This is a genomic window from Anaerotignum faecicola (assembly GCF_003865035.1).
Taxonomy (GTDB): domain Bacteria; phylum Bacillota; class Clostridia; order Lachnospirales; family Anaerotignaceae; genus Anaerotignum_A; species Anaerotignum_A faecicola.
The window spans coordinates 1-115,343 of record NZ_BHVZ01000001.1; the positions used below are offsets into that span (position 1 = coordinate 1).

The 115,343-nt window shown below is 48.6% G+C and carries 100 protein-coding genes, 2 rRNA genes, 1 pseudogene and 1 riboswitch (1 of these 104 running past the window's edge); of the genes and pseudogenes, 18 read left to right on the forward strand and 85 right to left on the reverse strand.

Features of this window, described 5'->3' with window-relative positions; all coding sequences use genetic code 11:
• From EJE48_RS00005 to EJE48_RS00030, 6 genes are all read right to left on the reverse strand, one after another.
• Positions 1 to 1,687 (reverse strand): 23S ribosomal RNA (locus EJE48_RS00005); the annotation flags it as partial.
• A gap of 344 nt (positions 1,688 to 2,031) precedes the next feature.
• Positions 2,032 to 3,566: ribosomal RNA gene (locus tag EJE48_RS00010) — 16S ribosomal RNA — on the reverse strand.
• A gap of 683 nt (positions 3,567 to 4,249) precedes the next feature.
• Positions 4,250 to 6,007 carry a 1-deoxy-D-xylulose-5-phosphate synthase gene (locus EJE48_RS00015; RefSeq protein WP_118581786.1) on the reverse strand — a complete coding sequence of 586 codons (1,758 nt, stop codon included), beginning with the start codon at positions 6,005 to 6,007 and terminating at the stop codon, positions 4,250 to 4,252.
• Between the two features lie 206 nt (positions 6,008 to 6,213).
• Positions 6,214 to 7,332, reverse strand: coding sequence for a 5-methyltetrahydropteroyltriglutamate--homocysteine S-methyltransferase (locus EJE48_RS00020; RefSeq protein ID WP_016406787.1), 1,119 nt, complete (start codon positions 7,330 to 7,332; stop codon positions 6,214 to 6,216).
• A 126-nt stretch (positions 7,333 to 7,458) separates the two neighbouring features.
• Positions 7,459 to 8,820: a PFL family protein gene (locus EJE48_RS00025; RefSeq protein WP_118581789.1), complete on the reverse strand. Its 1,362-nt coding sequence runs from the start codon at positions 8,818 to 8,820 to the stop codon at positions 7,459 to 7,461.
• Between the two features lie 14 nt (positions 8,821 to 8,834).
• Entirely contained in the window at positions 8,835 to 9,107 is a 273-nt protein-coding gene (locus EJE48_RS00030; protein ID WP_016406789.1) for an ACT domain-containing protein, read from the reverse strand.
• A gap of 421 nt (positions 9,108 to 9,528) precedes the next feature.
• On the opposite strand from EJE48_RS00030, the gene carB reads away from it, so the two are divergent.
• On the forward strand, positions 9,529 to 12,756 hold the full coding sequence (carB, locus tag EJE48_RS00035) for a carbamoyl-phosphate synthase large subunit (protein WP_118581792.1): 3,228 nt from the start codon (positions 9,529 to 9,531) through the stop codon (positions 12,754 to 12,756).
• Positions 12,757 to 12,801: 45 nt separating this feature from the next.
• Here the strand turns inward: carB and EJE48_RS00040 are convergent, their stop codons facing one another.
• Together EJE48_RS00040 and EJE48_RS00045 are read right to left on the reverse strand one after the other, a co-directional pair.
• Positions 12,802 to 13,854: an NAD(P)H-dependent flavin oxidoreductase gene (locus EJE48_RS00040; protein WP_016406791.1), complete on the reverse strand. Its 1,053-nt coding sequence runs from the start codon at positions 13,852 to 13,854 to the stop codon at positions 12,802 to 12,804.
• Positions 13,855 to 14,056: 202 nt separating this feature from the next.
• Positions 14,057 to 15,736 carry a glutamine--tRNA ligase/YqeY domain fusion protein gene (locus EJE48_RS00045; RefSeq protein WP_118581795.1) on the reverse strand — a complete coding sequence of 560 codons (1,680 nt, stop codon included), beginning with the start codon at positions 15,734 to 15,736 and terminating at the stop codon, positions 14,057 to 14,059.
• 229 nt (positions 15,737 to 15,965) lie between these two features.
• Here EJE48_RS00045 and EJE48_RS00050 point away from each other — a divergent pair, with 229 nt between their 5' ends.
• The 4 genes from EJE48_RS00050 (at position 15,966) to htpG (ending at position 20,435) form a co-directional block, all read left to right on the forward strand.
• A complete protein-coding gene (locus EJE48_RS00050; RefSeq protein ID WP_118581798.1) occupies positions 15,966 to 16,313 on the forward strand; it encodes a PadR family transcriptional regulator in 348 nt (115 codons plus the stop codon).
• On the forward strand, positions 16,300 to 17,718 hold the full coding sequence (locus tag EJE48_RS00055) for an FtsW/RodA/SpoVE family cell cycle protein (RefSeq protein WP_016406794.1): 1,419 nt from the start codon (positions 16,300 to 16,302) through the stop codon (positions 17,716 to 17,718). The genes EJE48_RS00050 and EJE48_RS00055 overlap by 14 nt, the downstream gene beginning before the upstream one ends.
• Positions 17,719 to 17,787: 69 nt before the next feature.
• Entirely contained in the window at positions 17,788 to 18,258 is a 471-nt protein-coding gene (locus tag EJE48_RS00060; protein ID WP_118581801.1) for a DUF5721 family protein, read from the forward strand.
• Between the two features lie 146 nt (positions 18,259 to 18,404).
• Complete coding sequence (gene htpG, locus EJE48_RS00065; protein WP_118581804.1) at positions 18,405 to 20,435, forward strand: molecular chaperone HtpG; 2,031 nt, start codon at positions 18,405 to 18,407, stop codon at positions 20,433 to 20,435.
• Positions 20,436 to 20,536: 101 nt separating this feature from the next.
• Here the strand turns inward: htpG and EJE48_RS00070 are convergent, their stop codons facing one another.
• On the reverse strand, positions 20,537 to 21,556 hold the full coding sequence (locus tag EJE48_RS00070; RefSeq protein ID WP_118581807.1) for a transglutaminase domain-containing protein: 1,020 nt from the start codon (positions 21,554 to 21,556) through the stop codon (positions 20,537 to 20,539).
• A gap of 12 nt (positions 21,557 to 21,568) precedes the next feature.
• The gene (locus EJE48_RS00075; RefSeq protein WP_118581810.1) at positions 21,569 to 22,324 is read right to left on the reverse strand and encodes an exodeoxyribonuclease III; all 756 of its coding nucleotides are present in this window, start codon (positions 22,322 to 22,324) and stop codon (positions 21,569 to 21,571) included.
• A gap of 115 nt (positions 22,325 to 22,439) precedes the next feature.
• On the opposite strand from EJE48_RS00075, the gene EJE48_RS00080 reads away from it, so the two are divergent.
• From EJE48_RS00080 to EJE48_RS00090, 3 genes are read left to right on the forward strand one after another with little or no spacing between them, the layout of a single operon-like run.
• A complete protein-coding gene (locus EJE48_RS00080) occupies positions 22,440 to 22,775 on the forward strand; it encodes an arsenate reductase family protein (RefSeq protein WP_016407739.1) in 336 nt (111 codons plus the stop codon).
• Between the two features lie 54 nt (positions 22,776 to 22,829).
• A complete protein-coding gene (locus EJE48_RS00085) occupies positions 22,830 to 23,633 on the forward strand; it encodes a nitrilase-related carbon-nitrogen hydrolase (RefSeq protein WP_016407738.1) in 804 nt (267 codons plus the stop codon).
• 17 nt (positions 23,634 to 23,650) lie between these two features.
• Positions 23,651 to 24,811 carry an acyltransferase family protein gene (locus tag EJE48_RS00090; protein ID WP_160117279.1) on the forward strand — a complete coding sequence of 387 codons (1,161 nt, stop codon included), beginning with the start codon at positions 23,651 to 23,653 and terminating at the stop codon, positions 24,809 to 24,811.
• 105 nt (positions 24,812 to 24,916) lie between these two features.
• Here the strand turns inward: EJE48_RS00090 and EJE48_RS00095 are convergent, their stop codons facing one another.
• The 8 genes from EJE48_RS00095 to EJE48_RS00130 form a co-directional block, all read right to left on the reverse strand.
• Entirely contained in the window at positions 24,917 to 26,659 is a 1,743-nt protein-coding gene (locus EJE48_RS00095; RefSeq protein ID WP_118581816.1) for a [FeFe] hydrogenase, group A, read from the reverse strand.
• Complete coding sequence (locus tag EJE48_RS00100) at positions 26,653 to 28,488, reverse strand: NAD(P)-binding protein (protein ID WP_118581819.1); 1,836 nt, start codon at positions 28,486 to 28,488, stop codon at positions 26,653 to 26,655. The genes EJE48_RS00095 and EJE48_RS00100 overlap by 7 nt, the downstream gene beginning before the upstream one ends.
• Positions 28,489 to 28,592: 104 nt before the next feature.
• Complete coding sequence (locus EJE48_RS00105) at positions 28,593 to 29,924, reverse strand: uracil-xanthine permease family protein (RefSeq protein ID WP_118581822.1); 1,332 nt, start codon at positions 29,922 to 29,924, stop codon at positions 28,593 to 28,595.
• Positions 29,925 to 30,114: 190 nt separating this feature from the next.
• Complete coding sequence (gene fliB, locus EJE48_RS00110; RefSeq protein WP_118581825.1) at positions 30,115 to 31,068, reverse strand: flagellin lysine-N-methylase; 954 nt, start codon at positions 31,066 to 31,068, stop codon at positions 30,115 to 30,117.
• Positions 31,069 to 31,233: 165 nt separating this feature from the next.
• Positions 31,234 to 31,593 carry a C-GCAxxG-C-C family (seleno)protein gene (locus EJE48_RS00115; RefSeq protein WP_160117280.1) on the reverse strand — a complete coding sequence of 120 codons (360 nt, stop codon included), beginning with the start codon at positions 31,591 to 31,593 and terminating at the stop codon, positions 31,234 to 31,236.
• A gap of 111 nt (positions 31,594 to 31,704) precedes the next feature.
• Positions 31,705 to 32,148: a SoxR reducing system RseC family protein gene (locus EJE48_RS00120; RefSeq protein WP_016407731.1), complete on the reverse strand. Its 444-nt coding sequence runs from the start codon at positions 32,146 to 32,148 to the stop codon at positions 31,705 to 31,707.
• Between the two features lie 149 nt (positions 32,149 to 32,297).
• Positions 32,298 to 33,452 carry an AI-2E family transporter gene (locus tag EJE48_RS00125; RefSeq protein ID WP_118581830.1) on the reverse strand — a complete coding sequence of 385 codons (1,155 nt, stop codon included), beginning with the start codon at positions 33,450 to 33,452 and terminating at the stop codon, positions 32,298 to 32,300.
• A 36-nt stretch (positions 33,453 to 33,488) separates the two neighbouring features.
• Complete coding sequence (locus EJE48_RS00130) at positions 33,489 to 34,937, reverse strand: aminoacyl-histidine dipeptidase (protein ID WP_118581833.1); 1,449 nt, start codon at positions 34,935 to 34,937, stop codon at positions 33,489 to 33,491.
• 248 nt (positions 34,938 to 35,185) lie between these two features.
• On the opposite strand from EJE48_RS00130, the gene EJE48_RS00135 reads away from it, so the two are divergent.
• On the forward strand, positions 35,186 to 35,407 hold the full coding sequence (locus tag EJE48_RS00135) for an alpha/beta-type small acid-soluble spore protein (RefSeq protein ID WP_016407728.1): 222 nt from the start codon (positions 35,186 to 35,188) through the stop codon (positions 35,405 to 35,407).
• A gap of 125 nt (positions 35,408 to 35,532) precedes the next feature.
• Here the strand turns inward: EJE48_RS00135 and EJE48_RS00140 are convergent.
• Positions 35,533 to 36,258, reverse strand: a pseudogene (locus EJE48_RS00140) (aspartate kinase); the annotation flags it as partial.
• Positions 36,259 to 36,379: 121 nt separating this feature from the next.
• On the opposite strand from EJE48_RS00140, the gene EJE48_RS00145 reads away from it, so the two are divergent.
• Positions 36,380 to 37,231 carry an AraC family transcriptional regulator gene (locus tag EJE48_RS00145; RefSeq protein ID WP_118581839.1) on the forward strand — a complete coding sequence of 284 codons (852 nt, stop codon included), beginning with the start codon at positions 36,380 to 36,382 and terminating at the stop codon, positions 37,229 to 37,231.
• Positions 37,232 to 37,296: 65 nt separating this feature from the next.
• Here EJE48_RS00145 and eno read toward each other — a convergent pair whose 3' ends face one another.
• From eno to EJE48_RS00290, 29 genes are all read right to left on the reverse strand, one after another.
• Positions 37,297 to 38,610, reverse strand: coding sequence for a phosphopyruvate hydratase (gene eno, locus EJE48_RS00150; RefSeq protein ID WP_118581842.1), 1,314 nt, complete (start codon positions 38,608 to 38,610; stop codon positions 37,297 to 37,299).
• Positions 38,611 to 38,655: 45 nt separating this feature from the next.
• Positions 38,656 to 40,203: a 2,3-bisphosphoglycerate-independent phosphoglycerate mutase gene (gene gpmI, locus EJE48_RS00155; RefSeq protein ID WP_118582053.1), complete on the reverse strand. Its 1,548-nt coding sequence runs from the start codon at positions 40,201 to 40,203 to the stop codon at positions 38,656 to 38,658.
• Positions 40,204 to 40,282: 79 nt separating this feature from the next.
• The gene (tpiA, locus tag EJE48_RS00160; protein WP_118581845.1) at positions 40,283 to 41,026 is read right to left on the reverse strand and encodes a triose-phosphate isomerase; all 744 of its coding nucleotides are present in this window, start codon (positions 41,024 to 41,026) and stop codon (positions 40,283 to 40,285) included.
• A complete protein-coding gene (locus EJE48_RS00165; RefSeq protein ID WP_118581848.1) occupies positions 41,023 to 42,015 on the reverse strand; it encodes a polysaccharide deacetylase family protein in 993 nt (330 codons plus the stop codon). The genes tpiA and EJE48_RS00165 overlap by 4 nt, the downstream gene beginning before the upstream one ends.
• A gap of 44 nt (positions 42,016 to 42,059) precedes the next feature.
• Positions 42,060 to 43,253: a phosphoglycerate kinase gene (locus EJE48_RS00170; protein WP_118581851.1), complete on the reverse strand. Its 1,194-nt coding sequence runs from the start codon at positions 43,251 to 43,253 to the stop codon at positions 42,060 to 42,062.
• 153 nt (positions 43,254 to 43,406) lie between these two features.
• Positions 43,407 to 44,435, reverse strand: coding sequence for a sugar-binding transcriptional regulator (locus EJE48_RS00175; RefSeq protein WP_016407720.1), 1,029 nt, complete (start codon positions 44,433 to 44,435; stop codon positions 43,407 to 43,409).
• A gap of 113 nt (positions 44,436 to 44,548) precedes the next feature.
• Complete coding sequence (locus tag EJE48_RS00180; protein ID WP_016407719.1) at positions 44,549 to 44,842, reverse strand: hypothetical protein; 294 nt, start codon at positions 44,840 to 44,842, stop codon at positions 44,549 to 44,551.
• 23 nt (positions 44,843 to 44,865) lie between these two features.
• Positions 44,866 to 45,330 (reverse strand): NUDIX hydrolase, encoded by a 465-nt coding sequence (locus EJE48_RS00185; RefSeq protein WP_016407718.1) that lies wholly within the window; start codon positions 45,328 to 45,330, stop codon positions 44,866 to 44,868.
• A 96-nt stretch (positions 45,331 to 45,426) separates the two neighbouring features.
• Positions 45,427 to 46,101: a PrsW family intramembrane metalloprotease gene (locus EJE48_RS00190; protein ID WP_118581854.1), complete on the reverse strand. Its 675-nt coding sequence runs from the start codon at positions 46,099 to 46,101 to the stop codon at positions 45,427 to 45,429.
• 124 nt (positions 46,102 to 46,225) lie between these two features.
• Positions 46,226 to 47,539, reverse strand: coding sequence for an ABC transporter permease (locus tag EJE48_RS00195; RefSeq protein ID WP_016407716.1), 1,314 nt, complete (start codon positions 47,537 to 47,539; stop codon positions 46,226 to 46,228).
• Positions 47,536 to 49,671, reverse strand: a complete 2,136-nt coding sequence (locus EJE48_RS00200) for a COG1361 S-layer family protein (protein WP_016407715.1) — start codon at positions 49,669 to 49,671, stop codon at positions 47,536 to 47,538. Before EJE48_RS00200 ends, EJE48_RS00195 begins: the two co-directional genes overlap by 4 nt.
• Positions 49,664 to 50,389 carry an ABC transporter ATP-binding protein gene (locus tag EJE48_RS00205; RefSeq protein WP_016407714.1) on the reverse strand — a complete coding sequence of 242 codons (726 nt, stop codon included), beginning with the start codon at positions 50,387 to 50,389 and terminating at the stop codon, positions 49,664 to 49,666. Before EJE48_RS00205 ends, EJE48_RS00200 begins: the two co-directional genes overlap by 8 nt.
• A gap of 162 nt (positions 50,390 to 50,551) precedes the next feature.
• The gene (gene hflX, locus EJE48_RS00210; RefSeq protein ID WP_118581857.1) at positions 50,552 to 51,835 is read right to left on the reverse strand and encodes a GTPase HflX; all 1,284 of its coding nucleotides are present in this window, start codon (positions 51,833 to 51,835) and stop codon (positions 50,552 to 50,554) included.
• A 1-nt stretch (position 51,836) separates the two neighbouring features.
• On the reverse strand, positions 51,837 to 52,676 hold the full coding sequence (dapF, locus tag EJE48_RS00215) for a diaminopimelate epimerase (RefSeq protein WP_118581860.1): 840 nt from the start codon (positions 52,674 to 52,676) through the stop codon (positions 51,837 to 51,839).
• Between the two features lie 75 nt (positions 52,677 to 52,751).
• On the reverse strand, positions 52,752 to 52,976 hold the full coding sequence (locus tag EJE48_RS00220) for a DUF378 domain-containing protein (RefSeq protein WP_118581863.1): 225 nt from the start codon (positions 52,974 to 52,976) through the stop codon (positions 52,752 to 52,754).
• Between the two features lie 70 nt (positions 52,977 to 53,046).
• Entirely contained in the window at positions 53,047 to 54,312 is a 1,266-nt protein-coding gene (locus EJE48_RS00225) for a M16 family metallopeptidase (protein WP_118581866.1), read from the reverse strand.
• Between the two features lie 182 nt (positions 54,313 to 54,494).
• Positions 54,495 to 56,621, reverse strand: a complete 2,127-nt coding sequence (locus EJE48_RS00230) for a polyribonucleotide nucleotidyltransferase (protein ID WP_118581869.1) — start codon at positions 56,619 to 56,621, stop codon at positions 54,495 to 54,497.
• Between the two features lie 173 nt (positions 56,622 to 56,794).
• Positions 56,795 to 57,061, reverse strand: a complete 267-nt coding sequence (rpsO, locus tag EJE48_RS00235; protein WP_016407708.1) for a 30S ribosomal protein S15 — start codon at positions 57,059 to 57,061, stop codon at positions 56,795 to 56,797.
• Positions 57,062 to 57,262: 201 nt separating this feature from the next.
• Complete coding sequence (locus EJE48_RS00240) at positions 57,263 to 58,219, reverse strand: bifunctional riboflavin kinase/FAD synthetase (protein ID WP_118581872.1); 957 nt, start codon at positions 58,217 to 58,219, stop codon at positions 57,263 to 57,265.
• Between the two features lie 36 nt (positions 58,220 to 58,255).
• Entirely contained in the window at positions 58,256 to 59,161 is a 906-nt protein-coding gene (gene truB, locus EJE48_RS00245) for a tRNA pseudouridine(55) synthase TruB (RefSeq protein WP_118581875.1), read from the reverse strand.
• A gap of 26 nt (positions 59,162 to 59,187) precedes the next feature.
• On the reverse strand, positions 59,188 to 60,150 hold the full coding sequence (locus EJE48_RS00250) for a DHH family phosphoesterase (RefSeq protein WP_118581878.1): 963 nt from the start codon (positions 60,148 to 60,150) through the stop codon (positions 59,188 to 59,190).
• A complete protein-coding gene (rbfA, locus tag EJE48_RS00255) occupies positions 60,147 to 60,518 on the reverse strand; it encodes a 30S ribosome-binding factor RbfA (RefSeq protein ID WP_016407704.1) in 372 nt (123 codons plus the stop codon). Before rbfA ends, EJE48_RS00250 begins: the two co-directional genes overlap by 4 nt.
• Positions 60,519 to 60,542: 24 nt before the next feature.
• On the reverse strand, positions 60,543 to 62,888 hold the full coding sequence (gene infB / locus EJE48_RS00260; RefSeq protein ID WP_118581895.1) for a translation initiation factor IF-2: 2,346 nt from the start codon (positions 62,886 to 62,888) through the stop codon (positions 60,543 to 60,545).
• Positions 62,889 to 62,915: 27 nt separating this feature from the next.
• Entirely contained in the window at positions 62,916 to 63,248 is a 333-nt protein-coding gene (locus EJE48_RS00265; RefSeq protein ID WP_016407702.1) for a L7Ae/L30e/S12e/Gadd45 family ribosomal protein, read from the reverse strand.
• A complete protein-coding gene (gene rnpM, locus EJE48_RS00270) occupies positions 63,241 to 63,516 on the reverse strand; it encodes an RNase P modulator RnpM (RefSeq protein ID WP_016407701.1) in 276 nt (91 codons plus the stop codon). Before rnpM ends, EJE48_RS00265 begins: the two co-directional genes overlap by 8 nt.
• 15 nt (positions 63,517 to 63,531) lie before the next feature.
• Positions 63,532 to 64,716: a transcription termination factor NusA gene (gene nusA, locus EJE48_RS00275; RefSeq protein WP_016407700.1), complete on the reverse strand. Its 1,185-nt coding sequence runs from the start codon at positions 64,714 to 64,716 to the stop codon at positions 63,532 to 63,534.
• A 21-nt stretch (positions 64,717 to 64,737) separates the two neighbouring features.
• Positions 64,738 to 65,205, reverse strand: a complete 468-nt coding sequence (locus EJE48_RS00280) for a ribosome maturation factor RimP (protein ID WP_118581898.1) — start codon at positions 65,203 to 65,205, stop codon at positions 64,738 to 64,740.
• A 213-nt stretch (positions 65,206 to 65,418) separates the two neighbouring features.
• Positions 65,419 to 65,658 (reverse strand): hypothetical protein, encoded by a 240-nt coding sequence (locus tag EJE48_RS00285; protein WP_118581901.1) that lies wholly within the window; start codon positions 65,656 to 65,658, stop codon positions 65,419 to 65,421.
• Between the two features lie 28 nt (positions 65,659 to 65,686).
• Positions 65,687 to 67,342, reverse strand: coding sequence for a family 10 glycosylhydrolase (locus EJE48_RS00290; RefSeq protein WP_118581904.1), 1,656 nt, complete (start codon positions 67,340 to 67,342; stop codon positions 65,687 to 65,689).
• Positions 67,343 to 67,534: 192 nt separating this feature from the next.
• On the opposite strand from EJE48_RS00290, the gene EJE48_RS00295 reads away from it, so the two are divergent.
• On the forward strand, positions 67,535 to 68,782 hold the full coding sequence (locus EJE48_RS00295; RefSeq protein WP_118581907.1) for a shikimate kinase: 1,248 nt from the start codon (positions 67,535 to 67,537) through the stop codon (positions 68,780 to 68,782).
• Between the two features lie 168 nt (positions 68,783 to 68,950).
• Here the strand turns inward: EJE48_RS00295 and nifU are convergent, their stop codons facing one another.
• Together nifU and nifS are read right to left on the reverse strand one after the other, a co-directional pair.
• Positions 68,951 to 69,385, reverse strand: coding sequence for a Fe-S cluster assembly scaffold protein NifU (gene nifU / locus EJE48_RS00300; RefSeq protein ID WP_118581910.1), 435 nt, complete (start codon positions 69,383 to 69,385; stop codon positions 68,951 to 68,953).
• Positions 69,386 to 69,451: 66 nt separating this feature from the next.
• Positions 69,452 to 70,624 carry a cysteine desulfurase NifS gene (gene nifS / locus EJE48_RS00305; RefSeq protein ID WP_124984191.1) on the reverse strand — a complete coding sequence of 391 codons (1,173 nt, stop codon included), beginning with the start codon at positions 70,622 to 70,624 and terminating at the stop codon, positions 69,452 to 69,454.
• A gap of 341 nt (positions 70,625 to 70,965) precedes the next feature.
• Here nifS and EJE48_RS00310 point away from each other — a divergent pair, with 341 nt between their 5' ends.
• Positions 70,966 to 71,394 (forward strand): helix-turn-helix domain-containing protein, encoded by a 429-nt coding sequence (locus EJE48_RS00310; RefSeq protein WP_118581916.1) that lies wholly within the window; start codon positions 70,966 to 70,968, stop codon positions 71,392 to 71,394.
• A 126-nt stretch (positions 71,395 to 71,520) separates the two neighbouring features.
• Here the strand turns inward: EJE48_RS00310 and EJE48_RS00315 are convergent, their stop codons facing one another.
• The 13 genes from EJE48_RS00315 to EJE48_RS00375 form a co-directional block, all read right to left on the reverse strand.
• Complete coding sequence (locus tag EJE48_RS00315; RefSeq protein ID WP_118581919.1) at positions 71,521 to 72,255, reverse strand: suppressor of fused domain protein; 735 nt, start codon at positions 72,253 to 72,255, stop codon at positions 71,521 to 71,523.
• Between the two features lie 3 nt (positions 72,256 to 72,258).
• Positions 72,259 to 73,176 (reverse strand): signal recognition particle-docking protein FtsY, encoded by a 918-nt coding sequence (gene ftsY / locus EJE48_RS12835; protein WP_207667368.1) that lies wholly within the window; start codon positions 73,174 to 73,176, stop codon positions 72,259 to 72,261.
• A 599-nt stretch (positions 73,177 to 73,775) separates the two neighbouring features.
• A complete protein-coding gene (gene smc, locus EJE48_RS00325; RefSeq protein ID WP_118581925.1) occupies positions 73,776 to 77,342 on the reverse strand; it encodes a chromosome segregation protein SMC in 3,567 nt (1,188 codons plus the stop codon).
• A gap of 23 nt (positions 77,343 to 77,365) precedes the next feature.
• Entirely contained in the window at positions 77,366 to 78,637 is a 1,272-nt protein-coding gene (locus tag EJE48_RS00330; protein WP_118581928.1) for a dihydroorotase, read from the reverse strand.
• Positions 78,634 to 79,563, reverse strand: a complete 930-nt coding sequence (locus EJE48_RS00335) for an aspartate carbamoyltransferase catalytic subunit (protein WP_016407688.1) — start codon at positions 79,561 to 79,563, stop codon at positions 78,634 to 78,636. Before EJE48_RS00335 ends, EJE48_RS00330 begins: the two co-directional genes overlap by 4 nt.
• 15 nt (positions 79,564 to 79,578) lie before the next feature.
• Positions 79,579 to 80,493 carry an RluA family pseudouridine synthase gene (locus EJE48_RS00340; RefSeq protein WP_118582056.1) on the reverse strand — a complete coding sequence of 305 codons (915 nt, stop codon included), beginning with the start codon at positions 80,491 to 80,493 and terminating at the stop codon, positions 79,579 to 79,581.
• A gap of 1 nt (position 80,494) precedes the next feature.
• Positions 80,495 to 80,977, reverse strand: coding sequence for a signal peptidase II (gene lspA / locus EJE48_RS00345; protein WP_016407686.1), 483 nt, complete (start codon positions 80,975 to 80,977; stop codon positions 80,495 to 80,497).
• A gap of 81 nt (positions 80,978 to 81,058) precedes the next feature.
• The gene (locus tag EJE48_RS00350; RefSeq protein WP_016407685.1) at positions 81,059 to 81,538 is read right to left on the reverse strand and encodes a DivIVA domain-containing protein; all 480 of its coding nucleotides are present in this window, start codon (positions 81,536 to 81,538) and stop codon (positions 81,059 to 81,061) included.
• Positions 81,539 to 81,550: 12 nt separating this feature from the next.
• Positions 81,551 to 82,336: a YlmH family RNA-binding protein gene (locus tag EJE48_RS00355; RefSeq protein WP_118581931.1), complete on the reverse strand. Its 786-nt coding sequence runs from the start codon at positions 82,334 to 82,336 to the stop codon at positions 81,551 to 81,553.
• Between the two features lie 4 nt (positions 82,337 to 82,340).
• On the reverse strand, positions 82,341 to 82,634 hold the full coding sequence (locus EJE48_RS00360) for a YggT family protein (protein WP_016407683.1): 294 nt from the start codon (positions 82,632 to 82,634) through the stop codon (positions 82,341 to 82,343).
• A 15-nt stretch (positions 82,635 to 82,649) separates the two neighbouring features.
• Positions 82,650 to 83,177 carry a cell division protein SepF gene (locus EJE48_RS00365; protein ID WP_016407682.1) on the reverse strand — a complete coding sequence of 176 codons (528 nt, stop codon included), beginning with the start codon at positions 83,175 to 83,177 and terminating at the stop codon, positions 82,650 to 82,652.
• Between the two features lie 30 nt (positions 83,178 to 83,207).
• Entirely contained in the window at positions 83,208 to 83,927 is a 720-nt protein-coding gene (locus EJE48_RS00370; RefSeq protein WP_016407681.1) for a YggS family pyridoxal phosphate-dependent enzyme, read from the reverse strand.
• A gap of 39 nt (positions 83,928 to 83,966) precedes the next feature.
• Entirely contained in the window at positions 83,967 to 85,568 is a 1,602-nt protein-coding gene (locus tag EJE48_RS00375) for an HlyD family efflux transporter periplasmic adaptor subunit (protein WP_124984192.1), read from the reverse strand.
• Between the two features lie 260 nt (positions 85,569 to 85,828).
• Between EJE48_RS00375 and EJE48_RS00380 the strand changes: the two genes are divergently transcribed.
• Positions 85,829 to 86,188 (forward strand): acylphosphatase, encoded by a 360-nt coding sequence (locus tag EJE48_RS00380; RefSeq protein WP_118581934.1) that lies wholly within the window; start codon positions 85,829 to 85,831, stop codon positions 86,186 to 86,188.
• 283 nt (positions 86,189 to 86,471) lie between these two features.
• Here the strand turns inward: EJE48_RS00380 and spoIVA are convergent, their stop codons facing one another.
• The 3 genes from spoIVA to EJE48_RS00395 form a co-directional block, all read right to left on the reverse strand.
• A complete protein-coding gene (spoIVA, locus tag EJE48_RS00385; RefSeq protein WP_016407678.1) occupies positions 86,472 to 87,950 on the reverse strand; it encodes a stage IV sporulation protein A in 1,479 nt (492 codons plus the stop codon).
• Between the two features lie 420 nt (positions 87,951 to 88,370).
• Entirely contained in the window at positions 88,371 to 90,977 is a 2,607-nt protein-coding gene (locus EJE48_RS00390) for a M56 family metallopeptidase (RefSeq protein WP_118581937.1), read from the reverse strand.
• Between the two features lie 2 nt (positions 90,978 to 90,979).
• Positions 90,980 to 91,363, reverse strand: coding sequence for a BlaI/MecI/CopY family transcriptional regulator (locus tag EJE48_RS00395; RefSeq protein ID WP_118581940.1), 384 nt, complete (start codon positions 91,361 to 91,363; stop codon positions 90,980 to 90,982).
• A 224-nt stretch (positions 91,364 to 91,587) separates the two neighbouring features.
• Between EJE48_RS00395 and asnA the strand changes: the two genes are divergently transcribed.
• Positions 91,588 to 92,595 carry an aspartate--ammonia ligase gene (gene asnA / locus EJE48_RS00400; RefSeq protein WP_118581943.1) on the forward strand — a complete coding sequence of 336 codons (1,008 nt, stop codon included), beginning with the start codon at positions 91,588 to 91,590 and terminating at the stop codon, positions 92,593 to 92,595.
• A 161-nt stretch (positions 92,596 to 92,756) separates the two neighbouring features.
• Positions 92,757 to 93,650, forward strand: a complete 894-nt coding sequence (locus EJE48_RS00405) for a LysR family transcriptional regulator (RefSeq protein ID WP_016407673.1) — start codon at positions 92,757 to 92,759, stop codon at positions 93,648 to 93,650.
• A gap of 229 nt (positions 93,651 to 93,879) precedes the next feature.
• Here the strand turns inward: EJE48_RS00405 and EJE48_RS00410 are convergent, their stop codons facing one another.
• From EJE48_RS00410 to EJE48_RS00475, 14 genes are all read right to left on the reverse strand, one after another.
• Positions 93,880 to 94,950: a glycosyltransferase gene (locus tag EJE48_RS00410; protein ID WP_118581946.1), complete on the reverse strand. Its 1,071-nt coding sequence runs from the start codon at positions 94,948 to 94,950 to the stop codon at positions 93,880 to 93,882.
• Between the two features lie 102 nt (positions 94,951 to 95,052).
• Positions 95,053 to 95,733, reverse strand: a complete 681-nt coding sequence (locus EJE48_RS00415; RefSeq protein WP_016407671.1) for a V-type ATP synthase subunit D — start codon at positions 95,731 to 95,733, stop codon at positions 95,053 to 95,055.
• Between the two features lie 6 nt (positions 95,734 to 95,739).
• Positions 95,740 to 97,116, reverse strand: a complete 1,377-nt coding sequence (locus EJE48_RS00420) for a V-type ATP synthase subunit B (protein ID WP_016407670.1) — start codon at positions 97,114 to 97,116, stop codon at positions 95,740 to 95,742.
• Complete coding sequence (locus EJE48_RS00425) at positions 97,113 to 98,888, reverse strand: V-type ATP synthase subunit A (RefSeq protein ID WP_016407669.1); 1,776 nt, start codon at positions 98,886 to 98,888, stop codon at positions 97,113 to 97,115. The genes EJE48_RS00420 and EJE48_RS00425 overlap by 4 nt, the downstream gene beginning before the upstream one ends.
• Positions 98,889 to 98,913: 25 nt before the next feature.
• Positions 98,914 to 99,231 carry a V-type ATP synthase subunit F gene (locus tag EJE48_RS00430; protein ID WP_124984193.1) on the reverse strand — a complete coding sequence of 106 codons (318 nt, stop codon included), beginning with the start codon at positions 99,229 to 99,231 and terminating at the stop codon, positions 98,914 to 98,916.
• Positions 99,224 to 100,198: a V-type ATP synthase subunit C gene (locus EJE48_RS00435; protein WP_124984194.1), complete on the reverse strand. Its 975-nt coding sequence runs from the start codon at positions 100,196 to 100,198 to the stop codon at positions 99,224 to 99,226. Before EJE48_RS00435 ends, EJE48_RS00430 begins: the two co-directional genes overlap by 8 nt.
• A gap of 13 nt (positions 100,199 to 100,211) precedes the next feature.
• A complete protein-coding gene (locus EJE48_RS00440; RefSeq protein ID WP_124984195.1) occupies positions 100,212 to 100,772 on the reverse strand; it encodes a V-type ATP synthase subunit E in 561 nt (186 codons plus the stop codon).
• A gap of 31 nt (positions 100,773 to 100,803) precedes the next feature.
• Positions 100,804 to 101,298 carry a V-type ATP synthase subunit K gene (locus EJE48_RS00445; RefSeq protein WP_118581951.1) on the reverse strand — a complete coding sequence of 165 codons (495 nt, stop codon included), beginning with the start codon at positions 101,296 to 101,298 and terminating at the stop codon, positions 100,804 to 100,806.
• Positions 101,282 to 103,282: a V-type ATP synthase subunit I gene (locus tag EJE48_RS00450; protein ID WP_124984196.1), complete on the reverse strand. Its 2,001-nt coding sequence runs from the start codon at positions 103,280 to 103,282 to the stop codon at positions 101,282 to 101,284. Before EJE48_RS00450 ends, EJE48_RS00445 begins: the two co-directional genes overlap by 17 nt.
• Positions 103,269 to 103,595 carry a hypothetical protein gene (locus EJE48_RS00455; protein ID WP_016407663.1) on the reverse strand — a complete coding sequence of 109 codons (327 nt, stop codon included), beginning with the start codon at positions 103,593 to 103,595 and terminating at the stop codon, positions 103,269 to 103,271. The genes EJE48_RS00450 and EJE48_RS00455 overlap by 14 nt, the downstream gene beginning before the upstream one ends.
• 690 nt (positions 103,596 to 104,285) lie before the next feature.
• Entirely contained in the window at positions 104,286 to 104,720 is a 435-nt protein-coding gene (locus tag EJE48_RS00460; protein ID WP_118581956.1) for an NUDIX domain-containing protein, read from the reverse strand.
• 41 nt (positions 104,721 to 104,761) lie between these two features.
• Positions 104,762 to 105,640 (reverse strand): Hsp33 family molecular chaperone HslO, encoded by an 879-nt coding sequence (hslO, locus tag EJE48_RS00465; protein WP_016407661.1) that lies wholly within the window; start codon positions 105,638 to 105,640, stop codon positions 104,762 to 104,764.
• 21 nt (positions 105,641 to 105,661) lie between these two features.
• On the reverse strand, positions 105,662 to 106,408 hold the full coding sequence (locus EJE48_RS00470) for a class I SAM-dependent DNA methyltransferase (RefSeq protein ID WP_118581959.1): 747 nt from the start codon (positions 106,406 to 106,408) through the stop codon (positions 105,662 to 105,664).
• 145 nt (positions 106,409 to 106,553) lie between these two features.
• A complete protein-coding gene (locus EJE48_RS00475) occupies positions 106,554 to 106,772 on the reverse strand; it encodes a small, acid-soluble spore protein, alpha/beta type (RefSeq protein ID WP_118581962.1) in 219 nt (72 codons plus the stop codon).
• 167 nt (positions 106,773 to 106,939) lie between these two features.
• A riboswitch (Lysine riboswitch) is annotated at positions 106,940 to 107,117 on the forward strand.
• A 155-nt stretch (positions 107,118 to 107,272) separates the two neighbouring features.
• On the opposite strand from EJE48_RS00475, the gene EJE48_RS00480 reads away from it, so the two are divergent.
• From EJE48_RS00480 to dapB, 3 genes are all read left to right on the forward strand, one after another.
• On the forward strand, positions 107,273 to 108,271 hold the full coding sequence (locus EJE48_RS00480) for an aspartate-semialdehyde dehydrogenase (RefSeq protein WP_118581965.1): 999 nt from the start codon (positions 107,273 to 107,275) through the stop codon (positions 108,269 to 108,271).
• Positions 108,272 to 108,320: 49 nt separating this feature from the next.
• Positions 108,321 to 109,202 (forward strand): 4-hydroxy-tetrahydrodipicolinate synthase, encoded by an 882-nt coding sequence (gene dapA / locus EJE48_RS00485; protein ID WP_118581968.1) that lies wholly within the window; start codon positions 108,321 to 108,323, stop codon positions 109,200 to 109,202.
• Between the two features lie 244 nt (positions 109,203 to 109,446).
• Positions 109,447 to 110,199, forward strand: a complete 753-nt coding sequence (gene dapB / locus EJE48_RS00490; protein WP_118581971.1) for a 4-hydroxy-tetrahydrodipicolinate reductase — start codon at positions 109,447 to 109,449, stop codon at positions 110,197 to 110,199.
• A 44-nt stretch (positions 110,200 to 110,243) separates the two neighbouring features.
• Here the strand turns inward: dapB and EJE48_RS00495 are convergent, their stop codons facing one another.
• The 5 genes from EJE48_RS00495 to uvrB form a co-directional block, all read right to left on the reverse strand.
• Complete coding sequence (locus EJE48_RS00495; RefSeq protein WP_118581974.1) at positions 110,244 to 110,750, reverse strand: cob(I)yrinic acid a,c-diamide adenosyltransferase; 507 nt, start codon at positions 110,748 to 110,750, stop codon at positions 110,244 to 110,246.
• Between the two features lie 27 nt (positions 110,751 to 110,777).
• Entirely contained in the window at positions 110,778 to 111,446 is a 669-nt protein-coding gene (locus EJE48_RS00500) for a single-stranded DNA-binding protein (protein WP_118581977.1), read from the reverse strand.
• Positions 111,447 to 111,560: 114 nt separating this feature from the next.
• Positions 111,561 to 111,869 carry a hypothetical protein gene (locus tag EJE48_RS00505; RefSeq protein WP_118581980.1) on the reverse strand — a complete coding sequence of 103 codons (309 nt, stop codon included), beginning with the start codon at positions 111,867 to 111,869 and terminating at the stop codon, positions 111,561 to 111,563.
• 95 nt (positions 111,870 to 111,964) lie between these two features.
• Positions 111,965 to 114,826: an excinuclease ABC subunit UvrA gene (gene uvrA, locus EJE48_RS00510; RefSeq protein WP_124984197.1), complete on the reverse strand. Its 2,862-nt coding sequence runs from the start codon at positions 114,824 to 114,826 to the stop codon at positions 111,965 to 111,967.
• A gap of 49 nt (positions 114,827 to 114,875) precedes the next feature.
• Positions 114,876 to 115,343, reverse strand: the end of a protein-coding gene (gene uvrB / locus EJE48_RS00515; RefSeq protein WP_124984198.1) for an excinuclease ABC subunit UvrB. The gene runs 1,512 nt beyond the window's last position; only the last 468 of its 1,980 coding nucleotides appear in the window; its start codon lies beyond the right edge, outside the window — the gene reads right to left on this strand; its stop codon occupies positions 114,876 to 114,878.

Sequence of the window (115,343 nt, forward strand, 5' to 3'; positions counted from 1 at the left end):
CTTCTCCCGTCGGCCTGTGGATTTTCTCCTCATCTACCTGTGTCGGTTTACGGTACGGGTACACATAACGCAATAGCGGCTTTTCTCGGCAGTGTGGATTCGGAAACTTCCTTACTTTTTTTCAGTCCTCATCACGTTTCACTTACAGGAGACGGATTTGCCTATCTCCCACAGCTTTACGCTTGACCGGGTCTTTCCATTCCCCGGTTTCCCTATCCTCCTGCGTCCCCACAGTTCTGATTATGTGTAGTACAGGAATATCAACCTGTTATCCATCGACTACGACTTTCGTCCTCGCCTTAGGCCCCGACTAACCCTGGGAAGATTAGCTTTACCCAGGAATCCTTAGATATTCGGCCTACATGTTTCTCACATGTATCTCGCTACTCATTCCGGCATTCTCTCTCCTGTTTCGTCCACCATCGCTCTCACTTTGGCTTCGTCCTTGCAGGATGCTCCTCTACCACTCCTTACTTTGTAAGGAATCCGTAGCTTCGGTGTCGTGTTTTAGCCCCGTTACATTTTCGGCGCAGGTTTTCTCGACTAGTGAGCTATTACGCACTCTTTAAATGTATGGCTGCTTCTAAGCCAACATCCTAGTTGTCTATGAAATCCCACATCCTTTTCCACTTAACACGTACTTTGGGACCTTAGCTGTCGGTCTGGGCTCTTTCCCTTTTGTCCACGCGACTTATCTCACGCAGACTGACTCCCGAGGGTATCTTGACGGCATTCTTAGTTTGATATGAGTTGGTAACCTTTTTGGGCCCCGCGTCAGTTCAGTGCTTTACCTCCGTTAGACTCCAGCTCGAGGCTAGCCCTAAAGCTATTTCGAGGAGAACCAGCTATCTCCGAGTTCGATTGGAATTTCTCCGCTATCCACACCTCATCACCACGTTTTTCAACACATGTGTGTTCGGTCCTCCAAAACCTTTTACGGTTCCTTCAACCTGGACATGGATAGGTCACCCGGTTTCGGGTCTACTAATACCAACTCTACGCCCTATTCAGACTTGGTTTCCCTTCGGCTCCGATGCTTCTGACATCTTAACCTCGCTGGCATTAGTAACTCGCCGGACCGTTCTACAAAAAGTACGCCATCAGCCCGTAGGCCTTTGACTGTTTGTAAGCACAAGGTTTCAGGTTCTCTTTCACTCCCCTCCCGGGGTCCTTTTCACCTTTCCTTCACAGTACTGCTTCACTATCGGTCACTAGGGAGTATTTAGGCTTGGGGGGTGGTCCCCCCGGCTTCCCACAAGGTTTCTCGTGTCTCGTGGTACTCTGGATCCTGCTCGCTGCTTCAAGATTTCGTCTACCGGGCTTTCACCGTCTACGGCTGGCTTTCCCAAAACCATTCGTCTATCTCTCAGCAATGCTAATTGCAGTCCGCAACCCCGAAGAACCAGGTCCTTCGGTTTGGCCTCTTTCCCGTTCGCTCGCCGCTACTTAGGAAATCGAGTTTTCTTTCTCCTCCTACTGCTACTTAGATGTTTCAGTTCACAGCGTTCCCTTCCATACGCTATGGATTCACATATGGATACTTGAGGTTTGCTCAAGTAGGTTTCCCCATTCAGATATCTCCGGATCGATGGCTGTTTGCGCCTCCCCGAAGCTTTTCGCAGCTTACCACGTCTTTCATCGGCTCCTAGTGCCAAGGCATTCTCCTTGTGCTCTTTCTTGCTTGACCAGTTTAATATAGCTATTTCTCTGGAATGTTTCGTTGTAGCGATACAACTTTTGTTACATTTGAAAATAGAAAATTTTGTTTTCTCGATTGACTCTATTTTTGCTTTACTTGTATTCAGTTTTCAAGGTGCAAGTTGTTTTGAAGGTTTGATCCTTCAAAACCGAACAATGAATATCTTTCACAACCTTGCGTTGAAAAATGTTTACGAAAAACCATTCGTAATGCTTCGCATTACTCATGTATTTGCTCCGCAAACCTACCTAAAACCTCTTTGTCAGCCTGTCTTGCAAGCAATCCATTCTGACAAAAGCTTTTATGCAGCTTTTCTCCGCTTTTCTCCATAGAAAGGAGGTGATCCAGCCGCACCTTCCGATACGGCTACCTTGTTACGACTTCACCCCAGTCACTGGCTTCACCTTCGGCGGCTCCTTCCTTACGGTTAGGTCACCGACTTCGGGTGCTTCCAACTCCCATGGTGTGACGGGCGGTGTGTACAAGGCCCGGGAACGTATTCACCGCGACATTCTGATTCGCGATTACTAGCGATTCCAGCTTCATGTAGTCGAGTTGCAGACTACAATCCGAACTGGGACTGGGTTTTTGTGATTTGCTTAACGTCGCCGTCTCGCTTCACTCTGTTACCAGCCATTGTAGCACGTGTGTAGCCCAAGACATAAGGGGCATGATGATTTGACGTCATCCCCACCTTCCTCCGTGTTATCCACGGCAGTCTCCCTAGAGTGCCCAACTCAATGATGGCTACTAAGGATAAGGGTTGCGCTCGTTGCGGGACTTAACCCAACATCTCACGACACGAGCTGACGACAACCATGCACCACCTGTCACCGATGCTCCGAAGAGAAGCTCTATCTCTAGAGCGGTCATCGGGATGTCAAGCCTTGGTAAGGTTCTTCGCGTTGCTTCGAATTAAACCACATGCTCCACCGCTTGTGCGGGCCCCCGTCAATTCCTTTGAGTTTCAACCTTGCGGTCGTACTCCCCAGGTGGAGTGCTTATTGCGTTAGCTGCGGCACCGAGGATTCCTCCCCGACACCTAGCACTCATCGTTTACGGCGTGGACTACCAGGGTATCTAATCCTGTTTGCTCCCCACGCTTTCGAGCCTCAGCGTCAGTTTCAGTCCAGAAAGCCGCCTTCGCCACTGGTGTTCTTCCTAATATCTACGCATTTCACCGCTACACTAGGAATTCCGCTTTCCTCTCCTGTACTCTAGCTCGCCAGTTCCAAATGCAATCCGCGAGGTTAAGCCTCGGGCTTTCACATCTGGCTTGGCGTGCCGCCTACGCTCCCTTTACACCCAGTAATTCCGGATAACGCTTGCCCCCTACGTATTACCGCGGCTGCTGGCACGTAGTTAGCCGGGGCTTCTTATTCAGGTACCGTCACTTTCTTCGTCCCTGTTGATAGAAGTTTACGATCCGAAAACCTTCTTCCTTCACGCGGCGTTGCTGCATCAGGGTTTCCCCCATTGTGCAATATTCCCCACTGCTGCCTCCCGTAGGAGTTTGGGCCGTGTCTCAGTCCCAATGTGGCCGATCACCCTCTCAGGTCGGCTACTGATCGTCGCCTTGGTGGGCTGTTATCTCACCAACTAGCTAATCAGATGCGGGCCCATCCTATACCGAATTACTCCTTTTCTTACAGAAGGATGCCCTTCCGTGATGACATGCGGTATTAGTCACCGTTTCCAGCGATTATTCCCCAGTATAGGGCAGGTTGCCCACACGTTACTCACCCGTCCGCCACTAAGATAAATAAAAATCCTGCCGAAGCTCTCATTTTAAGTATCTTCGTTCGACTTGCATGTGTTAAGCACGCCGCCAGCGTTCATCCTGAGCCAGGATCAAACTCTTATGTTAAAGTTTTGTTCCTAGCCAGTTCTTCTGGCTAACTCCGGTTTTTCTAAACCGGCAAAATCAAGTTCATTATCTCGTCAGTTCGCGTTGTCTTTTCGCTTCGCGAAAACCGCTCCATTCTTCGCTATTCAGCGCCTCCCGCAACCTTTGGTCACATGGTCGCGCTTCATAATCAGCTCAGAACTACTCTGACAGAATTGACTATGGGTTGTGTTTATTCATATCCATTGTTCAGTTTTCAAGGATCAATCTGCTTTTCAGCAGCGAAGATTATTTTATCAAATCTTCATTTTCTTGTCAAGTATTATTTTCCATACCTGATTCGATTTTGTTTGCTGTTTTTTTCGACAGCGAATGATATTTTATCAAGTATCATTCAGTTTGTCAAGCACTTTTTTATTTATTTTTCTGTGCTTGTTTTCGCTGTTTATGTCAGCGGATATCAGTATATCATCCGTAGTCCCGCTTGTCAATGTTTTTCTTTTCAAACATTCGCTGTTGACCAATGCCTATACTCTTTTTCCGACTGCTCTCGTGCAGCGACATTTATTTATTATACACGCTTAACAGAAAATGTCAACACTTTTTTCACCTTTTTTCGATATTTTTTCCTTTCCCTCAAAATAAGGAAAAGGCAGCCCTTTTCCCCTTGGAATCAAAGCTGCCTTTTTATACCTTCTTCTATGTTATTTCAGCACCGCCAGTATATCCTCCGCAATCTGCTCTGCAGTCAGATGGTTTTCCTTCATAACGTCTTCGGGATTGTATCTGTCAAGAAATTCCTTCCTCAAGCCGAAATTCAGCACTTTTACATCAGATTCTCCATAGAATCTTGCGATTTTTTCACCGAAACCGCCGTCCAGAATTCCATCCTCCAGTGTGACCACAACAGAATGATGCTTTTTCAGTCCTTCCAGCAGCCCTGTATCTACCCCTGTAATATAATAAGGATTGATCACCGTTGCCTGTGTGCCCGTTTTTTCCTGCAACAAATCCGCCGCAGCCTGTCCCAGTCCATAAAACGCACCCAGACCAATCACAGCCACCTTGCTGCCTTCCTGTGTTACTTCATATTTGTTCAGCTTACCAAAGTCCTTTGTCACAGTCTTGCCATCAGAAATCAGCTTGCCGCCCGGCAGCTTGATTGCAACAGGATGCTCTCTCTGCTCCATGCTCCAATCCAGCATAGCCAGATAATCCTCCTTTGTTACAGGCGCAAGGTAAACCAGATTCGGGATGTTCCCCAGCATGGGAATATCCTGCAACCCCAGATGTGTCACGTCATTCATGCCATAAACAGAACCCAAGAAGGTAACAATCGTCGCGGGATTATTGTTGATGCACAGATCCTGCGAAATCTGGTCAAAGGCTCTCTGCACAAATGTGCTGTACACCCCATAAAAAGGCTTGCCGCCGTTTGCCGCAATGCCGGATGCCAATGCAACCGCCGTTTCCTCCGCAATCCCAACATCCACAAACTGCTTCCCTGCTTCTTCGCGTTTGCTCTTGGTAAAGCCCATAACCCCAGGTGTACCGGAGGTAATCGCAACCACGGAAGGGTCTTTTTTCATCTTATCCAGCAAATACTTGCAAGTAATTTCTTCATAACCTTCCTCGCCGCCGGCATATAAGGGCTTCCCTGTTTCAATGTCAAAGGGGCCGCTGAAATGCCAACGCTCCTTGTTTTGCTCCGCAGGCGCGTAGCCCTTCCCTTTCAGTGTATTGATATGCACCACAACAGGCTTTTTGCTGTCCTTCACCTGCTTGAACGCATCAATCAGCGCCGCTGTGTCATTTCCCTTATCTACATAAATATAATCCAGACCAAATGCCTTGAACAAATTGCACTCTGCCTGTCCGCTTGTTTCTCGCAGCAGTTTTAGATTCTGATACAGACCACCATGATTTTCCGCGATGGACATATCATTATCATTTACCACAATAATAAAATTGCTGTCCAGCTCTGCCGCATAATCCAGACCCTCCAGTGCTTCGCCGCCGCTCAGAGAGCCGTCACCGATCACTGCGATTACATTGCCGTCCTCGCCCTTCAGGTCTCTTGCCTTTGCAAGCCCTGCCGCCAGACTAACAGATGTGGACGTATGCCCTACCGTAAAGAAATCATGCTCGCTTTCGTGCGGATTGCTGTAGCCGGATACGTCATCATATTTTTCTTCATACAGATACGCATCCTTTCTGCCTGTCAGCATCTTGTGCGGATAGCTCTGATGAGATACGTCATAAACAATTTTATCCTTCGGGGAATCAAATACATAATGCAGTGCAATCGTTGCCTCTACCATACCAAAGTTAGGGCCAAAATGACCACCATGCTTGCTTGCTCGAATCAAAAGTGCATGGCGCATTTCTTCCGCCAATACAGGTAATTGCTCCAAAGTCAGTTTTTTCACATCCTCCGGTCCTTGCATATTTTCAATATACATCGTTCCTTACACTCCCTTTCTCGTTCTTCCTTTTTACATTTCCTATCATACTCCCTAAAGCTAACTTTAGGTCAATAGGGGAATTCAAATTTTTTTAAAAAATTTTCTATATAAAAAATCAGCCGAAACCTCGTCCCGACTGATTTTATTTTTACCATATTTTATTTTCAAAAACCCGTTTTCGACTTAGGGATGGGCAACCACCCTTATTTCCCCCAAACCTCTTCGGCAATTTCCTTTACCAGCTTCAGCTTTGCCCACTGTTCTTCTTCTGTCAGCTTATTGCCGATTTCGCAGGATGCAAAACCACACTGGGGGCTCAGACACAATCTGTCAAGCGGAATGTATTTCGCCGCTTCATGGATTCTTGCAATAATTCTTTCCTTTTCCTCCAGTTCAGGGGTTTTGGTTGTAATCAGACCAAGCACAACCTTCTTGTCTGCGGAAACCTTTGCAAGCGGTGCAAAACCGCCGGATCTCTCATCATCATATTCCAGAAAAAGCGCATTTACGTTTTCCTTTGCGAATACATAATCTGCCACGGAATCATACGGGCCGCTTGTAAAATATGTAGAATGATAATTCCCTCTGCAGATGTGGGAGTTGATTATCATATCTGCAGGCTTTCCTTCCAGTGCAAGGTTATTCACTGCAAGCAGCTGCGCCTTCACATCATTCAAATCAATGCCAAGCGCCTGATACCTCTGTTCTGCCGCGTCCCCTACGATAGCACCCCATGTGCAGTCATCAAACTGCAGATTGCGGCAGCCTGCATCGTAGAACTGCTGAATCACATCCTGATATGCCTTGCCAATATCCTGAATCAGCTCCTCGTTTGTTGCATAAATCTTTCTTGTTCTTTCGTAGTTTGCAGGCACAATCATCTGTTGGAAGGTCTGCGCAGGTGCGGGAATGGTATATTTGGCAACTGTGTTTTCATCCTCAAACTGTTTCAAAAATTTGAAATATTCCACAAAAGGATGTGCCTTCGCCTTAATCTTTCCTACCAGATAGGTGTCCTCCAGCAATGCCAGCTCAGCGTCAAACTGCACGCCGTTGCCTGTGTCCTCATGTGCAACGCCTTCAAAGCCCCACATGAAATCCAGATGCCAGAAAGCTCTTCTGAACTCCCCGTCTGTAATCACATGGTAGCCCAGCTCCTTCTGCTTTGCCACAACCTTTGCAACCTCTTCCTCCGCAACCCGATCAAATGCCTCCTTGCTGATTTCTCCTGCCTGATATGCCGCCTTTGCGTCCTTCAACGCCTGCGGTCTTAAAAAGCTGCCTACAAAATCATATCTGAAGGGTGTCTGTAAATTGCTCATTCTTCTTCACTCCGTTTCTTTGTCTTTTGTAAGTGTTAAAAAAATTTTTAATGCATTTTTTTGAATACTATAGCAAGCATTGTCCGGTAAGTCAACCCTAATTTTATCTGTTTTCTACTTTATTTTTTAGTTCTTAAAGCTGTGGATGGGTGCAGGGATTCTGCCGCCTCTTGCCACAAATTTTTCACAGCTGAAACGATTTACAGGAATGATAGGTGCATAGCCCAGCAAACCGCCGAATTCCACGCTTTCGCCTTCCTTTCTGCCGATCACGGGAATCAGACGCACCGCCGTTGTCTTGTTGTTCACCATACCAATCGCTGCTTCATCCGCAATAATACCGGAAAGTGTTGCCGCAGAGGTATCTCCGGGCAGAGCAATCATATCCAGACCAACGGAACATACGCAGGTCATCGCTTCGAGCTTTTCCAATGTCAATGCACCCTTTTCGCAGGCATCAATCATCCCATGATCCTCGCTGACGGGAATAAATGCACCGCTCAGACCGCCAACATAAGAGGATGCCATGACGCCGCCCTTTTTCACGTTGTCATTCAGAAGTGCCAGTGCTGCCGTTGTGCCGGGTGCGCCTGCTTCCTCCAGACCCATTTCCTGGAAGATTTCCGCAATGCTGTCCCCAACCGCAGGGGTCGGTGCCAGAGAAAGGTCAATGATACCAAAGGGTGTATCCAATCTCTTTGCCGCTTCCTTCGCAATCAGCTGACCCACACGGGTAATCTTGAAGGCTGTCCGCTTTACGGTTTCGCATACGGTTTCAAAGTCAGCCCCTCTGACCTCCTCCAGCGCACGTTTTACCACGCCGGGGCCGCTGACACCGACATTGATACAGCGGTCTGCCTCCCCAACGCCATGGAATGCGCCTGCCATAAAGGGGTTGTCCTCTACTGCATTGCAAAATACAACTAGCTTCGCACAGCCGATACATTCGTTGTCCTTCGTGCGTTCCGCTGTTTCCACAATAATCTCGCCCATCTTCTTCACTGCGTCCATGTTCAGCCCATTTCTGGAAGTCCCGATGTTCACAGAAGCACAGACTCTTTCTGTCACTGCCAGTGCCTCCGGAATGGAATCAATCAAGATTTTATCACTTTCGGTATAGCCCTTCTGCACCAGCGCGGAAAAACCGCCGATGAAGTTTACGCCAACCTCCTGTGCAGCCTTGTCCAGTGTCTGAGCAATGCTCACATAGGAATCCGCATTTTTGCAGCCTGCCGCCGCAATCGCGATGGGTGTTACGGAAATTCTCTTGTTCACCACGGGCACACCGTATTCCTTCGCCAGCTCATCCCCAACCTTCACCAGATCCTTTGCGTAGGTTGTGATTTTTTTGTATACCTTTTCATTAAATTTATTGATATCTGCATCTGCGCAATCCAACAGACTAATGCCCATCGTAATGGTTCTGACATCCAGATTCATGTCAGAAATCATGCTGTTGGTCTCCAGAATTTCATTCCTTGTAATCATTCTCGCAGCCTCCCTTAAATGCGGTGCATCGCATCAAAAATCTCTGTATGCTGAATTTTGATTTTCATCCCAAGCTCTTCCCCGACTGCATACAGCTTTTCGGCTGTTTCATCAAATGTATCCTTCGCCTCGGTGATATCAACCACCATCACCATATTAAAATACCCCCCAACAATGGTCTGGGAAATATCAAGGATATTGATATTTGTTTCTGCCAGAACACCACAAATCTTTGCTGTAATGCCCACCTTATCCTGACCAAGTACCGTTACCACTGCTTTTTTCATTCTGATTGTCCTCCTTTTTTCTGAGAATGGTTCTTCCATCTTACTGAGAACTCCCCCGAAATTCAATAGACAAATGTCCCTATAAAAGGGACGCATTTCCATTATATTCTTACAATTTGTATGCAAAATTTTCGTATGCTGACCTTTTCTCCAAAGCTTCCCTAAAAAACAAGTTGTTTTTGCAGATTTTGCACAAACCAAACTGTAATTTTTTGCAGAAAACACACTTTTTTTCATGCGTTTTCAACAGTTTTCATTGAAAAAAATACAATTTTCCATTCTATAAGAAAGCTGATTGCCCCCATAAGCAGAAAAAAACACTCATTATGCAAAATCGTGCTATAATAGAAGCGTATGAAACAATAAAGAAGAAGCAAAAGCAACAACACCTTGTTTATTATCCACAAAAGGAGGAGTTCCTGTGAAACAAAAGAAGGATATCAAGAAAGTTCTGATTATCGGCTCCGGCCCCATCATCATCGGGCAGGCGTGTGAATTCGACTACTCCGGCACACAGGCGTGTAAGGCGCTGCGTAAGCTGGGCTACGAAATCGTTCTGGTCAATTCCAACCCCGCAACCATCATGACAGACCCCGAAATCGCCGATGCAACCTATATCGAACCCTTGAATATCAACCGTCTGGAACAGATTATTGCAAAAGAACGTCCCGATGCTCTGCTGCCCAATCTCGGCGGTCAGTCCGGTCTGAATCTTTGCTCTGAGCTTTCCAAGGCCGGTATTTTAGACAAATATAATGTAGAAGTCATCGGTGTACAGGTTGATGCCATCGAGCGTGGCGAAGACCGTATCGAATTCAAAAAAACCATGGACAGCCTTGGCATTGAGATGGCAAGAAGTGAGGTTGCCTATTCCGTAGACGAAGCCCTTGCCATTGCCGATAAGCTGGGCTATCCCGTTGTTCTGCGTCCCGCTTATACCATGGGCGGCACAGGCGGCGGTCTGGTTTATAACGTAGATGAACTGAAAACCGTATGCACACGCGGTCTGCAGGCTTCCCTCGTTGGTCAGGTTCTGGTAGAGGAATCTATTCTCGGCTGGGAAGAGCTGGAATTGGAGGTTGTGCGTGATGCCAAAGGCAATATGATTACCGTATGCTTTATTGAAAATATCGATCCCCTTGGTGTGCATACCGGTGATTCCTTCTGCTCCGCTCCCATGCTGACTATTTCCGAGGAGGTACAGAAGCGTTTGCAGGAAAAATCCTATAAGATTGTCGATTCCGTACAGGTAATCGGCGGCACAAACGTACAGTGGGCGCATGACCCCGAAACAGACAGAGATATCATCATCGAAATCAACCCCAGAACCTCCCGTTCCTCCGCACTGGCTTCCAAGGCAACCGGCTTCCCCATTGCTCTGGTTTCCGCCATGCTTGCAACAGGGCTGACTCTGAAGGATATCCCCTGCGGTAAATACGGCACACTGGATAAATATGTTCCCGATGGCGATTATGTTGTTATCAAATTCGCACGCTGGGCATTTGAAAAATTCAAAGGCGTAGAGGATAAGCTGGGTACCCAGATGCGCGCAGTCGGCGAGGTTATGAGTATCGGTAAGAATTATAAAGAAGCCTTCCAGAAAGCCATCCGTTCTCTGGAAACAGGTCGCTATGGTCTGGGGCATGCAAAGGATTTTGATAAAAAATCCAAGGAAGAACTTTTGAAAATGCTGGTTCCTCCCTCCAGTGAACGCCATTTCATCATGTATGAAGCACTGCGAAAGGGCGCAACCGTAGAAGAAATCCATGAGCTGACAAAGGTAAAGGCATGGTTCATCAATCAGATGAAGGAGCTGGTTGAGGAGGAGGAAGTCCTTCTGGCAAACAAAGGAAAGCTGCCTGCGGATGATGTACTGATTGCCGCAAAGAAGGATGGCTTCTCCGATAAATATCTGAGCCAACTTCTGGAAATCGATGAAGCAGAAATCAGAAACAAGCGCATCGCGTTGGGTCTGGAGGAGGCTTGGGAGCCCGTTCATGTCAGCGGCACACAGGATAAGGCGTATTACTACTCCACCTATAATGCAGAAGACAAAAACCCCGTCAGCACAGAAAAACCCAAGGTTATGATTCTGGGCGGCGGCCCCAACAGAATCGGGCAGGGTATTGAATTTGACTACTGCTGCGTACATGCTTCTCTGGCGTTGAAGCAGCTTGGTTTTGAAACAATTATCGTAAACTGCAACCCCGAAACCGTTTCCACAGACTATGACACCTCCGATAAGCTTTACTTTGAACCTCTGACACTGGAAGATGTGCTGAGCATTTATAAAAAAGAAAAGCCCGTTGGCGTTATCGCGCAGTTCGGCGGTCAGACTCCTCTGAATCTGGCGGCTGATTTGGAAAAGAACGGCGTAAAAATTCTGGGGACTCCTCCTGCTGTGATCGACCTGGCAGAAGACAGAGACCACTTCCGCGCAATGATGGATAAGCTGGGTATTCCCATGCCTGAATCCGGCATGGCAGTTACGGTTGCGGATGCCCTTCATATCGCAGAAAAAATCGGCTATCCCGTTATGGTTCGCCCCTCCTATGTTCTGGGCGGCCGCGGTATGGAAGTCGTGTATGACCCCGAAAATCTGACTAAATACATGGATGCCGCTGTTGGCGTAACCCCCGACAGACCCATTCTGATTGACCGTTTCCTGAATCACGCAATGGAATGTGAAGCAGATGCTATCAGTGACGGCACACATGCCTTCGTTCCTGCCGTTATGGAGCATATCGAGCTTGCAGGCGTACACTCCGGTGACTCCGCATGTATCATTCCTTCCAGACATATTTCTGAAAAGAATGTCAAAACCATCAAGGAATACACCCGAAAAATCGCAGAGGAAATGGGCGTTAAGGGTCTGATGAATATGCAGTATGCCATCGAAAACGATAAGGTATATGTGCTGGAGGCGAACCCCAGAGCATCCCGTACCGTTCCTCTGGTTTCCAAGGTCTGCAACATCCGCATGGTTCCTCTGGCAATCGATATCGTCACAAGCGAGCTGACAGGCAGACCCTCTCCCGTACCCGGTCTGAAGGAAAAGAATATTCCTTACTACGGCGTGAAGGAATCCGTATTCCCCTTCAATATGTTCCAGGAGGTTGACCCTGTTCTGGGACCCGAAATGCGCTCCACAGGCGAGGTGCTTGGGCTTTCCGAATTCTACGGCGAAGCCTTCTTCAAGGCACAGGAGGCAACACAGACAAAGCTGCCCATGAGCGGCACCGTGCTGATTTCCGTCTGCGATAAGGATAAGGCAGAGCTGCCGGAGGTGGCAAAGGGCTTTGCAGATGCAGGCTTCCATATCCTCGCAACAAAAGGCACCCAGAAGGTTCTGGCAGATGCAGGCATTGTTTCCGAGTTCGTCTATAAGCTGAGCGAAGGCAGACCCAACATCTCCGACCTGATTACAAACGGCAAAATCGACCTGATTATCAATACCCCCAGAGGTGCAGACGGCACACTGGATGACAGCTACCTGCGTAAAGCAGCCATCCGTAAGAAAATCCCTTACATCACAACCATGGCTGCCGCAAAGGCAACTGCCTCCGGTATCGAATCCATGAATAAGCCCGGCTGCGGCGTTGTCAGATCCCTGCAGGAGCTGCACAGCACCATCACCGATAAAGAATAAGATTAACCTAAAAAGAACCATATTCTCACGAATATGGTTCTTTTTTTATTCTCCGCAGAGCTCCTGCATCACTTTTTCCACTGTTGAAAGTTTCTCGATTTCATAAGCATTTGCGCCGCAGAAAACAAGTCCCTCTCTCCCCTGCACCGCATCAATCAATGCCTGCGAGATGCAGTATTTCGTTTCCGCCTGCTTGCAGTGGTTCATGCACTGATAGCATCTCTGCACAGGAATCCGCCCCTGCTTCTCTACCTTCTCCAAAAAGGAATTCCGAATGGCGCGCGCTGCCAAGCCGACAGGGCTTTCAATCAGCTGCACATCCTCCTTTCGGCTCCGCAAATACGCCTGCTTAAATGCCGGAGCGGCATCACATTCCTCTGTCGCAACGAATTTAGTGCCGACCTGCACACCGCTCGCGCCAAGTGCCATCAGCCGTTCCACGTCCGCATGGCTGCGCACACCGCCGCCGGCAATCACAGGGATTTTCACGTCGTTTTTCTCCTCCAATTCCCGCACATAATCCACTACGTCCACAAGACTGTCCTCTAAGGTGTCAAAAGTGCCGTCCACAAGGTGTCCATAGGGGTATCCAAGGTGTCCACCTGCAAGCGGTCCCTCCACCACCACTGCATCAGGCAGTCTGTCTGCTCTCTGCCACTGCTTTACAATCAGCTTCAGGGCTCTCGCAGAGGAAACAATCGGCAGGATTGCTGCCCTTGTGCCTGCTGCATATTTCGCCAGATTCACAGGCAGACCTGCCCCCGAAACGATAAAATCCGCCCCTGCGCCAATCGCTTCCTTCACATATTCCTCATAATGATTCATCACTGTCATGAAATTAAAACCAATGATACCGCCATTGGCAATCTCCTTGGCTTTTTCCAGTTCGTTCCCGATGGCTCTCAGATTAGCGCGAAAGGGATTTTCCTTGAAATCCGCCTCTTTGTAGCCGGGATGCACGCCGGAAATCGTGCCGATACCGCCGCATTTCGCCACATTTCCCGCCAGAGAGGAAAGGGATACCCCCACCCCCATTCCGCCCTGCACAATCGGACGTTTTGCGGTTAATCCGCCAAATTTCAATGCTTTTACTTCCATCACAGCTCCTCCTCATTTTTCTCTTGCATTTGAACCGTATCTCTCACTATTTTATGTGGTATTAAAAACCATCTTTACGAGTATAGCAAAAAAGATAGTCTCTGTCAATCGAGGGCAAAGGATTTTGTTTTTTTAACAAAACCTACAAACAAAAAAAGAAGGCAAATCCAAAGACTTACCTTCTTCCTTCCTAATTTGTTCTTTATTTCAGCTTAAAGGAGCTTTTCAGCGGAACAATGCGGTTAAATACCAGATGTTCGTCTGTTGTATCCTTTGTATCCACAATATAATAGCCGTTTCTCATAAACTGGAATCTATCGCCCTTCTTTGCATCCTTAACGGAAGGCTCGATGAAGCATTCCTTTACCTCCAGAGAATTGGGGTTCATAATCATTTCGCCGTTAGGGTCTTCGGGGTTATCCAGCATCATATAGTCATACAGTCTTGCCGTTGCCTGTACGTTATCCTTTGCGCTTACCCAATGCAGGGTGCCCTTTACCTTTCTGCCCTCAAAGCCGCTGCCGCTTCTGGTTTCGGGGTCGTATGTGCAGTGAACCTCTGTGACAACGCCATTTTCATCCTTCACAAAATCTGTGCAGGTCACAAAATATGCACCCTTCAGGCGAACCTCCTTGCCGGGAGCCAAGCGGAAAAATTTCTTCACAGGTTCCTCCATGAAGTCCTCTCTTTCGATATAAAGCTCTCTGGTGAAGGGTGCCAGACGTTTGCCCAATTCCGGTGTTTCGGGGTTATTTTCCAGCTCCATCATTTCCACCTGATCCTCAGGATAATTGGTGATAACCAGCTTCAGGGGATCAAGCACAGCCATAACCACCTTCGCCTTTGCCTTCAAATCATCACGAATACAGTAATCCAGCAAGCCGCTGTCTACCATGCTGTTTGCCTTAGAAACACCAATGCGTTCACAGAAATCACGAATGGATGCAGGGGTATAGCCACGGCGGCGCAGACCGCTGATGGTCGGCATACGGGGGTCATCCCAGCCGTCAACCAGACCGTTTTCTACCAAAGCACGCAGCTTTCTTTTGCTCATCACAGTATTTGTCATCCCCAGACGGGCAAATTCAATCTGTCTGGGCGGATTTTCGGTATAGCCTGCCTCTCTGACTACCCAATCATACAGAGGTCTGTGGTCCTCAAATTCCATCGTACAGATAGAATGGGTGATGCCCTCAATCGCATCCTCCAGGGGATGTGCAAAGTCATACATCGGGTAGATGCACCATTTATCTCCTGTGGTATGGTGGGTAGAATGGGAGATACGGTAAAGCACAGGGTCTCTCATGTTGATATTGGGAGAAGCCATATCAATCTTCGCACGCAGTGTTTTAGAGCCGTCGGGGAATTCGCCTGCCTTCATTCTTTCAAACAAATCCAGATTTTCCTCCACGCTTCTGTTGCGATAAGGGCTTTCCTTCCCGGGTGTGGAAAGGGTGCCGCGGTATTCTCTCATTTCCTCTGCGCTAAGCTCATCCACGAAAGCCTTGCCTTCCTTAATCAGCTTCAGCGCAACCTCATAATATTTATCAAAATAGCTGGACGCATAAAAAAGTCTGTCCTCCCAATCGAAGCCAAGCCATTTTACGTCCTCCTGAATGGATTCTACATACTCCACATCCTCTTTTGTGGGGTTGGTATCATCAAAACGCAGGTTGCATTTGCCGCCGTACAGATTTGCCAAGCCAAAGTTCAGGCAGATGGATTTTGCATGACCGATATGCAGGTAGCCATTTGGTTCGGGCGGAAATCTGGTGTGGATTTTATTCAGTTCTCCCTTTAAGTCCTCCTGGATATAACTGTGGATAAAATTGCCCGTTGCACCCAGACCGCTGTTGTTTTCTGTGTTTTTTTCTTCAGCCATTGGTCGCCCTCCTGTATTTTCATTCTTTTCAGATTTTTTCATAAATGCAGTATGATATTTTATTATAATACATTGAGACTTTGATGGCAAGAAATGCGTAAACTTTTTTTGCGTATATATATAGATTATCTATATATAAAATGCCATTCGTTTTTCTGATTGGACATAGATAGACCATCGATATATAATGCAGATATATAGATACTCGATATATAAGGAGGTGCATCGCATGGCACTGGATAAAACCCTGCTGGCAGGCAGCTCTGCCACTCTTGTGCTTAAGCTTCTGGACGGACGTGATATGTACGGCTATCAGATTATTGAGGAGCTGGCATGCCGTTCCAACAACGTCTTTCAGATGAAGGCAGGCACGCTTTATCCCCTTTTGCACGGCTTGGAAAAGAAGGGACTTCTGGAATCCTATGAGGAACACGCGGATTCCGCACGCGTTCGCAAATATTACCGTCTGACACAAAAGGGAAAAAAATTTTTACAGGAAAAAACAGACGAATGGAAGGAATATTCCTCCGCCGTCAGCAAAATTCTGGAAGGAGGTCTTTACTGTGAATGTTTCTGATGCGTTTCATCGTTATGCCGAAAAGGTCTGTGAGCAGATTCGCTGGAAAAAGGCGCATCCTGCCGTTGCACAGGAAATTGAGGATCATCTGACAGACCAGAAAAACGCCTACCTTGCCGCAGGAGATTCCGAAAGCATTGCCGAAGAAAAGGCACTGCTGCAGATGGGTGACCCTGTATCCGTCGGTGCGGCGTTAGACCAGACACATAAGCCTGCGCCCCAATGGGGGATAATCGGGCTGGTACTGCTGCTGTTTGTGCTGGGAGGCATCATTCAGGTGCTGCTGCTGAAAACGATACCCGTAGGAAATGATGCGTTAGCGACGCGCTCCGCACAGGTGCTTTTCGTCTTTCTGCCACTTAGCTTAGCGACGTTTGTCGGGATGTATTTTCTGGATTTTTCCTTTTTCGGAAAGCATCCCTATGTACTGCCGCTCGGCTTATTGATGGTTGACCTTGCGGCACAGCTGTTCGGGGAATTCTATGGTGGAAAAAGATGGTTCACTCTCGGCTCCTTTGCCCTCAGTCCGCTTGCACTCTCTCTGCTGTTTCCCCTTGCCTTCTGCGGTCTGTTTTATCGGCTCAGAAGTCAGGGCAGAAGGGGCTATCTTATCAGCGGCGTTCTGGCGGTGGTTTTCTGCCTGTTTCTGTCATACTGTCACACCTTCAGCGGCGTTCTGACATTTGTGTTCTCCGCAGGGATTCTCATGCTCATTGCCGCAAAAAAGGAATGGTTCGGCAAGAAAAATCAGACAATTCTGCTGTTGCTTTTTCTGTTAGCGGTGGTCTGCCTGATTGTCCTGCTGATGTTTTATGCACCGTTTCGGTATCGGTATGGCTGGGAACGCCTGTATACGATTTTCGTCCCTTCCGGTGACCCTATGGGCAGCGGCTACCTTTCGACACAGTTGAAAACCATCCTTTCCCACTGCGTTCTTCTGGGCGAAGGTGCAGCCCTTTCGGAAACACAAGCCTTTCTGCTGACAGATGCCTCTATGCTTCGCTCCGATTATCTTCTGGCCTATCTGACCTATCATTATGGCTGGGTTGCCTCGGGCATTGTGGTTCTGCTGTTGGCAGTCTTTCTCGGGCTTGGCTTCCGCAAAGCGCTGAAACAGAAAAGCATTTTCGGGCAGATGGTTTCTCTGACGATTCTCTGCACCTTCACAGCGGAAATCCTGCTTTATATTCCGGCAAATCTGGGTATATGGCTCATCGCACCGATTGCCCTGCCCTTCCTTTCCTATGGGGCAACGGCTTTGCTCATCAATATGGCATTGGCAGGCGTACTGCTTTCTGTATTCCGCACGGGTGAGGTTTATCGGGACACTGCTCCGCATCCGATTTTTTCAGATTCCAAGTTTATTCAATGGGCTGACGGAAAGCTGACCATTACTTTTAAATGAGAAACAAATTGAAAAATCCTCCCAAAGCATGTAAAATAGAAGGACAGAATTGTTTTGGGAGGATTTTTTATGCTTGCTTTTACCGTCAATGATACAAAATCATTTATGAATCTGCTTTTGAAGGGGGATACCTTTGATGCGTTTTCGTTCCGTCAGGGGGAACTGACCACCTTCGCTTCTTTTATCATTGAGGGCAAGCGCAACATGGATTTTTATACTGCCGAGGAGCAGGAGGCAGGGCTTTCCCGTTATGTGCATTGGGAGGAAATGCGTCCCTTTGTATTTCAGGCAATCAAAGGGAATAAGCTGCCGAAAAGCATCAAGCTTGTGTTCTCCCTTGCGGAGGAGAAGCTTGCCAATCTCCCCAATACCAAGGCGGCATTTCTGAATATTCTCTTTAAGGAGCATACCATCCTCTGCACCACCGCCATTTCACAGGAAGCCTTTTCTCTGGATAAATCCTCCGAGCGGCTCTGGGAGGAATATATTTTAAAGTTTTTCAAAAAAAACGCCATTGGCATCCGGAAGCAGGAGAGTTAATCTCCTTCTTTTTCCTCTGAATTTGTTAGCACTCATTTTTATTGAGTGCTAATTTTTTCTTGACTTTTCCGTTTCGGGTGCTACAATATAGAGTGATGAGAGCCAAACACATTGGCTCTGTAAAAAAATTTTAGGAGGTATGCAGTATGCAGGAAAAAGGCAATCTTTCTATTAACAGTGAAAATTTTATGCCAATTATCAAAAAATGGCTCTATACAGATAAGGACATCTTCATTCGTGAACTGGTATCCAATGCGTGTGATGCGGTGACAAAGCTGCAGAAGCTTTCCATGATGGGGGAAGCGGATATTCCCGCAGAGGAAGCATACAAAATTCATGTTGTTCTGGATCAGGACAAGAAAACATTGCAGATTATTGATAACGGTATCGGCATGACGGCGGATGAAATCAAGAAATACATCAACCAGATTGCATTCTCCGGTGCAACCGATTTCCTTTCCAAATTTGAAGGAAAAACCGAGGACGAAGGCAGTGAGATTATCGGACATTTCGGTCTGGGGTTCTATTCTGCTTTTATGGTAGCCGATACGGTCGAGATTGATTCCCTTTCCTATCAGAAGGGTGCAGAGCCTGCAAAATGGCGCTGCAACGGCGGCATTGATTATGAAATGGAGGCCGGTGAAAGAACCGAACGCGGCACAACCATCACCCTCTTTATCGGCGCAGACGGCGAGGAATTTCTGAATGAGGCAACGCTTTACGCCGCTATGAGAAAATACTGCGCCTTCATGCCCGTTCCCATCTTTGTGGATGTGCTGAAGGAAGAAACAGAGGAGGAAAAGGCATCCGCAAAGAAGGCCGAAAACACTGTTCATGTTTCCCCCGAGGAAGCCGCAAAGCTGACCACCGAGGGTGCCATGGATTTATTGCAGGAGCAGCAGGATGCCGCAGAAGAAGCAAAGGCAGAGGAGCCCAAGCCGCTGAATGACACCAACCCCCTCTGGCAGAGAAAGCCCTCCGAATGTACGGATGAGGACTACAAAGCCTTTTATCATCAGGTATTCAATGATTTGAATGACCCTCTGTTCTGGATTCATCTGAATATGGATTACCCCTTCCGTCTGAAAGGGATTCTCTATTTCCCGAAGCTGGTGGAGCAGATGGACATGATGGACGGCGAGGTAAAGCTGTACTGCAATCAGGTTTATATTGCGGATAACGTAAAAGAGGTTGTCCCCGAATTCCTGCTGCTCTTGAAGGGGATTTTGGACTGCCCCGATATGCCTCTGAATGTTTCCAGAAGTGCATTGCAGAATGACGGCTATGTGGAAAAAATGAATGCCTACATTACCAAGAAGGTTGCGGACAAGCTGAACCAGCTGTTCAAAACCGACCGTTCTGCCTTTGAGGGCTTCTGGGATGATATCAATATCTTCATCAAATACGGCTGCATGAAGGAAGAAAAGCTGTATGATAAGGTAAAGGATATCCTTCTGCTGAAAACAACAGACGGTGTTTATGAAACCGTTGCCGAATATCTGGAAAAGAATAAGGAAAAGCACGAAAACGTGATTTATTTTGCAACCGACACCAATCAGCAGGCGCAGTATATCCGCCTGTTCAAGGAGCAGGGTCTGGAGGCTGCCATCATGGATACGCCTGTGGATAAGCCCTTCGTTTCCTTCTTGGAATATAAAAATCAGGACATTAAGCTGAAAGTACAGCGTGTCGATGCGGATATTGATTCCTTGCAGGAAAAAGAGGATGCCGAAATTTCCGAAGCGAAAAAGCAGGCAGACGAATTTGAAGCAAATCAGATGCAGGAGCTGTTCCGCGCGGCGGTTGCAAATGAAAAGCTGCATGTAAAGCTGGAAGCGCTGAAGGCTGAAAAGGTTTCCGCTATGATTCTGCTTTCCGAGGAATCCAGACGTATGATGGAAATGATGGAGGCTTACGCCAACAACGAAGAATTTAAGGCAATGTTTGCCAATATGAAGCCCGATGAAACTCTGGTGCTGAATAAAAATAATAAACTGGTAAAAGCACTGCTTTCCATGGCAGGCAAGGAGGAAAAGAAGGAGGATGCAGCCCTTCTGTGCCATCAGCTGTATGATCTGGCACTGATGAGCCATCGTCCGCTGACCTCCGAGGAAATGACCGCCTTCATCGACAGAAGCAATCTTCTTCTGGAAAAACTGACTGCCTTTGAAGCATAAATTTCCAAAAACCCTTGATAACTCACTACCCCTTATTATATAAAAACCCGAGGATGCTTTTTGTCCCCGGGTTTTTCTTTTCTTGATTTTCTTTTCTTGATTTATTCCTCTTTTTCGCCTTCATTGGCTTCTTCCATGGTCAATTCCTGTGTCGGTAATTGTTCGATAAAGCGTACCTTCACAATCGCCTGCGCCCAATTCAGCGAAACCTGTGCGAATTTTTCTTTTTTCGCTGCTTCTTCCTTGAAAATCCGCAGAAATTCCTGCACGATTTCCCTTGTCATATAGCCGCCGCGCCAATGAAACAGCAGTGGTTTTCCCTTTTTCACCGCCTGCGCCGCGCGCTTTTGCACCTCCTCCGTCTTCGTGAAGGAGAGCTTCTTTTTCTTATAATAAAATCTGTCTGCATCCTCGCAGGCAGGCACACGCCATACCAGTCTCTCATGATCGCGAAAAATCTGCTTATCACTCAGCCGAAAATAATCATAGCGGATTTCCTCCGGATTTCCTAAGGAAAGATCAAAGGTACAGTCCAGATGGTAATATTTTTTATCCAGCCGCACCACGTTCCACGCATGGCGATACTTCACGCCCTTTTCGGGGTTATTTTCCGCCAAGGCAATGATGCACTGGATTTGCAGTGCATCACAGAGGATCTTGACTGCCTTTGCAATGCCCTCACAAACGCCAACGCCATGCCCCAGAACGCCGATGATTTCATGGGAATATTGCTTTTTCAGCTTATCATAGCGTACATTTTTGCAGATAAAATCGTGGATATACAGCAGCTTTTCCTCATCGCCGCACCTTGCCACAGGGCGAACCAGCTTTTCCACGCGTGCCTGCAGCGCCTTCTGATGCTCCTTCAGCTTTCCCTTTTCAAAAAGATACGCAGGAATCAATTCTGCATTTCTGGAATCGGGATAATAGCGATATTGAAATGTCCCTGCATAGAACAGCTGCGGACAATCCAGACGCAGCTTCATGAAAACATCCGTCAACGCTCTGTTTTCCAGCAGCGGCACAGGAAAGGAGGGCGCAAACGCCTGCAGTCCTGCCTGCATCGCCTGATAGCTGCTCTGCTCCGCCTTGGATAAGGTTTGATAATAATACGGTTCCATATTTCTCCTCTTTTACAGATTGATTTCCAGCTCCACAGGGCAATGGTCAGAGCCAAGCACCTCTGTATGAATCTTTGCATCCACCAGCTTATCCTCTAATCGCTTGGATACGACATAATAATCAATCCGCCACCCTGCGTTCTTCTCTCTTGCCTTAAAGCGATAGCTCCACCAGGAATAAATGCCTTCCTGCTCCGGATAAAAATAGCGGAAGGTATCCACAAAGCCTGCACCCAGAAGCTCTGTGAATTTGCCGCGCTCCTCGTCCGTAAAGCCGGCACTTCTGCGGTTTGTTTTGGGATTTTTCAGGTCAATTTCATTATGTGCTACATTCAAATCCCCGCAGATAACAACAGGCTTTTTCGCATCCAGAGCGCTTACATACGCGCGGAACGCATCCTCCCATTCCATGCGGTACGCCAGACGGGCGTTTTCCTGCTGCGAATTGGGGGTATATACCGTCACATAGTAAAATTCGGGAAATTCCAGCGTAATCACACGCCCCTCGTGGTCATGCTCCTCCACGCCAATACCATAGGCAACAGAAAGCGGCTCCTGCTTCGTGAACACCGCTACGCCGGAATAGCCCTTCTTTTCGGCATAATTCCAGTATTGATGATAGCCCTCTGTTTCTAAATCAATCTGCCCTGCCTGTAGCTTTGTTTCCTGCAAGGAAAATATATCCGCATCAGCTTCCTTGAAATATTCCGAAAAGCCTTTGCCTACTGCGGCGCGTAAGCCGTTTACATTCCATGAAATGAATCTCATTTTTCTGCCTCCTTCGCTTGAAAATAACATAAGTATAACAGAATCATTCTCTATTGTCTTGCCCCCACGGAAAAAATATTATAAAATGAGGTATCAAAGAAAGGATGGTTTTCGCATGAATATCCAAATTTACGGCTCCAAGAAAAGCTTTGATACCAAAAAAGCGGAACGTTATTTTAAAGAGAGAAAAATAAAATATCAATATATTGATTTGCACCAATTCGGCATGGCAAAGGCAGTCTTTGAAGCAGCGAAAAAATGTATTCCCGTTGAGGATATGATTGACCGCAAGGCAAAGGCATACACTAGGCTTTACATGGATTATATCGACGAGGCAAAGCGCGAGCAGACGCTGTTTGAAAATCCGGAGCTGTTCGCCACACCGATTGTACGCAACGGTAAAGCGTTTACACTGGGCTATTGCCCCGATATCTGGAAGGATTGGGAATAAAAAATCAGTTTTGCATTTGAGAATAACATTTAAGAATAAAAGGAGGAAAATCCTATGAGAATCGCATTGGGACAGATTGATATGGGCTTTGAAGAAAAGGAAAAGACCATGACACTTTGCAGCAGGCTGCTTGCAGAGGCAAAGGAAAAACAGGTGGATTTTGTCATTTTCCCCGAAATGACGCTGACAGGCTTTACGCTGAACCCCGAAACCTACGGCGAGGACAGAAAAAACAGTCCCTCCATGGCGTTTTTCCGCGAAGAAGCAAAGAAAAACCATGTTGCCATCTGCTATGGCCTGCCCGTATATGAAAACGGAGTTGCCACAAATCACTGCATCATTCTGGACGAGAACGGGAATCAGCTTGCAGATTATGCAAAAATTCATCCCTTCTCCTTCGGCGCAGAGGCAAAGCATTATACCGGCGGTAATGCGCTGCAGCTTTGCGAGGTAAAGGGTGTACCTGTTGCACCGTTAATCTGCTATGATTTACGTTTCCCCGAAATCTTTCAGATTGTATCCGAGCAGGCAAAGGTAATTCCCGTTATCGCAAGCTGGCCCACGGCACGCAGAGAGCATTGGATGACACTCCTAAAGGCACGCGCCATCGAAAACCAGTGCTTCATCCTCGGTGTGAACCGCAGCGGCGAGGGCGGCGGTCTTTCCTATATCGGTGACAGCATGGCAGTTTCCCCGACAGGCGAAGTGCTGGCGCATGTAGAGGGCGGCAACGGGCTGACGATTGTAGATATCGACCTAAGCGAGGCAGACGCATACCGCAATAGCTTTCCTGTCAAGGCGGACAGAAAGCCTGCGCTTTATCATACTCTTTGGGAAGAAAACATCAAACAGAAATGAAACAGGAGTCATTCATCATGAAGCAGCAGACAGCAAGAGATTTTCATATCGACAACATCAAGGGTGTTCTGATTTTTCTGGTGGTTCTGGGACACATGCTTGGCTATTTGCAGGAAACCCATTCTGCCTTTGCCACAGGCGTGAGAACCTTTATCTATTTTTTTCACATGCCGGGGTTTATCTTCATGTCGGGCTATCTGGCAAAGGGCTTTCTCACAAAGGAATATAAGGCGGAAAAGCTGCTCTCCTTCGCATGGCTCTATCTTCTGTTCAAGGATGCCATCGAGCTGGTACATTTCATCTTTGAGCGACCATATTTTGAAACGGCACACCACCCTTCCGTCTGGACTCTCATTGTTCTGCTGTTCTGCGGCGGCATTTGGCTGCTCTCTTTTGCGTACAGTAAATCCGCGCTGTTCCGAAAAGCATTTATTCTGGGCGTTCTGATTTTCTCTCTTCTGAAAATCAATATGCTGACAGTTGGGGCGGCACCGTGGTATCTGCTTTCTTTAATCTGGTGGCATATTTTTCTTTACCTGACAAAAAATATGAAACCGAAATATGTCCTCATTGGAGCAGTCCTTCTGGCGGCAGTCATCCATTATCAGGAGCCGGTCGGGAAATTTTTAAGCCTTTCCCGCACCATTCACTTTCTGCCCTTCTTCCTCATGGGGTATTACATCAAGAAGGAGCAGTTTCAGGCAGTCATCAACAATGCGAAATGCAGAAAAGCATTGCCTGCCGTTCTGCTGCTTTCCGCCTGCATGCTGATTCCCTATGGACGAGGGGTACAGAAATATCTGGGGGTATTCTTCTTCGGGATTGCCCCCTATGCACAGCTGAAAAGTCAGCTGTTTCCCTTTGCACCGCTCATCTGTATCCTGTGGATGGCGGCGGTTGTGCTGATGCTCTTTGGTCTGTTTATCCTTTGCCCGAAAAAGGAAACCTTCCTCTGCCAATTCGGGAAAAATACCATCGGTATTTATATCCTGCACCGCCTGTTTAAGGATTTCCTCATTTACGGCGGCTTTTATGAGCTGCTCAGTGCAAATGGCTATCTTGCCGTTCTGGAGATTATGGTTGTTTCCCTTCTGCTGACCTTCCTGTTCGGGACAGCCTTCTGGGCGGATATCATCAAAAAGCTGAGTCGGGTTTCCGTCCGTAAGCTATATTCCTAAATCTGATTCTTTTGCTGAACAGAAATTTTTCTCTGTTCAGCATTTTTTTGCATAAAAAAGACTGCTGTACAATAAAGTACAACAGCCTTTGTATTTTCTTGTCGTTTATTTCTGCATGGGCATATTCCATGCCTTATGGTCCGTATGCAGCAGATGGTGTGCTGTCTCTCCCAAGGGTTCGCCCAGATATTCATGATACAATGCCTGTACCTCAGGATTTTCATGAGCGAAACGCATCGGATTTTCCGCATCAAGGGTATAAAGCCGTTCCCCTCTCACGCCGTAAAGCTCCTCATCCTCTGCGGAGATAGGCTGACCGCCGCCGCCGACACAGCCGCCGGGACAAGCCATGACCTCTACAAAATCATACTGCACCTTGCCCTCCTTCAGCCGTTCAATCAGCTTACGCGCATTGCCCAGACCACTGACAACCGCACAACGCACAGGAATTCCCGCAACGGTATAGGTTGCCTCTCTCAGTCCGGGGCCTGTCCGCACCTCACTGAAGGCATCCGGATTCGGATTTTCGCCCGTCAGCACATACGCCGCAGTACGCAGAGCCGCTTCCATAACGCCGCCGGTTGCACCGAAGATCACGCCTGCACCGGTATGTGTTCCCATAGGGGAATTCAGTGCTTCCTCCTCGATGAAATGCGGGTCCAGATGGTCTGCACGCATCATACGCACCAGCTCCCTTGTTGTCAGCACGATATCCACATCCGCACCGCTTTCACCACGCATGGTCGGCAAATCTGCTTCCGCCTTCTTCGCTACGCAGGGCATGATGGAAACACAGCAGATTTTTTCGGGTGCCACATCCAGCTTCTTCGCCAGCCATGTTTTCGCAACCGCGCCGAACATCTGCTGGGGAGATTTTGCCGTAGAAAGCTGATTTGTCAATTCAGGATACTGCCCTTTCAGGAAACGCACCCAACCGGGACAGCAGCTTGTGAACATGGGCCAACGTACCAATGCGCCGCTTTTCAGCCGATGCAGAAATTCATTGCCTTCCTCCATAATCGTCAGGTCTGCCGCAAAGTTTGTATCATATACATAATCGAATCCAAGGCGGTGCAGTGCGCCTGCCATGCGCTCCATGGTCGCTTCTTCCCGTTTCAGCCCGAAATACTCGCCCCAAGCGGTACGCACCGCAGGCGCAACCTGTACGACCGTAATTTTTTCTTTATCTGCCAGAGCCGCTCTTGCCTTTGCGGTGTCATCTCTTTCTCTTAAGCCGCCTGTCGGGCAATGCGTGATGCACTGACCGCAAAGCGCACAATCGGAATCCTTGATAACACGGTTGCCCGAAACATCCACCGTTGTGCGGCTGCCTGTCCCTGCCAAATCCCAGATATTCAGCGTCTGCACCTTATCGCAAATCTGGATGCAGCGCATACATTTGATACATTTATTCACATCCCGATAGAGCGGAAATGTTTTTGTCCACGCACTGCGCAGCCCCTTCTGCAGCTGTGTTTCAAAGGGAAGCTCAAGGATACCCAGATCATTCGCAACCTCCTGCAGCTGACAGTTGCCGCTGCGTACACAGGTCGCACATTTGCAGTCATGCTGAGACAAAATCAGTTCTACATTTGTGCGGCGTGTCATTCTGGCACGAGGGGAATTCGTATACACCACCATGCCATCCTTTACAGGGTTGCTGCAGGCTGCAACCATCGCGCGCTCGCCCTCAATTTCCACACAGCAGATACGGCAGGCGGAAATTTCATTGATTCCCTTCAGGTAGCAAAGATGAGGGATTTTTACATTGACCGCCTTCGCCGCCTCCATAATCGTCGTTCCTGCCGGCACCTGCGCAAGCTGTCCATCAATCGTTATTCTTACCATTCTCCTGTCCTCCCTCCTCTGAAGCTGCCAAAGCCGAAGTAATCACAACGCAGGCAGCGTTCGGATTCCTGATCCGCCTCTTTTCTGCTCATGCCTTCCACAACCAGATCAAAGTTGCCCTTGCAGTCCGGTGTGCAGTGGCTTTTCAAGTTTACACGCCCACAGGGAGGTGCATTTGTCAGATGTGCCGGAGGAACCACAACGTCCGTCTTAATCTTATGCTCAAAGCCAAGGTAGGCATCAATATTCGCTGCCGCAACCTTCCCTGCCGCAACGGCACGAATGACCGTAGCAGGGCCGGAAACCGCGTCACCGCCGGCGAATACGTTATCCACATCCGCAACGGAGCTGGTATCCTCTGCCTGAATCATGCCCTTAAAGGTCTTAATGCCAATGGCTTCAAAGGGACGCGCGTCTATCGCCTGCCCGATGGCAACAATTACATAATCACATGCGATACGGAATTCGGGGACATCCGCAGGAATGGGCTTGGGTCTGCCATCCTTGCCGTAAGGCCCGATAATCTGCGGAACTGTCCACAGTGCCGCAACCTTGCCCTCTGCATCCTTTTCAATGCGCGCAGGTGCCTGCAAGGGCAAAATCTGACAGCCCTCTGCCATTGCTTCTTCGATTTCCTCCGCCAGCGCGGTCATATCATCCACACGGCGACGGTATACACAGGTGACGCTTTCCGCTCCCAGACGTTTTGCCGTTCTGGTGGCATCCATAGAAACATTGCCGCCGCCGATAACGCAGATTCTCTTACCCGTGAAATCGGGCGCATTGCCTTCATCAATGCGGCGCAGCAGGCTGACCGCACTGACAACATTTTCTGCGTCCTCGCCTTCAATGCCAATCTTTTTATCATTATGCGCGCCAATGGAAATATAAACTGCATCATAGCTTTTCTGGATATCCTCCATTGTCACATCTCTGCCGATGGAAACATCCGTAATCACGTTAATGCCTGTTGTCAGAATATGTTCGATATCGCGCTCCAGAACCTCCTGCGGCAGACGATAATCAGGGATACCATAGCGAAGCATGCCACCCAGCTTGGGACGCTGCTCATAAACCGTAACCTTATGCCCCATCTGCGCCAGATAATACGCCGCCGTCAGCCCGCCGGGACCACCGCCGATAATGCCGACGGTTTTGCCTGTTTTCTCATACAGGATTTTCGCAGGCTCTGCCTTTGCGTTATCCACCGCAAAGCGTTTCAGACCGCAGATATTGATGGCATCATCCACCATCGCGCGGCGACAGTGTGCTTCACAGGAATGCACGCAGACATACGCACAGGCGGACGGGAAGGGGTTGTCCTTCCGAATCAGCCTTACTGCTTCTTCATATTTTCCCTCATTCACCAGCGCCACATAGCCGGGTACATCCACATGCGCAGGACAGGCGGAAACGCAGGGAACAGGATAGCTCAGCGCAGAGATACAGCGTCCATGCTGCACATGCTCCTCATAATCCTCGCGGAAGCCGCGAATTCCCTTCAAAACCATGTATGCCGCTTCATAGCCAATCGCACAGCCTGCGGAATCGGCAATCACCTTTGCGGTACGCTCAATTATGTTAATGGTTTCCATGGTTGCGGTACGGTCAAGCACCTGCTCAATCAGCACCTCCAACTGTCCAAGACCGATGCGGCAGGGCACACATTTTCCACAGGTCTGCGCATGGCACAGCCGCAGGTAATTCAAAGACATATCCACCGGACACAGTCCGTAGGCACTGGCACCAATGCGGCGCTCCATATCCCGATGCAGACCATCCAAGACATTTTGGGCGCGCCCCGGCGTTTCAATAGATAAACGACTCATAAGCTTCCTCCTTTTTTCTTCTCCCTCTTGTTCTCTAAATTCCTTCTCTTTTTTATCACCGATGCTCCATCCTCCATCGATGCTGTTGTTGTTTGTTTGATTGCTTATTCCGAAATTTTATCCACATCCATATTTTTCGGCAAAACCAGATTCAGAATGATAGACACTACAAATGCCACCGCTACCACGTTTGCGGAAAATACAGACTGCACAATTTCAGGGAAAATATGCCACAAATCAATTTCGCTTGCAGCCGTAAAGCCAACGCCGACTGCCAGAGACAATGCGGCAATGGTCACGTTTCTCTGATTAAAGCCTGCCTTTGCAAGCATCTGCATCCCACTTGTCATAATCGTACCAAACATCATGATGGTGCAGCCACCCAGAACAGATTCGGGCAGGGATGCAAAAAAGTTCCCGACAGGAGGCAGAAGCCCTGCCAGAATCATGCAGCCTGCACCTGTCATAATCGTAAATTTATTGACTACCTTCGTCATTGCCAGCAGCCCGACGTTCTGGGAAAAGGATGTCACAGGAGGACAGCCTACCAAAGAGGACAACGAGGACGCATAGCCATCACACGCCAGAGAGCCGGAAATCTCCTTGCTCTCGATTTCTCTGTTCAGCCCCGTCGCAACCATGGCTGTGGTATCCCCAATCGTTTCCGCTGCGGAAACCAGAAAAATAATACAGACGGAAAGAATCGCACCCGCATGGAATTCCGGCTTATAGGGCATCAGCTTTGGCAGGGAGACAAAGCCGCCTGCAAAAATAACGGACAAATCCACCTTGCCCATAAGGATTGCCACCACATAGCCCACAAGCAGCCCCACCAGAACGGAAAGCTGCTTCAGATAGCCCCTTGCAAAGCAGTTCCAGCCAAGACAGACCACAAGCGTAATCGTCCCCAACAGAAGATTCTGCGCAGAGCCGAAATCCTCTGCATAGCCGCCGCCAAAGGATCTTGCGCCAACAGAAAACAGGGACATCCCAATTGCGATAACAACAGATGCCGCAACCACAGGTGCAATCAGCTTTCGCCAATATTTTGCCAGAAGCCCCAGTGTGCCTTCAAAAAGACCGCCGACAAGCACCGCCCCGACAACCGAGGGATACCCATAATTAGACGCAACCGTACATAAAACCGTTACAAAGGTGAAGCTGACCCCCATAACGATTGGCAGACCCGATCCGACCTTCCAGACAGGATACAGCTGAATCAGCGTTGCAATCCCGGCAATAAACATTGCATTTTGCAGAAGCACCGCAATCTCCGCCTGAGAAAGCCCCCCTGCCGCCGCAATAATAGTAATCGGGGTCAGATTGGCAACGAACATTGCCAGAATATGCTGTAAGCCAAAGGGAATGGCTTTCAGCAAAGGTACCCTGCCCTCTAATTGATAAATGTTGTTTACGCTACAGTCTTTGGAACTCATTTTTCTTTCCTTTCCTCCTCTTTTTCCGTTTCGAAAATCGCTTTGTAAAATCACAAAATAAAGCGCATCTTTAATAAAGTATAATAGGTAATATTATAGCATGAAAAGTCCTCGCCCTGCAAACAAAACCAGACAATTCTCTACATCTGTATATCGAAAACGCAAAAAAGCCGCCAAAAGGCGACTTTCTTTACAATGCTTCCTGTATTCTGTATAACAAAATTTCAACATTTTCATCCGAATATTCAATTTCTGCGGAATATTGCCTTGCAATTTCAATCAAATCCGCCAAAACGACGCTGCCGTGCAATGCAAAATGCACCAATAAAAGCCTGCGAATCATAGCAAAGCTCAGCACAGCAAAGGCGGCTCTGCCCTCATATTCCCCATCATCCAGCGCAAGGGGGGTCTGCCGATAGAGAAAATACACCAGAAGCTGCTCCAACGCAGGCTCCCACGCCATCGCATCCGGCAGGGAAATCCCCGTCAAATCGGTTTCCTTTAGCTCCAGAAGGCGGTCTGCCCAGCTTGGCTCCAGACGCTCCAGCTCCAGATAAATCTCCGCCCATTCTGCCCACGAATGCTGGGAAAGCGTCCGCCCCGCCGTCTGCAAAATTTCCGCGGCACGCAGTTCGATTGGCTTGTCTCTGTCCTGTGCAAGAGCAAAGAGCTCCTCTCGCCACGCAAGCAGGGATTCGTCTGCAATATCCGGCAAATCTGCCGCGCCGTCATCCTCAAGTGTAATAAGCGTCAGCTTCTCCTGCTGCGACAAAATCAGTTCTCCTGCCGCTTCACAGCAAAGCCCCAAGCCGATTTCCGTTCGGTCGGCGTAAAAATTACGAAAACGGGGATGGTCACGGCAAATCTGGCAAAGCGCATCCTCCCCCAAAGCCATAATCATATCGCATAGACCTGTTCGGTTCAGAAAGGGACAGCGCTCCTCCTCATCTAAGATAAACTGCGCCGCATCGTCCGCTTCCGCAATGCCCTTTTGCAGGCGAGCGCCAAACTCTCCCTCAATACTGCGATAATACACAAGCTTGTCGGGATCTATCGCAATCTCCCAGCCAACACAGCAGCTGTGCCTGCATTTATCGGCAATACAGTGAAATTTTGTATAATACTCAGGTGCAATCAGTTTCATGGTAATCCCTCCGTGAGAATCATTGTAACACAGAAGCTTCAAAAATACGATTGCATCTGCAAAAAAATATAGGCTTTCGCCTCTGTGTAAAGAATAAAAAGCAATACTATCCTTGCATGTGTTCCAATAAGAAACCAGGAAGAAGCTGACTTTGCTTTCTGCCCTTTATTCTTCTATCACCTCCTGTAAAATTCCCCCGATTTCCTCCAAAACGCCGCTGCAATCCGCGCCCAGAGCCGAAAGCGTGCAGCAATCCAGACTGCCGAATCGATTCTGTACCCGAAGAAGAAACAGAATCCGTTTCAGCTTCAACTCCTCCTCCTCGCACAAAAGCCCAAGCGCCATCACCCCTGCAACAATCCCACTGCACATCCCATTGATGCCAAAGCCGCCATGGATGCCGCGGCAGGCGCAGAACAGCTCCTCCGACAGGGAAATGCCATATTCCTCTGCCACTGCGCGCAGAATCACCTGTGAGCAGTTATCCCCGTTGCCGCAATCTGTGCGGATGCGTTCCTTCAGCATTCCCCTCGCCCCCTTTTTTCTATATATTATGAAAAACGGGACAAAGTGTGACTGTAAAGCCACAAGACATAAAAAAAGATGCCCTGAATAGAGCATCTCTTTTTCTCGTGTTTATGCGCCGCACATTTCTGGCTCATCTTCCTCCACAATCTTTGTTGCCAGAGGGCGATATTTGCCGCTTTCCCAACGGTGATTCTGGCTGTGAATCCAAAGCATTGCAAGAACAATACCCAGCACGCCCAGAACCAGAGAAGGCAAAACAGGAGAAATATTCGGAATCAGCTTCGGCACACCAAAATACCCCAGCACAATGCCTACGATAAAGCCGATAAAGGGCAGTCCATACATCACGATTACTGCATTAAAAAATGCGTTTTCCTGCAGCTCCAGCTCCACCCAATCGCCTTCCTCTGCATCGCAGAGATTTTTTGCTTCGATATCCATTTCCGTTTTCATCATGCCGGAAAAGCAAGCTCTGCATTCCCCGCAGGCTTCTTTTCTCTGAATTTTTACCATTGCCAGATCGCCTTTTACTTCATGTACGATACCTCTCATACGCGTAACCACCTTTCTATCTCTTTCCCTGCATCCCGCTTTTGCTGAAGGCAGGGCACAGTATATGCTCAAAACTCATTTTATTACTTTTCTAACCTTATCGCATTATACAACAAAATCGTCATAAAAAAAAGTAGTTTTCCGTGGAATTATTGACAAATGTCAGATTTTTTTCTGCGATAGCACCAAAGCACAAAATTTTTGCAAAGCGCACCCAAGGGAACCGCAAACAGCAGCCCCCAGAAGCCGAACATCCGCCCAAAAGCCGCCAGAGAAAGCAGAACCAGAACGGGATGCAACTCCAATTTCTGCCCGACCGCCTTCGGCACAATGAAAATGCTGTCCACCTGCTGTAAGAGAAGAATCAGCACAGACGCATAGACCGCCTTCATGGGCGCGCCGCTGAAAAGTCCTGCAAGCACCGCCAGGAAAAACGCCATCACCGCCCCAAAATACGGAATCAGATTAGAAAAGCCGGAAACCAGACCAATCAGAATTCCATGCGGCAGACCGACAATCGTAAACGCCGCCGAAAACAACACCGCCATAACAGACGCATCCAAAAGCTGCCCACTGAGGTAGCCCGCAAAAACCGTATACACCTCATGAAAAAGATTTTTTGCGTGTTTCGTGATTTTTTCTCCCAGAAGAACCCTGCTCAATTCGCCCGCAATCCCACGAATTTTTTCCTTCTCCATCAGGAGATAAAACGCTACCACTGCCCCAAGCAGAACGTCCAGCAGACTGCCGCCGATATTCGGAATCACATCCGCCAGCCATAGCATCCTCTCCTGCATCCAATGCGTCGCCTGCTCTATCCACCGAGAAAAAATCCACTCCGCATTCCGGAGAATTCCCATTTCCGCCAGCTTCAAATTCAGAAGCACAAGCATATCCCCTGCCTGCCGAATATAGTCACCAATCTGCTCCGTCAGGGCAGACAGATTCGTTTGTCCGATTTTTCTTGCCAGAAAACCGCCTATCAGAAAGAGAATCAGCCCGATGGAAAGATATGTCAGCGTTGCGCCTGCCTTGCGGTTGCGGATGCGGCTGCGGTGATATAATGTACACCGCTTTTCATAAAACCTCTGCCAGAATGCAGTCAGCGGTTCAAGTAGCAGTGTAAAGAAAAACGCCCAGAAAACGGGCGCAAAAACGGCGAGGAATGTCCCCGCCGTCTGTAATATGACATTTTTCGCCACAGAGAGCCGCAGCAGCAGTGCAATCATCCCCACCAGAAGCAAAACGGTAAGAATGACGTGAAAACCGATTTCCATGTATTTTCTATTCCACGGAAGCCGCATACGCCGCCCTCTTTCGCACGAATTTTTTTGATTTTCTTATTTCAGCCTTGCCAGAACCAGCTTCAGATATTCCCAGATACGGATGGTAGAGGAAATACTGAGTCTTTCATCGGGTGTATGCACATCGTACATATTAGGTCCCAGAGAAATCAGATCCAGACCAGGGATTTTTTTCGCAAACAGCCCACATTCCAGACCTGCATGGATGGCAACCACCTTGGGTTCCTCGCCGAATTTTTCCACCCAGACCTCCTTGAAGATGCGCAGCATCTCAGAATTGGGGTTATACTGCCAGCCGGGGTAATCATGCACGCCGACCACCTTTGCACCGCAAAGACTGCCCAGAACCTCAATCTTTTTGCAGATAGCATCCTTTCTGCTTTCCATAGAGCCGCGCACTGCATTATCAATGAAAATATGATCCTCATTTGTTTTCAGAATCCCGATATTACTGGAGGTTTCCACCAATCCATCCATATTGGTATCCATTGTCTGTACACCATAGGGCAGAAGCCGCAGCAATGCAATTACATAATCTCTCGTTTCTGTCGTCAGCACCTCGGCTGCTTCCGGCATCTGCTCCGCTGTCATCAGTATATCGCTTTCGCGGTCTTTATATTCCTCTCGGAACATAGCTTCTGCTTCCTCAATCACAGCCGCTACGGTCTGCACCTGTTCCGGCGCAACTACAACAACCGCCTCTGCTTCCCGACAGATGGCATTATCCATATTGCCGCCATTTGCGCTTACCAGTGCAAAATCTACTCTTTCACGCAGCTCAAAAAGAAATCTGCCCAGAAGCACATTCGCACTTGCCCGCTGCAAATGAATATCCGAACCGGAATGACCGCCCTTCAAGCCGCGAATATGAACGGAAAGGGTTGTGCCTGCCTGCTTTTTCTCTTTTTCAATCGGCAGATACACACGCATCCGTCTGCCGCCGCAGCAGCTTACCATCAGATGCCCTTCCTCCTCGGTATCCATATTTAAAAAGCGTTTGCCTTCCAAATCAAAGGCATCAAAATCTGTTGCACCGCCCATACCGATTTCTTCCTCGACGGTAAAGATACATTCCAGTGGCGGATGTGCGATATCCTCCGCATCCAGAAGTGCCAGCATATACGCCGCCGCAATGCCATTATCCGCACCAAGGGTTGTCCCTCTCGCCTTGATATCGTCCCCGTCAATATAAATTTCGAGGGGCTCTGTCAGAAAATCATGCTCTGTATCCTCGTTTTTATCACAGACCATATCAATATGCCCCTGCATAATCAATACAGGAGAGCTTTCATAGCCTGCTGTGCCGCCCTTTTTAATCAGAACATTCATTTTATTATCCTGACGGCAGTAAAGCCCTCTTTCCTTTGCAAAAGAAACAATATAATCACTCAGAGCTTTTTCGTGAAAGCTTCCATGGGGGATATCGCAGATTTTTTCAAAATAATCAAAAACTTTATCGCAACCCAGATGGCTTAAAACATTCATTTTTCTTTTCCTCCTAAAATTGTCATTCCTATCTATGATATGCCTCAAAAATCCTTCTGTCAATCACGTTTTCGACAAAAAATATCCATAAAAACGGATTTTCTTTTTTCTGCGGCTTCTTCCTGATTTTCGCCAATTTTCATGGCAGGATGTTCCTAACATAAACCGCCGCCTGCCGCACATACTAACCTTGCAACACCAAGCTATACAAAACACAAAAATCAGCAAACAACAAGGAGGTTATAAACATGAGCAACAACAATACAAACAGCAACAAAATCAACGTGCCCGAAGCAAGGGCGGCAATGGAGCAGTTCAAATTTGAGGTGGCAAACGAAATCGGCGTACCCCTGAAAAAGGGCTACAACGGCGACCTGACATCTGCACAGAATGGTTATGTAGGCGGCTATATGGTAAAAAAGATGATTGAAAAGCAGGAACAGATGATGGCTGAAAAAAATCAGGGCTGATTTCTTCTGAAATGACTTGATTTTGAAAGCCTGACACAAAAAGCCCCTTTGCGGATATTCTCTGCAAAAGGGCTTTTTTTCATACATAAAATTCTATCGGCTTTTTATCTGCAAGGGCAAACTGTTTTCTCTCTGACCACTGTTCCTTCTCTCTCATTCATGCTGGAGCGCACCACCAAGGGGATTTCAAATTTTTTTGCCAGTTCTACGCAACGGCTGTGCAGCACCTGCGCGCCATTTAACGCCATGTGCAACATATCATCATAAGAGATTTCGTCCAGCTTTCTTGCCGTCGGTACCTTTCTGGGGTCAGCGGTATACACACCATCGACATCTGTATAAATTTCACAGGCATCTGCCTGCAATGCCGCCGCCAAAGCAACTGCCGTTGTATCAGAACCGCCTCTGCCAAGTGTGGTATAATCATCATTTTCATCGATGCCCTGGAAGCCTGTCACGATAACAATTTTTTTCTGCGCCAGCTCCTCCCGAATTCGTTCTGTTTCGATATGGGTAATTTTTGCATCCCCATGCACAGAAGTGGTGTGGATTTTCGCCTGAAACGCATTGAGAGAAACCGCAGGCACACCAAGGCCTTCCAATGCCATCGCCATCAATGCAACGGACATCTGCTCACCAATCGTAAAGAGCATATCCATTTCTCTCTCAGAGGGGGTTTCGTTGATTTCCTTTGCCTTGTCAATCAGCTGGTCTGTCACATCGCCCATAGCAGAAAGCACAACAACCACATCGTTGCCCTTTTCATATTCCTTTTTGCATCTTTTTGCCACATGCAAAATACGCTCTCTGTTTGCTACGGAGGTGCCGCCGAATTTTTTTACGATTAACATAGCCGATTCCCCTTTCTATCAACCTCTGTTTCTTTACTATTATTTTACGAAGCACAACTTGCAAATAAAATACATTTTATGCTATGATTATTGCAAAAAGTGCGACCAGAGGAGAAATCATATGGAAACGAATTATGAAAAACGGGGCTATCTTTTGGATGATTTCCGTTTATTTCATTTGAAGGATAAAAACGGAACAAATATCGACTATCATTATCACGAATTTTGCAAGCTGCTGCTCCTGCGCAGCGGCTATGGCGGCTATACCGTAGACGGACAGCGGTATGATTTAAAAACCGGTGATGCGGTTTTAATCGGCAGTCAATGTGTCCATCGTCCGGAATTTGAGCCGGGAGTGCTGTATGAGCGTATCATTATCTATATATCGCCGCAGTTCTTGCAGCAGCAATCTACGCCCGATTGTCAGCTGGAGGAAATCTTCAACGGCAAAAAAGGCGCAGTTCTGCATTTGGAAAATCCCGAAGCCATCTGGACATTGGCGGATGGCTTAGAGCAAGAGTTGGAGGGCAACGCCTACGGCAGAGTCATTTTAAGCAACGGTCTTCTTCTGCGCCTTCTGATTGCACTTGCACGCCGAATGCAGAACCCCGATGCCGCCTTTGCAAAGCCCATCGTACCGACCAACAGCCGTATTCTGGATATCCTGCACTATATAGATGCACACCTGACCGAGGACATTCCGATTGAACGTCTGGCAGAGGAATTTTTCATCAGCAAGTATCACATGATGCGCCTTTTTCGGCAGGAAACAGGCTATTCTATCCATGGCTATTTACAGGAACGCCGTCTGCTTCACGCCAGAGAGCTGATTCGGCAGGGCATTTCCGCTACGGAAAGCTGTTTTCGTTCCGGCTTTGGCAGCTATTCCTCCTTCACACGTGCATACGCCAAACGCTTCGGCACCACCCCAACAGGCAGAAAGGGTGCCCCCGCAGAGGAAACCTACGAATGATAACAAAAACCGCCGCCTACTTTCCTCGGAAAATAGGCGGCGGTTTTCTTTATGCCGTTTTTTTATTACTTCAAGTTGAAGAACGCATCAACGCCCAGATATTCTGCCGCATCGTCCAGTTCCTCTTCGATTCTCAGCAGCTGGTTATATTTTGCCACACGGTCTGTTCTTGCAGGTGCGCCGGTTTTAATCTGCCCTGCATTCACAGCAACCACGATATCCGCAATCGTTGCATCCTCTGTTTCGCCACTTCTGTGAGAAACAACTGCTGTCATCTTGTTTCTGTTTGCCAGCTGGATTGCATTGAAGGTTTCTGTCAATGTACCAATCTGGTTCACCTTAATCAGAATGGAGTTGCCTGCCTTCAGGTCAATGCCCTTCTGCAATCTTTCTGTATTTGTAACGAACAGGTCATCGCCAACCAGCTGAATCTGATCGCCCAGTTCCTTTGTCAGAAGCTGCCAGCCTGCCCAGTCCTCCTCAGCCAGACCATCCTCCAAGGAAACCAGAGGATATTTTGCAACCAAAGCCTTCCAGAAATCAACCATTTCTTCAGAGGTTCTTACGATTTCCTTGCCAAGCATCTTGCTTTCGCCGGGGAAGTGATACTTGCCGTCCTTTTCATCATACAGCTCTGTTGCAGCCGCATCCAGAGCAATCTTGATGTCCTCGCCCCATTTATAGCCTGCGGCTACAACTGCTTCCTGAATCAGGTCAATAACAGCGTCTGCTGTCGGCAGGTCGGGTGCGAAGCCGCCTTCGTCACCAACTGCTGTAGAAAGGCCCTTATCCTTCAGCACCTTTTTCAGCTTATGATAAATTTCTGCGCACATTCTCAGTGCTTCCTTGAAGGAGTCTGCACCAACAGGCATAATCATAAATTCCTGTACGTCTACGGTATTATCTGCGTGCTTACCGCCGTTCATAATGTTCATCATGGGAACGGGCATTGTTTTTGCGTTAAAGCCGCCCAGATACTGATACAAAGGCAAATCCAGTGCTTCTGCCGCTGCCTTTGCAACTGCCATGGAAACACCCAAGATTGCGTTTGCGCCCAGCTTGCCCTTATTGGGTGTGCCGTCCAGTGCAATCATCGCCTTATCGATTGCAACCTGATCCAGTGCATTCATACCAATGATAGCATCTGCAATGATATCGTTTACATTATCCACTGCATCCTGCACGCCAACGCCGTTGTATCTGTCGCCGCCGTCACGCAGCTCCACTGCTTCAAATGCACCTGTGGATGCGCCGCTGGGAACAGCCGCACGGCCCAGAATGCAGTCATCCAGAATAACCTCTACCTCAACCGTAGGGTTGCCTCTGGAGTCCAGAATTTCTCTTGCGTATACATCTGTAATTTCGTAATAACCTTTCATTTCGTTTATCCTCCTTATTTTTCGGTGGACGCTGTCCCCCAAATTTTATTTACCAATCAATAAGCTTGTGCCTGTCATTTCCGCAGGCTTGGGCAATCCCATCATTTCCAATAAGGTCGGCGCAATATCAGCCAGCTTGCCGCCCTCGCGCAATCCCACGCCGTCGGTATAATTCACCAGAATGAAGGGAACGGGGTTTGTGGTATGTGCTGTAAAGGGCTGTCCGGTTTCATAATCAATCATCTGGTCACTGTTGCCATGGTCGGCGCAGATAAACATCTGCCCATTCACCGCAAGCAGTGCATCCACCACTCTGCCTACACAGGTATCCACCGTTTCCACCGCCTTAATTGCGGCAGAAAGCACGCCTGTATGCCCTACCATATCAGAGTTTGCGTAGTTTACAATAATCAAATCATATTCTCCGGAGCGAATTGCCTTTACCAGACCATCGGTTACGGCAACTGCGCTCATTTCCGGCTGCAAATCATAGGTTGCAACCTTGGGAGAGGGCACCAGCCAACGATCCTCATTGGGATTGGGTTCCTCCACACCGCCGTTGAAGAAAAACGTAACGTGTGCATATTTTTCTGTTTCCGCCGTTCTGAGCTGCTTCAGCCCCAGAGAGGAAATATATTCCCCTAATGTATTTTTCAGCTTCTGCGGCTTGAATGCAACCTCCTTATTTGGAATCGTCACATCATATTCCGTAAAGCAGATATATTTCAAATCCTGCGGCACACTTTCTCTTTGGAATCCGTCAAAATCGGGATCACAGAGAGAGCGTGTGATTTCTCTTGCCCTGTCCGGACGGAAGTTATAGAAAATCACCGCATCATGGTCACTGATTTTCGCTGTTGCCATGCCGTCCTCTTTTACAATTACCGTAGGCAGAACAAATTCATCCGTCTTGCCTGCTTCATAGGAATCCCTGATTGCCTGCACCGCATCGGTTGCCGTGGTTCCTCTGCCAAGCACCATGGCGTTATATGCCTCCTGCACACGCTCCCAGCGCTTATCTCTGTCCATGGCATAATATCTGCCCATTACGGTTGCAATTTTGCCTACGCCGATTTCGCGCATTTTTTCCTCCAGCTGTGCGGCATATTCCGCACCGGAGGTCGGAGGGGTATCTCTGCCGTCCAGAAAAACATGCACATAAACCTTCTCCAGATCGTTTCTTTTTGCCAGCTGCAGCAAAGCATACAGGTGGGTATTGTGGCTATGCACGCCGCCGTCGGAAAGCAAACCATACAGATGCAGTGCGGAATTGTTTTTCTTACAATGCTCCACTGCCTCCAGCAGTGTGGAGTTTTCAAAGAAATCTCCGTCCTCAATCGCCTTTGTGATGCGTGTCAGCTCCTGATAAACGACACGCCCCGCGCCCATATTCAGATGCCCGACCTCAGAATTGCCCATCTGCCCTGCCGGCAAGCCAACATCTAAGCCGCTGGCATAGCCCTCAACGAAGGGATATTTCTGCACCAGTCCGTCCAGAACAGGGGTCTTTGCCAGCTTCACTGCATTGCCCTCTGCTTTATCATTCAGACCGAAGCCATCCAAAATCATCAAAACTGTTGTTTTTTTCTCCATTTTTTCCTCCATTCTTCGAGGAATCCTTTCCCCGAACCCCAAGGGGTATGATGGTGAGCCTGCTTGCACAGGAAATGCTTTAATAGTGTACGATAGAAACAAATTCCTCTTTCAGGCTTGCGCCGCCGACCAGACCGCCGTCAATATCCTCCATTGCGAACAGCTCTGCCGCATTTTTGCTGTTGACACTGCCGCCGTACTGGATACGGATTTCCTCTGCCGTTTCCCTGCCGTACAGCTCTGCCAGAACGGTACGAATTGCATGGCAGACCTCCTGCGCCTGTGCAGAGGTTGCGGTTTTGCCCGTGCCGATTGCCCAGATAGGCTCATAGGCAACAACAACCTTCTTTGCATCCTCGGCAGAAACACCTGCCAAAGCGCACTTTATCTGGATACGCACCCATTCAATCGTAATGCCTGCTTCTCTCTGCTCCAAGGTTTCCCCACAGCAAAGAATCGGCACAATGCCTGTTTCCAAGGCTTTTTTCACCTTCTGATTGACCATTTCATCTGTTTCACCGAAATACTGTCTGCGCTCGGAATGTCCCAGAATGACATAGCCAACGCCCATTTCCTTCAGCATTTGCACAGAAACCTCGCCGGTATATGCGCCGCTTTCCGCAAAGTGCATATTTTCCGCACCAACGCCGATGCCTGTGCCCTTCAGCTCCTCCAGAACGGGATATAAATCCACAAAAGGCACACAGAATACAACCTCAACCGCATCGGAAACGACCTTTTCCTTCATCAGCTTACAGAACTCTGCCGCTTCCTTCGGTGTTTTATTCATTTTCCAGTTGCCTGCAACGATTTTTTTCCTCATGTCTCGTTTCCTTCTCCTTCCGCAGCAAATGTATTTTCTGCAGTTAATTCAATTTTCCGCACCACGTCCTCACCGCTCATGCCGGATTCAATCGTGATACGCGGAATTGCATCTCTTTTGGTCTTTCTTGTAATCACGCTGTTTTCCACGGTAAACTGCAGCACATAGCCATCCTCATCCAGAAGCTGCTGTGCCGCCTCTGTATAACGCCCATTGGGGTAAGCCATTGCCTTCACATGCTTTGTGCCGAGGTTTTCGGTCAGCGTTTCCTCGCTTCTGCGCATGGAATCAAGGAACGCCTCTTCCTCCCCTGCCACAACAGGCTGATGGTCTGCCGTATGGCTGTAAACCTTCATATAGCCCGATTTTTCCATCGTTGCCGCCTGATTCCATGTGAATTTCTGGATACCAATCCGATTCGTCACATAATCCGTCACTGCAAACACAGACGCAGGCACACGATATTTTTTGAACAGCGGATATGCCAGATCATAATTGCTGAAATAGCCGTCATCCATGGTAATACAGAGATATTTCTTTCCCAAACCAAGTCCAAGACCTTCCGCATGGGTATCCCTTTCCGTCGCCGTAAGCAGGCTGTCCAGTTCCTCTAAGGAAATGATTCTATAGCCCTGCGATTGGAAATAGTGCAGATGATCCTCCAATTCCTTTGTGGTTGTCACAACGCCGTTGCCAACTCCCATATTGCGAATTGCAAAATGGTGGTACATCAGGACGGGGATATATTCCCCCTCCAGCGACTCTGCATCCTCCGCCGCATCAACAACCTTTCCATAAGATAGCTGTTCTGTTGCATCCTCCTGCGGAGGCTCTGCTGTCTCCTGCTCTGTTGGTTCCTGCTCCAAAACCTCCGCCGCTTCCTGCTTTGTCATTTCCTGCTCCGAAAGCTCCTCTGCATACGCCGCAGAAGCCGAAACGAGCGAAAGCACTGCCGCAAGCACAGCCGCGATTGCTTTTCTTCTCTTCATTTTTCTTACACTTTCTTACTTCTTACAAGTTCTATTACAAATTCTTATTTATCATCCACCGCAACAACGCCGGGCAGCTCCTTGCCCTCCAAAAATTCCAGCGATGCGCCGCCGCCTGTGGAAATATGTGTCATTTTATCGCCATAGCCCAGCTGGTTGACTGCCGCCGCAGAATCACCGCCGCCGATGATTGTGGTTGCATCGATAGAGGCCATTGCTTCTGCAACTGCCTTTGTGCCCTTTGCAAAATTTTCAAATTCAAATACGCCCATAGGTCCGTTCCATACAACGGTTTTTGCGCCCTTGATGGCATCCGCAAACTGCTTTCTGGTTTCCTCACCGATATCCAGACCCATCCATCCATCAGGAATTTCGCCTGTCGGTACGGTTTTATATTCTGTGTCATTCTTAAATTCCTTTGCAATCACCGTATCCACGGGAGTTAAGAATTTCACGCCTTTTTCCTCTGCCTTTTTCATCATTTCCTGTGCATAGGGAATCTTATCCTCCTCCAGCAGGGAATTACCAACCTTGCCGCCCTTTGCCGCCGCGAAGGTATATGCCATGCCGCCGCCGATAATCAGTGTATCCACCTTTTCCAGAAGGTTATTGATGACATTGATTTTATCGGAAACCTTGGAGCCGCCCAGAATTGCCACAAAGGGTCTTTCGGGGTTATTTACGGCATTGCCGAGGAATGCGATTTCTTTTTCCATCAGATAGCCCACTGCGGATTCCTGCACGAATTTGGTTACGCCAACTGTGGAGCAGTGCGCTCTGTGGCTTGTGCCAAAGGCATCGTTTACAAAAACATCTGCCAGAGAAGCCAGCTCCTTGCTGAAATTTTCTTCGTTCTTTGTTTCTTCCTTTCTGTAACGGGTGTTTTCCAGAAGCACAACATCGCCGTTCTGCATTGCCGCAACCGCCGCCTTTGCATTTTCGCCGACTACATTGTCATCCTTTGCAAAAACAACCTCCTTGTCCAGTAATTCGGAAAGTCTTTTTGCTACGGGAGCCAAAGAAAGTTCAGGCTTTACCTCGCCCTTGGGCTTGCCCATGTGTGAGCAGAGAATTACCTTTGCGCCCTCGTCAATCAGCTTTTTGATGGTCGGCAAAGCCGCTGTAATTCTGTTTTCGTCCGTAATCACGCCGTCCTTAAGGGGTACGTTAAAGTCACATCTTACCAATACGCGTTTTCCTGTTACCTTAAGATCATCCACTGTTTTCTTATTCAGCATCTGTCCTGCTCCTTTCTTTATCCGATACGGCTGTCGGTGCTTCTGCCGACAAAACTGCTTATTCAGTTTTCCCGAATCTTCCCTCTATTATGAAAGTAATTGCTCTTTAATTGGGACAAAAAACGTCCCTCAAAAGCTATTATACGATAAGATTTACTTTCCCGCAAGCCTTAACATTTCCAAAGCTGCACCTTCATCCGTCACAAAAATGCCGTTGGGGATGCTATGGCTGACTGCAAGCAGGCTTTCTGCCTTCTTTTTGCCGCCTGCCACTAAGATAATGCAGTCCATTTTATCAATATCATTAAAATCAATCCCAATAGAACGGGTTTCATAGACCACCTTGCCTGCGCCGTCAAAATAATAGCCGCACGCCTCGGCAACGGCATTGTCCTTTTCCAGCTGTTTGCGAACAGCTTCATCCAAACGGCGTTTTTCCGCAAGCTCCAAAGCATTCCCTACGCCCAGAAGCAGGATATTCGCCTGCTCCATTTCCGCAATGGTTTCAGAAATATCCGGGTCCTTCTTCATTTCCTCCAGCACTCTTGGGCTTAAATTATCCGGCAGGTGCAGCAAACGATAATCCGCCTGCAGCTTTTCCGCCAGTCTTGCCGCAAGGGTATCCGCCTGCAGCTCCAATCTGCGCCCGATGCTCCCACGCGCCGGCAGTACCATCTTCGCCATCGGCACAGCGGATTCCGGTGCCGCCTGCACCAGCTCCGCCATGGCAGAGCCGCCTGCAATGGCAATCCGCAAATCCTCTGTTGTATTTTCAGAAAGCACGCGCGCCGCAAGCTGTCCCATTTCCTTCTTGGCACGCTCGCTGCTGTCACTGTCCCCCTGCGCAATAAAGACCTTCTGCGCCCCAAGGGCATCCGTCAACCGTTCCTCCAGAATGGAAAGCCCCGTCAAGGCAGAAAAAATTGTCTCCAGTCCCTCCAGAACCTCCATGCCCTCTTCCGTCAGGCTCATGCCGATTTTAGAAATATGAACCAGTGCCTGCGCACTCAACCGTTCAATCTCGCTGCGCACCGTCCGCTCCGTCATGCCAAGAGAAAGCACCACAAGCCGCCTGCCGCAGGGCTGCAGCAGTCTGACCGTTTTCAGAACACGATACCGCTTGATCATTTCCTCTGTCAAATCCGGCGCGATTTTTTTAATCAGTTGCAATTTATGTTCCATTTTTCTTCACACACCTTATTTGGCTATCTTTTATCCCACAAGTTCATTTTATGTCCCATTTGCCTCAAAAAAAGAGGGTGACAGCAAAATTTTACCATACCCTCTTGATTTTCTTACGCCTGTTCTACTTTTACGGAATCATCTACATCCTTATCTGTGCAGCAACATTCGTCATCCTCACAGAATTCATCATCCAGATCATCCCAGTCATAATCCCAATCTTCTTCGTATTCATCATCCATTCTTGTTTTCAGAAGATAAACCACACCTGCCGTTACCGCAATCAGCACAGCTGCTACCAGTGCGATTACAGCAATGAGTGTCTTTCTATCCTCTCCGTCTTTCAGAACGATAATTTTTTCCTTCAAACCGTCAAGGTTGGGTGTAGCTTCAAAATATTTTTTCATAATCGCATCTCTCCTTTTGCCTTTTATGATTTGCTTTCACCGAATTTTCTTCTCAGAAACTCTTTGTTTTTGCGCATTTCACTATATTCATAGTACGCTTTTTTCAAGATCTGGCGTTCATCGTTAAACTTCAGCAGATGATAAGCCTCATGGAATTTATAGAAACCGGCATCGGCAAAATATTCCTCACTCTGCGGTTTGCAGTAAAAGGAATTGGCACTCATCAGATACCAATGTACCGTTTTATTTACAGTATCCTCACTGCCCTTAAAGGTATATTGGGTCTTGCCGACATATTTGATAATCTCGCCATTTGCCCCGCTTTCTTCCTTTACCTCGCGCAAAGCCGTCTGCCGATAGGTTTCGCCTTCCTCCACAGTTCCCTTGGGAAGAACCCAGCCCATATATCTGCCATTCTGATTTTTATACAGCAGAAGGATCTTCCACTTGTATATCACAACGCCACCGCAGCTGACTGCTTCTATCATCGTTTTTCCTCCCGCCTATTCAGTTTTTGCACTGGTTATAGTATATCCTGTTTTTTATCCTTTTTCAAGGTGTTTCCAAAAGATTCTCTCCCTCCGCTAAGACTCTTTTGATACTTTTTCCCGAAACGGCGAGCAGTTTTGCAGCTCTTTGATTCTTTTTAACCCGAAACCCCAGAGCCGCACCTCTAAAACTGAAAAAAATAACCAAAAGACAGGTTCCCTTTTCAGCAGAAAATAATTATACAATGCATGGGCAAGATAAGGACTGAAAAAGGCAAGCGGCAGATATCTTTTCCGATTGCGGTATTTCCCCAGCGCAAAATAATATCCCATCCGGACACCGAACAGCCCATGTCCGGGTACGGAAAGCAGCGCCCTCTCAAGTGCCGTTTCATAGCCGCCAAGAATCGGGTGCGTCACATAAATCACATTCTCCGCCCAGGCAAAGCCGAGCGAAACAAATACGCCGTATACAATCCCGTCAAGCGGCTCATTGAAGTTGCGGTTGCCCCAGATGAGAAAAAACAGAAACAGAAACTTCACAGCCTCCTCCACCCCCGCCGAGCTGAAAAAAGCCGTGTAAAACGGTGTTTCCTCATGCGGAAACCGTTCCTCTAAAAAGCTGCCGAGGGCATATACCACCGCCGCTGTATACAGCCCGAATAGAACACCCAGAAACAGCATTTTCCAAGGCTCCTTTTCATATTTATCCTTGATATAAAGGAAGAATAACCCTGCCGCAACAGGTGTACTCGCCAGCTCCACAAGCATTCCGCTTCTCCTTTCTGCCCGATTTCTCTTAGCTTTCGCAGAAAAAGGGAAACTATCAGAAAAGTTTCTGCCAAAAGCAAAAGGCTGACCTTAGGTATGTCCGAAAGGTCAGCCAAAAAGTTTTTTATTCTGTTTTAATTGCCATCAATGCACTCAGCTTCATTGCACGCTTCGCAGGCAGATATCCGGCAATTACGCCTACCGCCGTAGAAAAGGCAATGCCGCCCAAAGCAAGCCAGATGGGAATTGCCGACTGCATGGTGCTTCCCTGTCGCTGTGCAACGAAATTGACCAGAAACGAAGCTCCATAGCTGACGATAATCCCAATAATACCGCCCGAAAAGCCGATAAAAGCCGCCTCGGTCAGGAAGAGTCCCTTGATATCCTTCAAAGATGCCCCGATAACCTTCATGATACCGATTTCCTTCGTGCGTTCATAAATTGCCATAACCATGGTATTCGTAATGCTGATTGCCGCAACCACCATGGAAATCGCGCCGATTGCCCCAAGAACCAACCGCAGCATTCTGGTGGTTTCCTTCATGGCCTCCAGTTCATCCGTCAGGCTGGTGGCACGAAAGCCCATGTCCTTGATTTTCTGCTGCACCTGCTGCACATGCTCCATTTCGTCCACCTTTACCATCACACGCTGATATTCCTTGGACTTTTGGCGATTGCCGTTGCTGCTTCCGCCATTTTGCTTTTGCTCCCATGCCTGCTTTTCCTTCTGTATCTTCTCCAGCTCTCGAATCGGCATGATGACCGTCCAGCCGTTATTCCCGTCGGCAGACATCTTCCCAACCGCATCCACCTTCACAGGCTTAATGGTTTTGTCTGCGTCCCGTGTGCCGTAACTCCAATCCCATGTCACACCAAGCTTTTCATTCAGCACATCCACCTGCGGCGGCTCGGAGGCATTGCGCATTTCCCAGCTCAGCTTCGGGTTATAAAATTCCACCCCGCCGCCAATCACAATGGCCTTGCTGTCCTCCTCCGATAAGGCACGTCCATCCTCTACCTGATAGCCCAAGGCGGTCATTGCCCCCGGCTCAATGCCGATAAAGCTTGCATCCGCCATGTATTTTCCTGCTGTCAGGTAAAGATAATCCTCAAGCACGGGCGAAACCGCCTGCACATGCTCCATCTGCCGAAAGTTCTCAACCGCCTTTGCATTCAGCTCATCCTGCTTTTTTGTCTGCTTCATGGAATCTGTTTCTTTGTCATATTCCATACCGCCACTGGGATAAACGTCAATCACCTGCAGGCTGCCCCAGTTTTCCAGTTGACTGGCAAAGCCCTTATTCATGCCGATACCAATAGAAACCATAACCACGATAGAAGCCGTCCCGATTACAACGCCAAGCACCGTCAGCGCCGTCCGCAGCCTTCGCTTCCAGAGGTTGCGCAGTGCCATATCAATCATGTCACGTTTGTTCATAAGGACATCCCCTCTTTATCATCCTCGTGGATTACCTCTGTCACTTCCTCTACAAAATCATCCTCCTCGAAATCATCCTCCAAATCCTCTGCACTGCTCACGCTTTCAGCTGTGCTTTTCGGCGGCTCCTTCTGATTTTTCACAAAGAACGCCAATGCCCCTGCCAGAATCACCAGAAGCCCAAGCCCAATCGCAATATGCTTCTTATCCATGGGCGCACTTGCATCCGGATTTTCCGTATCATCGGGCATTGCAGGCTCTGTCACCTGCATAATCATATCCCTGCGCTGTTCGACTGTCTCGCCGCTCGGGTCCTCGTATGTAATCACAATGCTGACAGGCACCTCGCCCGTCTCGTAAGGCGTAAATGTCGTTTCAAAATAATCACTGCTGCCGGATTCCATGTTGCCAACGTAAGTATTCTTATTCTGGCAATCCACGTTTCCTTCCACCTTAATCATCACGTTGTTCAGGGTAACCTTCCCTGTGTTGTAGTAGTTGAAGCCAACCGTTACGGGCATCCCCTGCTCCACTGTTTCGGGAATGGTAAAATCGTCAATCTGCAGCTCTGTAACCTGCTTCACATTGATACCCAAAAGCTCTGTTGCGGTATATTCCGTCCCCTTGGCATCCTCATATTCAAAATTGACCGTCAGGGTATAGGTTTTCGGCTGTGCCTCCGGCACAACATACAGCCGCAGTGCCTTATTGACGGTTCCCTTCGGGCGAATGGAATCAAAATAGAAGGTATTGCTGCTGTTCACAGGGGTAAAGATATTCCCCGATTTTTGCGTCTCGGAAGATGTTTCCTCTGCCAAGGTCAAATACATTTTGATATTCTTGACCGCCTTTTGCTTATGCGTATTCATCAAGGTCAAATTCAAATCAAATTCCTGCCCTGCCATCACAATCAGCGGATCGCAGCTATAATTGCTTACGATGATTTTCGGCTTACTGGTGTTTTCCTCGCCCTCCTTGCTGGGATTGCTGATATTTACCCCTGCGTACTGCTTGAAGGTTGTTTTTGCCGTACCGCCGGAAGTGTATTCCACCGTAAACTGAATCGCCTGATTCTGTGTCGCAGACTGTGATGTACCCGCAAAAGTAAAGCTCAGACTTGCGCTGCTTCCCGGAGCCAAGGACTGAATATTCTTCATGCTTGCGGATTTCGGAACTACCGCTGTGCTGTCCACGCCCTCCGCTGTTACCACGATATCCTTCGCCGCAACCGCACCTGTATTCTTCAGATCAAAGGAAACCGTGAAGTTCTGATTCACGCCGTAGGTACCACCCGGCTCCTGCATGTTCCGAATTTCCAGAATCGCCTTTCTGCCTGCCACACCGCCGACATTCACATAAAACTGATTCGTCTTTTCGTAATTTTTACCGAACTGGTCGCGATATTTCAGCTTAATCGCAACGGGATAATTCCCTGCCGCCATATCCGCCGCCGCAACCAGAGGGAACTGAAAGGCAGTGCTGCCGCCAATGGGAATCTTGGAAACCATCTTGCTGTTAAAGCCACCCGTCAGGCTGATGCCTTCGGTTGTCAGGTTATCCAGAGAAAGCTCCACCTGATACATATCCTGTCCGCCCGTATTCATCAGCCGTCCGCTCAGTCTTGCACTGCTGCCCGGACTCATATCCTCAGGGGAAAGCTTCATATCCCGGAACGCAAACCCCGGCTCTAAATCAAAGCCCTTCATTTTCAAATAAATCGTCATAGAGCCGCTTCTTGCACTGCCGCCGCGGCTGCTGTAGGTATATTCGATGGGCAGGCTGTAGCTGCGCTCCTGCACATCCCCATCCACCGTTACCTGCAATGTCACCTTTTTATAGGCATTTGCGCCCATGTCGCCAAGGTCGCCGTTGCCCTGCATTTTTACGCGAAACGGCGCAACGCCCGAAGACACTCTCGGCTGAAGGTTCACATTTTCCGCCGTCCCCGTTCCTTTGTTTTTCACCTGTAATTCGATTTTCGTTGTTTTTCCTGCCTCTACTTCATATACACCGTCACCACTGATGACGATATTCCCTTCCCCGTCATCCGCATAGCCCGTTACCCACGAGCCTGCTGCAAGAGAAAACACCATTGCCATTGCCAGTATGCGTCGCAGCCATTTCTTATTCATACACATTCTCCTTTTTTTCCCGTATCCGTTTCTGAATCTTCTCAATCTTTCCATCCTGTAGCACCACGATGCGGTCTGCATATTCTGCCAGCTCCTGATCGTGGGTAACAATGACAAGTGTCTGATGGTTTTTCTGTGCCATACCCGTAATCAAATCCATCATCTCATAGGTTGTTTTTGTATCCAGATTGCCTGTCGGCTCATCCGCAAACACCACAGGCGGGCGGTTAACAAATGCTCTTGCAATGCTGACACGCTGCTGCTGACCGCCGCTCATCTCAAATGGCTTGTGATTTGCTCTGTCCGCCAGACCGACCGCCTCAAGCATCTCCATTGCCTGCTCATTTCGCTCCTTTACGGAAACACCCTTGAAAATCAGAGGCAAAGTCACATTTTCCAGTGCTGTCAATGTCGGCAGTAAATGATAGGACTGAAACACAAACCCGACATACTGTCTGCGGAAATCAGCAAGCTGATCCTCATTCATCCGTTCGATGTGCTTATTGTGAAACAAAATCCTTCCTTCTGTCGGCTTTTCCAGCCCTGCAATCAAGTTCAGCAGTGTTGATTTGCCCGAACCGGATTTCCCGAACAGACAGCAGACCTCCTCCTTATGGATATTCAGCGATACATTATCCACCGCATGAATGGACTCACTCCCCATCTGAAATACCTTCGTCACATTTCGGATACGAATGATGTTTTCCGTCACGGACATTCCTCCCCTCTCAAAGGATTTCCCTATCCTTTTAATCGAATTTTAATGTAAATTTATAGTACCATAGAGTTGTTACAAAAAAAATACCCCTTTTCTTACAATTTTCTTAATCTATTCTAAAAAAAGAAAAAACTCCGTACATTTTGTACGGAGCCGTTTCTATTATTCATTCACTTTAAATTTTTCCAGTCTGTTGGCAGATTCCTCATCCACATAAACCTCCAGCAGAACACCCTCGCCTGTGTGTTCCTCGCGGATAATTTCGCATCTGCCGTGAATCCACCCGATTAAGCTGCCCTCTGTGTAAGGCACAAGCGCCGTAATGGATTTGCGGAAGCTTTGCAGCAGCTTTTCCACCCGCTCCAAAAGCACATCCATGCCGTCCCCATTCTGTGCAGAAACCTGCACGATATCTCTCGCCATGGTATCCATCGGCAAGGGCAGCTCCACCTCTCTGTCCATCTTATTAAAGACCGTAATCACAGGAGTATCCTCACACCCAAGCGACCGCAGCGTATCATATACCACCTCGATATGCTCCGCCCGGTTTGCATCCGAAGCATCTACAACATGCAGCAGAATATCTGCATACTGCAATTCCTCCAGTGTTGCACGGAACGCCTGCACCAGATGATGCGGCAGCTTCTGAATAAAGCCTACCGTATCCGTCAGAAAAACCTCCGAGCCGCCCGGCAGTTCAATTTTTCTTGTGGTTGTATCCAGCGTGGCAAAAAGCTTATCCTCCGCCAGAACGCCTGCATCGGAAAGTCGGTTCAGAATCGTGGATTTCCCTGCGTTCGTATAGCCCACCAGAGAAATCACAGGTGTCCCCTTTTTGCTTCTCTGCGCACGAAGCAGCTCTCTGTGTGTGCGAATTTCCTGCGCATCCTTATTCAGCTCCGCAATTCGCTCCTTGATGTAGCGTCTGTCTGTTTCCAGCTTCTTTTCCCCGGGGCCTCTTGTACCAATGCCGCCGCCCAGACGGGACATAGACGCACCCATTCCTGTCAGTCGGGAAAGGCGATATTTCAGCTGTGCCAGTTCCACCTGAATCTTCCCTTCGCCCGATAAGGCTCTTGCCGCAAAAATATCCAGAATCACAATCGTTCTGTCCATCACCTTTGTACCGAGCATCTGCTCCAGATTCCGCAGCTGTGCGGGAGAAAGCTCATCATCGCAGACAATCCCTGTTGCATCATACGCCAAAAGCATTGCCTTCAGCTCCTCAATTTTCCCTGTGCCAAGGTAATGACCGGGGTGAATCCTTTCCCTTTTCTGCACAGAGCGTGCCACCGCCGTCGCTCCTGCGGTTTTTACCAGCTCCTCCAGCTCATCCAGACACGCATCCGTATCCATTGCAGATCGGCTGCTTCTCTCGTCCATCTCCACCGCAACCAGAATGACTCTCTCCTCAAGCTCATTCAGCTCGTGTAACTCCTTCGCCATCTTATACCTCCCGCAGCCATTCCCCATCGAAGGAAAACTCCGCAGGCCCCGTCATATAAACATGGTTGTCCTCTGCATTCCATTCAATGGTCAATGTGCCGCCAATCAATTCTACATCTACTTTTCTGTCTGTTTTGCCGTTCAGCACGCAGGCTACCGCCGTTGCGCTCGCTCCTGTGCCGCATGCCCATGTTTCGCCGCTGCCGCGCTCCCAGACACGCATCTTCACATGGCTGTCATCCACGATTTCCACAAATTCCGTATTCACCCTGTCGGGGAAAATGGGATGGCATTCGGATACTCTGCCGTATTTCTCAATGGGGTATTCCATCACGTTTTCCACAAAGGTAACCGCATGAGGATTTCCCATGGAAACGCAGGTAAAATCAAATTTCCGATCCAGAATTTCCACTGTTTCACCGATAACAGGATGCTTGTCGCTCAGAACGGGGATTTCTGCCGCCTCCAGCACAGGCTCACCCATGTCCACAGTTACGCTTTCCACAATGCCATCCTTTACATGCAGCTGCAAAATCTTGATGCCGCCCAATGTTTCCAGTGCCACCGTTGTTTTCTCCGTCAGTCCTCTTTCGTAAACATATTTGCCGACACAACGAGAAGCGTTGCCGCACATTTTCCCCTCCGAGCCATCCAGATTAAACATTCTCATGCGGAAATCCGCAGCTTCGGAAGGCATAATCAGCACCAGCCCGTCAGAACCAACCCCAAAATGGCGCTCACTCATGGCGATTGCCAGCTTTTCGGGATTTTCCACCTTTTCTTTGAAGCAGTTTATGTAAATATAGTCATTCCCACAGCCCTGCATTTTTGTAAAACGCATATTCCTTCACTCCTTTTCTTCTTTCCCTTTTGTATGTACCGCGGGCAGAACTGCCCGCTTTTTCCTTTGTTGCTTTTATTGCTTTGTCATTTTCATCTGCGGCTCCTGCCCAACATTATGATACAGCGTCAGGCACCACAGACCGGACAAGCCGACCAGCGCAAAAATCACTCTTGCCAGCCAGAACAGGCTTCCATGGAACAGGGTTGTGACTAAATCGAAGCCAAAAAATCCAATCAATCCCCAGTTCAGCGCACCGATAACCACTAAGGTCAGCGCAATTATATTTGTTGCTTTCATGATAATTCCTCCTTAATACAAAAAATTCGGGATAAATCCGTACCTATAGTATTTCTAAGGAGTGCCTTTTTTATTTAAAAAACTTTTCCACCAGCGCGCCGAAGTCATTTCCCTTCAGGTTGCCCACTGCGGAATAGCTGATTTTCTCAGTGTCGAGCACTGCTCTCGCCGTCGCAAGCACATCCGCCGCCGTCACTGCCTCGATTTTTGCAATCACTTCCTCTGTTTCCTGCACCTCTCCGCGCAGAAGCAGAGATGCCCCCGCCGAGGTCATGCGGTTCAGCGTGCTTTCCGTCCCGATGATGAAATTGGAAATCATTTGCTCCTTCGTCACCGCAATCAGCTGTTCCGGGAAGGCTTCCGCTGTCACCTCCTTCAGCTCCTCTGCAATCAGCTCAAACACCCGCTCCGTCTGATTGGGGTTCATGCTCGCGCAAATCGTGAAAACGCCCGTATCCGCAAAGGCAGTCGTATAGCTGTAGATGGAATAGGTCAGCCCGTTTTCCTCTCGAATTTTCTGAAACAGGCGCGAGCTCATGCCGCCGCCGAAAAGCGTATTGAAAATTGCCAGTGCATATTTCTGCGGATGCTCTCTGGTCAGTCCGGGAAAGGCAAGGCAGACATGCACCTGCTCAATGTCCTTTTCCTTCTCCACGCAGGAAATCTGATACGCCGCATGGGTATCATGCTGCACAAAGGGCGTTTCCCGTTTCCATCCGCCCAGCTTTTCATTCAGCTTCCCAAGCATTTCCTCCTCCTCGAAATTTCCTGCCACAGAAAGCACGATATTTTCCTGATGATAATTCCGTTCATAATACGCCCGAATGAAATCCGCATCAAAGGCAGCAATTGTTTCCTCCGTCCCCAGAATCGGCATCCCCAGGGAGGTATCACGCCAGATGGCATCCTGCAAGGCATCATGCACCAGCTCCTCCGGCGCATCGTCGTACATATAAATTTCCTCTGTAATGACATTGCGCTCCTTCTGCACCTCCTCCTGTGCAATCAAGGGATGCAGCAGCATATCACTCATCACATCCAGTGCGCGGTCAATATGCTTATCCAGCACACGGGTATGATAGCAGGTATATTCCTTCGTGGTATATGCGTTAATCTGCCCGCCGAGCGCATCCATTTCCTCCGCAATCTGCCTTGCCGTGCGGCTTTTCGTCCCCTTGAACATCATATGCTCAATATAATGCGACACGCCGTTTTCCTGCGGCAGTTCATTTCGGGAGCCGTTTTTCACCCAAATCCCGAAGGAAATGCTGCGGACATAGGAAATGGATTCCAGTGCGACCTTTATGCCGTTGTCCAGTGTTCTGATTGTAACCATACCATCTCTCCTAAATCAGCTTTCTGTTTCTATCATGAGAAAAAATTCTGTTTTTATGCAGTCTTTTCCATCCTCTTTCCGATAAAATTTCTCTCTGCGCCTGATAAAAAAGGCAGGAGGTTTACAGGCTTACACCTGCAAACAGCCCCTGCCTGCGTTTTACTGCTATTTTATTTCAAATCTTATTTGTTTTCTTCTGCTTCCATGGCATCCTTCATGGAGAAGTTCAGTCTGCCCTGCTTGTCAATTTCCATCAGCTTCACAGAAACCTTATCGCCAACAGCCAGAACATCCTCAACCTTTGCCACACGCTTGTTGGAAATCTTGGAAATATGAATCAACCCTTCCTTGCCGGGTGCGATTTCCACAAATGCGCCGAAGGCCATCAATCTTGTGATAGTCCCCTGATAAATCGTGCCGGGTTCGGGATCGGAAACGATTGCGGTAATCATATCCTTTGCCATCTGGATACCTGCGGGGTCAATGCCCTTGATGTAGATGATGCCGTCATCCTCTGTATCGATTTCACAGCCGGATTCCTCCACAATCTTCTTGATAACCTTACCTCTTGCGCCGATAACCTCAGCAATTTTTTCCACATCAATCTGCATCTGTGCAATCTTCGGTGCATAAGGAGAAAGCTCTTTTCTGGGCTCTGCGATTGCCTTCAGCATAACCTCATTCAGAATATAATCTCTTGCTCTGCCTGTCTGCGCAAATGCCTGCTCAATCATAGGGAAGGTCAAGCCATGAATCTTCATATCCATCTGGATGGCTGTGATACCCTCGCTTGTCCCTGCAACCTTAAAGTCCATATCGCCAAAGAAGTCCTCAACGCCCTGAATATCTGTGATTTCGATGAAATCATCATCGTTTTCGCCCGTTACCAGACCTACGGAAATACCTGCAACGGGACGTTTGATGGGAACACCTGCCGCCATCAGGGACAGTGTGGAGCCGCAGATGGATGCCTGAGAGGTAGAACCGTTGGAGCTTAAAATATCGGAAACCAGACGGATTGCGTAAGGGAATTCCTCCTCACTGGGGATAACGGGCAGCAATGCTCTTTCGCCCAGTGCGCCATGCCCGATTTCACGTCTGCCGGGACCTCTGGAGGTTTTTGCTTCGCCTACGGAGAAGCCGGGGAAGTTATAGTGATGGATGTATCTCTTGCCTGTTTCGTTTGTATCCAGACCATCCAATCTCTGTCCTTCGCTGATTGCCCCCAATGTGGTTACGGTCAATGCCTGTGTCTGTCCTCTGGAGAACAGCGCGGAGCCATGCACACGAGGCAGAACGTCTACCTCTGCGGACAGCTTTCTGATTTCTTCAATGCCACGACCGTCGGGGCGCTTGTGGTCTCTCAGAATCATTCTTCTTACCGTCATTTTCTGGAATTTATAAATAATATCGCCAATCAGTGCGTCGATATCCGTTTCTTCGCCAACCATTGCTGTCAGCTGCTCTGTCAGTGCTTCTGTAACCTCCTCGGTCAGCGCCTTAATCTTTGCATCTCTGTCCTGCTTCAGCTCCGCAAAAACGGCATCCTCCATTCTTGCGTCTGTGATAAAGCCTGTTACCAACTGATATGCGTCTTCGGGAATTACATATTCTGTGTAGGGTGCTTTTTCCTTACCCTCTTTTGCTGTGATTTCCTGAATGAATTTCACAACCTGCAGGTTGGTATCAAATGCAAGATGAATTGCCTCCATCATCAGTGCATCGGGAATTTCGTCCGCGCCTGCTTCAATCATCATAACCTTATCTTCCTTGGAGGAAACGGTCAGGTTCAGTCTGGTTGTTTCTCTCTGTGCCGCAGTGGGGTTTACCACCAGTGCGCCGTCACAGTAGCCGATATTGACGGAGGATACGGGATCTGTAAAGGGAATATCGGAAATATTCAGCGCAAGGGATGCACCAATCATTGCCAGCACCTCAGGTGCGCAGTCCTGATCTACGGACATAACGGTTGCAACGATAGCAACGTCATTTCTGTAATCCTTGGGGAACAGCGGACGCAGAGGTCTGTCGATACATCTTGCTGTCAGAACCGCCTTTTCGGAGGGTCTGCCCTCTCTTTTGATAAAGCCGCCGGGAATTTTACCAACGGAATACAGTCTTTCTTCGTAATCAATGCTCAAAGGGAAGAAATCAATCCCTTCTCTGGGCTTATCGGATGCAGTTGCCGTTACCAGAACGGTTGTATCGCCGTAACGCATCAGGCATGCGCCGTTTGCCTGCTCTGCCACTCTGCCGATTTCAGCTGTCAGTGTTCTGCCTGCCAGTTCCATGGAATAGCTTCTAAACATAATCATTCTCCTTTTCTTGAATGTCGTTTTTTCGCACCATAGATCTTCAACTTCGCCTGCAAGCCTGTCCCTTCTTGCAAAAAAAGTTGGAAATCTATAGTGCCTCCTGCTCGTTTCTTGCTTTTTAAAAAGAAAGGGAGGATTGGCTCCTCCCTTTTTCTGTCATCTGTAAATTACTTTCTCAGACCCAGTTCTGCAATGATTGCACGGTATCTTTCGATATCGATTTCCTTCAGGTAGTTCAGCAGACCTCTTCTCTGACCAACCATTTTCAGCAGACCACGTCTGGAGTGGTGATCCTTCTTGTGCATTTTCAGGTGGTCTGTCAGCAGAGAGATTCTTGCTGTCAGCAGTGCGATCTGAACTTCGGGAGAACCTGTGTCGTTAGGTGTTCTGCCATATTTTGCGATGATTTCCTGTTTGTTGATTGTTGCTGCCATTGTTGTTTTCCTCCTTAAAAACCTTATGTTTTTTTATTTCTGTATCCCCAAAGACTAAGTAATGGTCGGAGTGTCCGGAAACTGAGTCTCGGTTTTACAACATTAGTATCTTACCATACGAAGCCCATCTTTGCAAGGAAAATTCAAGGAAATTACGCAAGTTTCCCAAGAAAAGCAGGCTTTTTTTCGATTTTCACGCCTTTATTTTTCCTGCTCGCTTCTCCAATGTGCATACTCCGCAGAGTGAAAATAGGCTCTCGCCTGCTCCGCATTGATCGCAATTTGCCTTTGCAGCTCCTCCACACTGGGAAATTTCTGTTCACTGCGCAGGAATTTATAGAAAAATGTCTGTAGCTGTTCGCCGTAAATCATTTCATTGAAATCCAGTAAATACGTTTCCACAATCTTCACTGTGCCGTTTACGGTAGGGTTTTTGCCGATATTTGTCACACCGTAATAATATTTCCCCTTATATAAGGTTTTTGTTGCATAGACCCCATTGGGCGGGAACAGCTTGAGCGGATGCGCCTCGATATTTACCGTAGGGAAGCCGATGGTTCTGCCCAGCTTTTTCCCTTCCTTTACTGTACCAAGGATAAAATAAGGCACCGTCAGCATCTGGTTTGCTTCTTCCAGATTCTTTTCCAGAAGGCATCTGCGGATACGGGAGGAGCTGACTCTCTCATCCCCATGCAGCACCTTCGGCACACCGATGACCTTAATGCCGCGTTCTGCACCAAGGCGCTTCAGCATTTCATAATTGCCTGCCGCGCCCTTGCCAAAGCGGTAATCCTCCCCGACCACCAGCACCTGGCATTTCAGCTTTTCAAAAATCAGCTTCACTGCAAAGTCCTCAGGGTCCATTGCCGCAAAGTTCATATCAAAGGGATATTCAATATAAATATCAATGCCCATCTGCTCCATCTGGAATTTCTTTTCCGAAGGGTCAACGATTAAGGCAAAATCTTCTTTTCTTTGAAAGACAAACATCGGGTGGGGAGAGAAGGTAAACACCACGCTTTTCAGCCCCTCCTCCTCCGCAAATTGTTTTGTCAGATTGATCAGCGAACGATGCCCCTGATGCAGACCATCAAAGTTCCCCAGAGTCACAGCCGTCGGCTCGCTCTGCTCAATTCGCGTGTCAGTAATATGTTCCATTTTTTTACTCCTTTTACAAGTATAAAAATCCTTGCTTTATACCAGCATTTTAAACGGTTTGATGTAAAAATTCGTTTCTTCTTTTTTCAGTGTATACAGTCCAACAAGGTGATTCTCAAAATCGTAAACCGCTGCGATTTCATCCTCCTGCAATGCCTTCGGCTGCTTCGTAAAATATTTTTCCTGTATTTTTCCGCCGTTATAGAGCAGCTTGGTCGAGCCCTCCGCAATTTTTATCACGGGAAAGTCTCTCAGCGCCTCCTGCATCGTCAGCAGGGCATCCTCTGCTCTCTCCTGCTCCGCCAGTGCCTTCAAATCATCCAGCTTTATGGCGTTTTCCAGAGAAAAGCTGCCTGTTGCTGTCCGCAGCAATTCCGCCATGTGTCCGCCGCAGCCCAGTGCCTTGCCGATATCGGCACAAAGCGTGCGGATATATGTCCCCTTCGAGCAGTCAATGTCCATCTCCACTCTGTCGGGCGGCAGAAATCTGCGAATCCGAATATCATACACCTCAATGGTGCGCGCCTTTCGTGCAATCTCCTTGCCCTCTCTGGCAAGCTCATACAGCTTTTTCCCATTCACCTTCACTGCGGAATACATCGGCGGCACCTGCTCCAGTCTGCCGATAAAGGCTGCCACAGCCGCGCGGATTTTTCCCTCATCAAACACAACCGCCTTTGTCTCCAGAACCTCGCCCGAAGCGTCCTCCGTCGTTGTGGTCACGCCTAAGCGGAGCATGGCGCGGTAGCTTTTTCTGCCATCCATAATGACATCCGAAAGCTTGGTTGCCTTGCCCACGCAAACCGGCAGAACGCCCTCCGCATCGGGGTCAAGCGTGCCGGTATGCCCCACCTTTTTCATGTGAATGGTTCTGCGAACAATCGCAACCACATCATGGGAGGTGAATCCCTTTTCTTTGTAAATATTGAAAATACCGTCCAAAAAACAGTACCTCCTTAAATTCTTTTTTACAGCATTTTTTCCACCTCTGCCAGAACCATTTCCTTGGCTTTGGCAATGGGTGCGGAAATGGTACAGCCTGCCGCCTTCACATGACCGCCGCCACCGAATTTCTGCGCCAATGCGCATACATCATAGCCGTCATTGCCGCGGAAACTGCCCTTTACATCCGTTTCCGTCTTTTCGTAGAAGAAGCAGGCCACCTTTGCGCCCAATACGCCCTTCAGATAATTGATGATGGCATCCAGCTCCTTACTGCTGCCGCCCAGCTCCGCAATCTCCGCCGCCGTAATCTGAGAGCAGACCACATCGCCGCCAAACAGCAGCTCTGCATTGCTCAGGGCTCTGCCCATCAGCTTTAATTCCGAAAAGCTGCGGCTGTCGAAAAAGCGGTTATAAATCTCCGTAAAGGGAATCCCGTACCCCATTAGGGCCCCTGCAATCTGCATGGTTTCAGGGGATGTAGAGGAATGACGGAAGCCGCCTGTGTCATAAATCAGTCCGGCATAAAGCCCAGCCGCCTCTGCCGCCGTCATGGGCAGTCTGTTTTCCAAAAGCTGAAACACAATCTCACTGGTCGAGGAGGCCTTCGCCGCCACATAATTCAGCTCTGCGAAATAGGTGTTGCTTTCGTGGTGGTCAATATTGATTTTCTTCGCTGCTTTTTGGAAAATTTCCGCCGCATCCCCCAAGCGTCCCTCGTCACCGCAGTCCAGTACGAGAAACAGCTCAGGAAGCCTTGCATCCTCTGCCGCACAGACCAGATGTCCATTCGGAATCAGCTGATATTTATCCGCATATTTTTCCAGAATGACCTGCACCTGCTTCCCTGCCTTTTCCAGTGCGCCGCCGAGTGCCAGACAGGCGCCGATGGCATCCCCATCGGGGTTGGTGTGTCCTGCCAGCGCAATCGTTTCCGCCGACAGAACCCATTCCATGATTTCATCAAAAGAGTTGTTTGCTTTTTTCATTCTGCATCTCTTTCCTTGCGTTCCTTATCAATTTTGCTGAACAATTCATCCATGTGGATGGCATATTCTGCGGATTCGTCCAGCTTAAAGCGCAGCTCAGGGGTATAGCGCAGGTTAATTCTCTGCGCAATCAGTCGGCGAATAAAGCCGCCTGCGTTCTGCAGCCCCTTCATTACATTTTCCTTATCCTTTTCGTCACCCAGTACAGAAACATAAACCTTGCAGTATTTCAAATCCTGCGTCGTTTCCACACGGATCACGCTTGTCATCACACCAATGCGAGGGTCCTTCAGCTCTGCCCGGATAATCTGGGAAAGCTCCTTCATAATCTCGTCATTGATGCGAGAAAGTCTGTTATTTGTTTTCATAATCTCTCACCTTTTATTTCAAAATTAGCGAGGTACCTCTACCATAGTGAAGGCTTCGATCCAGTCGCCCTCCTTCACGTCATTGAATTTCTTGAACACCAGACCACATTCATAGCCTGCTGCAACCTCTTTTACGTCATCCTTGAAGCGTCTCAGGCTTTCCAGATCGCCTTCATACACAACGATACCGTCACGCACGATACGAACCTGACAATTTCGCACGAATTTACCATCCTTTACATAGCTGCCGGCAATCGTACCAACGCCGGATGCCTTAAAGATCTGGCGTACCTCTGCATGACCCAGAACCTTTTCTTCGTAAATGGGGTCAAGCATACCCTTCATGGCAGCCTGAATATCCTCGATTGCGTTATAGATAACACGATACAGACGGATATCCACCTTTTCCTCATCCGCAAATGCCTTTGCCGCAGGCTCAGGACGCACGTTGAAGCCGATAATAATCGCATTGGATGCGGATGCCAGAAGCACGTCGCTTTCCGTAACCGCACCAACGCCGCCATGGATCACGCGCACGCGTACCTCCTCGTTTGTCAGCTTTTCCAAAGACTGACGCACTGCCTCTACAGAGCCCTGTACGTCCGCCTTTACAATAATCCCCAGCTCCTTCATGTTACCACTCTGAATCTGGTTGAACAGGTCATCCAGAGATACCTTCTGGGGTGTCTGGCTAATCAGTGTTTCTCTGTTCTTTGCGATAACGCTTTCCGCAAGCTGTCTTGCCTGCTTTTCGTTTGCCGCTACATAGAAGCTGTCACCTGCTGCAGGAACCTCAGAAAGCCCCAGAATCTCAACAGGAGTGGAGGGGCCTGCGGATTTCACGCGTCTGCCCTTATCATCTGTCATCGCTCTGATTCTCCCGTATGCAGGGCCTGCAACCACAGGATCGCCCACACGCAGGGTGCCGCTCTGTACCAGTACGGTTGCAACAGGGCCGCGTCCCTTATCCAGCTGTGCTTCGATGATAGCACCTCTTGCCTTCTTGTTGGGGTTTGCCTTCAGCTCCTTCATTTCTGCTGTCAGAATAATCATTTCCAGCAGGTTATCAATGCCTTCCTTCGTGTGTGCAGATACAGGAACGCAAACGGTTGTGCCGCCCCAGTCCTCTGCCAGAAGACCGTATTCTGTCAGCTCCTGCTTTACGCGGTCGGGGTTTGCGGAGGGCTTATCCATCTTGTTGATGGCAACGATAATTTCAACGCCTGCTGCCTTCGCATGGTTGATTGCTTCTACTGTCTGGGGCATTACGCCGTCATCTGCCGCAACAACCAGAATCGCGATATCTGTAATCTGCGCGCCGCGCATACGCATTGCCGTAAATGCCTCGTGACCGGGTGTGTCCAGGAAGGTAATGGGCTTGCCGTCAATCTGAACGGTGTATGCACCGATATGCTGTGTAATGCCGCCTGCTTCGCCCTTTGTTACGCTGGAATGACGGATGGCATCCAGCAGAGAGGTTTTGCCGTGGTCAACATGCCCCATTACAACAACAACGGGAGGTCTTTCCTCCAGCTTGGATTCATCCTCTTCCTCCTCTGCGCCAAAGGCTTCCTCCATGATATCCTTTTCTTCCTCCTGCTCCAGAATCACGTTGTATTCCTCTGCGATGGAAGCCGCGGTATCAAAATCCAATGTTGCATTGATGGCAAGCATTTTGCCCTTTTTCATCAGATTCATAACCAGATCGGAGCCTTTTTTGCCCAGAACCTCAGCCAGATCCTTTACGGTAATGCTTTCGGGAATATATTTGATAACGGGATCTGCGTTTGCTTCCTCCGCCTCCAGTGCCGCCAGCTCTGCCATCAGCGCTGCTTCCTCCTCCATTTCACGTCTTCTGCGCTCCATGGGGTTTTCTCTTACCTTCTGACCGTTCTTGTTGCCCTTTTTGTCTTTTTTGTCCTTGCCTTTATTGTTGTCCTTCTTGCCCTGCTGCTGTGCGCCCTTGTTATTCTGACCGCCCTGCTTGTTATTATTATTATTGTTATTATTATTGCCCTTTCCCTGCTTGCTTTCGTTTCTGTTTTCGTTGCTTCTGCCTTCGTTTCTGTTGTCCTTTTTCTGTGCAGGTCTGTTGCCGTCCTGTCTGCGGTCATTTTCCTTTTTCTGCCCATCCTGCTTCGGCTGATTCTGCTTGGGCTGGTTCTGCTTGGGTGCATCCTTTTTCGGTGCATCCTTTTTGGGTTCCTCCTTCTTCGGCTGATATAACGCCGTCACCTTTGCGGCTTCTTCCTCTGTCAGCATTGCCATGTGGCTTTTTGCTTCAATGCCGATGCTGTTGATTTTTGCTACTAAGTCTTTATTGGCAACGCCAAGCTGCTTTGCCAGTTCATAAATTCTGATTTTGGACATTCCACAACACCTCGTCTTTCTCGAAAATCAGCCTTCACCGACCTTCGTTCTATTCTCTATATTATCATCCGCAAGCTCTTTCAGTTTTTTTGCAAAGCCCTTTTCTGTAATCGCAATAATGGAGCGCATTTCTGCGCCAATGGCTCTGCCCAGTTCTTCCTTGGTTCCGATTTCTGCCAAGGGCAGTTCATAATACACTGCGGAATTTGTAAATTTCTTTTTTGTATTCTTCGATGCATCCTGCGCTAAAATGAGCAGATATGCCTGTTTTTTGCGCACCGCCTGTTCTGCGGCCACCTCGCCTGCAACAAGCTTTCCCGCCCGCTTGCAAAGCCCCAGAAGGGAAAAAAATTTATTCATTGGTCTGTTTCTCCAATTCTTGAAGCAGCTGCTCATACACTTCCTTCGGCACAGCCACCTTAAAGGAGCGCTCCAGCCCCTTGGATTTCTGCGCCTTCGCCAGACATTCCGCATTGGGACAGATATATGCACCGCGTCCGGGCAGCTTTCCCGTACGGTCTAAGGCAAATTCGCCTGCATCATTTCGTACAATGCGAATCAGTTCCTTTTTATTTTTCATTTCCTGACAGCCGGTACATTTTCTGAGAGGTACTTTTCTTTGCTTCATATACTCTCCTCCCTCTTACGCTTCTGCTTCGCCTTCTGCCGTTTCCTCTGTCGCTGTTACATCTTCCTCTGCTGCTTCTTCTACAGCCTCATCTACTGTTTCTTCTGCCGTTGTTTCCTCCGCCGCTTCTTCCGTTACGGGGTCTTCTGCTAAGAAGTTTGTTTCTCTTGCCTGTGTTTCACTCTTGATATCGATTCTCCAGCCTGTCAGCTTTGCGGAAAGTCTTGCATTCTGCCCTTCCTTGCCGATTGCCAGAGAAAGCTGATGGTCGGGCACCACGATTTTCGCGCTCTGCTCTGCTTCGTTCAGTGCAACCTCCAGAACCTTAGAGGGGCTGAGTGCTGCCGCAATAAATTCCTTGGGGTCCTCGCTCCAGTTGATCACATCAATCTTTTCGCCGCCCAGCTCGCTTACGATTACATTGACACGGTAGCCATTCTGCCCAACACAGGCACCCAGTGCATCCACGTTTTCATTCTTGGAATAAACGGCAATCTTTGTTCTGCTTCCGGCTTCTCTTGCAATGCTCTTGATTTCCACTGTACCGTCATGTACTTCGGGCACCTCCTGTTCAAACAGACGCTTTACCAACTCAGGATGTGTTCTGGAAACAAAAATCTGAGGGCCCTTTGTGGTCTGCTTTACCTCAAGCACATACACCTTGATGCGATCCATGAAGTTATACTGTTCGCCGGGAATCTGCTCGTTTGCGGAAAGAATCGCATCAATCTTGCCCATCTGCACGATAACATTTCTGCGTTCCTTTCTCTGTACGATGGCAGTTACAACCTCTCTTTCCTTTGTAATGTACTGGTTAAAGAGAATTTCTCTTTCTGCCTCGCGGAATTTCTGTACCACCACCTGCTTTGCGGTCTGTGCGGAAATTCTGCCGAAGTCCTTCGGTGTTACCTCCAGATCCACCACATCGCCAACCACATAGTTGGGGTTCAGCACTCTTGCCATTTCCAGAGAGATTTCCAGCTGCGGATCTTCCACAGGGCTTGCAACGGTTTTCTGCGCATAGCAGGCAACATTGCCGGATTCTCTGTCGATAACCACCTTAATATTCTGGCTTGTGCCGAAGTTTTTCTTGCATGCAGAAACCAGGGATGCCTCGATTGCCTCAAATACAACTTCCTTATCAATGCCCTTTTCCTTTGCAACCAGATTCAGCGCATCCAAAAATTCTTTACTGTCCATTTTCCAAATTCCTCCCTTAGCTTAAAAAATAACTGCCAATCTCACGCTGGCGATATCCTTCTGTTCAAATTTCACTACGTTTCCGTTTTCCTCCTCGATGGAAAGCACACCATTCTCCAGACCCAGCAGCCTGCCCTGATACTGCTTGCTGCCGTCCTGCGCCTTATACAGCTTCACATCAATGATTTCTCCCTGATATTTCACAAAATCCGCATCCTTTTTCAGCGGTCTGTCGATACCGGGGGAGCTTACCTCCAAAATATAGGCCTGCTCGATGGGATCTTTTTCATCCAGCTTCACCTCAAGCGCACGGCTGACCGCTTCGCAGTCATCAATATTTACACCGCCGTCCTTATCAATATAAACACGCAGATACCAGTTTACGCCTTCCTTTACAAATTCCAAATCTACCAGCTCCAGCCCCTTTTCTGCAATAATCGGCTCCAGAATGGGCAGCACCTTTGCTTCTGTATTGTTTGGTTTCGCCATTTTTACACCTCTTTTTCGTTTTTCTTTTTCCGTCTTACAAAAATCCGATGGGGCTTTCCCCCTACAATAACAAAGAGCGGGTTGTTCTACCCACTCTTTTCACCAACGTTTATAATCATTACTTTGTATTACTATACCACTTCTTTCCTTTGTTTGCAAGGCTTTTTCAGAAAATTCCCTCGCAGCGCTTCGGAACCGTGCAAGAAATTCCCTTTAGCCCAAATACATGCTCAGCTCCCGAAATCTTTCACTGTCATTCTTAACAGCTTCCTCCTTCTTCTCGCCGTTGGCATATTCCACCAGAAACCGCGTTTCCGCTTCCGTGCCGTCCAACAGCCTTACACTGACGATGGTCGCGCTCAATTCCGCCTGCATGGTAAAGCCCTGCATTCTTTCGGATTTTCGCACACGCTCCGCCGTTCTCTTTTCCTGCAATTTCTTAAAAAGGGACATCTCTTTCTCCTTCCGACCCGTCACTGGCTTACTGATAGCTTTTTGCGGTGTTGATGCCGATGGTAGCCGAGCCTTCCTCCCATGTCACGCCCATATCCAGCAGCTTCGCCAAATCGCGCAGCTTGTAATAGGTATAATCGTTGATGGTATAGGCACTCACACTCTTTCTTTCCCCGTCGCAGTATAGCTTTGCAGTAGAGGTTGTGCCATAGGTATCGCCATATCTGCCTGCCGCGCCGCTCACAGAGGAGGAATACGGCACACCACGGAACAGCTCAATCGCCTGCTTGCTTTCGTCCCAGTAGGTCTGAAACTGCTTCGCTGTCCCATTTACCGCACCTGCAACATCGCGCAGCTTAAAATAGGTATAATCGTCAATCGTGTATGTCTGGAAATCCACCGCCTTGCCGTTCACCGTTACCTTTGCCCTGCCTGCGTAGGCATATTTCTTTTCAATCGTAACAGGTGCTTCCGGTTCGGTCGGGGTGGTCGGTTCTGTCGGGGTGGTCGGTTCTGTCGGTGTTGTTGGCTCTGTCGGTTTTGTCGCTGTCTGATAATATGCCTTCACCGCATCCGCACAGCCCTGTCTGTTGTTCAGCAAATCCCGCAGACTGAAGAACATACTGCCGTCCACGTTGTATTTTTCATTGACCTGCATTTCCTGTGCAATCTCCTTCGCAACGGAATCCTTGTAAATCCCCTGTCCAATATAAAGCTTTACGTCAGTCCCTTCAACCACGTCGCTCCACCATTTCACCAGTGTCTCATAATCAGCATAGGCATTACCCTGCTCCCAGTAAATCTGCGGTGTAATGTAATCTACCCAGCCTTTTTCTACCCATTTTTTCGCATCTCCGTAAACCGTATAATAGCCTTCGGAGCCGCGTGTTGCAGAGCCTGCCTCGTCAGAGGTGCTGTTTTTCCAGATTCCCATCGGGCTGATGCCGAATTCCACAGAGGCTTTTGTATTTTTAATCGTCTGATATACCTTTTTGATTAACGTATCCACATTGTCGCGGCGCTCCTGCGCCACTGCGCCTTCCCTTGTTTCGCCCTCAGGCAGGGGATAATTGGAAGGATAGAAATAATCATCAAAATGGATGGCATCCACATCATATTTTTCCACAACCTCTTTTACCGTATCGCAGATATACTGCTGTACCTCCTCATTCGCAGGGTCATAATACATTGCCCCGTTGTAGGTCAGAATCCAGTCCGGATGCTTTCTTGCCATGTTGTCCGCAGAAAGTGCGGATACATCCGTTCCGGATGTCGTAATGCGATAAGGGTTCATCCATGCGTGAAATTCCATGCCGCGCTTGTGTGCTTCCGCAATCATGAACGCCATCGGGTCATAGCCGGGGTTTGTCCCCTGCGCCCCTGTCAGCACAGCACTCCATGGATTCAGCTCGGACTGATACAGCGCATCCCCCTTCGGGCGCACCTGCACCACAACCGTATTCAAGCCCAACGCCTGTGCCTGCTCCAGCTTCTGAATAAATTCATTCTTCTGCGCTTCTGCATTATTCGTTGTGGAAGGGTAATCCGCACTGTATACCGTTGAAATCCAGACAGCACGCATCTCCTTCGCATCTGCCGCAAAGGTCTCCTGCGCCCCGATGCTTACCACGCCAAGCACACCGCATAAAATGCCGGTGCATATTTTTTTCAAAAATCGATTCATTTTTTCACCTGATTCCTTTGTTTTCCCATTTGGTTTTTATTTTATATTGTACCACAAAAATACAATGAAAAATATTACAAAAACTTTAATCTTTTCTTTTGCAAAAGAGATTGCATAAATCCTTTATTTGCATTAAGATAGAGAGAAACTATTGTTCCATAGAAAATACAAAAGATACGAGGTGACTTTCTAATGAGATACGGACTAATCGGAGAAAAACTGGGACACAGCTTTTCTAAAATCATTCATGAACAGCTGGCGGATTATACCTATGATCTGATTCCCTTAACAAGAGATGAATTGGATGCTTTCCTGCGAGAAAAACAGTTTTCTGCCTTGAATGTAACCATTCCCTATAAGGAAACGGTTATCCCTTATCTGGATGAGGTAGATAGCCGCGCGCAGAAAATCGGCGCAGTCAATACGGTTGTCAATAGAAACGGCAGGCTTTGCGGCTATAATACGGATTTTTACGGTTTCCGTTATCTGCTCCAGAAAAACGGCATTGATGTTGCCGGCAAAAAAGCATTGGTTCTGGGCAAGGGCGGCGCGTCCAAGGCTGTCATTGCCGTTCTGGAAGAATTGGGTGCATCCGAAATTATCACCGTATATTATAAGGAATATCCGGAAACCGTCACCTATGCAGAATGTTATAAAAATCATGCCGATGCAAAAATCATCGTGAATACCACTCCTGTCGGAATGTATCCGAACTCCGATGACTGCCCCATTGATTTAGACCGCTTCACCGCGCTCGAAGGCGTTGCGGATGTTGTCTATAACCCCCTGCGTACCCAGCTTGTTCTGGAGGCGGAAAAGCGCGGGATTCGTGCCGCAGGCGGTCTGGAAATGCTCGTTGCACAGGCAAAATATGCCGTAGAAATCTTTCTGGATACCCATCTGGAGGATGCCCGCATTGCCGAAATCAATACGCCCCTCTTAAAGGAACGCTCCAATCTTGTTCTGGTTGGCATGAGCGGCGGCGGCAAAAGCACGATTGGCAAAAGGGCGGCAGAAAAGCTGGGCAAAGGCTTTGTCGATACCGATGAGTTGATCATTGAGCGCATCAAAATGCCCATTGCCGAATTCTTCGCAAAGGAAGGAGAGCCTGCCTTCCGCGAAATCGAAACAAAGGTCATCCATGAGGTTTCCGCACAGAATAACCTCGTCATTGCCACAGGCGGCGGCATCATCAAAAACCCCCTGAATGTCGAATATCTCAAGCGCAACGGCAGACTCATCTGGCTGAAACGCGATGCAGACCTGCTCCAGACGGGCAACGGCAGACCCCTTGCCCCCGATCAGGCGGCGGCGCAGAAGCTCTATCATGAACGCCTGCCCCTTTATAGCGCGGCGGCAGAAGCCATTGCAGAAAATAACGGCACCCTTGAAGAAGGTCTCTCAGCTGTCCTGCATAGCTATGAGTCCCTTTTGAAATAAGGAACTTCTACATAAAAACGCCCCCTCTTCCGAATGGAAAAGGGGGCATTTTATTGGTTTAGAGGGGTGTAATAAAATGAGTTTTTGAGAGTTTTTTGAAAATTTCTGAGTTTTTATGAGTTTTATCTTCTGTGTCCTGTTTCGTTTCCTTTTTCTTTGGTGCTTCTATCATTCAGCCTGATGATGTCTTTCGTCAACGTCATTTACGGGAGGTTCCAGTCCGTCAATGACGATATTGTTCTTTTGTGCATAATCCCACAGAGCGGCACGCAATGCCTCCTCTGCCAGACAGGAACAGTGTACCTTTACGGGAGGCAGACCATCCAGTGCTTCCATAACCGCTTTATTGGTTACCTCCAATGCTTCCTGAATACTCTTGCCCTTTACAAGTTCTGTCGCCATGGAGCTTGTCGCAACTGCGGCACCGCAGCCAAAGGTTTTGAATTTTGCATCAACGATTTTGCCATCCTCAATCTGCAAATATACCTTCATGATATCGCCGCATTTCATATTGCCGACCTGTCCAACGCCGCTTGCGTTTTCAATTTCGCCTACATTTCTTGGGTTCATAAAATGATCCATTACCTTTTCGCTATATTCCATTTCAAAACTCCTCCTTAGTGTTCTGATTTATATAAATGTCTAAAGTAAATGTCTGATTTTCTTCTATCAAGCCTTTTTGCCGGGATAAACGGGAGACATATCTCTCAGCCGCTGTACCAGACCGGGCAATTTTTCCAGAATAAAGTCTACCTGCTCCTCCGTGTTTTCTCTGTCTATTGTCAGTCTCAGAGAGCCATGTGCAATCTCATGAGGCAAACCAATCGCCATCAGCACATGAGAAGGGTCCAGAGAGCCGGATGTACATGCAGAACCGCTGGAAGCTGCAATGCCCAGTGCATCCAGCAGCAGCAGCAGGGATTCGCCTTCAATATAGGAGAAGGAAATGTTGCAGTTGCCGGGCAGACGATCTGTCGGGTGTCCGTTCAGGCGGCTATCGGGAATGCTTTCCAAAATCCCATGAATCAGCTTATCCCGCAGTGCAGTCAGCTTCTTTGTTGTTTCCTCCATTTCAGCCACTGCCAGCTCCGCAGCCTTGCCCAGACCAACAATACCCGCAATATTTTCTGTGCCCGCACGCAGCTTCTTTTCCTGTGCACCGCCGAAAATCAGCGGAGAAATCCTTGTTCCCTTGCGGATATAAATCGCACCGATGCCCTTCGGTGCGCCCAGCTTATGCCCACTCATGGACAGCAAATCAACCTGCAGCTTTTCTACATCAATGGGTACATGACCGACAGCCTGTACCGCATCTGTGTGGAACAAAACGCCGTGCTTTTTCGCAATTTCGCCAATCTCTGCGATAGGCTGAATCGTACCGATTTCGTTATTCGCAAACATAACGGAAATCAGAACGGTTTCCGGACGGATGACATTTTCCAGCTCCTCCAAAGAAATCTTCCCGAATTCGTCTACGTTCAGATAAGTCACATCCACACCCTTTGTTTCCAGAAATTCTGCGGTATGCAGAATCGCATGATGTTCAATTTTTGTTGTAATAATATGTTTTTTCTCTTTCTTGCTTGCGTTTACCACGCCACGCAGTGCCATATTGTCGCTTTCGGAGCCGCCTGCTGTGAAATAAATTTCATCGGGTGTCGCACCAATCGCAGCCGCCACCTTTGCCCTTGCTGCCTCCAGTGCCTTTTTGCTTTCCTTCGCAATGCTGTAAATGCTGGATGCATTGCCGTAATATTCTCTAAAGTAAGGAAGAATCTCCTGCAATACCTCCTCCCTTACGGGTGTTGTTGCTGCGTTATCAAAATAATATTTTGTCGGCATAAGAATACTCCTCTCAATCTCTTTATATATCATAGTATTTTTATATGTTTTATGTGATTTGAATATAACACCATTTCTGATATATGTCAATAAATTTCTTCATATTTTTCCAAAAAAATAAAAATTTTTTGCATTTTTTGAGAAAAACCACTCAACTTCACGCATCGCAAATTTTTATCAAGATTTTCATTGCATCTGTGGTTCAGCCTTTTCCCCGTGAAAATTTATCCGTATAATAAATATTGTTATTTGGGGGATACTTTATACATTTCCAAAACCGACCAAAAGCGCAAACTTTTTCGGCTTTGTCTATAAAAGAAATAAAAGGAGAGGTGTATGACATGGAATTTAAAGACCGCTTGAAAGCATTGAGAAAAGAAAAAAAGCTGACACAGGTCAAGTTAGGCGAAATGCTCAACTATGGCTATACAGCGATTGCAAACTATGAATCCGGTCGAAACCAACCCTCCATTTCCGATTTAAAAAAAATTGCCTCCATCTTCAATGTCTCTATGGATTATCTTTTGGGTGTCAATGATATCCGCTATCCCTATGTGATTGATGACGAAACCGCTACGTTCAACGAATTTCGTCGATATTACACCCTGCTGGAGGAGGACAGTAAGGCGGATTTACTGCTGTATATGGAATTTCTGGTTGAACGGCAAAACCGCATGAAGGCAATTCCCGACCTGAAATATGAGGATTACGAATTAAAAAACACCATCCAAAAGGCAGCACAGAAGCCTGTGGCATACCGCAAGGAATGACATCTAAATCACACCGGTGATAAAACCGGTCTATATTTGAAAGGCGTACAGAAACTTTGAACCGAGTCATTTTGTGCAGACAGCACAAAACAGCTCGGTTCAAATCTTTCCATACGCCTTTTTCTTTTATTCTTCCTCTGCGCAGACATTCGGTCTGTCAGGAAATACAATCATCCCATACCCATTCAGTACAGAAAGCTTCTGCATCAACGCCTCTGTGCCCGCAGCTTTCTGGTACTCCATTTCCTCTTTATACAGCGGAATCACGCAGTACATGTTAATCTGCGTATCATCCTCCGTACGGAACATGCTGATATTTTCCTGCAATGCTCCGAGCATCGCGCCGCAAAGCTTCGTACTTTCGTCATACGGCACACAATCGGCTGAATTCGGCAGTGTATGCCCCCAGCCCAGCCATGTTTTGAATTCGTGCGGAAATCTTGCCAAATATTTCATCAGCCGTACAGGCCACCAAAGGCGGTCAGGCACATCCGCATCTGTTTCGTATCCTGTCAGAATATCCCATTCCGCCGGCAGAAACAGCAGCAGCTCCGCGCGCTCCAAATCCTTATATTTCGGCAGAAATTCCTGCGGCAGCTTCATCGGCATCGCGCTCATCCCTGTGGTATACAGCACATGAAAATCCTTCTTCGTGGGTGCTTTCATCACGAAAACATTCACGCTCAGAAATTCGGAATCTATCTCCCGATACACTCTCGTCACACGATGCGGAAACAGCCCCTCCATGTGCTGACAGATTTCCCGTTCATAGGGGGTCACTGTCGCCGGACGGCGTTCCGTTCTTTCCTCTAATACATCATATTCATAAACGGCATTTTCGATTTTCTTTTCCTCTGCCATCTCTTATGCCTCCCTTCCGAACAATGCACCTGCAAATTCAGCCGCATCAAATTTCTGCAAATCGTGAATCCCTTCCCCGACCCCGATATAGCGTACAGGGATCTGCAATTCGCTCTTGATTGCAACCACAATGCCGCCCTTGGCTGTGCCGTCCAGCTTTGTCAGCACAATTCCTGTGATATCCGTCACTTCCTTGAACAGCTTTGCCTGCTGCAGTGCGTTCTGTCCCGTTGTGGCATCCAGCACCAGATATACCTCTCTGTGTGCCGCAGGGTATTCTCTCTCGATGACACGCGCAATCTTCTTCAATTCCTCCATCAGGTTTTTCTTGTTGTGCAAACGCCCTGCCGTATCGCAGATTAAAAGGTCGGTATTCTGCTTTCTTGCCTCATGCACTGCGTCATATACCACCGCCGCAGGGTCGGAATTTTCCTCATGCTTGATCACAGGAATCTCGGAGCGTTCCCCCCAGATTTCCAGCTGATCGATTGCCGCTGCACGGAAGGTATCCGCCGCCGCCAGAAGCACGGATTTCCCGTCCTCCTTGAAATTATGCGCCAGCTTGCCGATGGTCGTTGTCTTGCCGACACCATTCACACCAATGACCAGCAGAACGGAAGGAGAGGGCAGATTTTCGTCCTCCTGCGCACCCTCCTGCAAAATCGCCGTAATCTCATCAATCAGCATATCCTTGATTACCGCAGGGTCGGTCGCATGCTCTCTCTTAACCCTTTTTCGCAGGTTTTCCACGATATCCATTGTCGTCTGCACGCCCATATCTGCCATGATGAGTGCTTCCTCCAGCTCCTCAAACAAATCCTCGTCAATCTTCGTAAACGCGCCCAGAACGCCGTCCACACCGCCAAGGATGTTCTTTCTTGTCTTATCCAAGCCCGCCTTCAGCTTCGCAAAAAAGCCCATCTTCGCAGGCTTTTCCTCCTCTGCGCTTTCCTCCGCAGGCGTTTCCTGTGCTTCCTCTGTCGGTTTCTCCTGATTCAGCTCCTCTGCAACCTCGTCCGCCAGCTCCTCTACAAAGGCTTTGCCGTCCGCATCATTGTCCGCCGTAAAAATCTCGCCGCCCTCTGTCGCAACGATGACCTCATCCTCCGCAAGGGGCTTTTCCGCAAGAATTTCCCCTGCAATCTCCGTCAGCTCATCCAGAACTGCTTCGGCCTCCGCCGCGTCCTCCGCCGTCAGGATTTCCTCTCCGTCCGCGTCCTCGAAGGTAATCTCGATTTCCGCTTCCGCAGGCGCTTCCTCTGCATCCTCCCGATACAGAATATCCTCTCCTGCGCGGTCAATCTGGATTTCCTCCTCATCCATCACTGCATGGACAGCCCGGTTCATATCCTGCCCATCCTCCACATCCAGAACAATATCCGCCTCCTGCGCGTCTGTTTCCACTTCCACGCCGTCCAGCTCCAGAACACCTTCCTGCTGCTCCTCCGTCTGCGGCTGCTCCTCCGTGGCTTTCTTCTTAAAAAAATCAAATAAACCCATATTCGGTCTCCTTTTCTTTCTTACGCTGTAATACTTTTTTCCGCCTCCGAAAAGTCAACGGAAATCAATTTGGAAATGCCCTTCTCCTGCATCGTCACGCCATAAAGCACATCTGCATGCTCCATCGTGCCCTTTCTGTGGGTAATGACAATAAACTGCGTTTCCTCTGCAAATTTTTTCAGATACTGTGCATATCTGCTGACATTCGCATCGTCCAACGCCGCCTCAATCTCGTCCAGAATACAGAAGGGAGAGGGCTTCATTTTCAGAATGGAAAATAAAATCGCAATCGCGGTCAATGCACGCTCCCCGCCGGAAAGCAGCTGCATGTTCTGCAAATTTTTCCCGGGCGGCTGTGCCACAATCTCAATCGGGGATTCCAGAACGTGCGCCGCATCGGTCAGCCTGAGCTGTGCCCTGCCGCCGCCAAACATTTCGCGGAATACCTCGCTGAAATTCTCGGAAATCACCTTGAACTGCTCGCGGAACTGCTGCTCCATCAAAATCGAAAGCTCCTCAATGATCTGCTGCAGCTTTTCCTCCGCCGCAAGAATATCCTCTCTCTGCGCCGTCAGAAATTCAAACCGCTCCTTTACTTCCTTATACTGCTCAATCGCGCCGACATTCACATCCCCCAGTGCGCGGATTTTCCCTTTCCATTCCCTCACGGAAAGCTGCTCCTGCTCCTGTGGCAGTCCTGCCGTATATTCCTGCGCCATCCGCAGCGTCATTTCGTATTCCTCCCACATCTGGGCGGTAATGCGCTGCTTTTCTTCTTCCAGCTTTTCCTTTTTCGCCAAAATGCGCAGCTGTTCATTCTCCAGCTTGTTTGCCGTTTCCTTCCATTCTGCCGCCGTTTCCTCGGCTTTTGCGGCTTTTTCCGCAGTTTCCTGCTTCTCTGCCGCCGTTTCATTCAGGCAGCTTTGTGCGGTCTGCGCCTGCTGCTCCAGCTCCGCCGCCCTCTGCTGTAGGGCTTCCTGCTGCTCCTGCCGCAGACCCGTATTTTTTTCATACAGTGCCGCCTGCTCCTCTGCTTTTTTCTGCTCTGTCCGGAGGGCTTTCTGCTCCTCCTGCAAACGCAGCAGCTTTTCCTCCATGCTGTATACATTCTGCCCGATGGAAGAAAGCGCAATTTTCCTCTGCGTAATCTTCTCCATCAGCATGTCCTTTTCTTCCTTGCCGCCCGTCAGGCTGTCCTGAAAGGCAGTCAGCTGTGCATTTGCCGCTTCCATTGCCGTTTCCGAGCAAGCCGCCCTTTCGCGCAGTGCCACAATTTCCTTCTCGGCATTTTCCGTCTGCTCCGCCAGCTGCTTTTCCTCCAGCTCCAGAAGGGAAAGCCTTTCGGCAGCCTCCTGCTTCTCCGCCAGTGTTTTTTCCTTTTCGCCGCTGTCACTGCTTTGCGTCACCATGACCCTTTGCAGCTCCATTTTTTTCTCAACGGTTTCCTGCTCAATCTCCTGCAAATCCTCATTTGCAAGCGCAAGCCTGTCACGCATCTCTGTGATGGTTCGGTTTGCCGTCTGCAAGGCCTCCTGTAGGCTGCGGATTTCTCTGCTTCTGCCGAAAACATGCAGTGCCTTTTTCTGCTGTGAGCCACCCGTCATTGCGCCGCCGGGGTTCAGAATGTCCCCTTCCAGCGTAACCAGCTTATACTGATGGCGATATTTTTTCGCCAGCTGTACCGCTTTGTCCAGATTTTCCACAACCAGAATCCGCCCTAAGAGATACATTGCAAGCTGTCTGAATTTCTCCTCAAACGAAACCAGCTCATACGCCGTACCAATCACGCCGACCTCCGCCAGAATCGCCTGTCTGCCCTCAAGCGGTCTGCCCTTGATGGCGGTCACAGGCAGAAAGGTCGCCCTGCCGAGGTTCCGCCTTTTCAGATAGCCAATGGCATCCCTTGCGTCCTCCTCTGTTTCGGTAACAATGTTCTGTAATGCGCCGCCTAACGCCGCTTCAATAGCAGTTTCGTAGGTCTCCTCCACCTTCAAAAGCTGTCCGACTGCGCCGCAGATGCCTCTTTCCTTCGCATCCGGCAAATTCAGCAGGCTTTTTACGCTGTTGTAATAGCCCTCATGCTCCCGTTCCATTTCAGAAAGCAGTGCTAATCGCGATTGCAGCTCAGAGCCGCGTCTTTCCTGTACGGAAAGGCTTGTCTCCGCCTTCTGCTTTTCCTGCAGCGCATGCCTTTTGTCCTGCTCCAAGGCAGTCAGCTCCTGCTCCAGATAGCGAATCTGCTCCTTTCGGTCATTTTCCTGCTTTTCCAATGCCTGCAAATGCACCGTAAATTGATGCAGTCTGCTTTCCGTATGCTCCTTTTCGCCCAGAAGCTGCGCCCTTCTGGCAAGAAACTGCTCCTGCATGGCCTCCCGCTTGGAGATTTCCCCCTTCGCCTCTGTGCCAATCCGAATCTGCTCAAAAATTTCATCCTTAAAGGACTCCACCTTCGTTTCATCCTGACTCAGCACAGTGCTCAGAGATGCATATTCTTCCTGCAGCGCATCCAGTTCCTCCTGTCTTGCGTCCATTTCCAGTTTCAGTCCTGCCATTTTGCTGCGGCAAAGCTCCTGCTCCGCTTCATTTTCCGTCTGCTTTTTCGCCTTTTCCGCCATTTCTCCGGCAATACGGGTGCGGTTTGCCTCGTCATTGGCACGCTGCTCCTCGCGCAGGCGAATCTCGCCCTCTGTCTTTTCCAATTCGGCACGCAGCTCTGTCATTTTGTCATTCTGCTGCTGCAAAAGGGCATCCAGCTCCTCGTTTTTCTCTCGGAAGAAAGCCGCCTGCGCCTTTTCCAGATTGCTTTTTGCAAGGCTTTCCGCAAGCTGCTCCGCCGCAGTCTCCTCCGCCTGCAAAAGCATTTCCGTTTCTTTTGCAATCCGCGCCGCATCCCTGCAAAAGGCAGTCATTTCCGCCTGCTTCAGCCGCTCCTTCAGGCGAAGGTATTCCCTCGCCTTCTCGCTCTGCTTCTCCAGCGGCTCCACCTGCACCTCTAATTCGCTGATGATATCATCCACACGCAGCAGATTCTGCTGTTCCTTTTCCAGCTTATTGACCGCTTCGTTTTTCCTTGTTTTATATTTTACAATGCCTGCCGCTTCCTCAAAAATCCGGCGGCGTTCCTCTCCCTTTGCACTCAGAATTTCATCAATACGTCCCTGTCCGATGATGGAATAGCCCTCTCGGCCCACGCCCGTATCCATAAATAATTCCTGAATATCCTTTAGGCGGCACGCCGTTCCGTTAATGCGGTATTCGCTCTCACCCGAGCGAAACACACGCCGCGTCACCTGCACCTCGCTGTATGCCAAAGGCAGTCTGCCATCCTGATTATCAATCAGAATGGAAACCTCAGCAAAGCCAAGGGGCTTTCTGTTCTCCGTTCCGGCGAATATAATATCCTCCATCTTATCGCCGCGCAGACTTCTGGCTCTCTGCTCCCCAAGCACCCAACGCACCGCATCGGAAACATTGCTCTTGCCGCTCCCGTTCGGGCCGACAACCGCCGTCACCCCCGGGTTAAATTCCAGCTTCACTTTTTCGGGAAAGGATTTGAAACCCTGTAAATCCAATCGTTTCAAATACATTCATTTACACCTCATTTATTCATTTAGGTCAGCAGTCTGCCGCCAACCATGGTATAAAGCACCTTGCCGCGCACCTCCTCCGCCGCAAAGGGAGAAAATTTCGCCTTGGATGCAAAATGCTCCGGGTCAATGCGGTGGGTTTCCAGAAAATCTACCACGATAATATCGGCATCCTTTCCCTCTGCCAGGCTTCCCTTATTATATAATTTCAAAATCTCCGCCGGCTTCGCGGACATCAGCCGAATCAGATGCTCCACCGTAATATATCCCGTCTCCACCAGATGCGTATAGCTCAGAGAAAGCGCCGTTTCCAGTGCAGAAATGCCATACGCCGCAACATCAAATTCCCGTTCCTTTTCTGTCATATTTGTAGGGCTGTGACCCGATGCGATAACATCAATCGTCCCATCCATAATTCCCTCAATAATGGCGTAAACATCCTCCTTTGCCCTGAGCGGCGGATTCACCTTCGCAAATGTATCATAATCCCCGATGGCGTCCTCCGTCAGAATAAAATAATGTGGGCACGTTTCGCAGGTCACAGGAACCCCTCTGCCCTTCGCTTCACGAATCAGCTGCACAGAGCCCTTCGTGCTGATGTGCGATAAATGCAGATGCACACCTGTCCGCTCCGCAAGGTTCAGATTTCTTGCAACAATCACTTCCTCCGCCTCTCGCGGCATCCCCGTCAGGCCAAGGCATGCCGCCGTATAGCCCTCATTCATGACACCCACGCCCGAAAGCGACCGATCCTCGCAATGTGTCAGCACGGGCAAATCAAACATCTTCGTATAAATCATTACATTTCTCAGGAATGCGGCAGAATCCGTAAATTCATCCCCATCGGAAATACCGACAATCCCTGCATCGTACATTTCCCCGATTTCCGCAATCTCCTGCCCCTTACAGCCGATAGACATGCTACCGTAGGGATAAATATTTACCAAAGATTTTTCCTTCGATTTGGAAACAATATATTCCACAACCGTTTTATTATCAATGACAGGGTCTGTATTCGGTTCGCAGGTAATCGTTGTAAAGCCGCCGCGCAGTGCCGCACGGGAAGCCGTTGCGATATCCTCGATATATTCATGTCCGGGGTCGCAGATGTTGCAGTGCATGTCAATCAATCCGGACATCACCGTATGTCCGCCGACATCAATCTGCTTCGCCCCCTCAACCTCAAGATTCAGACCGATTTTTTCAATAATCCCATTCTCCACATAAATATCATGGAGCATATCCTTATCATGGGTTGTTCCAAGCACTCTGCAATTTTTCAGAACTGTCTTCATCTGAACGCACCTCCCACCTGAGAAAGGATATAGAACATTGCCATACGCACCGCAACAGAGTTCCCGATTTGGTCATTGATGATACACTGCTTGCTGTCAATCACTCCGGAGGAAATCTCAATCCCCCTCTGAATCGGGCCGGGATGCATCACAATGGCATCCTTCTTTGCATAGCGCAAAAGGTTTTCATCAATACGGAACAGGCGTTTATATTCATCCAGAGAAGGCAGGGATTTCTTATCCTGCTTCTCCATCCGCATGCGTGTTGTCAGGATAACATCCGCATTATTGACTGCCTCTCTGGCATCATAATATACCTCCACCCCGAAATTCTCGATGGCAGGCAGCATCAGCGTCGGCGGTCCCGAAACGCAGACCTCCGCGCCCAGCTTCGTCAGACCCCAGATGTTGCTTTTGGAAACGCGGCTATGCAGCAAATCCCCAATGATGGCAACCTTCAGCCCCTCAAAGCCGCCCTTTTGCTCCCGAATCGTCAGAAGGTCAAGCAGAGACTGTCCGGGGTTTTCATTAAAGCCATCCCCCGCATTGATGACAGAAGCCTCCACACAGCTTGCCAGCAGTCTCGGCGCGCCCGCCATGGAATGACGCAGAATAATAAAATCCGCCCCCATCTGATCCATCAGCTGTCCGATATCCTGCAAACTTTCCTTCTCAATGGAATGTACCGTATTTGTCATATCAATCACATTTGCGCTGAGGTACTGCGCCGCAAGCTCATACGCCAGCTTCGCTCTGGCACTCTGCTCATAAAAAAGCATGATAACAGATTTTCCCTGCAAATGCGGTGTTTTCTTATCCTTCTGGTTCAAAATATATTTCATCGTTTCGGCAGTCCCAAGAATATAGCGGATATCATCCGCAGACATTCCCCGTAAGCCGAAAAAATCCTTCTTATGCAGCGGCATGTTACTCCCTCCTACTTATTTCCGCAGTCGTTCCAGCAATGCTTCAAAATAAGGCGGCAAAGGTGCCTCAAATTCCAGATATTCCCCTGTGCGCGGGTGAATAAAGCCCAGCACACGGGCATGCAGTGCCTGTCCCTCTAAGTGAATCGGCTGCTTCTTCGGGCCGTATACCATGTCACCCAGAAGCGGATGCCCGATATAGGTCATGTGTACGCGAATCTGGTGTGTCCGCCCCGTTTCCAGCTGCGCCTCAATCAGTGTAAATTTTTCCATTCTTTCGATCACGCGATAATGCGTCACCGCATGGCGGCTGTGCTTCTGCGTCACCGCCATTTTCTTTCTGTCCTGTGGATTTCTGCCGATAGGCTCGTCCACCGTCCCCTCGTCCTCCGTAAAACCGTTGTAGACCACCGCATTATATTTTCTCGTAATGCTGTGCTCTGCAAGCTGTGCCGCCAGAGACTGATGCGCCATATCGTTTTTCGCAACCATCAGCACCCCGGAGGTATCCTTATCAATGCGATGCACGATTCCGGGGCGTTTCTCCCCGTTAATGCCGCTCAGCTCGTCTCCGCAGTGAAACATCAGCGCATTGACCAATGTGCCGCTCGTATGTCCGGGAGCCGGATGCACCACCATCCCCTGTGGCTTATTCACCACGATGACATCCGCATCCTCATATAAAATATCCAGCGGGATATCCTCCGGCAGAATTTCAACCTCCTTCACCTCAGGCACCTCTACATCAATGATGTCCCTCTCCCGCAGCTTATAATTTGCTTTTGTCCTTCCGCCATTCAGCGTGATATGCCCTTCCTCAATCAGCTTCTGCACACCGCTGCGCGAAAGATTTTCCATGGCATCCGCAAGAAAAACGTCAATTCTTGTCCCAACGTCCTCCTGCTCCGCCCCAAAGGTAAAATATTCCATTTCATTCATCCTTTTTCTTCTTCAAATCCAAATCCTCATCCTTCAGCACAAATACAATCAGAAGCACCATCAGGATGACCCCTGCGACAACATAAATATCTGCCACATTAAACACAGGCCAGTCAAAGAAGGTGAATTCAAAAAAATCCACCACATAGCCGCGGCATACGCGGTCAATAATATTGCCGACCGCGCCCGAAAGCACCAATAAAAGTGCCGCGCGCAGGGGAAGATATGCCTTCTTTTTCGGCAGTGTGCGGTAAAAATAAATCAGCGCACCGGCGATTACGCCTGTCAGCACCAAAATCAGCCACCTCTGCCCGGAGAGCATCCCGAAGGCAACCCCTCTGTTTTCCACAAACGTCAAATCCAGAAAGCCGTCCACCACCGTCATGCTGTGAATCGGCTTCAGGCTTCCCAATGCCCAGAGCTTTGTCCCCTGGTCTAATAAAATCAGTAGTATCGTTATCAAAATCGGTATCATATTCAATCACCCTTTCGGAAGATTTTTGCATTATACAAAACGAGCCACGGCAAGAAGACCCCGCCGCAGCTTGTCTGTTTTTTATTTTGTTTCCTGTGCCTTTGCTTCTTTTTCTGCCAGAACCTCGCCCTTGTCCAGCAGCTCGATTTCTGCATAAAGCAGCAGCTTGATTCTTGTTTTCATCAGTTCGTAACGGCTTTCCAGTCCGGAAATCTTCTGTTCCAGCTCATACGCCTTTGTTCTTGCGGATGCCAGAATATCCTCTGCCTGCTGCTTCGCACTGTTGATGATGGCATCGCCATCTGCTTTTGCCGCCGCCTTTGTTTCCTCCGCAGCCGCCTCCGCAAGGCTTAATGTACGTTCAATGGATTTTTCGAGATGCTTCAACCGGTCGGTATCCTCAGCCACAGCCTCTGTCTTTGATTTTTCCTTCTGGCTTTCCTTATACAGCTTCTCATAGTCCTCATAGATGTCATCCAAAAAGGTATCTACTTCTTCGGGGGAATAGCCTACAGCTACCTTCTTAAAGTCCTTGGTTGCGATATCGTTCGGTGTGATCACGAAAAAACCTCCTTATACATATTTTTCAATTTCCAATCCGATTCTGTCTTTTTTGGTTCTGCCGCCGATTTCCTTCACGCGAAACCGCCCGAAGCCGCGCAGGCTCACCAAATCCCCTTCCTTTAACAGATGGGATGTGCTTGTTACAATATTCCAGTTCACCTGTGCCTTTTCCGCATGGATGAGCGTCTGCGTTTTCCCTCTTGCCAGATGAAATGCCTCACTTGCCACCGCATCTAGCCGCATGGATGCCACCGTTAAGCGTCTTGCCTCCGTCTGCCTTTGGGGAATGTCCTCCGCCTGCTCCGTTTCCTCCGCCACTACCGCGGTTCTGGAAACCTGCTCCAGCACAGCCGTTATGTATGGCGAAATTTCCTCCGCCACAAAGCAGACCGCCGTATCCTCCGCCACCAGAATATCGCCCACCTTGCCGCGGTCAATGCCCAGCCCAAGGAGGGAGCCGAGATAATCTCTGTGGCTCAGATCCGTCTGTCCGAATTTTTTACTTTTTCTTCTGATTTTTACAATTTTAATCGGGAATTCCTCTGCCGCAAGCGGTTCTGTAAAAAAGCCCATCATCTGCCGCTCGCAGTCCTCCGTTCCGCCGAAAAGCGTAATCTCCAGCTCCCGAAGTCCCTGCAGCCGTTCCCGAAATCTTGCACATTTTGCCCGATCCATGAAATCCGTGAACGCAGGCTCTCTGCGCTTCATCGCAAAAATCGCCTGATCCAGCGCCTTTGCAAACAGCAGCCGCTCCTCGCCCTCCGGTACGCTTTTCAATAATGCCTGTCTGTCCATGGCATCAGAACATCCGAATGGCTGCAACCAGAAGGGTCTGCACCAATCTCATCAGGATTAACGCAAAAATAGGGGAAAAATCAAGCCCCATGCCGCCGCCGAGCGGGGATTTATCTACCATATTTCTCACAGGCCCCAGAATCGGCTCTGTCAGCTGATACAGCAAACGCCCAATGCTGCTGTTATAGCCAACGCCGAAGGGCAGCCAGGAAAACAGGATACGCACGAAGATGAGAATTTCCAATACATAGAAAAATACACCAATCGCACTAATCAGCAATGCCTGTATACTATTCAATCCGCAAAACCACCTTTATCTGGCATTTGTCCCATTCATCCAAGGGAGCAGAACGCCTTTTGTTTTTAATTCTTCTTTAAAATCACCGGAAATATCCACATTTTCTGGCGCAATAATAAAAATATTATTGGCTACGCGCTGAATGGAGCCCTCCAGAGAATAGCAGGTGCCGCTCAAAAAGTCCATAATGCGCTGCGCAATGGGGTATTCCACCTTTTCCAGATTGACTACAACAGGACGTTTGGTTTTAATCTGGTCACAGATTTCCTGTGCATCCTCGTAACATTCAGGCTTGATGATAACTACCTGCATCTGTACGCTTGTGTTCACGCTGTAAATCTGGGGATTTGCCGCGTTCTTCGGAGCCGCCTTACGGGGCGCAGGTGCGCTGTATTCCGTCTCTCTTGCGTCACGCAGACCATAATTCTCTCTTACGGGTGCAGGGGCAGGTGCCGCTGTATCGTAATCATCCTCATAGTAATCATCATCGTCTTCATATTCGCCAAACATTAAGTCTTTCATTCTGTCAAAAATCTTCGCCACAATACGTTCCTCCTAAGCTGTTTCTATTGCTCATCCTTTGTTGGGATAATATCTTTCTCCGAAAATACCTGTGCCCACGCGGACAATGGTCGCACCCTCTTCGATGGCAACCTCGTAATCGCCCGTCATCCCCATGGATAAGGTATCCATCTTTATATTATCAATTTTTTTCCCGTTCATGTCAACCAGTAATTCTCTCATTTGACGAAAAACTTCTCTGTTTTCCTCCTGATTTTCAACAAAAGGCGCAACCGTCATCAGCCCACGCACGCGAATATGCTGCATTTTCGCAATCTCTCTGAGCAGCGCTTCGGTATCCTCCGGCTTCACGCCGAATTTGCTTTCCTCCGCTGCCATGTTCACCTCAATCAGAATATCCATCACAATATCCTTCTGTGCCGCGCGCTTTTCAATTTCCTCCGCCAGCTTCAGGCTTTCCACAGAATGAATCATATCCACCTTATCAATGATATATTTCACCTTGTTTGTCTGCAAATGCCCAATTAAGTGCCAGTGGATTCTCTCTCCCTCCGGCGCATATTCCATCATCGGCTCATATTTTTCCATGATTTCCTGCACCTTGTTTTCGCCCAGAGAAAGACACCCTGCCTGCACCGCCTCGCCAATCAGCTCCACAGGCTTTGTCTTGCTGACTGCCAACAGAAGTACGTCCTCCGCCGTTCTGCCGCTTTTTTCTGCGGCTGCCGCAATTTTTGCTCTCACATTCTGAATATTTTCAACTACGCTCATATTTCTGCCTTCTTTCTATCTCTTTATCCATCCGGACGCTTAAAAAACGCTGTCGCCCTCCTTGATATTTTTTGCATCGGAAACAATCGTATCGTATGGCTGCAGCCCCGTTGTGCTGCCTGCCTGCACAATGGCGTATTCCTGATTCTGTTCCACAACATCAATTACAACAAACTTCGCGATGGAGCTGTTTGCCACATAAACCCCTGCGTGCGGCAGCAGCTCGGAAAGCGTTACCTGTGCGGCATCCTCGCCTGTACCCTGCAGCACAACGTCGCCTGTTTTCAGTCCGCTGTCCTCCAATTCAATGTAAACCGCATCCTCATCGCTCGTCACAGCGGTAATGTCGGTAAATTTCGTGCTGCTTCCCTTCACAAGCAAAACACCCGTATTGCCCATGCTTTCCGTCAGACAGCTTCTGGGGATTTTCAGCAGGGATTTTTCCACAATCGCATCATTGGGAATCTTCAGACCCTCTGTCACAGTCCCCTCTAAGCTGAAGGAAATCGTGCGGCTTTCCATGAAGTCCTCCATGTGCTCATAGCTTGAGAAAACAACCTTTGTCTGCTTATCTCCTGCGGTGAGGCTTTCCACATCTGCGCTGATTTTGTAGGTTTCTTCCTCCGTCATCATATTCAGGGTACGGCTTGTTTTGCCTGCCTCCCAGCCTGCTACGGCGTTGTTCGGCAGATATGCAACCACATACCACTTGTTATCCGTAATAATCTTAAAGAGCGGATCGCCCTTGGCAACGCTTTTCGCCTTGGAGATATACTGTGTCTTTGCATCCCCGATCTGCTTTTCCGTTACCTGCTCCGCCTTGTCGGGTGTCAGCTTTTTCTCCATCCCGTCATAGCTCAGACAAAGCACACCTGCCTCCGATGCCGTCAGCGCACTTTGGTTCTGCGCCAGCTGCTGCTCGTACACATTTCTTTCCTCTGTCAGCTGTGAAAGGCTATCCACATTCTCTGTCAGCCAAATTTCGTTTCTCTGATCCATAAAGGAGGTCACTTGGCTTTTCAGCGTATACATATAGGAAAGGCTCGACCGCATGGAACGCCCTGCATAGGCATCCACCGTCCGGCTCACGTTATCCTCCAAACGGGAAATATCCTCCGAAAAGGCAGATAAATCCGTTCTTGCCTTCTGGCTTTTCAGAATATCCTTATCAATCTGGTTCAGCTTGCTTTCCAGCGCATCCGTTGAATCCGTATCCTTTACCGTGCAGACCACTGCGCCCTTCGGCACATAGTCCCCCTGCGAATACTGATAATACGGCTGCCCGTCTCTGGTGCTGTCCACCACATATTCCTCCCGAAGGATCAGCCCCGTATAAACCTCAGGCGTATCAATCGTGCCGTATGCCACCGTTTCCACATCAATATCAGAGCCCTTTATCGCAAGGCTGCCAATCTGCCCCACCAGATACAGCGCAATGATTGCAAATACAAGCAAAGGCATCATCATGTGGCTGCCTCTTCTTCTCTGCCTGTGCTTCTTCCTCTTTGCAGGATGCGGTGTCTGCGCATAGCCCATCTGCGCCTGCTGCCATTCGCGTGCCTGTCTCTCCGCCTGCGCCTGTCGTCTCTGCCGTTCTCTTTGCAGATTGTAGACATTGTCCCTTGTGGGATAACGGTTCACAGGTGCCTCCGGTCGGGGCGGTCTTCTTTTTTTTCTATTCCCTGAGGAACCTTTTTTCATGGGAATCCCCCTGTTCCTTTTCTTCACTCGCCCCATATTGCGGGCATAATACCATAAGTAATTTTGATTATAATACAAAAAAAAGAAAAGGTAAACCTCCCTAATCGAACTCTAAGAAAAATCTTTTCAAAAGACGGCTGGCAAATGCGTTCCTTCTTTGTTATAATGTATAAACAGAAAAACAAATAGGTGGTGATTGCATGAAACCCATTGAAGCATTAAAATCCGCAAGAAATACTTATATCTGCCATCAGGTGAATCGCGTCCGATTGCCCGATTTTGAAGAAAACCGCTTTGTCCGCCGCCATATCACCTTCCACGGACGTGTACAAAAGGTCGGCTTTCGCATCGAGCTGGCGCAGATGGCAGAAAGACTGGAGCTGACCGGCTGGGTAAAAAATGCCGAAAATGGGGAGGTTATCGCAGAGGTGCAGGGCTTTGAAAGCCGCATCCGCTTCCTGCTGAAATTCATGAATTCCCTCAAACGCATCAAAATCAGAAAAATGGATAATAAACCCCATTCCATACGGGAAGATGAAACAACCTTTAAAATTCTATAAACAATCAAAAAGCTGAGGAAAAATTCCCCAGCTTCAGACTGTAGACAAAGTAATTTTGAGGCAGCGGAAGGGCTTGGGAAACGAACTGTTCATTACTTTGCTACGCAAAGCAGGCTTCGCCTGCCGCCCCTTCTTGGGCGGTAAGTATTTTCCCGAATAGTATCCGCAGTCGGAATTCATTTCCGGCGAGGAAAACAGCGAGTTTCAAGGCTTTTTAGCCGATGGAACTCGTCTGTTTATTCTTCTGTCCAAACAAGTCGAAATCCTGATTTCGACTTATTCTTTACAAAATAATACAAATCAATCCGCCGCTGCCCTCGTTCACAATCTTTTGCAGCGTCTCCTGCAGCTTCATCTGTGCATCCTCCGGCATCCGATAAATTTTATTCTGCATCCCGTCACTGACCATAGAGCTCAGCGTCCGCCCGAAAATATTCAAATCCCAGATTTTCTCCGGCTCCGATTCGTAATCCGCAATCAGTCGGTCGATAAACTCCCGCGACTGCTCCTCGTTCCCGATGATTGGCGAAACCTCCGTTTCTACGTCTGCCTTGATTAAATGAATAGATTCTCCCTTTGCGCGCAGCTTAATGCCGTAGCGGCTTCCCTGCTTAAATACCTCAGGCTTCTCCAGCGTAATTTCCTCAAACACCGGTGTCACCACACCGTAGCCCTTCCGCCGCACATCGTTCAGCGCCGTCGCAATCTTGTCATATTCCTGCTTCGTTTCCGAAAGCATTTTTATCGTAGAAATAAGCGCATAGTCATTTTCAATCGGCATCTCCACCGTTTCGCTCAGAATCTGATAGAATAACCCATCCGCAAAATTAAGCGCAATCTCCGCCGCGCCCTCTCCCGGCAAAATTCGGTCGGTATATGCCTTTTTCAGAAAATCCGTTTCCCCAAGCGTCCCGATTGCCTGCTCCACATCCGCAAGCTTCTCCACCTGCGCCATCACGCCCTTCAGCGCATCCGTCAAGCCCTGCTTCAGCCAATGTCCCTGCTCCAGTGTTTCCACCCATCCGGGGAAAAAGAACCGAAGCTCGCGCAATGGGAACTGATACAGCATCCGCTCCAAAATCCTCCGAATGTCCTCCGCCTTCAGCTGCGCCGCATTGACCGCCAACACAGGCACGCCGTATTTTTTCTCCAACTCGCTCCGCAGGCTCTCTGTGCTGTCGCTGTAGGGTGCGGCGGTGTTCAGCAGAATCAAAAACGGCTTGCCCAATTCCTGCAGCTCTGCAACCACCCGTTCCTCTGCCTCCTCATAATTTTCCCGCGGCAGCTCGGTCACGCTCCCGTCCGTTGTCACTACCATCCCTATGGTGGAATGGTCGGTAATGACCTTTTTCGTCCCCAGCTCCGCCGCTTCGCGAAAGGGCATCGCATTCTCCGCCCATGGCGTATGTACCATTCTGGGGCTGTCCCCGTCCATGTCGCCCTCTGCCCCCGGCACCAGATACCCCACGCAGTCAATCATCCGCACGCGCACATCTGCATTGTCTCCCAAGGAAATTTCCACCGCTTCATTCGGCACAAATTTCGGCTCTGTCGTCATGATTGTCCTTCCGCTTGCCGATTGCGGCAGTTCGTCCTTCGCCCGCTCCCTCGTGTAGGTGTTTGCAATGTGCGGCAGCACCAGCAAATCCATAAACCGCTTGATAAAGGTCGATTTCCCTGTTCTCACAGGTCCCACCACGCCGATATAAATGTCTCCGCCCGTCCGCTCCGCAATGTCCTGATAAATATTGAATGTTTCCATGCCTTTTCCTCCGTTTCTTTCGCAACTGTATCCATACAATGCAATTTATGGAAAATCAAACAGGAATATGCCAATTCTTTTGCAGACAGCGAAAAACCCCTGCCTTCGCAGGGGTTCCAGACTGTAGACAAAGTAGTTTTGAGGCAGCAGAAGGGCTTGGGAAACAAATTGTTCATTACTTTGCTACGCAAAGCAGGCTTCGCCTGCCGCCCCTTCTTGGGCGGTAAGTAGTTTCCCAAATGGAATCCGCAGTCGGAATTCATTTCCGACGAGGAAAACAGCGAGTTTCGAGGCTTTTAAGCTGATGGAACTCGTCTGTTTATTCTTCTGTCTTAGCAAGTCGAAATCCTGATTTCGACTTAGGGTGTCGACAAAGTCGACACCCTAAAACCCCTGCCTTCGCAGGGGTTCAAACATCCTTTATTCATCGTAGGTTGGCGTAATGTCAATAAATTTACTGATTTTTTTGATATTCTTCTCCTCCATATAGGAGTCAAAATAAATCGGCAGCTCCACTCCGCCATAATTTGCCTTCATATAATAAATCATATTCTGCCACAGCAGCATCTGACAGGCATCGCTATCATAGGAAATCATCTTTTTCGCCAGTGCATTGTCTCCGTCGCACATCTTCTTGATGGAATCCGCATAATAGCTGCCGTCCTCCGCCTGTGTCCAGTCCGTCAGAATCCATTTGCCATTCCGCTTTTCAAAATCCAGTCTGCTCGGCACCACAGAACCGCCCCGCTCAAAGAGCGCATAGCCCTTCTTCGTACGGCTCATGGTGTAGCTGGAATCGAAAATCACCGCAAACACCTGCATCCTATTTCCGTTTTCCTTTATTCCCTCAATCAGCGGTGCATAAATCGTTGTGGTATATCCGGCGTTGCTGTATTTGTTAAATCTGTCACTCAACGCCGTATAAACCGCACGCAGGCGTTCATCCTTTCCTGCCGCCACAACGCTGTATTGATCCGCGCCGCCCATGGAATATTTCTTCGCCAAATCCTCCGTATAAAGCGTTGTATCCGTATCACCATAGGTAAAGAACGCACAATACGTCGAATCCGTTGCAGTATAATTCCGATACCATTCCGTCGGTGTCGGCAGAACATCCTTATCTCTGTGCTCGCCCAGAATATCCTGACATGCGCTCGTCTTGATGTAGCCCTCTAAGTCGTCCCTGATACTTCCCTCCGCAAATTCGGAAAGAAACGCTCTGAGCGCAGGCTCTCCCAGCTTGACCAGCTCATCATACTGTGTACATTTCAGATAATCCGCATAATTGGAGGAGGTCAGCTTCTGCGCCGCAATCTCACTTGCCAGACTGTCCGCCAGAATCATCTGATAGGATAGGCTTTGATCTTCCTTCGTTTCTTCGAGAAAATCTCCGGAGGCCATCTCCTGCATCCGTTCCTGTGCCGCCGCAGCATCCATCTGAGACAGTGCAAGAATCTGCTCGGGTGTCGAAATCCCTTCATAGAAATATCGGTTTATCGTCAGCACAAAATTACGGAAGGTTCCCTCGTCGCTCGCAAAATCACGCAAATCCTGCTCCCCGAAGTATTTCTTCGCCTGCTCTCTGTTAAAGCTAAAGGACGTTACCACCTGTCCGTCCGCCGCATCCGCATGGTGCAGAGAAAGATTATAATCTCCCGCATTCTCCACCAGTACAAGGAAAATCATCCCCTGAATCTGCATCCAGCGGTCATCCGTATAGCTTTCCCCGCCAACGGTATACGCGGTTTCCTCGTTGCTTTGCCATTGCAGATGCCTTCTCACGCCGTAAGGCTCCTTGTCTGTATAAAGTTCAATTCCCTCGCTGTCATTCGTCACCCCTTCGGGCAGTGGCAGTAACCCCAGAATTTTTCCAACGCCGATATGGTCGCCGATATATTGCAGCTTCGCGCCATAAAGCTCATGCACTGTTTCCTCTGTGTAGTCTCCGTAAACCGTACCAGAAAGTGTCTTTTCCGTCGTTTCGCTTTCCGCACAGCCGACAAACGCCGTACCGCCGCAGACCACCAACGCTGCCGCAAGGAATAAAGCAATGCCGCGCTTTTTCTGCGTCATATCGAAAATATTTTCAAACCGCATCTTCAATTCCTCCTTTCCGCCCGAAAAAGCCGTACTCATCTGCATATTTTTGCTTTTCGCCTCGCGCACTGTCTGCAGGATTGCCATGCTGTATGCCTCGCGCTCCGCCATGCCGCAGTCCGCCATCACCACAAGGTCGCAGGAAAGCTCCATGTCCTTTTCCGCAAGGTGTGCCATCCAATGCACAAAGGGGTTGAAAAAATGCAGTGCTCTTGCCCACAGCAGAAGCCCCTTGAACCAGAGATCCTTCCGCTTGCAGTGCGTCAGCTCATGCTTCAGAATCAGCCGCATTTCCGCAGGCTCCCGCTCCTCGGAATTCAGATACACCGCCGTTCTGAAAAGCCCGACACAAAGCGGACTCGGCAACGCCTCACAGAAATAAATCGCAGGTCGCTTTTCCATCCCCGTTTCCCTGCAAAGTGTATAATAGGTATCCAGAACAGACGCATCCATGATTTTTCTTCTGTTTCGCTTCAACATTCTCCGAAAATCATAATATTTCCATCCCTGCCAAGCCAGAAACCCAAGCACACCGCCAAGCCACAGCACATAAGGATATGCAAGAAGAAAATCAAAGGCATCCCTCTTTTCCGCGCTTTCCTCCTGTGTCTGCTCCGCAGGGGCAATCGGCGTTGCCGGCTCTGTCGGCTCTGCCGTATCCCTCTGCACAAAATAATCCGGTGTTCTCTGCGCCAGTACCTCTCGTGTGCTGCTCTGCACCGAAGGCACCTGTACCTGCATTATCTCCATTCGCCCCGGCAGGCTCAGCTGTATCGGCACGCAAAGCCGTATCGCCACCACAAGCCACACCAGATACCGCCATCTTGCCCCATAGCGTTTCCCCAGAAGATTTGAGCAAATTGCCAGAATCAGAATCACAGGAACGGCAAACAGGCTCATTTCCCAGATTGTCTGAAAAATTTTCTCCATTTTTATGCACCTCCCGTTTTCGAGCGAATGAATGCCGCCAGTTCATCTAAATCCTCCTCGGTAATGGAATGGCTGTCATATAGGCTTGCCACCAGCTTCGTCACAGAATGGTTATTCACCTTTTCCAGAAATGCCTTATTTTCCACCGCCAGATACTCCTTCTCCGCCACCAGCGGGGTATAAAATCGGTTCTTTCCTTCCTTATAGCTTTCCAGAAAGCCGCGGTCAATCAAACGGTTCAGCAAGGTCTGCAAAGCAGAAACATTCCAGGGGCGTTGTTCCTCCAGACTCGCCTTCACCTCCGAGGTAGAAAGTGTTCTGCCACTCTCCCAGATGACCTTCATAATTTCCAGCTCCGTATCCGGCAATCGCATCAGCTCCGCCATGTGTCTCCCTCCAATCTCTTACAAATGTAGGATTTATACTTTTCTATATCATACAACTGTAGGAGTTCTTTGTCAAGCCTTTTCCTATACCCCCTATCCGTTTTTCTGATGGAAACTTCCCTTGACAAAATCTGCTTCTGTGTTATCCTAAATGGTATGGATAAGCTTTTATCAATAATATTTTATGAAAAAATATGAGAAACAGCAGAAAAGAGGTGCTTGCGATGAGCAAAACATATATTCCGGAAGGCTATCATTCCGAACTAACCTTATATGAAACACAGAATGCCATCGGCGTGATCCACCACGCTTTTGAAGAACATCTGGGACAGACACTGAATCTGAAACGTGTTTCCGCCCCTCTGTTCGTTGACCCCCATACAGGTCTGAACGATAATCTCAGCGGCGTAGAACGCCCCGTAAGCTTTGAAATTCCCGCAACAGGCACAACCGCAGAGGTTGTTCATTCTCTGGCAAAGTGGAAACGCATGGCACTGTATCGTTATGATTTCCGCCCCGGCAAGGGTCTGTTTACCAATATGAACGCCATCCGCAGAGATGAAACACTGGATAACCTGCACTCCATCTATGTAGACCAGTGGGATTGGGAAAGAGTTATCACTCCCGAAAAGAGAAATGTCGAAGAGCTGAAATTCACTGTGCAGGGCATCGTTCTTGCAATCTGCGATACGCTCGAAGTCGTAAAGAAAAAATACCCCCGCATCACAACCGAGCTGTGCCGCGAGGTAACCTTTATCACCTCTCAGGAGCTGGAAGATAAATACCCCGACCTGACCCCCAAGGAAAGAGAAAATGCCATTGTCAAGGAGCATAAAACCGTATTCATCATGCAGATTGGCGATAAGCTGCGTTCCGGCGAGCCCCATGACAGCCGTTCTCCGGATTATGATGACTGGCAGTTAAACGGCGACCTGCTGTTCTATAACGCTGTTCTGGATAACGCTCTGGAAATTTCCTCCATGGGTATCCGTGTTGATGCAGCCGCTCTGGATGAACAGCTGAGAAAGGCAGGCTGTGATAACCGCAGAAACCTGCCCTACCATAGAATGCTTCTGGAAGGCAAGCTGCCCTGCACCATCGGCGGCGGTATCGGTCAATCCAGACTGTGCATGCTGCTTCTTGGCAAGGCGCATATCGGCGAGGTGCAGTCCTCCATCTGGGATCAGGAAACCATTGATACCTGTAAGGCAGCAGGTGTTGCACTGCTGTAAATTTAAGTCGAAATCTATAAACGACCGCGAAATCGCGGTCGTTTTTTATACCTGTTTTTTTCCAATCTTCCTCTGATTTTAATTTACATCCAAAAATTTTTGTGCTATCATAAAACCAATTTTGAAGGAGCCTCACATACGAAAGAGAAAGAGGGATTTTTATGGAAGTACGAAATTTAATCACATTTCTGAAAATCATTGAAACAGGCAGTTTTTCCAAGGCAGCGGAGCAGCTGACCTATTCCCAGTCCACAGTTACCGTACAGATTCAGCAGCTGGAGGAAGAAATCGGCGTGCAGCTGTTCGACCGCATCGGCAAAAAAATCTACGTCACGGAAAAAGGGCATGAGCTGGAAGCCTATGCACAGCAGATTATCGCTCTGACCCAGCAGGCGGCTGCCATCGGCGGCGAGGAGCAGGAGCTGCAGGGAACACTGCGCCTTGCCTGTCTCGATTCCCCCTTTACCGCTGTCCTCCCCGATATCCTGCGGGAATATCACTGCGCGCACCCCAAGGTAGATATCATCGTAAAAACAGCCGATAATGTTTTTTTCGCGGAGCGCATGCTTTCCCAGAATGAGGTCGATCTTGCCTTCGTTGTCCATGATCAGCGAAGGACAAAAAATTTCATCAAAACCATCCTGAAAGAAGCGCATTATGTCTTTGTGGCTGCCCCCACTCGCCCTCTGACGAAAAAGCCCGTAGTCACTCTGGCGGAAATCGCGGAAAATGATGTGATTATCACAAATCAGCAGTTCTATTTCTCCGATATGTCCAATGAGTACACCAAAAACACCCTCGCCTATCTCATCAAGCCGCGGTTTGATCTCTGGAATCCCATCGCCGCCATGGAGCTGGCAAAGCTGGATTGCGGCATTGCCCTGCTCGCCTCTTATCTCGTTGAGGATGCCGTTAAAAAAGGTGAGTTGTGTACCCTTAATGTGCCGGAACTGGATTTCACCGTATGGCTGCAGGTGCTCCGTCATGAGCAGAAAGCAGTCACCCCACAGATGTCCGCCTTTTATAAGCTCCTGCGGGAATACTACAAAAAGTGAAATTATCTGGGTTGAAAGTAAGCCCCCTTATTACTTTTTTTAATAGAAATCTTTAAATCTATCAATTTCACATTTCTTTTTGGATGTGTTACAATGACCTTGTACCCTAAAAGAGAAAACTTCCATCATATACAAATCTCACCATACGGCTCATGATGAGATTTCCTTCCTTCTTCCTCCGGGTACTTTCACATGCTTGCAGTCGTAATCTTCCTTGCGGCTGCTTTTTTTATGCTCTTTTCGCAAGATACTCCCGATTCTGCCGCACCGATGCATCCTCCGGTCGGAATACCCCTGCCATTTCATTATACATCTTCGCCATCTCCCATTCCCCCAGCCTGCCATAGCAGACACAAAGCCGAATACAGGGCAGAAATCCATAGCATTCCTCCTGCACAAACGCCCCCTGCTCCGTGCGTCTTTCTGCATGCAGCGCATTTTCATACCAGAAAATTGCCTGCTCCCACCGCCCTTTTTCATAAAAATATTCCCCGATTTCACAGCAATGCTCCCCTGTCGGCGGCGCAAATTGCAAACCCTCCAAAAGCAACGAAATTCCTTCCTCCTCTTTTCCCGCCGCCTGCAAACAATGCGCCAGCATCTGCACCGCCTCTGCTTTATTTTCCGCCCCTCCCTCCGGATTTTCCAGAAACGCACGAAGCACCTCTGCCGCCTGCTCCTGTTTTTCATGTGCAAATAATTCCCGTCCGTAATAAAACCATTCCCGCGCGCTCAGCTTCTCCCCCTCCGCAAGCATTTTTTTATAAATCCGCAGACTGCAGTCAGAATATTTCTGCTTTTCCTTCCGCCGCATAAAATGAATTTCCTCATACCGCACGCTTCCGAAGGGCGGAATCCTCTCATTTGCACGCCCCTGCCACCGCGCCTGCGGACAACGGCGCACCAGTCGCTCTCTGTAGCAGGAAAATTTCGTCCGTCCGCCCTCGTCAACGCCCCTGTCAAAAAGCATCATTACCATATCACAGGGATTTTCCAGCAAATCCGCCTTCAAAGCAAGCAGCTTTTCCTTCTCCCCTGATGGCAGAATATCCTCCGCATCCATCCACAGCAGATACTCTCCCGTCCCCTTGGAAAACGCAAAATTTCTTGCCGCCGCAAAATCATCCATCCAAGGAAAATCATAAATTTTATCCGTGAATTGCCGTGCAATCTCCTTTGTTCTGTCCGTAGAACCCATATCCACAATGACGATTTCCTCTACCGCATCCGCTATGCCTTCCAAGCACCGCGCCAGTGCTTTCTCCTCCTGCCGCACAATCATGCAAAGACTCATTCTCATCCTGCCACGCTCCTTTCCCTTCTGCCAGCTTATGCAAAAAAGAAAAGAGCGTGCAAATCCGCATACAAAAAAGGCACCCCAAATTTTAGGATGCCTTTTTTCTTATTCTCCGAAGGCTGCTGCCTCCTGCTTTCTTTTTGTTTCGATTGCTTTTTTCGCAACCATATCCTTTACCTTCATCAGCCGCGTTGTGTTTGCACGTTCGTTTTCTTCCAATTTCATTGTGATATATTTAATTGTTTCCTGATAATTTGGAATCATAACATTTTCCAGTGCATTTACACGGCGGCGGGTACGTTCAATTTCCTGTGCCAGAAGCTGTGCCGTTTTTTCGCTTTCCGCCAGACGGAGCAAAGGCTCCATCGCATCGGAGAAGGAAAGCATCGCACTATCCAGCTCACCCGAGGTAAACGCCATGCCGTAAGGGAAAATATTCCCGTCACCGCCGCCCTCCTTCTGGAAGTCAAACACAGGTACGTTTACACTCATAATATTTTTTTTCGTAACCTTTACGGATACAGACTGCTGGGGAATCATCAGTGCTTCCCCTAAGCTTGCCTCACTGAGAACTGCTCTGGCAATGATGAAGTTTTTATAAGCATTTTCCAGTGCAGTCTCTGCTTCCTCTCTCAAACGCTTATTTTCCCGCACAATTTCCATGAACTGCTTCATCAGCTCATCTAGCTTATCCTTCAGCAGCTTATGCCCTCTGGTTGCAGTTTTCAGCTGTCCCTTCAGACGGGTCATTTCCATACGGGTGGGGTTGACATTCAATCTAGCCACACTTCATCACTCCCCGCTGTTCAAATATTTTTCCAGATATTCGTCACGAATACGCTTCAATTCACTTCTCGGCAGCATACGCAGCAAATCCCATCCTGTTTCCAGTGTCTGCTCAATGGTTCTGTCTGTCTGGAAGCCCTGAGAAACATATCTCTTCTCAAATTCATCCGCAAATTTTGCATAAATCAGGTCAACCTCGGACAAAGCGGATTCGCCCAGAATTGCCATCAGCTCCTTCGCATCTTTACCACGAGAATATGCCGCAAACAGCTGGTTCATCGTATCCGCATGATCCTCTCTCGTCTTGCCCTTACCGATACCTTTATCCTTCAGACGGGACAGGGAAGGCAGTACATTGATGGGAGGCTGAACCCCCTTCTTATCCAGCTCACGGCTCAGAATAATCTGTCCCTCTGTGATGTAGCCTGTCAAGTCGGGGATGGGGTGTGTCTTATCCTCCTCCGGCATGGTCAGAATGGGAATCATTGTGATAGAACCGGGGTGTCCCTTCATTCTGCCTGCACGTTCATACATCGTTGCAAGGTCTGTATACAGATAACCGGGATACCCACGACGACCGGGAACCTCCTTCTTCGCCGCAGAAACCTCACGCAGCGCCTCTGCATAGTTTGTAATATCCGTCAGAATAACCAGAACGTGCATATCCTGCTCAAATGCCAGATATTCCGCTGCGGTCAGTGCCATTTTAGGCGTACAGATACGCTCTACCGCAGGGTCATTTGCAAGGTTTACAAAGACAACAGAACGGTCAATCGCACCTGTCTGCTTGAAGTCATTGATAAAGAACTCCGCATCCTCAAAGGTGATACCGATTGCCGCGAAAACTACCGCAAATTTAGAATCCGTACCACGAACCTTCGCCTGTCTTGCAATCTGAACCGCCAGATTTGCGTGCGGCAGACCGGATGCAGAGAAGATAGGCAGCTTCTGCCCACGAACCAGTGTATTCAGCCCGTCAATCGCGGATACACCTGTCTGGATAAATTCCGCAGGATATTCACGCGCCGCAGGGTTGATGGGTGCACCGTTGATGTCCAGTCTTTTTTCGGGAATGATAGCCGGGCCGCCGTCAATGGGGTTGCCCATACCATCAAATACACGCCCCAGAATATCAGGGGAAACACCAAAGTCCAAGCTTTTGCCAAGGAAACGAACCTTGCTTTCCGCCAGGTTGATACCTGTTGCACTTTCAAACAGCTGTACCAGAGCCGTGTCGCCGTTTACCTCCAGAACCTTGCATTTTCTGATCTCGCCGTTTGCCAGCTCGATTTCGCCCAGCTCATCATAGGTAACGCCTTCTACACCAGAAACCACCATCAGAGGGCCGGCTACTTCCTGAATCGAACGATATTCCTTTATCATAATTCATCTGCCCCCTTTCTGATCAGCTCTGCTACCTCTGTTTTGATTTCTCTTTCAATTTCATCGTAGCTCTTGTCTACGTTCATTTCTTCCACATATTTTGCACGGCCGATACGCTCGATCACATCCATTTTTGTCAGCTTCTGAATCGTAACGCCCTGCTTGATTGCTTCATTTGCCTCTTTATAGAAGGTCAGAATCAGCTTCATCATACGATACTGCTTATGCAGGGAGGTGTAGGTATCCACCTCATGGAAGGAGTTCTGATGCAGGAAGTCCTCACGAATGGAGCGTGCCGTTTCCAGAATCAGTCTGTCCCCGTGGCTCAGTGCATCCACGCCGACCAGCTGTACGATTTCGTTCAGCTCTGCCTCTGTCTGCAACAGACGCATTGCCTCTGTTCTCTGCGCAGAGAAGTTCGGCTCTACGTTTTCATCCGCCCATGCGTCAACCTTTGCCTGATACAGAGAGTAGCTTGTCAGCCAGTTGATCGCAGGGAAGTGACGCTTATATGCCAGAGAGGAATCCAATCCCCAGAATACCTTTACAATACGCAGTGTTGCCTGCGATACAGGCTCGGAAATATCGCCGCCGGGAGGAGATACCGCACCGATAGCCGTCAGCGTGCCGATTCTGTCATCATTGCCCAAGCAGACTACGCGCCCTGCACGTTCATAGAACTGCGCCAAACGGGAGCCAAGGTAAGCGGGATAGCCTTCTTCACCGGGCATTTCCTCCAGACGACCGGACATTTCACGCAGCGCCTCTGCCCAACGAGAGGTGGAGTCCGCCATCAGCGCAACGCTGTAGCCCATGTCACGGAAGAATTCCGCAATCGTAATCCCTGTATAAATAGATGCTTCACGCGCCGCAACGGGCATATCGGAGGTATTTGCAATCAGAACGGTTCTCTGCATCAGAGATTCTCCTGTACGGGGGTCCTTCAGCTCAGGGAACTCGTTCAGTACGTCTGTCATTTCATTCCCACGCTCGCCGCAGCCGATGTAAACAACGATATCCGCATCCGCCCATTTTGCAAGCTGATGCTGTGTTACTGTTTTACCGGAGCCGAAGGGGCCGGGGATTGCCGCAACGCCGCCCTTTGTAATAGGGAAGAATGTATCAATGACACGCTGCCCTGTAATCAGAGGCGCATCGGGAGATTCCTTTTTCTTATAGGGTCTTTCTCGACGTACAGGCCATTTCTGCATCATGGTTACATTCACGTCATTGCCCTTTTCATCTGTGATGATACAAACGGTTTCCTCAATGGTGAAATCGCCGATAAAAATTTCCTTAATAACGCCCTTGAGGCCATAGGGAACCATGATTTTACACTGCACCACAGCCGTTTCCTGCACAAAACCGATTTCATCCCCTGCAACTACTGCATCGCCGGGCTGCTTTGTGGGTTCAAATTTCCATTTCTTTTCTCTGTCCAGAGAGGGCACCTCAACACCTCTGCGGATGTTTGTGCCGCCCACCTCGTACATTTTTTCCAATGGACGCTGGATACCGTCATAGATGGTAGAAATCAGCCCGGGGCCAAGCTCTACGCTCATAGGCATCCCAACGGATACAACCTCTTCTCCGGGGCCAAGCCCTGCCGTTTCCTCATAAACCTGAATAGAGGCTTTATCTCCGTGCATTTCGATGATTTCACCGATCAAATGCTTATCAGATACACGAACCACGTCAAACATATTGGCATCTCTCATGCCCTCCGCAATGACCAGTGGACCGGATACCTTTACGATCGTGCCTGTTTTCATATCTTCATTCACCTACAATCATTCATTATTCGCTAAACAATATATCTGCGCCGATGGCACGCTTTGCCGATTCACGCACCTCATTCATGCCCAGCCCCATGCTGCCGCCGATACCGGGGATCACAATAATAGCGGGCAATTCCATATCCTTATATTTTGCAAGGCTTTCCTTCGCCTTCAGGCTGGCTCCCTCTGTGATGTAAATAATCGCATATTCCTTTTCTGCCAGCTTATGGATTGTTTTTTTAATTTCCTCCGCGGAATAGGCAGGGAAAATATCAATCCCAAGAGCAAGGAAGCCCATAACGGTGTCTTTGTCGCCAATGATACCAACCTTAGACATACGCTTCTCTCACCCTTTCTTTAATTGTATCTGCATCAATATTATGCAGCTTGCAGGTCATAATAATCCGCACGCATTTTGCCTCTGTCTCTTTTGCAAGGATATAAGCCGCAACGGGTTCGGGGGTCAAGGTTTTATATTTTGCCTCCTTCACATATTCCGTCAGGTAATCATCGCAGGCCTTTTCAAAGGCAGTAAAGCCAAGCTCCATGCTGTCGCAGAGTCTGCCATAGCTCGTTTCCTTCAGCGCCGCCGCTACGTTGTCGCTCTTAAAGGCATGCAGCAATGCTTCCGTGCTGATTTCGCCGCCGGGCACCAAGCCTTCTGTCAGCTCCTGCTCCGTCCGCTTCAGTGTATAAATGCGGTACAGCGTTTTCAGATTAGTGATATCTGCCAGCTTTCGCACATAGGTTGCAACATAAGGAATGCCAAGCTTTTCTGCCGCATCACTCATCACGCGAAAGCATGCCCGATCCAAAGTCGTGTCGATGTATCGTCCGTTCTTTGTCTTTGCATAAAGCTCAATGGCTTCTTCCACAGCCTTCGCATCAATGCAGGGCATTTCCATATAGTTTCTTTCACGGAAGAATTTCCGCAAATCCTCTACGGGAATCGAACCGCCCTGAATCAGGAATTTCCTGCCGTTTACCTTGGAAATTTCCTCCTTGATGAGCACCTTCACATTGTGATAATCGTTTTTGAATCGGAAAATATCCATGAAAACCTCATTGGGAATCAGCTTACCCATTGCCTGATATGCTTCCTCCAGATTCGCCTGAATCATGGTTTCAAATTCATGGACATCCCCAATCTGCGTTTTCCCGTAATCACTATCCTGCAAGAAGCGCAGTGCTTCCTCTGCATCCTTAGCCTCTGCCATCTGCAGCAGCTTTTGCTTTGTCAGCAGCTTATTTTCCATGGAGCGCACGCTGGCTACGGCGAAAGGGTAAATTCGTTCTTTTGCCATTTTCTACCCCTCCTTAAAACAAAATTTTTGCTGCGATTTGCTGGATTTCTTCTTTTTCTACTGTAATAATTGATTCAAAAGAATAGTTATATTCAATATCTCCGTTTTTCACGATAAAACCGCCGCTGATGTCCGCCGTCTGCGCGGAAAGGGTAAATTCGTTTTCCTTTACAACGTCCGCCAGTCTTGCCGCATCCTTCTTGGAAACCAGAATTTCCGTCCCCAGAGAACGGTCAAGCTTTTTCAGCATACCGCCGATGACCTTCGCATATGCCGCATCGTCCAGAGAAAGCAGTCTTTTTTCTGCCTCCGCAATCGTTTCCGCAAGAATTTCCTGCTTCGTTTCCAGAATGGCCTTTTTCGCCTGCATCTGTGCGCCGGAAATCTCCTTTGCGGCAGCCTTTTCCGCCTCTGCCTGTGCGTTTCTGTCGAATACGTCCAGCTCCTTATTCACCTTTTCCTGTGCGGCCTTCAGAACAGCATCTGCCTCCTTCTGCCCCTTGGCAAGGGATGCCTTTGCTACCTCTTCTGCCTCCGCAATGATTTTATCAATGATAATCTTACCATCATTCATAGGAGTTACTCCTCCTTTTCCGTTTTATTGATTACAGCTGGATGCTGTTGAGCATCAGGAAGGAAACCAACAGAGCCAAAACGGCGTATGTTTCTACCATCGCTGCAAACAGCATACCCTTTGCCAGCTCGCTGGGTCTTTTCCCTACCAGCATAACGCCTGCTGCGGCTGCCTTACCCTGAGAAATACCGGAAATCAGACCTACGAATGCAATAGGCAGACATGCTGCAAAAATTTCAGCACCCTGCACCACTGTCAGTTCCATCATACCGTCGCCGCCCAGCAGACCAACCTTAACCATTACGATAAAGGCAATCAGCAGACCGTAGATACCCTGTGTACCGGGCAGAGCCTGCAGCAGCAGAACCTGACCGAATTTATTAGGGTCTTCGGAAACAACCCCCGCAGCCGCTTCACCGGCAATACCAACACCCTTGGCGCTGCCGATGCCGGCAAACAAAGATGCCAGAGCCGCGCCGCCTAATGCCAAAAATTCACCGCTTAATAAATTATTTAACATTGTCATTACCCTCCTTGAGAATCTTGATATATTTTGTTTTTCTTTCAAATGGAGCGAAAGGTCTTCCGCCGCCCGTATAGAATTTACCGAAAAATTCAACATACTGCAATCTGCACGAATGAACGAAAGCACCCAGCGCGTTAATTGCAATATTGAATACCGTACCAAAGGCGAATACCACAATCAGCAGGACAGAACCCGCGATGCCGCCGCCTGCCAGAGAGCCCAGTGTGTTGAATACCTGTGCAACAACGCCTGTTGCAAGCCCCAACGCCAGCAATCTGGAATAGGAAAGCACATCAGACAGATAGCTTGTGATGCCGTAAAGGCTGCCAAGTCCGCCTGTCAGCTTGCCGAAAATGCCTTTTTTCTTTCTGCCGCCTGTCAGCAGAATACCAACCGCACCGATGATTGCCATAATCTTGCCGATGCCGACCGCTCCTGCGCCCAGCTTTCCGCCGAATGCAAACAGAACAATGCCAATCAGCAGCAGATACCATAAGCCGATATCAAACAGTGCATCCAACGGACGACCGTCCTTAATATCCATGTAGGCCTGAACCCCCATGCCGACAAACAGGTGAATGGCCCCCAGAATCAGAGACACCACCAAAAGCTTCATAGGCTCGCTCAGAGGGTCAAACCACAAGGGCTTGATAACAAACTCCTTCCCGAAAAAGGTCTTTGCCGCCACGGTAAAGAAGTTCCCGAACCAGCCGCCGAATAATGCGCCCCACATAAAGGTAGACAAACCACAGAACATAAACATCTTAATCATGCGGTGGGTCGTGCCCTCCGGCTTGTATTTCTTTAGAATGATTGCACATAGAGTTGTCAGGATGAGCCCGTAGGCAGCATCACTGAGCATCAGCCCGAAGAACAGGAAATAGAAGGGTGCCAGAATTGCCGTAGGGTCGATATCATGCCGTCCCGGCAGGCTGTACATCCCCGTAACCGCCTCAAAGGGAGTCACGATGGAATTGTTCTGCAGCAGAACAGGCACACTCTCATCATCGGGGTCAGGCTCTTCAATATTATAGTAGAATTCATATTCCTTTAACAGTGCTTCTACCTCAGGCTGTGCCTTTGCCGGCATCCAGCCATCGAAATAGAATACCATTTCCGTGCTGACCATATCCCCGACAACCCTTGCTCTGTCTCTGCGCATCATCAGGCTGTCATACAGAAATTCGATATGCTCTCTGTAAGCCGCCAGCTTTTTCAGTATTTCTTCGTCTTCCGCAATATTTTTTTCATTTTTTTCAATTTCTTTTTCATAGCGATGCATCGCTTCTGTTGCAGTCCCCTTCTGGTCTGCCAGCGTGACTGCCGAGAAGTTGTATGGACGCAGTGCCTCAAGCAGCTGCTCCTTTTCTTCCTTCAAACAAATGAACGCATAATACTTCTGCTGCTTATCCTTGCTGACCTCCTGTACAATCACAGAAGGTGCTGCCGCCTGCACATCTGCCGTCATCTGCACCGTATCGGTCTTTACGGGTGCTGCGCCAAGCTGCACCAGAGCATGCTCCGTTTCATTCATTTCCAGCGGAATATCCAGCGTTTCCCAAGGCTTCAGCCCTGCAATCAGTCCACGCAGCCGGTTGATTTCTGTCCGCCTGTCGGCAATATCCTTATAGGTCTCGACAGCCTTATCCACATTCAGCTCCGTTTCCGTTTTAATGGAATCCATCAGCTTCGCAAAATCGCCTCTGTCCAGCTTTATTCTTGAGGGGAACAGCGGCTTCTTTGCAGTGTCATACTTCCCAATGGCCTCCAATGCAGTGCTTACACGGCTGATATCCGCCTCCAGACGCGAAACATCGGCACTGTTACTGGTTCGGAAAATGTCGGGCATCCATTCCTCATCGTTAATTGCACCCTCGTTCGAGTCGATTTCCACAACCCCAAGGTGCATCAGCTCATGGATGAAGGGTGTCCGGCTGCTGTTCAAACCAATGACAGTAAGCTTTCGCATCTCAACAACTGCCATATTCTCCCACAACCTTTCCGATTACCGCCAGAACGGCTTCTTCCTTCCTTTGCGCTGCCTGCTCTCTAATCTGAGAACAAGCCTCCTCCGCTTCCTTTAAAATCTTTTGGATTGCCTCCTGGCTCTCCGCTACAGCGTTTTCTACGGCTTGGTGCATTTCCTTTGCCCCTTGCAGTTTTGCCTCCTCCAGCAGGATTTCCTGCTGCTTCAGTGCATCGGCCTTCCTTTCTTCAGCCTGTGCAACAGCCTGCTTTTTGATTTCCACAGCACGCGCTTCCGCCTCTACAATGCTTTTCAGGATCTCATAAGCCACAATACTCACCTCACTTGCTGTATTTTTTTATTGAACAAATTGCACAGGTACTTTAAAACTCCCGTTAAAATTTTCTTGTTAAAGATATAACAGTATTATTTTCTAATTTAAATAGAGATTCGTCCCTGTCCCACTCGTTCCTTCCCCTTCGGTTTCCGAAGGTATGGTTGAAATTTTCATGAATTTTCAAGAAAATTCCAAGGATATATGAAATATGAAACACATCCTTACCGTAAATAATACGGGATTTTTATGAATCTGTCAATCCTCTTACATTTTCTGTCCAATTCTCAAACCTTTTTCTTTCTCGGATATGTTTGTTAAAAATACATCATAGTCCTTTCGTCGAAAAAGCAAATCTCTTTATTTTTCAAGGTTTGCGAACGGTCTTTCGCATGCAATTTATTTGTATTCCAATTTTTGCAGATTGTTTTTCCCTCTCCTCCCCTTGATGTTTTGTATAAAACAAACAGTTTTTTGCAGCTAATTTTTGTCAGTTTCCCATTAGGAAAATATTTTTTTCACTGAACAAAACTTTTTTAAGTGAAATATTATTCATTTGAAACAGCTGTTTCCTGTTTTTACGCGTTTTTCTCCTCTCCTTAGTCATTCCTTTATGCAAATTCAACAAATTAAAAAAGAGTACAGAATCCATTCAATAAATTGAATAGATTCCGTACTCCGAAAGGTTTATCCCTCCTGCTTTTTCCGCAGAGATGCAAATGCCGCACGAATGTCGCGCTTCATCCAGTGGGGCAATTCGCTTTCTTCCATTTCCTCCTCTGTCATCCAGAAGAAGGCCTCATGCTCAGGGCTGAGCCTTACCTCGCCCCCCGTCCATGTGCAGGCGTATGTAAAAATACAAAGGTGGATGTGGTGCTTGATGGCATCAAATAAGGACAACGGCGGTCCGATGGAAACATGTAAATCCGTTTCCTCGCGGATTTCTCTGCGCAGTCCCTCCTCTGCCTTCTCAAAGAAATGCAGTCCGCCTCCCGGCAGATCCCATTTCTGATGGCTGTTCATATAGCTGCACTCCATTTCATGCTTGGAACGGCAAAGCACCAGTGCTTTATTCTCTTTTATAATGACAGCCTTCACAGCCACCGCAAAATCCCTTTTCAAAAGGAACGCCCCCTTTGGCTCTTTCGTTCTTGCTTACTCTCTCATTTCGCATCTTCCAGAAGCTTTTTCAGTTCTTCTTCCGTAAAATCGTATTCCTTGCCGCAGAAATGACAGTGCAGGTTTGCCTTCTTGTCCTCTCTGATGATTTTTTCCAGTTCCTCTCTGCCAATGCTGATGAGTGCCTTTTCCACACGCTCTCGTGTGCAGTTGCAGTAAAATTCCGTCGGAACGGTATCCATGATTTTCAGCTCCATATCTCCCAGAATCATCTGCAAAATATCCTCCGGTGTTTTCCCCATATCCAGTAAATCCGAAACATAAGGAAGCGTTGCCAGCTTCTTTTCCAGCTTCTCAATCATTTCATCCGTTGCATCGGGAAGCAGCTGAATGATAAAGCCGCCGGCTCTGCGGATAGAGGTATCCGTTTCCACCAGCACCCCCAGACCAACCGCGGAGGGGGTCTGCTCAGACTGTGCGAAATAATAGGTCAGGTCATCTGCGATTTCCCCTGTCACCAGTTCAATCCGTCCGGCATAAGGCTCTCTCATGCCGATATCCTTGATTACGCTCATGTAGCCGTTGCCGATTGCGCCGCCGACATTCAGCTTGCCGGGATATAAATCCGGAATTTCCACATTGGGGTTGAATACATAGCCCTTCACTCTCGCATGGCTGTCGCTCGTTACCACAAGCCCCTGCAAGGGGCCCTCGCCGCGAATCTGCAGGGTTACAATATCCTTTTCGCCCTTCAGCATACTGCCCATCATCGCTGCCGCCGTCAACATTCTGCCCAGTGCCGCAGATGCAACGGGAGAGGTATGATGAATCTCTCTTGCATGCTGCACCAAATCCCTCGTTGTTGCGGCAAAAGCACGAATACTGCCGTTACCCGCCGTCGCTCTTACAATATAATCACTCATGTTTTTTCCTCCGGTTGTTCTTTATTTCAATCGAGCCGCAAACAGCAAGCGCTCACTTTTCTCATGCGGCTTTGCAAAGCTATAGCCATCCGTAACCTCCAGCAGCTCCATCCCTGCCGCCTGCAAGGCCTGTGCCACTTCCTCTGTTGTATAGGCTCTTTCGTAGTGGTATTCCTCCACACGCTCATATAATCCGTTTTCCTGCTCAATAAAAAAGCTTACATAATATTCATTGATTTTTTCTTCCTCGTCGTAATCATTCTCCCAGATATACGCCGCTGCTTCCTCTGCCGAGCCAAACGCCCTCTGCCCCAGTACCTCTCGAAATTTATATTCCGTATTCATATCAAATAAAAAGAGGCTCTCCTTTTTCATGTGAGCGGCAATGCTTTGGAAGGCACTCTCCAACTGCCCGTCTTCAATCAAATAATTCATGCAGTCGCAAAGGCTCAGAATACAATCTGCCTGCTCGCCCAGATCCAGCTCCGTCATATCCTGACAGGCAAGCCGCACCGAAACACCCGCCTCCATCGCCTTGTGGTCTGCCTCTGTTAGCATTTCGGGGGAAAGGTCAACGCCAATCACATCGAAGCCCTCCTGCGCCAGAGGAAGCAGAATACTGCCTGTCCCACAGCCTAAATCCAGAATCGTTTTCGGCGCGATGCCGTATTTTTTCCAAACCGCATGGATGTGGTCGAGCCATTCGTCATATTCCACTTGTTCCATAAAAAGATCATATACCGATGCAAAGGTTTCGTATGCGCTCATAAAGCCCTCCTCCATGCCCTTCTACAGAGAGATATTCGTTCACAATTTTATATTATAGCTCTATCCGTTTTTAAATGCAAGCAGGAATCCTTATAGACAGGAAATGTCTTTCTGCTGTCCATACCCCTGTCCACTCCCTGTCCTTTTAGGTGTCCACTCTGTCCACTTTGTCCGCTTCTGTCCGCTTTCGCTCCGCCGTTTTTCTTGTCCCCATAATGCCGCCGATGCGTCCGCTTTCTCTCGATGTCAGCCCCCTCCAGCCGTACCGCTCCACCTTCTCCAGAAGCCCCAGCTCCTCGGCAACCTCGTATTTCATCGCCAAATCACGCTTTTCCGCCTCGGTCAGTTCCTTCTTTTTTCGCAATCAAATCACCCTTTCTGTCCTTTTCCTTCCACTCAGTATGCACATTTTCCGCCAAAACATGTATTTTGTGCGCAGACGAATGACTCTTTAAAAAATACAATATTTTTTCGTAAATTTATTTGACAGAATACCTATCTGGTGTTAGACTATGAGACAAATACATATTTTTCTAAAGTAGAGGTGCGTTTTTCAAGAGTATCCGGGCAAATGTCATAAGGGATAGAGGAAGCCCGCAGAAAGGGGAAAACGCCGAAGAAGGGATAAGCCTTATCTTTCCCCTTCTGGTTGTGCAGCTAATATCTGTACGACTGTCATTGGAAAACCCAATGGAGCGCTACAAAGAACAATCAAACTGCGGCATTCAAGGATACCACAGTTTCCTTGGAGGTCGGCGCGTGCGTCGGCTGTTTTTGTTTATAGCAAGAAAAACTATTCCAAAGCACAGCCCATCGACCTTTTATCATCGAAAACATTAACGCAAAAGAAAGAAGGATTTTAAAATGAAGAAAATCAATCTCGCCGTAGTCGGCGCAACAGGCATGGTAGGCAGAACTTTCCTGAAGGTTCTGGAGGAAAGACAGCTGCCCATCGAAAACTTCTATGTTATGGCATCTGCCCGTTCCGCAGGCTCCACGTTGAAATTCAATGGCAAGGACTATGTTGTGGAAGAGCTGAATGAGCATTCCTTTGATAAGCCCATTGATATCGCACTGTTCTCCGCAGGCGGCGGCACAAGCGAAAAATTCGCACCCATCGCAGCCGCTCATGGCTGCATCGTCATCGACAACAGCTCCCAGTGGAGAATGGATCCCGCGGTTCCCCTGATTGTTCCCGAGGTAAACCCTGAGGATATCAGCTGGCACAAAAACATCATTGCCAACCCCAACTGCTCCACCATTCAGGCAATGGTTGCGCTGAAGCCTCTGGATGATAAATATAAAATCAAACGTGTGGTTTATTCCACCTATCAGGCAGTATCCGGCGCAGGTGTTGCAGGCTGGAAGGATTTGGAAAACGGCATGAAGGGCGAGGCTCCCAAGAAATTTCCTCACCCCATTGCAAGCAACTGCCTGCCCCACATTGATTCCTTCCTGGATAACGGCTATACAAAGGAAGAAATGAAGATGGTAAACGAAACCAGAAAGATTCTGCATAACGATGCTATGCGCGTGACGGCAACAACGGTTCGTGTACCTGTTTTCGATTCTCACAGCGAATCCATCAACGTGGAATTTGAAAAGCCCTTCGATCTGGATGAGCTGATTGAGGTTCTGAAAAATGCACCCGGTGTTGTTGTGCAGAATGACAGCGCACACAACGAATACCCTATGGCTGTTACCGCAGCAGGCAAGGACGAGGTATTCATCGGACGTATCCGTCGCGACGAAAGCGTAGAAAACGGTGTAAATCTTTGGGTAGTCGCTGACAACATCCGTAAGGGTGCGGCAACAAATGCAGTACAGATTGCGGAAGAAATCATAAAAGCAATGAACGAATAAGTCATTCATACTATATAAGAGAGTTCAATATTCGAAGGAGGTCATACATATGTCTATTTTCACAGGCGCAGGCGTAGCCCTCGTAACACCCATGCATGCTGACGGCAGCGTAAACTTTGATAAAATGAAGGAACTGATTGAATTTCAGATTGCAAATGATACAGATGCGCTGATCATCTGTGGCACAACAGGGGAAGCATCTACCATGTCAGATGAGGTACAGATTGAATGTATCCGCTTCGCAAAAGAGGCTGCAGCAGGTCGTGTTCCCGTTATCGCAGGTGCAGGCAGCAATGATACCGCACACTGTATCGCACTGGCACAGGGCTGCGAAAAGGCAGGCGCTGATGCCGTTCTGCTGGTAACCCCCTACTACAACAAGGCAACACAGAAGGGGCTGATTCTGCACTACACAGCAGTTGCAAACAGCATCAATATTCCCATCATTCTTTACAATGTACCCGGCAGAACCGGTTGCAACATTGCACCCAAGACAGTTGCGGAGCTGGCAAAGGTAAAGAACATCGTTGCAGTGAAGGAAGCAAGCGGCAATCTGTCTCAGGTGGCTGAAATTGCGGCTCTGGTTGGCCCCGATTTCGATATTTACAGCGGCAATGATGACCAGATTCTGCCTGTTTTGTCTCTGGGCGGCAAGGGCGTTATCTCCGTTCTGTCCAACGTAGCACCCAAGCAGACACACGACATGGTTATGCATTATCTGAATGGGGATACAAAGGCGGCTACAAAGCTGCAGCTGGATGCGATTGAATTGATTTCCGCACTGTTCTGCGAAGTAAACCCCATCCCCGTAAAGACTGCGCTGAATGAAATGGGCTATGCGGTTGGGCCTTGTGTAGCACCTCTGTGCGAGATGGAGCCCAAGAATCTGGAAACATTGAGAACCGCACTGAAGAACTACGGTCTGATTTAAGGACTTACTTTTCTTGAGGGGATGTTTTTTGAGGGCTTTGCCCTCAAACTCCCACCAAGGGGATCATCCCCTTGGAACCCGATACTGCAACACCATATACATGGTGTTGCGAAGGGGAGTCAAGGGGTATGAGCACCGCCAAGAACAAGGCGGCGGCACAGCCGTCTTCCTGAATGGAAGATGCTTGATAAATTCCCCTTGCAGGGTTTGGGACAGCGTCCCAAAGAAAGGAGCAATAAAAATTATGGTAAATGTAATCATTCATGGCTGCGGTGGCAAAATGGGTCACGTTGTAGCCGAATTAGTGAAAAACGAACCGGATTGTCAGGTTGTGGCAGGCATCGACCCCACCACCCCTGCGTTGGATTTCCCTGTATTCCCCAGCTGCGAAGCCTGCGATGTTGCAGGGGATGTCATCATCGACTTCTCCACAGCAAAGGCAGTTCCTGCCCTTCTGGCATTTTCCAAGGCAAAAAAAATCCCTGTTGTGCTCTGCACCACAGCATTATCCGAGGAAACCACCGCGCTGATGCAGGAAACAAGCAAGGAGGTTGCGATTCTGAAATCCGCGAATATGTCTGTTGGCGTAAATCTGTTACTGGATTTGGTACAGCGTGCGGCAGTCATTCTGGCAGAAAGCGGCTTCGATATTGAAATCGTGGAAAAACACCACAATCAGAAGATTGATGCCCCCAGTGGCACCGCAATGGCTCTGGCAGATGCCATCAATCAGGCAATGGAGGAACGGTATCATTATGTATATGATCGTTCTCAGGTGCATGAAAAAAGAGAAAAAACCGAAATCGGGATTCATGCAGTGCGCGGCGGCAATATCGTCGGCGAGCATGATGTCATTTTTGCAGGCAGAGATGAAGTCATTGAGCTGACCCATCGTGCAACCTCTCGCGAGGTTTTCGCCGTTGGCGCAGTGAAGGCGGCAAAATTCCTGGCAGGCAAGCCTGCCGGTCTATACACTATGAAGGAAGTTCTGCAATAAGCACAAAAAATCCTCTGAGATGGAATCTCAGAGGATTTTCTTTTTTATTCTTTTTCCTTTTCCGCTACAAGCTGATAGATATTTTCTGCTTCCTCTGCAATGCCTGTCGGAAGAATCGTCCCCGTCAGAATGATATCCATAAAATCGGGGCGCTTTCCAATAATCTCATGCAAATCAGATTCCTGTAGATATCCTTTTTCCACACATTCCAGAATTCCATCCAGCAGAAGCATTTCACATTCACCCGTATCCACGATTTTCTTTGCGAAATTAAACGCATTGCGGATTTCGTTGAATATTTCCTTGTGCAGTGCTTCATCATTTTCAGCCCCCTGCACATCCTCTGCCGCACGATCCTTCTCGAAGCGGAAAATACGGAAATCAGGCTCCAGCTTCTTCAGCAGTGCAATTTCCTTGCTGTTATGATAATCCAAGAATTGAATCATAACAACACGCTGTTCCTCGCCGATGGCGCGCATGCCACGCCCAACGGCTACGGCTGTTTTCCCCTTCCCCATACCATAATAAATTGAAATCTGACCTTGTCTCACGTTATCTTCACTCCTGTTTTTCTTGCTTCAGACCATCTCGTCCGCGCCCTTTTCTTCCGCTTCGCGCTCCGCCTTGTGCGGCAACTCGATTTTTGCAACAGAAACCTCATAAGCGACTCTTTCCTCTACCTCCTCGCCAATGCGTTTCTGATAGATTCTGCTTTGCATCCTACCCCAGATATGGATATTGGCACCCACCTCCAGATTTGCGATATATCTGGCGTTTCTGCCCCATGCAATGCAGGGAATATAATCCGATTTATTATAGGCGCGGTTGACCGCTACCAGAATATCGGATATTTCTCTTCCAAAAGGCGTTTTACGATAAATCGGGGGCTTACAGATAAAACCATTCAGATAGACCTGATTGATATTCTTTCCCTCTTCCTCCTCCGGCAGGGAAATCTCCCTCGCGAAGATGGTCAGCACCAGACGATTTTTTTTACTGTTGTAGTTATTGTAGCTCCTTAACTGTCCAACAATATCAACTTTTATCCCTACCTGCAATAAATTCATATCTATCAGCCGTTCGGAAACGGTGACAGGCAGGATATCCTCCTTATCACTGAGGCGTTCAGAAGAAATCTGAAATGTATAGAAACCTTCGCCATATACCTCATGACTAAAGACACAGCCTTTTACGATCTTACCGGCAATCAGAACAGTATTGTTTTCCGGCAATCCTTCCATTTGCATCTCTTTCTCCCCTTTGCTTTGCCAAAGATTTTCCCTTAGCAATGATCCTTTCAATAAATCAGTTTATGCGGATAGACAGCCGTTCAGACCTGCCAAAAAATCCGCATCCCGTTTTCACTGCTGTGTCTGATTTTTTCCGTTGCGGAAGATAAAGCCGATCTTCACGCAGTCGATGGCGACTACCATGGTGTAGTCCTTCGTTTTGTAAATCATAGGTGTACCGCTTTTTTTTACTACAACGGCATCTATCTTTTTCCCCTCAGTTGTCCAATAGCAAAGGAAGGTAAAATCCTCATCCTCTCTGACTGCCCATTCAAAATCGAGCAGCGGATGAATGAAGAAATCCCCCTCGCAGCCGAAATAATCATTGATACGCTTTCTCGTCTGCACAAAGTCTGCTACCGGTCCTTTTTCTTTTGCCATAGCTTCCTCCAAAAATTACATAATACTCATTATTCTTATGGTACTTAGTTTTTCACAAAATGTCAATAAGAACCTATATACGCTTATGCTTATGCTCAGTCGAAATCAGGCTTTCGACTTGTTTCGGCTTTTGCATCAAGCAACGGCTTCAGATATTTTCCCGTATAGGAGGCAGGTACCCGACAGATTTCTTCAGGGGTGCCGACTGCAACGATTGTGCCGCCGCCATCGCCGCCCTCAGGGCCAAGGTCGATGATATAATCCGCCGTTTTAATCACATCCAGATTATGCTCAATGACGATAACCGTATTACCGCCCTCGGTCAGCCTTTGCAGAATCTGCACCAGCTTATGCACATCCGCTGTATGCAGACCCGTTGTGGGCTCGTCCAGAATATAGACCGTTTTGCCTGTGCTTTTGCGGCTCAGCTCCGTTGCCAGCTTCACGCGCTGCGCTTCACCGCCGGAAAGCGTTGTGGAGGACTGCCCAAGCTGCACATAGGAAAGACCGACATCATATAAGGTTTGCAGCTTATTTTTGATACGGGGAATATTTTCAAAGAACTGCAATGCTTCCTCGACCGTCATATCCAGTACATCGGAAATGGTTTTCCCTTTATATTTTACCTCTAGGGTTTCGCGGTTATAGCGTTTGCCATGGCAAACCTCACAGGGCACATAAATATCAGGCAGGAAGTGCATTTCAATCTTGACGATACCATCCCCACTGCACGCTTCACATCTGCCGCCCTTTACATTAAAGCTGAATCTGCCCTTCTGATATCCTCTAACCTTCGCCTCTGTTGTCTGCGCGAACACATCCCGAATCATATCAAACAGACCGGTATAGGTTGCAGGGTTGCTTCTGGGGGTGCGCCCGATGGGAGACTGGTCAATGTTGATGACCTTATCCAACTTCTCCAGCCCAAGCATTTCCTCATGCCTGCCGGCTCTGGTTTTGGCTCTGTTCAGCTCCTTCGCCAGACGTTTATACAGAATTTCATTGATGAGGGAGCTTTTGCCGCTGCCACTGACACCCGTCACGCAGGTAAACACGCCAAGCGGAATTTCCACATTGATGTTTTTCAGATTGTTTTCCGCCGCACCCCTGATGACTAATTTATGGTCTTGTACGAAGGGTCTGCGTTCCTTTGGCACTTCGATTTTTTTGCGCCCGCTGAGATATGCACCCGTCACAGAGCGCTCCACCGCCATAATTTCCTCTACACTGCCTGCCGCAACGATTTCACCGCCGCCGCGCCCTGCACCGGGACCGATATCCACAACAAAATCCGCCGCGCGCATGGTATCCTCGTCATGCTCCACCACAATCAGGGAGTTGCCGATATCACGCAGGTGCTTTAATGTTGCAAGCAGCTTATCATTATCACGCTGATGCAGACCGATACTCGGTTCATCCAGAATATAAACCACGCCGACCAGACCGGAACCAATCTGCGTTGCCAGACGGATGCGCTGCGATTCCCCACCGGAAAGCGTACCCGCCGTTCTGGAAAGCGTCAGATATTCCAGACCGACATCAATCAAAAAGCCAACTCTGGCGTGGATTTCCTTCAGAATACGTTCCGCAATCATATTTTCCCGTTCCGTCAGCGTCAGGCTTTGGAAGAATTCCTGCATTTTGCCAATGGAAAGCTCCGTCACCTCGGAAATATTCTTCCCGTTGACAGTAATGGCAAGCACCTCCGGACGCAGGCGTTTCCCATGGCAATCGGGACACTCGATATTCGTCATATATTCCTCAAATTCCGCGCGCATGGCTTCGGAGGTTTCGTTATATCTGCGCCGGAGAGTATTGATGACCCCTTCAAAGGCATAATCATAGGTGCCTGTGCCACGCACATTGCTGTAGGTAATGCGCAGCTTTTCCTTCGTGCCATAGAAAATAATATCCTTGATTTTTCGGGGCAAATCCTTAAAGGGCGTTTCCAGAGAAAAGCCGTATTTCGCCGCCAGTGCATCAAAGAGAACCTTACTCATGCTCCCCTTCGCATTGACGGAATTATAGCCGGGTGCAGTAATTGCACCCTGCATGATGCTGAGCTCCTCATTCGGCACAATCAGCTGTTCATCAAACTTCATCTGCATCCCCAGACCCGTACAGGTCGGGCAGGCCCCGCTTGGGTTATTAAAGGAGAACATGCGCGGTTCAATTTCCATCAAATCCACGCCGCAGTCGGGGCAGGAAAAGCTCTGGCTGAACAGCAGCTCATCCTCTCCCTGATTTACATCCACAATCAGAAGACCACCGCTGAGTGCCGATGCCGTTTCGATAGATTCGGTCAGACGCATCTGCATGCCTTCCTTTACCATCGGACGGTCTACCACGATTTCAATGTTATGCTTTTTATTTTTTTCTAATTCGATTTTTTCGGAAAGGTCATACAGAATTCCGTCCACGCGCACACGCACATAGCCGCTCTTTTTTGCATCCTCCAGCAGCTTGACATGCTCGCCCTTTCTGCCGCGCACCACGGGTGCCAGCAGTTGTAGCTTCGTCCGCTCGGGCAGCTCCATAATGCGATCTACAATCTGGTCAATGGTTTGTTTTTTGATTTCCTTGCCGCATTTCGGGCAATGGGGAATCCCGATTCTTGCGTAGAGCAGACGCAGATAATCATAAATCTCCGTTACCGTACCGACGGTGGAACGGGGGTTATGGCTCGTTGTTTTCTGGTCGATGGAGATGGCAGGAGAAAGTCCCTCGATGAGGTCTACATCCGGCTTTTCCATCTGCCCCAGAAACTGCCTTGCATAGGATGAGAGCGACTCCACATAGCGTCTTTGTCCCTCTGCATATATCGTATCGAAAGCAAGAGAGCTTTTGCCGCTGCCGCTCACCCCCGTAAAGACAACCAGCTGATCTCTGGGGATGGTGAGGTCAACATTTTTCAGATTATGCGCTCTCGCACCCTTTATTACAATCTTATCCTTCATAGCGTCTCCTTTTCTTGGAATATCCCTTTTCAGAGGATTGCCCAAGCTTTTACAATAATTTCTTGATTTCCAAAATTTTATCTCTCAGCTCTGCCGCACGTTCAAACTGCAATTCCAGTGCAGCGTGCTTCATTTCCTTATCCAGCTTTGCAATCAGCTGCTTCAATTCCTTTTCACTCATGGATTCGGGGTCCTTTTCCAAGCCGAATTTCTGCTTTTCCGTTGCCGTTTTTGTAATCTGGATGACATCATGCACCTTCTTTTGAATGGTTTGCGGAATGATGCCATGCTCCTCATTATATGCCTGCTGAAGACAGCGGCGGCGGTTGGTTTCCGTAATCGCCCTATCCATGCTTTCTGTCATGACATCGGCATACATAATGACGCGCCCCTTGGCATTTCTTGCCGCACGCCCAATGGTCTGAATCAGCGAGGTTTCGGAACGCAGAAAGCCCTCCTTATCTGCATCCAAGATGGCAACCAGACTGACCTCGGGGATATCCAGACCCTCACGCAA

Coding starts and splice junctions, on each gene's coding strand:
- rbfA (WP_016407704.1), bottom strand. CDS start 60,518: ATGAAAACAAATAACAGACTTTCTCGCATCAATGACGAGATTATGAAG.
- rnpM (WP_016407701.1), bottom strand. CDS start 63,516: ATGAAGCAAAGAAAAGTACCTCTCAGAAAATGTACCGGCTGTCAGGAA.
- uvrA (WP_124984197.1), bottom strand. CDS start 114,826: ATGAAGGATAAGATTGTAATAAAGGGTGCGAGAGCGCATAATCTGAAA.
- EJE48_RS00125 (WP_118581830.1), bottom strand. CDS start 33,452: ATGCGGCTTCCGTGGAATAGAAAATACATGGAAATCGGTTTTCACGTC.
- EJE48_RS00435 (WP_124984194.1), bottom strand. CDS start 100,198: ATGGCAAAAGAACGAATTTACCCTTTCGCCGTAGCCAGCGTGCGCTCC.
- EJE48_RS00310 (WP_118581916.1), top strand. CDS start 70,966: ATGGAATTTAAAGACCGCTTGAAAGCATTGAGAAAAGAAAAAAAGCTG.
- EJE48_RS00145 (WP_118581839.1), top strand. CDS start 36,380: ATGGAAACGAATTATGAAAAACGGGGCTATCTTTTGGATGATTTCCGT.
- EJE48_RS00115 (WP_160117280.1), bottom strand. CDS start 31,593: ATGCTGAAGGAACGCATCCGCACAGATTGCGGCAACGGGGATAACTGC.
- EJE48_RS00025 (WP_118581789.1), bottom strand. CDS start 8,820: ATGATTACAAGGAATGAAATTCTGGAGACCAACAGCATGATTTCTGAC.
- EJE48_RS00170 (WP_118581851.1), bottom strand. CDS start 43,253: ATGCTGAATAAGAAAACAGTGGATGATCTTAAGGTAACAGGAAAACGC.
- EJE48_RS00105 (WP_118581822.1), bottom strand. CDS start 29,924: ATGAGTTCCAAAGACTGTAGCGTAAACAACATTTATCAATTAGAGGGC.
- dapA (WP_118581968.1), top strand. CDS start 108,321: ATGTCTATTTTCACAGGCGCAGGCGTAGCCCTCGTAACACCCATGCAT.
- nusA (WP_016407700.1), bottom strand. CDS start 64,716: ATGGACAGTAAAGAATTTTTGGATGCGCTGAATCTGGTTGCAAAGGAA.
- EJE48_RS00180 (WP_016407719.1), bottom strand. CDS start 44,842: ATGAAAAAATATTTTGAAGCTACACCCAACCTTGACGGTTTGAAGGAA.
- EJE48_RS00020 (WP_016406787.1), bottom strand. CDS start 7,332: ATGAGCAATTTACAGACACCCTTCAGATATGATTTTGTAGGCAGCTTT.
- EJE48_RS00445 (WP_118581951.1), bottom strand. CDS start 101,298: ATGACAATGTTAAATAATTTATTAAGCGGTGAATTTTTGGCATTAGGC.
- EJE48_RS00315 (WP_118581919.1), bottom strand. CDS start 72,255: ATGGCAGAGGAAAAGAAAATCGAAAATGCCGTTTATGAATATGATGTA.
- EJE48_RS00335 (WP_016407688.1), bottom strand. CDS start 79,563: ATGCCGCTGCATAAGAAGGATTTTTTCGGCTTACGGGGAATGTCTGCG.
- nifS (WP_124984191.1), bottom strand. CDS start 70,624: ATGCCGACAAAATATTATTTTGATAACGCAGCAACAACACCCGTAAGG.
- EJE48_RS00330 (WP_118581928.1), bottom strand. CDS start 78,637: ATGAAGACAGTTCTGAAAAATTGCAGAGTGCTTGGAACAACCCATGAT.
- EJE48_RS00135 (WP_016407728.1), top strand. CDS start 35,186: ATGAGCAACAACAATACAAACAGCAACAAAATCAACGTGCCCGAAGCA.
- EJE48_RS00450 (WP_124984196.1), bottom strand. CDS start 103,282: ATGGCAGTTGTTGAGATGCGAAAGCTTACTGTCATTGGTTTGAACAGC.
- EJE48_RS00040 (WP_016406791.1), bottom strand. CDS start 13,854: ATGGAAGTAAAAGCATTGAAATTTGGCGGATTAACCGCAAAACGTCCG.
- EJE48_RS00070 (WP_118581807.1), bottom strand. CDS start 21,556: ATGGAACCGTATTATTATCAAACCTTATCCAAGGCGGAGCAGAGCAGC.
- EJE48_RS00505 (WP_118581980.1), bottom strand. CDS start 111,869: ATGGCAAAAGAAAAAGGACCGGTAGCAGACTTTGTGCAGACGAGAAAG.
- EJE48_RS00045 (WP_118581795.1), bottom strand. CDS start 15,736: ATGGCTGAAGAAAAAAACACAGAAAACAACAGCGGTCTGGGTGCAACG.
- smc (WP_118581925.1), bottom strand. CDS start 77,342: ATGTATTTGAAACGATTGGATTTACAGGGTTTCAAATCCTTTCCCGAA.
- EJE48_RS00095 (WP_118581816.1), bottom strand. CDS start 26,659: ATGGTAAGAATAACGATTGATGGACAGCTTGCGCAGGTGCCGGCAGGA.
- asnA (WP_118581943.1), top strand. CDS start 91,588: ATGAGCAAAACATATATTCCGGAAGGCTATCATTCCGAACTAACCTTA.
- ftsY (WP_207667368.1), bottom strand. CDS start 73,176: ATGGGCTTTTTTGCGAAGCTGAAGGCGGGCTTGGATAAGACAAGAAAG.
- nifU (WP_118581910.1), bottom strand. CDS start 69,385: ATGGAATATAGCGAAAAGGTAATGGATCATTTTATGAACCCAAGAAAT.
- EJE48_RS00225 (WP_118581866.1), bottom strand. CDS start 54,312: ATGGTTACAATCAGAACACTGGACAACGGCATAAAGGTCGCACTGGAA.
- EJE48_RS00340 (WP_118582056.1), bottom strand. CDS start 80,493: ATGGAATATTTTACCTTTGGGGCGGAGCAGGAGGACGTTGGGACAAGA.
- EJE48_RS00230 (WP_118581869.1), bottom strand. CDS start 56,621: ATGTTTAGAAGCTATTCCATGGAACTGGCAGGCAGAACACTGACAGCT.
- EJE48_RS00130 (WP_118581833.1), bottom strand. CDS start 34,937: ATGAATGTTTTAAGCCATCTGGGTTGCGATAAAGTTTTTGATTATTTT.
- EJE48_RS00420 (WP_016407670.1), bottom strand. CDS start 97,116: ATGATAAAGGAATATCGTTCGATTCAGGAAGTAGCCGGCCCTCTGATG.
- EJE48_RS00290 (WP_118581904.1), bottom strand. CDS start 67,342: ATGAATCGATTTTTGAAAAAAATATGCACCGGCATTTTATGCGGTGTG.
- EJE48_RS00015 (WP_118581786.1), bottom strand. CDS start 6,007: ATGTATATTGAAAATATGCAAGGACCGGAGGATGTGAAAAAACTGACT.
- EJE48_RS00240 (WP_118581872.1), bottom strand. CDS start 58,219: ATGGAACATATTACTGACACGCGAATTGAGCAGAGCGAGCCGACGGCT.
- EJE48_RS00390 (WP_118581937.1), bottom strand. CDS start 90,977: ATGGAGAAAATTTTTCAGACAATCTGGGAAATGAGCCTGTTTGCCGTT.
- EJE48_RS00060 (WP_118581801.1), top strand. CDS start 17,788: ATGCTTGCTTTTACCGTCAATGATACAAAATCATTTATGAATCTGCTT.
- EJE48_RS00195 (WP_016407716.1), bottom strand. CDS start 47,539: ATGAACAAACGTGACATGATTGATATGGCACTGCGCAACCTCTGGAAG.
- EJE48_RS00075 (WP_118581810.1), bottom strand. CDS start 22,324: ATGAGATTCATTTCATGGAATGTAAACGGCTTACGCGCCGCAGTAGGC.
- EJE48_RS00500 (WP_118581977.1), bottom strand. CDS start 111,446: ATGCAAATGGAAGGATTGCCGGAAAACAATACTGTTCTGATTGCCGGT.
- EJE48_RS00395 (WP_118581940.1), bottom strand. CDS start 91,363: ATGGCGGAGCTGATGCGATTGCCGGATACGGAGCTGGAAATTATGAAG.
- EJE48_RS00205 (WP_016407714.1), bottom strand. CDS start 50,389: ATGTCCGTGACGGAAAACATCATTCGTATCCGAAATGTGACGAAGGTA.
- EJE48_RS00200 (WP_016407715.1), bottom strand. CDS start 49,671: ATGAATAAGAAATGGCTGCGACGCATACTGGCAATGGCAATGGTGTTT.
- EJE48_RS00120 (WP_016407731.1), bottom strand. CDS start 32,148: ATGAGAGGTATCGTACATGAAGTAAAAGGCGATCTGGCAATGGTAAAA.
- EJE48_RS00410 (WP_118581946.1), bottom strand. CDS start 94,950: ATGAGAATGAGTCTTTGCATGATTGTGCGGCAGGAGGAGAAAGCACTG.
- spoIVA (WP_016407678.1), bottom strand. CDS start 87,950: ATGGAAACATTCAATATTTATCAGGACATTGCGGAGCGGACGGGCGGA.
- EJE48_RS00285 (WP_118581901.1), bottom strand. CDS start 65,658: ATGTCCCTTTTTAAGAAATTGCAGGAAAAGAGAACGGCGGAGCGTGTG.
- rpsO (WP_016407708.1), bottom strand. CDS start 57,061: ATGGCAGCAACAATCAACAAACAGGAAATCATCGCAAAATATGGCAGA.
- EJE48_RS00165 (WP_118581848.1), bottom strand. CDS start 42,015: ATGAAGAGAAGAAAAGCAATCGCGGCTGTGCTTGCGGCAGTGCTTTCG.
- EJE48_RS00090 (WP_160117279.1), top strand. CDS start 23,651: ATGAAGCAGCAGACAGCAAGAGATTTTCATATCGACAACATCAAGGGT.
- EJE48_RS00080 (WP_016407739.1), top strand. CDS start 22,440: ATGAATATCCAAATTTACGGCTCCAAGAAAAGCTTTGATACCAAAAAA.
- EJE48_RS00405 (WP_016407673.1), top strand. CDS start 92,757: ATGGAAGTACGAAATTTAATCACATTTCTGAAAATCATTGAAACAGGC.
- EJE48_RS00380 (WP_118581934.1), top strand. CDS start 85,829: ATGAAACCCATTGAAGCATTAAAATCCGCAAGAAATACTTATATCTGC.
- eno (WP_118581842.1), bottom strand. CDS start 38,610: ATGAAAGGTTATTACGAAATTACAGATGTATACGCAAGAGAAATTCTG.
- EJE48_RS00470 (WP_118581959.1), bottom strand. CDS start 106,408: ATGAGCGCATACGAAACCTTTGCATCGGTATATGATCTTTTTATGGAA.
- EJE48_RS00425 (WP_016407669.1), bottom strand. CDS start 98,888: ATGAAAACAGGCACGATCGTAAAGGTATCCGGTCCACTGGTCATTGCG.
- dapB (WP_118581971.1), top strand. CDS start 109,447: ATGGTAAATGTAATCATTCATGGCTGCGGTGGCAAAATGGGTCACGTT.
- EJE48_RS00370 (WP_016407681.1), bottom strand. CDS start 83,927: ATGAGCGTAGTTGAAAATATTCAGAATGTGAGAGCAAAAATTGCGGCA.
- EJE48_RS00185 (WP_016407718.1), bottom strand. CDS start 45,330: ATGATAGAAGCAGTCAGCTGCGGTGGCGTTGTGATATACAAGTGGAAG.
- htpG (WP_118581804.1), top strand. CDS start 18,405: ATGCAGGAAAAAGGCAATCTTTCTATTAACAGTGAAAATTTTATGCCA.
- EJE48_RS00100 (WP_118581819.1), bottom strand. CDS start 28,488: ATGAGTCGTTTATCTATTGAAACGCCGGGGCGCGCCCAAAATGTCTTG.
- gpmI (WP_118582053.1), bottom strand. CDS start 40,203: ATGGAGAAAAAAACAACAGTTTTGATGATTTTGGATGGCTTCGGTCTG.
- infB (WP_118581895.1), bottom strand. CDS start 62,888: ATGTCCAAAATCAGAATTTATGAACTGGCAAAGCAGCTTGGCGTTGCC.
- EJE48_RS00190 (WP_118581854.1), bottom strand. CDS start 46,101: ATGCTTGTGGAGCTGGCGAGTACACCTGTTGCGGCAGGGTTATTCTTC.
- EJE48_RS00280 (WP_118581898.1), bottom strand. CDS start 65,205: ATGGCGAAACCAAACAATACAGAAGCAAAGGTGCTGCCCATTCTGGAG.
- EJE48_RS00430 (WP_124984193.1), bottom strand. CDS start 99,231: ATGTCTAAGGTTGGTATCATTGGCGACAAAGACACCGTTATGGGCTTC.
- lspA (WP_016407686.1), bottom strand. CDS start 80,977: ATGATACCGATTTTGATAACGATACTACTGATTTTATTAGACCAGGGG.
- EJE48_RS00250 (WP_118581878.1), bottom strand. CDS start 60,150: ATGAAAAAAGCAAACAACTCTTTTGATGAAATCATGGAATGGGTTCTG.
- tpiA (WP_118581845.1), bottom strand. CDS start 41,026: ATGAGGAAAAAAATCGTTGCAGGCAACTGGAAAATGAATAAAACACCG.
- EJE48_RS00175 (WP_016407720.1), bottom strand. CDS start 44,435: ATGGAACATAAATTGCAACTGATTAAAAAAATCGCGCCGGATTTGACA.
- EJE48_RS00085 (WP_016407738.1), top strand. CDS start 22,830: ATGAGAATCGCATTGGGACAGATTGATATGGGCTTTGAAGAAAAGGAA.
- dapF (WP_118581860.1), bottom strand. CDS start 52,676: ATGCGTTTTACAAAAATGCAGGGCTGTGGGAATGACTATATTTACATA.
- hflX (WP_118581857.1), bottom strand. CDS start 51,835: ATGGCGAAGGAGTTACACGAGCTGAATGAGCTTGAGGAGAGAGTCATT.
- EJE48_RS00265 (WP_016407702.1), bottom strand. CDS start 63,248: ATGAATAAATTTTTTTCCCTTCTGGGGCTTTGCAAGCGGGCGGGAAAG.
- EJE48_RS00440 (WP_124984195.1), bottom strand. CDS start 100,772: ATGAATGATGGTAAGATTATCATTGATAAAATCATTGCGGAGGCAGAA.
- EJE48_RS00355 (WP_118581931.1), bottom strand. CDS start 82,336: ATGGACAGACAGGCATTATTGAAAAGCGTACCGGAGGGCGAGGAGCGG.
- EJE48_RS00480 (WP_118581965.1), top strand. CDS start 107,273: ATGAAGAAAATCAATCTCGCCGTAGTCGGCGCAACAGGCATGGTAGGC.
- EJE48_RS00220 (WP_118581863.1), bottom strand. CDS start 52,976: ATGAAAGCAACAAATATAATTGCGCTGACCTTAGTGGTTATCGGTGCG.
- EJE48_RS00295 (WP_118581907.1), top strand. CDS start 67,535: ATGAGATACGGACTAATCGGAGAAAAACTGGGACACAGCTTTTCTAAA.
- EJE48_RS00050 (WP_118581798.1), top strand. CDS start 15,966: ATGGCACTGGATAAAACCCTGCTGGCAGGCAGCTCTGCCACTCTTGTG.
- EJE48_RS00030 (WP_016406789.1), bottom strand. CDS start 9,107: ATGAAAAAAGCAGTGGTAACGGTACTTGGTCAGGATAAGGTGGGCATT.
- fliB (WP_118581825.1), bottom strand. CDS start 31,068: ATGAAACTGATTGCACCTGAGTATTATACAAAATTTCACTGTATTGCC.
- hslO (WP_016407661.1), bottom strand. CDS start 105,640: ATGAGTGATTATATTGTAAGAGCGACGGCGGGTAACGGCAGTATTCGT.